The sequence below is a fragment of the Pseudomonas lalucatii genome (genome assembly GCF_018398425.1).
In the GTDB taxonomy this organism is placed as follows: domain Bacteria; phylum Pseudomonadota; class Gammaproteobacteria; order Pseudomonadales; family Pseudomonadaceae; genus Aquipseudomonas; species Aquipseudomonas lalucatii.
This window is the reverse complement of sequence record NZ_JADPMV010000002.1, coordinates 1,168,924-1,276,337: the sequence shown is the minus strand read 5'-3', so window position 1 is coordinate 1,276,337 and position 107,414 is coordinate 1,168,924. Positions and strand designations below refer to the sequence as shown.

Annotated in this window: 109 protein-coding genes and 1 pseudogene (1 of these 110 running past the window's edge); 54 read left to right on the top strand and 56 right to left on the bottom strand. The window is 70.0% G+C overall.

The annotated features are described in order from the left end of the window. Positions 1 to 12: 12 nt before the first annotated feature. On the bottom strand, positions 13 to 852 hold the full coding sequence (locus I0D00_RS19415; protein WP_213641445.1) for a M90 family metallopeptidase: 840 nt from the start codon (positions 850 to 852) through the stop codon (positions 13 to 15). Between the two features lie 123 nt (positions 853 to 975). On the opposite strand from I0D00_RS19415, the pseudogene I0D00_RS19410 reads away from it, so the two are divergent. Continuing rightward, positions 976 to 2,572 (top strand): annotated as a pseudogene (locus I0D00_RS19410) (protein kinase family protein). Positions 2,573 to 2,605: 33 nt separating this feature from the next. Here I0D00_RS19410 and I0D00_RS19405 read toward each other — a convergent pair. Continuing rightward, positions 2,606 to 3,061: a GNAT family N-acetyltransferase gene (locus tag I0D00_RS19405; RefSeq protein WP_213641444.1), complete on the bottom strand. Its 456-nt coding sequence runs from the start codon at positions 3,059 to 3,061 to the stop codon at positions 2,606 to 2,608. Between the two features lie 291 nt (positions 3,062 to 3,352). Here I0D00_RS19405 and mpl point away from each other — a divergent pair, with 291 nt between their 5' ends. Genes mpl through I0D00_RS19390 form a run of 3 tightly spaced genes read left to right on the top strand, consistent with a single transcriptional unit; the run spans position 3,353 to position 5,677 of the window. Beyond that, positions 3,353 to 4,705 carry a UDP-N-acetylmuramate:L-alanyl-gamma-D-glutamyl-meso-diaminopimelate ligase gene (gene mpl / locus I0D00_RS19400; RefSeq protein WP_213641443.1) on the top strand — a complete coding sequence of 451 codons (1,353 nt, stop codon included), beginning with the start codon at positions 3,353 to 3,355 and terminating at the stop codon, positions 4,703 to 4,705. 2 nt (positions 4,706 to 4,707) lie between these two features. Next, a complete protein-coding gene (gene ubiX, locus I0D00_RS19395) occupies positions 4,708 to 5,340 on the top strand; it encodes a flavin prenyltransferase UbiX (protein ID WP_213641442.1) in 633 nt (210 codons plus the stop codon). Positions 5,341 to 5,398: 58 nt separating this feature from the next. Further along, on the top strand, positions 5,399 to 5,677 hold the full coding sequence (locus tag I0D00_RS19390) for a YceK/YidQ family lipoprotein (protein ID WP_338050458.1): 279 nt from the start codon (positions 5,399 to 5,401) through the stop codon (positions 5,675 to 5,677). A gap of 11 nt (positions 5,678 to 5,688) precedes the next feature. Here the strand turns inward: I0D00_RS19390 and I0D00_RS19385 are convergent, their stop codons facing one another. From I0D00_RS19385 to I0D00_RS19360, 6 genes are all read right to left on the bottom strand, one after another. Then, entirely contained in the window at positions 5,689 to 6,060 is a 372-nt protein-coding gene (locus I0D00_RS19385; RefSeq protein ID WP_213641440.1) for a thiol-disulfide oxidoreductase DCC family protein, read from the bottom strand. A 226-nt stretch (positions 6,061 to 6,286) separates the two neighbouring features. After that, positions 6,287 to 6,898 carry a class I SAM-dependent methyltransferase gene (locus I0D00_RS19380; protein WP_213641439.1) on the bottom strand — a complete coding sequence of 204 codons (612 nt, stop codon included), beginning with the start codon at positions 6,896 to 6,898 and terminating at the stop codon, positions 6,287 to 6,289. Between the two features lie 11 nt (positions 6,899 to 6,909). Further along, positions 6,910 to 7,269 (bottom strand): DUF5629 family protein, encoded by a 360-nt coding sequence (locus I0D00_RS19375; protein WP_215730979.1) that lies wholly within the window; start codon positions 7,267 to 7,269, stop codon positions 6,910 to 6,912. 32 nt (positions 7,270 to 7,301) lie between these two features. After that, entirely contained in the window at positions 7,302 to 7,943 is a 642-nt protein-coding gene (locus I0D00_RS19370; protein WP_213641438.1) for an oxidoreductase, read from the bottom strand. A 32-nt stretch (positions 7,944 to 7,975) separates the two neighbouring features. Beyond that, a complete protein-coding gene (locus tag I0D00_RS19365) occupies positions 7,976 to 9,703 on the bottom strand; it encodes a C13 family peptidase (protein ID WP_213641437.1) in 1,728 nt (575 codons plus the stop codon). A gap of 126 nt (positions 9,704 to 9,829) precedes the next feature. Next, positions 9,830 to 10,285: a MaoC family dehydratase gene (locus I0D00_RS19360; protein WP_213641436.1), complete on the bottom strand. Its 456-nt coding sequence runs from the start codon at positions 10,283 to 10,285 to the stop codon at positions 9,830 to 9,832. 241 nt (positions 10,286 to 10,526) lie between these two features. Between I0D00_RS19360 and I0D00_RS19355 the strand changes: the two genes are divergently transcribed. Genes I0D00_RS19355 through I0D00_RS19345 form a run of 3 tightly spaced genes read left to right on the top strand, consistent with a single transcriptional unit; the run spans position 10,527 to position 12,203 of the window. Continuing rightward, the gene (locus I0D00_RS19355) at positions 10,527 to 10,889 is read left to right on the top strand and encodes a CidA/LrgA family protein (RefSeq protein WP_213641435.1); all 363 of its coding nucleotides are present in this window, start codon (positions 10,527 to 10,529) and stop codon (positions 10,887 to 10,889) included. Between the two features lie 2 nt (positions 10,890 to 10,891). Continuing rightward, positions 10,892 to 11,602 carry an LrgB family protein gene (locus I0D00_RS19350; protein ID WP_213641838.1) on the top strand — a complete coding sequence of 237 codons (711 nt, stop codon included), beginning with the start codon at positions 10,892 to 10,894 and terminating at the stop codon, positions 11,600 to 11,602. A 10-nt stretch (positions 11,603 to 11,612) separates the two neighbouring features. Continuing rightward, positions 11,613 to 12,203: an LON peptidase substrate-binding domain-containing protein gene (locus tag I0D00_RS19345; RefSeq protein WP_213641434.1), complete on the top strand. Its 591-nt coding sequence runs from the start codon at positions 11,613 to 11,615 to the stop codon at positions 12,201 to 12,203. Positions 12,204 to 12,212: 9 nt separating this feature from the next. Here I0D00_RS19345 and I0D00_RS19340 read toward each other — a convergent pair whose 3' ends face one another. From I0D00_RS19340 to I0D00_RS19330, 3 genes are all read right to left on the bottom strand, one after another. Beyond that, positions 12,213 to 13,529: a bifunctional DedA family/phosphatase PAP2 family protein gene (locus tag I0D00_RS19340; RefSeq protein WP_213641433.1), complete on the bottom strand. Its 1,317-nt coding sequence runs from the start codon at positions 13,527 to 13,529 to the stop codon at positions 12,213 to 12,215. Next, positions 13,526 to 14,242, bottom strand: a complete 717-nt coding sequence (locus I0D00_RS19335) for a DNA-3-methyladenine glycosylase (protein WP_213641432.1) — start codon at positions 14,240 to 14,242, stop codon at positions 13,526 to 13,528. Before I0D00_RS19335 ends, I0D00_RS19340 begins: the two co-directional genes overlap by 4 nt. Before the next feature lie 101 nt (positions 14,243 to 14,343). After that, positions 14,344 to 14,616, bottom strand: a complete 273-nt coding sequence (locus I0D00_RS19330; protein ID WP_213641431.1) for a hypothetical protein — start codon at positions 14,614 to 14,616, stop codon at positions 14,344 to 14,346. Positions 14,617 to 14,858: 242 nt separating this feature from the next. Between I0D00_RS19330 and I0D00_RS19325 the strand changes: the two genes are divergently transcribed. The 11 genes from I0D00_RS19325 (at position 14,859) to lipB (ending at position 24,966) form a co-directional block, all read left to right on the top strand. Beyond that, positions 14,859 to 16,127 (top strand): glutamate-5-semialdehyde dehydrogenase, encoded by a 1,269-nt coding sequence (locus tag I0D00_RS19325; protein WP_213641430.1) that lies wholly within the window; start codon positions 14,859 to 14,861, stop codon positions 16,125 to 16,127. Beyond that, positions 16,120 to 16,764 (top strand): nicotinate-nucleotide adenylyltransferase, encoded by a 645-nt coding sequence (gene nadD / locus I0D00_RS19320; RefSeq protein ID WP_213641429.1) that lies wholly within the window; start codon positions 16,120 to 16,122, stop codon positions 16,762 to 16,764. The genes I0D00_RS19325 and nadD overlap by 8 nt, the downstream gene beginning before the upstream one ends. Before the next feature lie 37 nt (positions 16,765 to 16,801). Next, on the top strand, positions 16,802 to 17,161 hold the full coding sequence (rsfS, locus tag I0D00_RS19315; RefSeq protein ID WP_213641837.1) for a ribosome silencing factor: 360 nt from the start codon (positions 16,802 to 16,804) through the stop codon (positions 17,159 to 17,161). Between the two features lie 12 nt (positions 17,162 to 17,173). Further along, a complete protein-coding gene (rlmH, locus tag I0D00_RS19310) occupies positions 17,174 to 17,641 on the top strand; it encodes a 23S rRNA (pseudouridine(1915)-N(3))-methyltransferase RlmH (RefSeq protein WP_213641428.1) in 468 nt (155 codons plus the stop codon). A gap of 13 nt (positions 17,642 to 17,654) precedes the next feature. After that, entirely contained in the window at positions 17,655 to 19,544 is a 1,890-nt protein-coding gene (mrdA, locus tag I0D00_RS19305) for a penicillin-binding protein 2 (RefSeq protein ID WP_213641427.1), read from the top strand. Positions 19,545 to 19,582: 38 nt separating this feature from the next. Then, positions 19,583 to 20,686, top strand: coding sequence for a rod shape-determining protein RodA (gene rodA, locus I0D00_RS19300; RefSeq protein WP_213641836.1), 1,104 nt, complete (start codon positions 19,583 to 19,585; stop codon positions 20,684 to 20,686). A gap of 17 nt (positions 20,687 to 20,703) precedes the next feature. Continuing rightward, positions 20,704 to 21,714, top strand: a complete 1,011-nt coding sequence (gene mltB / locus I0D00_RS19295) for a lytic murein transglycosylase B (protein ID WP_213641426.1) — start codon at positions 20,704 to 20,706, stop codon at positions 21,712 to 21,714. Next, positions 21,714 to 22,718: a septal ring lytic transglycosylase RlpA family protein gene (locus tag I0D00_RS19290; protein ID WP_213641425.1), complete on the top strand. Its 1,005-nt coding sequence runs from the start codon at positions 21,714 to 21,716 to the stop codon at positions 22,716 to 22,718. Before mltB ends, I0D00_RS19290 begins: the two co-directional genes overlap by 1 nt. 118 nt (positions 22,719 to 22,836) lie before the next feature. Continuing rightward, complete coding sequence (locus tag I0D00_RS19285) at positions 22,837 to 23,997, top strand: D-alanyl-D-alanine carboxypeptidase family protein (RefSeq protein WP_213641424.1); 1,161 nt, start codon at positions 22,837 to 22,839, stop codon at positions 23,995 to 23,997. A 67-nt stretch (positions 23,998 to 24,064) separates the two neighbouring features. Next, complete coding sequence (locus I0D00_RS19280) at positions 24,065 to 24,343, top strand: DUF493 domain-containing protein (protein WP_213641423.1); 279 nt, start codon at positions 24,065 to 24,067, stop codon at positions 24,341 to 24,343. Continuing rightward, positions 24,343 to 24,966: a lipoyl(octanoyl) transferase LipB gene (lipB, locus tag I0D00_RS19275; protein ID WP_213641422.1), complete on the top strand. Its 624-nt coding sequence runs from the start codon at positions 24,343 to 24,345 to the stop codon at positions 24,964 to 24,966. Before I0D00_RS19280 ends, lipB begins: the two co-directional genes overlap by 1 nt. Before the next feature lie 85 nt (positions 24,967 to 25,051). On the opposite strand, the gene lipA is transcribed toward lipB, so the two are convergent. The 6 genes from lipA to leuS all read right to left on the bottom strand — a co-directional run bounded on the left by lipA (position 25,052) and on the right by leuS (position 32,174). Beyond that, the gene (gene lipA, locus I0D00_RS19270) at positions 25,052 to 26,104 is read right to left on the bottom strand and encodes a lipoyl synthase (protein ID WP_213641421.1); all 1,053 of its coding nucleotides are present in this window, start codon (positions 26,102 to 26,104) and stop codon (positions 25,052 to 25,054) included. A 129-nt stretch (positions 26,105 to 26,233) separates the two neighbouring features. Then, positions 26,234 to 27,514: a lytic murein transglycosylase gene (locus I0D00_RS19265; protein WP_213641420.1), complete on the bottom strand. Its 1,281-nt coding sequence runs from the start codon at positions 27,512 to 27,514 to the stop codon at positions 26,234 to 26,236. Between the two features lie 72 nt (positions 27,515 to 27,586). Next, a complete protein-coding gene (arfA, locus tag I0D00_RS19260; RefSeq protein ID WP_213641419.1) occupies positions 27,587 to 27,745 on the bottom strand; it encodes an alternative ribosome rescue factor ArfA in 159 nt (52 codons plus the stop codon). 66 nt (positions 27,746 to 27,811) lie between these two features. Further along, positions 27,812 to 28,858 carry a DNA polymerase III subunit delta gene (gene holA / locus I0D00_RS19255; RefSeq protein WP_213641418.1) on the bottom strand — a complete coding sequence of 349 codons (1,047 nt, stop codon included), beginning with the start codon at positions 28,856 to 28,858 and terminating at the stop codon, positions 27,812 to 27,814. Between the two features lie 43 nt (positions 28,859 to 28,901). Beyond that, on the bottom strand, positions 28,902 to 29,510 hold the full coding sequence (locus tag I0D00_RS19250; RefSeq protein ID WP_213641417.1) for an LPS-assembly lipoprotein LptE: 609 nt from the start codon (positions 29,508 to 29,510) through the stop codon (positions 28,902 to 28,904). Between the two features lie 57 nt (positions 29,511 to 29,567). Beyond that, entirely contained in the window at positions 29,568 to 32,174 is a 2,607-nt protein-coding gene (leuS, locus tag I0D00_RS19245; RefSeq protein ID WP_213641416.1) for a leucine--tRNA ligase, read from the bottom strand. Between the two features lie 200 nt (positions 32,175 to 32,374). On the opposite strand from leuS, the gene I0D00_RS19240 reads away from it, so the two are divergent. Together I0D00_RS19240 and I0D00_RS19235 are read left to right on the top strand one after the other, a co-directional pair. Continuing rightward, a complete protein-coding gene (locus I0D00_RS19240) occupies positions 32,375 to 32,821 on the top strand; it encodes a hypothetical protein (protein ID WP_213641415.1) in 447 nt (148 codons plus the stop codon). A gap of 95 nt (positions 32,822 to 32,916) precedes the next feature. Continuing rightward, complete coding sequence (locus I0D00_RS19235; protein WP_213641414.1) at positions 32,917 to 33,693, top strand: YdcF family protein; 777 nt, start codon at positions 32,917 to 32,919, stop codon at positions 33,691 to 33,693. Between the two features lie 4 nt (positions 33,694 to 33,697). Here the strand turns inward: I0D00_RS19235 and lnt are convergent, their stop codons facing one another. The 5 genes from lnt to miaB form a co-directional block, all read right to left on the bottom strand. After that, entirely contained in the window at positions 33,698 to 35,218 is a 1,521-nt protein-coding gene (gene lnt, locus I0D00_RS19230) for an apolipoprotein N-acyltransferase (protein WP_213641413.1), read from the bottom strand. 129 nt (positions 35,219 to 35,347) lie between these two features. Further along, the gene (locus tag I0D00_RS19225; protein WP_213641412.1) at positions 35,348 to 36,187 is read right to left on the bottom strand and encodes an HlyC/CorC family transporter; all 840 of its coding nucleotides are present in this window, start codon (positions 36,185 to 36,187) and stop codon (positions 35,348 to 35,350) included. 34 nt (positions 36,188 to 36,221) lie between these two features. After that, a complete protein-coding gene (gene ybeY / locus I0D00_RS19220; protein ID WP_213641411.1) occupies positions 36,222 to 36,680 on the bottom strand; it encodes an rRNA maturation RNase YbeY in 459 nt (152 codons plus the stop codon). After that, complete coding sequence (locus I0D00_RS19215; protein WP_213641410.1) at positions 36,673 to 37,671, bottom strand: PhoH family protein; 999 nt, start codon at positions 37,669 to 37,671, stop codon at positions 36,673 to 36,675. The genes ybeY and I0D00_RS19215 overlap by 8 nt, the downstream gene beginning before the upstream one ends. Before the next feature lie 132 nt (positions 37,672 to 37,803). Next, entirely contained in the window at positions 37,804 to 39,147 is a 1,344-nt protein-coding gene (miaB, locus tag I0D00_RS19210) for a tRNA (N6-isopentenyl adenosine(37)-C2)-methylthiotransferase MiaB (protein ID WP_213641409.1), read from the bottom strand. Between the two features lie 129 nt (positions 39,148 to 39,276). Between miaB and I0D00_RS19205 the strand changes: the two genes are divergently transcribed. Next, positions 39,277 to 39,600: a DUF1820 family protein gene (locus I0D00_RS19205; protein ID WP_213641408.1), complete on the top strand. Its 324-nt coding sequence runs from the start codon at positions 39,277 to 39,279 to the stop codon at positions 39,598 to 39,600. Between the two features lie 72 nt (positions 39,601 to 39,672). On the opposite strand, the gene I0D00_RS19200 is transcribed toward I0D00_RS19205, so the two are convergent. The 5 genes from I0D00_RS19200 to I0D00_RS19180 all read right to left on the bottom strand — a co-directional run bounded on the left by I0D00_RS19200 (position 39,673) and on the right by I0D00_RS19180 (position 43,741). Continuing rightward, on the bottom strand, positions 39,673 to 40,221 hold the full coding sequence (locus I0D00_RS19200; RefSeq protein ID WP_213641407.1) for a tetratricopeptide repeat protein: 549 nt from the start codon (positions 40,219 to 40,221) through the stop codon (positions 39,673 to 39,675). Between the two features lie 92 nt (positions 40,222 to 40,313). Further along, positions 40,314 to 40,961, bottom strand: a complete 648-nt coding sequence (locus I0D00_RS19195; protein ID WP_213641406.1) for a DUF6962 family protein — start codon at positions 40,959 to 40,961, stop codon at positions 40,314 to 40,316. Further along, complete coding sequence (gene hemL, locus I0D00_RS19190) at positions 40,961 to 42,250, bottom strand: glutamate-1-semialdehyde 2,1-aminomutase (RefSeq protein ID WP_213641405.1); 1,290 nt, start codon at positions 42,248 to 42,250, stop codon at positions 40,961 to 40,963. Before hemL ends, I0D00_RS19195 begins: the two co-directional genes overlap by 1 nt. Before the next feature lie 50 nt (positions 42,251 to 42,300). Beyond that, positions 42,301 to 42,933: a thiamine phosphate synthase gene (gene thiE / locus I0D00_RS19185; protein ID WP_213641404.1), complete on the bottom strand. Its 633-nt coding sequence runs from the start codon at positions 42,931 to 42,933 to the stop codon at positions 42,301 to 42,303. Between the two features lie 13 nt (positions 42,934 to 42,946). After that, on the bottom strand, positions 42,947 to 43,741 hold the full coding sequence (locus I0D00_RS19180) for a bifunctional hydroxymethylpyrimidine kinase/phosphomethylpyrimidine kinase (protein WP_213641403.1): 795 nt from the start codon (positions 43,739 to 43,741) through the stop codon (positions 42,947 to 42,949). A 202-nt stretch (positions 43,742 to 43,943) separates the two neighbouring features. Between I0D00_RS19180 and I0D00_RS19175 the strand changes: the two genes are divergently transcribed. The 5 genes from I0D00_RS19175 to amn all read left to right on the top strand — a co-directional run bounded on the left by I0D00_RS19175 (position 43,944) and on the right by amn (position 50,684). Beyond that, on the top strand, positions 43,944 to 46,352 hold the full coding sequence (locus I0D00_RS19175) for a hybrid sensor histidine kinase/response regulator (protein ID WP_213641402.1): 2,409 nt from the start codon (positions 43,944 to 43,946) through the stop codon (positions 46,350 to 46,352). A gap of 90 nt (positions 46,353 to 46,442) precedes the next feature. Further along, positions 46,443 to 47,084 (top strand): TetR/AcrR family transcriptional regulator, encoded by a 642-nt coding sequence (locus I0D00_RS19170; RefSeq protein WP_213641401.1) that lies wholly within the window; start codon positions 46,443 to 46,445, stop codon positions 47,082 to 47,084. Beyond that, positions 47,081 to 48,730: an acyl-CoA dehydrogenase family protein gene (locus I0D00_RS19165; RefSeq protein ID WP_213641400.1), complete on the top strand. Its 1,650-nt coding sequence runs from the start codon at positions 47,081 to 47,083 to the stop codon at positions 48,728 to 48,730. Before I0D00_RS19170 ends, I0D00_RS19165 begins: the two co-directional genes overlap by 4 nt. A 79-nt stretch (positions 48,731 to 48,809) precedes the next feature. After that, on the top strand, positions 48,810 to 49,139 hold the full coding sequence (locus I0D00_RS19160; RefSeq protein WP_213641399.1) for a DUF3703 domain-containing protein: 330 nt from the start codon (positions 48,810 to 48,812) through the stop codon (positions 49,137 to 49,139). Between the two features lie 72 nt (positions 49,140 to 49,211). After that, positions 49,212 to 50,684 (top strand): AMP nucleosidase, encoded by a 1,473-nt coding sequence (gene amn, locus I0D00_RS19155; RefSeq protein WP_213641398.1) that lies wholly within the window; start codon positions 49,212 to 49,214, stop codon positions 50,682 to 50,684. A 68-nt stretch (positions 50,685 to 50,752) separates the two neighbouring features. On the opposite strand, the gene ahr is transcribed toward amn, so the two are convergent. Continuing rightward, a complete protein-coding gene (ahr, locus tag I0D00_RS19150) occupies positions 50,753 to 51,787 on the bottom strand; it encodes an NADPH-dependent aldehyde reductase Ahr (RefSeq protein WP_213641397.1) in 1,035 nt (344 codons plus the stop codon). Positions 51,788 to 51,992: 205 nt separating this feature from the next. Here ahr and I0D00_RS19145 point away from each other — a divergent pair, with 205 nt between their 5' ends. After that, a complete protein-coding gene (locus I0D00_RS19145) occupies positions 51,993 to 52,559 on the top strand; it encodes a pseudouridine synthase (protein WP_213641835.1) in 567 nt (188 codons plus the stop codon). Between the two features lie 40 nt (positions 52,560 to 52,599). On the opposite strand, the gene I0D00_RS19140 is transcribed toward I0D00_RS19145, so the two are convergent. The 4 genes from I0D00_RS19140 to I0D00_RS19125 form a co-directional block, all read right to left on the bottom strand. Continuing rightward, complete coding sequence (locus tag I0D00_RS19140) at positions 52,600 to 52,818, bottom strand: DUF2788 domain-containing protein (protein WP_213641396.1); 219 nt, start codon at positions 52,816 to 52,818, stop codon at positions 52,600 to 52,602. A 92-nt stretch (positions 52,819 to 52,910) separates the two neighbouring features. Continuing rightward, positions 52,911 to 53,390, bottom strand: a complete 480-nt coding sequence (locus I0D00_RS19135) for an Lrp/AsnC family transcriptional regulator (protein WP_213641395.1) — start codon at positions 53,388 to 53,390, stop codon at positions 52,911 to 52,913. Positions 53,391 to 53,732: 342 nt separating this feature from the next. Next, positions 53,733 to 54,587, bottom strand: a complete 855-nt coding sequence (locus tag I0D00_RS19130) for a cation diffusion facilitator family transporter (protein WP_420850836.1) — start codon at positions 54,585 to 54,587, stop codon at positions 53,733 to 53,735. Positions 54,588 to 54,641: 54 nt separating this feature from the next. After that, on the bottom strand, positions 54,642 to 55,058 hold the full coding sequence (locus I0D00_RS19125; RefSeq protein ID WP_213641394.1) for a polyribonucleotide nucleotidyltransferase: 417 nt from the start codon (positions 55,056 to 55,058) through the stop codon (positions 54,642 to 54,644). 139 nt (positions 55,059 to 55,197) lie between these two features. On the opposite strand from I0D00_RS19125, the gene hrpB reads away from it, so the two are divergent. After that, on the top strand, positions 55,198 to 57,729 hold the full coding sequence (gene hrpB / locus I0D00_RS19120) for an ATP-dependent helicase HrpB (protein ID WP_213641393.1): 2,532 nt from the start codon (positions 55,198 to 55,200) through the stop codon (positions 57,727 to 57,729). Positions 57,730 to 57,764: 35 nt separating this feature from the next. On the opposite strand, the gene I0D00_RS19115 is transcribed toward hrpB, so the two are convergent. After that, entirely contained in the window at positions 57,765 to 58,679 is a 915-nt protein-coding gene (locus I0D00_RS19115) for an endonuclease/exonuclease/phosphatase family protein (protein WP_246533311.1), read from the bottom strand. Between the two features lie 99 nt (positions 58,680 to 58,778). Between I0D00_RS19115 and I0D00_RS19110 the strand changes: the two genes are divergently transcribed. Then, positions 58,779 to 59,018, top strand: a complete 240-nt coding sequence (locus I0D00_RS19110; protein WP_213641392.1) for a CDGSH iron-sulfur domain-containing protein — start codon at positions 58,779 to 58,781, stop codon at positions 59,016 to 59,018. Positions 59,019 to 59,063: 45 nt separating this feature from the next. Next, the gene (locus I0D00_RS19105) at positions 59,064 to 59,906 is read left to right on the top strand and encodes an SDR family oxidoreductase (RefSeq protein ID WP_213641391.1); all 843 of its coding nucleotides are present in this window, start codon (positions 59,064 to 59,066) and stop codon (positions 59,904 to 59,906) included. 14 nt (positions 59,907 to 59,920) lie between these two features. Here I0D00_RS19105 and I0D00_RS19100 read toward each other — a convergent pair whose 3' ends face one another. From I0D00_RS19100 to I0D00_RS19090, 3 genes are all read right to left on the bottom strand, one after another. Then, positions 59,921 to 60,373: a VOC family protein gene (locus tag I0D00_RS19100; RefSeq protein WP_213641390.1), complete on the bottom strand. Its 453-nt coding sequence runs from the start codon at positions 60,371 to 60,373 to the stop codon at positions 59,921 to 59,923. Between the two features lie 44 nt (positions 60,374 to 60,417). Beyond that, positions 60,418 to 61,080, bottom strand: coding sequence for a hypothetical protein (locus I0D00_RS19095; protein WP_213641389.1), 663 nt, complete (start codon positions 61,078 to 61,080; stop codon positions 60,418 to 60,420). Between the two features lie 98 nt (positions 61,081 to 61,178). Beyond that, complete coding sequence (locus I0D00_RS19090; RefSeq protein ID WP_213641388.1) at positions 61,179 to 61,742, bottom strand: cysteine hydrolase family protein; 564 nt, start codon at positions 61,740 to 61,742, stop codon at positions 61,179 to 61,181. A gap of 90 nt (positions 61,743 to 61,832) precedes the next feature. On the opposite strand from I0D00_RS19090, the gene I0D00_RS19085 reads away from it, so the two are divergent. The 3 genes from I0D00_RS19085 to I0D00_RS19075 all read left to right on the top strand — a co-directional run bounded on the left by I0D00_RS19085 (position 61,833) and on the right by I0D00_RS19075 (position 64,340). Further along, positions 61,833 to 62,309, top strand: coding sequence for a LabA-like NYN domain-containing protein (locus I0D00_RS19085; protein WP_213641387.1), 477 nt, complete (start codon positions 61,833 to 61,835; stop codon positions 62,307 to 62,309). A gap of 2 nt (positions 62,310 to 62,311) precedes the next feature. After that, the gene (locus I0D00_RS19080) at positions 62,312 to 62,923 is read left to right on the top strand and encodes a 3'-5' exonuclease (protein ID WP_213641386.1); all 612 of its coding nucleotides are present in this window, start codon (positions 62,312 to 62,314) and stop codon (positions 62,921 to 62,923) included. A gap of 70 nt (positions 62,924 to 62,993) precedes the next feature. Then, complete coding sequence (locus I0D00_RS19075; RefSeq protein WP_213641385.1) at positions 62,994 to 64,340, top strand: RNA helicase RhlE1; 1,347 nt, start codon at positions 62,994 to 62,996, stop codon at positions 64,338 to 64,340. A 51-nt stretch (positions 64,341 to 64,391) separates the two neighbouring features. Here I0D00_RS19075 and I0D00_RS19070 read toward each other — a convergent pair whose 3' ends face one another. From I0D00_RS19070 to I0D00_RS19055, 4 genes are all read right to left on the bottom strand, one after another. After that, positions 64,392 to 65,630 (bottom strand): TIGR03862 family flavoprotein, encoded by a 1,239-nt coding sequence (locus I0D00_RS19070; RefSeq protein WP_213641384.1) that lies wholly within the window; start codon positions 65,628 to 65,630, stop codon positions 64,392 to 64,394. An 89-nt stretch (positions 65,631 to 65,719) separates the two neighbouring features. Beyond that, the gene (locus I0D00_RS19065) at positions 65,720 to 66,379 is read right to left on the bottom strand and encodes a TIGR04211 family SH3 domain-containing protein (RefSeq protein WP_213641383.1); all 660 of its coding nucleotides are present in this window, start codon (positions 66,377 to 66,379) and stop codon (positions 65,720 to 65,722) included. 242 nt (positions 66,380 to 66,621) lie between these two features. Further along, on the bottom strand, positions 66,622 to 68,559 hold the full coding sequence (locus I0D00_RS19060) for a DNA topoisomerase III (RefSeq protein ID WP_213641382.1): 1,938 nt from the start codon (positions 68,557 to 68,559) through the stop codon (positions 66,622 to 66,624). 100 nt (positions 68,560 to 68,659) lie between these two features. Continuing rightward, a complete protein-coding gene (locus tag I0D00_RS19055) occupies positions 68,660 to 69,580 on the bottom strand; it encodes a histone deacetylase family protein (RefSeq protein WP_213641381.1) in 921 nt (306 codons plus the stop codon). Between the two features lie 68 nt (positions 69,581 to 69,648). Here I0D00_RS19055 and I0D00_RS19050 point away from each other — a divergent pair, with 68 nt between their 5' ends. From I0D00_RS19050 to I0D00_RS19035, 4 genes are read left to right on the top strand one after another with little or no spacing between them, the layout of a single operon-like run. After that, entirely contained in the window at positions 69,649 to 70,212 is a 564-nt protein-coding gene (locus tag I0D00_RS19050) for a GNAT family N-acetyltransferase (RefSeq protein ID WP_213641380.1), read from the top strand. Further along, entirely contained in the window at positions 70,209 to 71,810 is a 1,602-nt protein-coding gene (locus I0D00_RS19045; RefSeq protein WP_215730975.1) for a nitroreductase family protein, read from the top strand. Before I0D00_RS19050 ends, I0D00_RS19045 begins: the two co-directional genes overlap by 4 nt. Positions 71,811 to 71,831: 21 nt before the next feature. Next, the gene (gene tesB, locus I0D00_RS19040) at positions 71,832 to 72,701 is read left to right on the top strand and encodes an acyl-CoA thioesterase II (protein ID WP_213641379.1); all 870 of its coding nucleotides are present in this window, start codon (positions 71,832 to 71,834) and stop codon (positions 72,699 to 72,701) included. Next, positions 72,698 to 73,285: an HAD family hydrolase gene (locus I0D00_RS19035; RefSeq protein ID WP_338050446.1), complete on the top strand. Its 588-nt coding sequence runs from the start codon at positions 72,698 to 72,700 to the stop codon at positions 73,283 to 73,285. The genes tesB and I0D00_RS19035 overlap by 4 nt, the downstream gene beginning before the upstream one ends. Positions 73,286 to 73,356: 71 nt before the next feature. On the opposite strand, the gene cueR is transcribed toward I0D00_RS19035, so the two are convergent. The 3 genes from cueR to I0D00_RS19020 all read right to left on the bottom strand — a co-directional run bounded on the left by cueR (position 73,357) and on the right by I0D00_RS19020 (position 76,591). Next, the gene (gene cueR / locus I0D00_RS19030; RefSeq protein WP_213641378.1) at positions 73,357 to 73,758 is read right to left on the bottom strand and encodes a Cu(I)-responsive transcriptional regulator; all 402 of its coding nucleotides are present in this window, start codon (positions 73,756 to 73,758) and stop codon (positions 73,357 to 73,359) included. Then, positions 73,755 to 76,151, bottom strand: coding sequence for a heavy metal translocating P-type ATPase (locus I0D00_RS19025; RefSeq protein WP_213641377.1), 2,397 nt, complete (start codon positions 76,149 to 76,151; stop codon positions 73,755 to 73,757). The genes cueR and I0D00_RS19025 overlap by 4 nt, the downstream gene beginning before the upstream one ends. Positions 76,152 to 76,222: 71 nt before the next feature. Next, the gene (locus I0D00_RS19020) at positions 76,223 to 76,591 is read right to left on the bottom strand and encodes a hypothetical protein (protein ID WP_213641376.1); all 369 of its coding nucleotides are present in this window, start codon (positions 76,589 to 76,591) and stop codon (positions 76,223 to 76,225) included. 155 nt (positions 76,592 to 76,746) lie between these two features. Here I0D00_RS19020 and I0D00_RS19015 point away from each other — a divergent pair, with 155 nt between their 5' ends. Next, a complete protein-coding gene (locus tag I0D00_RS19015) occupies positions 76,747 to 76,944 on the top strand; it encodes a heavy-metal-associated domain-containing protein (protein ID WP_213641375.1) in 198 nt (65 codons plus the stop codon). 21 nt (positions 76,945 to 76,965) lie between these two features. Here the strand turns inward: I0D00_RS19015 and I0D00_RS19010 are convergent, their stop codons facing one another. Then, positions 76,966 to 77,589 carry a TetR family transcriptional regulator gene (locus I0D00_RS19010; RefSeq protein WP_213641374.1) on the bottom strand — a complete coding sequence of 208 codons (624 nt, stop codon included), beginning with the start codon at positions 77,587 to 77,589 and terminating at the stop codon, positions 76,966 to 76,968. 147 nt (positions 77,590 to 77,736) lie between these two features. On the opposite strand from I0D00_RS19010, the gene I0D00_RS19005 reads away from it, so the two are divergent. The 3 genes from I0D00_RS19005 to I0D00_RS18995 all read left to right on the top strand — a co-directional run bounded on the left by I0D00_RS19005 (position 77,737) and on the right by I0D00_RS18995 (position 83,344). Next, entirely contained in the window at positions 77,737 to 78,894 is a 1,158-nt protein-coding gene (locus I0D00_RS19005) for an efflux RND transporter periplasmic adaptor subunit (RefSeq protein WP_213641373.1), read from the top strand. Next, complete coding sequence (locus tag I0D00_RS19000) at positions 78,891 to 82,022, top strand: efflux RND transporter permease subunit (RefSeq protein ID WP_338050443.1); 3,132 nt, start codon at positions 78,891 to 78,893, stop codon at positions 82,020 to 82,022. The genes I0D00_RS19005 and I0D00_RS19000 overlap by 4 nt, the downstream gene beginning before the upstream one ends. Before the next feature lie 119 nt (positions 82,023 to 82,141). Beyond that, positions 82,142 to 83,344, top strand: coding sequence for a Bcr/CflA family multidrug efflux MFS transporter (locus I0D00_RS18995; protein ID WP_213641372.1), 1,203 nt, complete (start codon positions 82,142 to 82,144; stop codon positions 83,342 to 83,344). On the opposite strand, the gene I0D00_RS18990 is transcribed toward I0D00_RS18995, so the two are convergent. The 5 genes from I0D00_RS18990 to I0D00_RS18970 form a co-directional block, all read right to left on the bottom strand. Next, a complete protein-coding gene (locus I0D00_RS18990; protein ID WP_213641371.1) occupies positions 83,341 to 83,520 on the bottom strand; it encodes a hypothetical protein in 180 nt (59 codons plus the stop codon). The genes I0D00_RS18995 and I0D00_RS18990 overlap by 4 nt on opposite strands. A gap of 66 nt (positions 83,521 to 83,586) precedes the next feature. Continuing rightward, positions 83,587 to 85,455 (bottom strand): PAS domain S-box protein, encoded by a 1,869-nt coding sequence (locus I0D00_RS18985; RefSeq protein WP_213641370.1) that lies wholly within the window; start codon positions 85,453 to 85,455, stop codon positions 83,587 to 83,589. Between the two features lie 160 nt (positions 85,456 to 85,615). After that, positions 85,616 to 85,885, bottom strand: a complete 270-nt coding sequence (locus tag I0D00_RS18980; protein ID WP_213641369.1) for a DUF2790 domain-containing protein — start codon at positions 85,883 to 85,885, stop codon at positions 85,616 to 85,618. A gap of 114 nt (positions 85,886 to 85,999) precedes the next feature. Then, entirely contained in the window at positions 86,000 to 87,016 is a 1,017-nt protein-coding gene (locus I0D00_RS18975; RefSeq protein WP_213641368.1) for a zinc-binding alcohol dehydrogenase family protein, read from the bottom strand. Positions 87,017 to 87,025: 9 nt separating this feature from the next. Then, complete coding sequence (locus tag I0D00_RS18970; RefSeq protein ID WP_213641367.1) at positions 87,026 to 87,319, bottom strand: putative quinol monooxygenase; 294 nt, start codon at positions 87,317 to 87,319, stop codon at positions 87,026 to 87,028. A gap of 103 nt (positions 87,320 to 87,422) precedes the next feature. On the opposite strand from I0D00_RS18970, the gene I0D00_RS18965 reads away from it, so the two are divergent. The 4 genes from I0D00_RS18965 (at position 87,423) to I0D00_RS18950 (ending at position 91,634) form a co-directional block, all read left to right on the top strand. Then, the gene (locus tag I0D00_RS18965) at positions 87,423 to 88,340 is read left to right on the top strand and encodes a LysR family transcriptional regulator (protein WP_213641366.1); all 918 of its coding nucleotides are present in this window, start codon (positions 87,423 to 87,425) and stop codon (positions 88,338 to 88,340) included. A 73-nt stretch (positions 88,341 to 88,413) separates the two neighbouring features. After that, on the top strand, positions 88,414 to 88,800 hold the full coding sequence (locus tag I0D00_RS18960; RefSeq protein WP_213641365.1) for a DUF2946 domain-containing protein: 387 nt from the start codon (positions 88,414 to 88,416) through the stop codon (positions 88,798 to 88,800). 137 nt (positions 88,801 to 88,937) lie between these two features. Next, on the top strand, positions 88,938 to 90,977 hold the full coding sequence (locus I0D00_RS18955; RefSeq protein ID WP_213641364.1) for a TonB-dependent receptor family protein: 2,040 nt from the start codon (positions 88,938 to 88,940) through the stop codon (positions 90,975 to 90,977). A gap of 171 nt (positions 90,978 to 91,148) precedes the next feature. After that, positions 91,149 to 91,634, top strand: coding sequence for a copper chaperone PCu(A)C (locus I0D00_RS18950; protein WP_213641363.1), 486 nt, complete (start codon positions 91,149 to 91,151; stop codon positions 91,632 to 91,634). Between the two features lie 48 nt (positions 91,635 to 91,682). Here the strand turns inward: I0D00_RS18950 and I0D00_RS18945 are convergent, their stop codons facing one another. From I0D00_RS18945 to I0D00_RS18915, 7 genes are all read right to left on the bottom strand, one after another. Further along, the gene (locus I0D00_RS18945; RefSeq protein WP_213641362.1) at positions 91,683 to 92,630 is read right to left on the bottom strand and encodes an adenosine deaminase; all 948 of its coding nucleotides are present in this window, start codon (positions 92,628 to 92,630) and stop codon (positions 91,683 to 91,685) included. A gap of 174 nt (positions 92,631 to 92,804) precedes the next feature. Next, complete coding sequence (locus I0D00_RS18940; RefSeq protein ID WP_213641361.1) at positions 92,805 to 94,160, bottom strand: 8-oxoguanine deaminase; 1,356 nt, start codon at positions 94,158 to 94,160, stop codon at positions 92,805 to 92,807. 135 nt (positions 94,161 to 94,295) lie between these two features. Next, positions 94,296 to 94,880 carry an IMPACT family protein gene (locus I0D00_RS18935; RefSeq protein ID WP_213641360.1) on the bottom strand — a complete coding sequence of 195 codons (585 nt, stop codon included), beginning with the start codon at positions 94,878 to 94,880 and terminating at the stop codon, positions 94,296 to 94,298. After that, positions 94,880 to 95,548, bottom strand: coding sequence for a TetR/AcrR family transcriptional regulator (locus I0D00_RS18930; protein WP_213641359.1), 669 nt, complete (start codon positions 95,546 to 95,548; stop codon positions 94,880 to 94,882). Before I0D00_RS18930 ends, I0D00_RS18935 begins: the two co-directional genes overlap by 1 nt. A 113-nt stretch (positions 95,549 to 95,661) precedes the next feature. Next, a complete protein-coding gene (locus I0D00_RS18925; RefSeq protein WP_213641358.1) occupies positions 95,662 to 96,960 on the bottom strand; it encodes an NTP/NDP exchange transporter in 1,299 nt (432 codons plus the stop codon). Between the two features lie 15 nt (positions 96,961 to 96,975). After that, positions 96,976 to 97,896, bottom strand: a complete 921-nt coding sequence (locus I0D00_RS18920; protein WP_213641357.1) for an aldo/keto reductase — start codon at positions 97,894 to 97,896, stop codon at positions 96,976 to 96,978. A 108-nt stretch (positions 97,897 to 98,004) separates the two neighbouring features. Then, entirely contained in the window at positions 98,005 to 98,439 is a 435-nt protein-coding gene (locus I0D00_RS18915; protein ID WP_213641356.1) for a DUF411 domain-containing protein, read from the bottom strand. 133 nt (positions 98,440 to 98,572) lie between these two features. On the opposite strand from I0D00_RS18915, the gene I0D00_RS18910 reads away from it, so the two are divergent. From I0D00_RS18910 to I0D00_RS18870, 9 genes are all read left to right on the top strand, one after another. Continuing rightward, positions 98,573 to 98,959 (top strand): DUF4345 family protein, encoded by a 387-nt coding sequence (locus I0D00_RS18910; RefSeq protein WP_213641355.1) that lies wholly within the window; start codon positions 98,573 to 98,575, stop codon positions 98,957 to 98,959. A 240-nt stretch (positions 98,960 to 99,199) separates the two neighbouring features. Continuing rightward, entirely contained in the window at positions 99,200 to 99,583 is a 384-nt protein-coding gene (locus tag I0D00_RS18905) for a hypothetical protein (RefSeq protein WP_213641354.1), read from the top strand. Between the two features lie 100 nt (positions 99,584 to 99,683). After that, positions 99,684 to 100,439, top strand: coding sequence for a CpaB family protein (locus I0D00_RS18900; RefSeq protein WP_213641353.1), 756 nt, complete (start codon positions 99,684 to 99,686; stop codon positions 100,437 to 100,439). Positions 100,440 to 101,010: 571 nt separating this feature from the next. After that, positions 101,011 to 101,697, top strand: coding sequence for an OmpA family protein (locus tag I0D00_RS18895; protein ID WP_213641352.1), 687 nt, complete (start codon positions 101,011 to 101,013; stop codon positions 101,695 to 101,697). Next, complete coding sequence (locus I0D00_RS18890; protein WP_213641351.1) at positions 101,694 to 103,664, top strand: pilus assembly protein N-terminal domain-containing protein; 1,971 nt, start codon at positions 101,694 to 101,696, stop codon at positions 103,662 to 103,664. The genes I0D00_RS18895 and I0D00_RS18890 overlap by 4 nt, the downstream gene beginning before the upstream one ends. A gap of 1 nt (position 103,665) precedes the next feature. Beyond that, entirely contained in the window at positions 103,666 to 104,403 is a 738-nt protein-coding gene (locus I0D00_RS18885) for a tetratricopeptide repeat protein (protein ID WP_213641350.1), read from the top strand. A 3-nt stretch (positions 104,404 to 104,406) separates the two neighbouring features. Beyond that, complete coding sequence (locus I0D00_RS18880) at positions 104,407 to 105,750, top strand: TadA family conjugal transfer-associated ATPase (protein WP_213641349.1); 1,344 nt, start codon at positions 104,407 to 104,409, stop codon at positions 105,748 to 105,750. Then, complete coding sequence (locus I0D00_RS18875) at positions 105,743 to 106,621, top strand: type II secretion system F family protein (protein ID WP_213641348.1); 879 nt, start codon at positions 105,743 to 105,745, stop codon at positions 106,619 to 106,621. The genes I0D00_RS18880 and I0D00_RS18875 overlap by 8 nt, the downstream gene beginning before the upstream one ends. Next, a protein-coding gene (locus I0D00_RS18870) for a type II secretion system F family protein (protein WP_213641347.1) crosses the window boundary here: on the top strand, positions 106,618 to 107,414 show its 5' portion. Its footprint extends 46 nt past the window's final position; 797 of the gene's 843 nt are visible here — the first part of the coding sequence; its start codon is at positions 106,618 to 106,620; the stop codon falls past the right edge of the window. The genes I0D00_RS18875 and I0D00_RS18870 overlap by 4 nt, the downstream gene beginning before the upstream one ends.

Here is a 107,414-nt window from a genome sequence, read left to right as displayed (position 1 = left end):
ACGCCGAGATGCCTAGCCATTGGTCGCGGTCGGCGTCTCCTTGGTGTGGCTACGGTAGTCCGGGTGAGTGCCTTGCAGGCGCTGCAGACGTGCCAGCGGGTCCTGGCGGTAGAAGCGCGCGAGCTGCTCGTAGACGGCGGGGAAGGCCTCGTGGAGCAGGTCCGGGGCGCTGAAGAAGTATTCGCTGGCCACCGCGAAGAACTCCGCCGGGTCTTCGGCGGCATAGGGGTCGATGGCGGTCTCGGCCTGGGGATCGGCATCCAGCTGGGCGTTGAGGCGGTCGTAGGCGTCCTGCATGGCGCCGGCCCAGTCGCTCACGCGCATGTCGGCGTGCAGCGGCGGCAGGCCGTTGGCGTCGCCGCCGAGCATGTCCAGCTTGTGCACCAGCTCGTGAATCACCAGGTTGTAGGCGTCCCAGCCGCCGCTGCCTTGCACCCCCGGCCAGGCGAGGATCACCGGGCCCTGCTGCCAGGCCTCGCCGCTGTGCTCGGCGTCCCACTCGTGGACCACGCCGCTGGCGTCGCGGTGGCGCTGGGGGCTGACGAAGTCGTCCGGATAGAGCACCACCTCGTGGAAGCCGCGGTACCAGTCCAGTTCCTCCAGATGCAGCAGCGGCAGCGCGGCCTGGGCCGCCAGGCTCAGGCGGTCCAGGGTATCCAGTTCGACGCCGGGCAGGGCGGTCAGGCGCTTGTCATGCAGGAACAGCACGGCGCGTTCGCCCAGGCGCTGGAGTTCGGCCGCGCTCAGGCCGTCGAGGATCGGCAGGCGCCGCTGCACCTCGGTCCAGATGGCGGGCTCGAGGGGATGGCGGGCGAGGATGCGCCGGCGGCGCCAGGCGCGGTAGGACCACATGGAGTACGGCTCGCAATGGCGGATGGCCCACCTTAAGCGGCCGCCGGGCGGGCGGCAAGTCGGGCCGGATCGGCACAAAGGCTGCAGCGCACTGGCAGGTGCTGAGTGCGAGGAGGGCCAACGATGTCGATCGAACGACTGGAGCATCCGGCCGTGAGCTTGGTGCATGGCCACGGCATCGACCTGCCGAGCCAGGCGGCGCGGGCGCGGGCGGTGTGGCTGGGCGGGCGCCAGGGGCGTGCGCCGGTCCTGCTGGTGGCCCTGCTCTGGGCCCGCCAGTGCCCCGATGTGGTGCGGACTCTGGAGCATTACCTGGACGCGTTGTTCGCCGACTACCGCTGCACGCCGCAGGGCTGGAGCGAGGCGCAGGCGGCGCGGCAGGTGCTGGCGGCGCTCAATCGGCAGCTGTTCCGTCAGCAGCGCAGCGGGCAACGCATCCCGCAGCTGGATGCCGGGCTGTTGCTGCTGCACGGTGGCGAGGCGCAATGGCTCCAGGCCGGCGCCATCGGCCTGCTGCGCTATCAGGACGGCGCCTTGCACAGTCTGGCGGGGCGCGAGGGGATGCAGCTCGGCCTGCAGGCCGAGCCGGCGCTGCTGCAGCAGCGCCTGCAGTTGGGAGTGGGGCAGGCCCTGTTGCTGGCGCCGCAGCCGCTGCTCGGGGTGGCCGACTGGCAGGGCTTTCGCGACGGTTGCGCGAGCCTGGCCGAAGCGCACCTGGCGGACCTGCTGCTGCCCTGGCTGCAGGCCCCCGGTGCGGCGGTGCTGGTGCGCCCCGGTGAGTCCCCCGGCCCGGCGCAGGTGGCGCCGCGGGAACGCTGGCCGGCGGTCGCCGCGGCCCCGGGCATGCAACTCGATGGCTGGACCCTGCTGGGCGAGTGTTCGTTCGGCCCGCCGGGACGGACGTTTCACGGCCGCGAGGAGGGCGGTCGCGAGGCGCTGATCTGGTTCGCCGAGCAGGCTGCCGACGAGGTCTTCTGGCAGCGCGAGTGGGCGCTGCGGCGCAGCCCGGTGGCCAGTCTGCCGCTGGTGTTGTCGCCGCACCGGCCGCGCCGGCATGCCTTCCTGCTGTTCGAGCCGCCGGCACCCGGCATGCGCAGCCTGGACGCCTGGCGGACGACCCGGGCGCCGCTGGATGGCCCGGCCCTGCTGGCCCTGCTCGACCAGGCGATCGCCGCGGTGCGCGGCCTGCAGCGCCGCGGCATGCAGGGGCTGTGGCTGGATCCGCGGTGCATCCTGGTCGGCGACAGCGGCCGCCTGTTGCTGCTGCCCGAGCATGCCGCGGTGCTGCCGGGCGTGCCGCGTCAGCGGCTGCCGCCGGGTGCCGTGCCGCTGGCGCCGGAGGTCCGCGGCGCGCGGGCGGTGGACGGCCGCGCCGACCAGTTCGCCCTGGCGGCGCTGGTCTACTGGCTGTTGGCGGGGCAGTGGCCGGAGGTCGCCGGGCCGGACGGCGGCAAGGCCAGCCGCTATGTGCCGCTGGCCCGCTTCACCCCCTGGCCTGCCGGCAGGCTGGGACGGGGTCCTGGCGCGGGCCCTGGCGCCGCAGCCGGAGGCGCGCTTCGAGGCGCTCTCGGAGTTCCGTCAGGCCCTGCAGCAGCCCCTGCGGCACCCGCCGCTGCCGGCCCGTCGCGGTCTGCGCGGGCAGCGCTGGCGTCTGGCGTTGCTGTGCGCCCTGCTGCTGCAACTGGGCCTGGGCCTCTGGTTCAGCCTGCTCGGCGACTAGGCCGACGCGACCGCGGGCCGCCCGTAGTCGGGCTCAGTCGCCGTTGACCGGCAGCACGTAGTTCTTGAACTGGCTGTCTTCGCGAAAGCCGATGGATTCGTAGAGCGCCTGTGCCACGGCATTGTCGCTGCTGGTGGATACGCGCATGCGCACCGCGTTGGTGTCCCTGGCCATCTTCTTGGCGGTCTGCAGCAGGCGGTCGGCGACCAGTTGGCGACGGGCGTCTTCGGCGACATAGATGTCGTTGAGAATCCACACGCGCTTGAGCGACAGCGAGGAGTAGCTGGGGTAGAGCTGGCAGAAACCGAGCAGGCGGTCGTCATCGTCGGCCAGGGCCAGGTAGATCACCGACTCCTTGCGGCGCAGGCGGGTCTCCAGGAACTTGCGCGAGGACTCCGGGAACGGCAGTTCGCCATAGAACTCGCGATACTTGACGAACAGCGGGGTCAGCAGGTCCAGGTGCTCCAGGGTGGCAGGGACTATGCGCATGGTGAGCCTCGACTTCGGGGGAATGGGCGACGGCGGCAGCGCGGCTGCAAGTGCCGATGGACGTGGCGATGCTGCCTAAGGCGTTTTGAAAGCGCAATCCAAGCAAGCGTTTGATTTATGCGCTGAACGCGCGGCCATAAGCGTCGGTAGCGGCCGGCCGATCTGCGCAACCTTTCGCGAGCGGCGGCGGTCTCATCCGCGCGGCTCAGGCGCGGGCCGTGCGCCGGGCCGCTGTGCTAACCTGCGGCGAGTTTCTACCGGGCTCGATCGGGTCCGTTTCAGGGGTTATCCATGCATATCCATATTCTCGGCATCTGCGGCACCTTCATGGGCTCGCTGGCCGTGCTGGCCAAGGAGCTGGGCCACCGGGTCACCGGCTCCGATGCCAATGTCTATCCACCCATGAGTACCCAGCTCGAGGCCCAGGGCATCGAGCTGACCCAGGGCTACGACCCGGCGCAACTCGAGCCGGCGCCGGACCTGGTGGTGATCGGCAACGCCCTGTCGCGGGGCAACCCGGCGGTCGAATATGTGCTGAACCAGGGTCTGCCCTACGTCAGCGGCCCGCAGTGGCTGGCCGACCACGTGCTGCAGGGGCGCTGGGTCTTGGCGGTGGCCGGCACCCACGGCAAGACCAGCAGCTCGAGCATGCTCGCCTGGGTGCTGGAGCACGCCGGCATGAGCCCGGGCTTTTTGATCGGCGGGGTGCCGCAGAACTTCGGCGTGTCCGCGCGCCTGGGCGGCACGCCGTTCTTCGTGGTCGAGGCCGACGAGTACGACAGCGCCTTCTTCGACAAGCGCAGCAAGTTCGTCCACTACCGCCCGCGCACCGCCATCCTGAACAACCTGGAGTTCGACCACGCGGACATCTTCCCGGACCTGGCGGCCATCGAGCGGCAATTCCACCACCTGGTGCGAACCATCCCGGGCGACGGGCTGATCATCCACCCGCGCGGCGAAACCGCGCTCGCCCGGGTCATCGACATGGGCTGCTGGACGAAGGTCGAGACCACCGGCCCGGGCGGCCAGTGGCAGGCGCGCCTGCTCAGCGCCGATGCCTCGCGCTTCGAGGTGCTGTTCGCGGGCCAGCCGGTCGGCACGGTCGACTGGCCGCTGACCGGCCGGCACAACGTCGCCAACGCCCTCGCGGTGCTCGCCGCGGCCCGTCATGTCGGCGTGGTGCCGGAGCTGGGCTGTGCGGCGCTGTGCCAGTTCATCAATGCCAAGCGGCGCATGGAGAAGGTCGCCGAGGTCCGCGGCGTGACGATCTACGACGACTTCGCCCATCACCCGACGGCCATCGCCACCACCCTCGACGGCCTGCGCCAGCGCATCGGCGCCGCCCGCCTGATCGCCATCGTCGAGCCGCGCTCCAACTCGATGAAGCTCGGCGCGCACCGCGACGGCTTGCCGGCTTCGGTGGCGCAGGCCGACTCGGTGTACTGGTACGCGCCGCCCAACCTGGGCTGGGACCTGGCGGCGAGCGTGGCCCCGAGCACGGTGCCGACCCGGGTCTGCGACTCGCTGGAGGCGATCATCGAAGGGGTCAAGGCCGAGGCCGCACCCGGCACCCAGGTGGTGATCATGAGCAACGGCGGCTTCGGCGGCCTGCACGGCAAGCTGGCGGCAGCCCTGGAGGAGTGAAGGTGTCCGGACCCGAACGCATCACCCTGGCCATGACCGGCGCCTCCGGCGCCCAGTACGGCCTGCGCCTGCTCGACTGCCTGGTGCAGGAGGAACGCGAGGTGCATTTCCTGATCTCCAAGGCCGCCCAGCTGGTCATGGCCACCGAGACCGACGTCAGCCTGCCGGGCAAGCCCCAGGCCATGCAGGCCTTCCTCAGCGAATACACCGGCGCCGCCCCCGGGCAGATCCGCGTCTACGGCAAGGAGGACTGGATGGCCCCGGTGGCCTCCGGCTCCGGCGCGCCGACCGCCATGGTGGTGGTGCCCTGTTCCACCGGCACCCTGTCGGCCATCGCCACGGGGGCCTGCAACAACCTGATCGAGCGCGCCGCCGACGTGGCACTCAAGGAGCGCCGCCAGCTGATCCTGGTGCCGCGCGAGACCCCGCTGTCGAGCATCCATCTGGAGAACATGCTCAAGCTGTCCAACCTGGGCGTGACCATACTGCCGGCGGCGCCGGGCTTCTACCACCAGCCGCAGACCCTCGACGACCTGATCGACTTCGTCGTCGCACGCATCCTCAACTGCCTGGACATCCCCCAGGACATGCTGCCGCGCTGGGGTGAGCACCACCAGGTCAGCGGCGATGACTGAACCGCGGCGGCCGGCAGGCGGCCGAGGGGGCTCGCCCGGGGCTAACCCATCCTGCCGGGTGGTGGGGCTGGTCCTCCTCGCCTTGCTGGGCAGCGGCTGCGCCAGCGTGCGCACCCTGGATGCGGCCAAGCCCGGCGCGCCGGTGATCTATGCCGGTACCCGCCTGGACTGGTACGCGCTCAATGGCGGCTGTTGCCCGCTTGAGCGCTTCGGCGCCGAGGCGCCGCGCCACGCCGCCCTCGACCTGCCGGCCAGCGCCCTGCTGGACACCCTGTTGCTGCCCTTCGCCCTGGCCGTGGAGCTGGGGGTGGGGCTGGGCGTCAGCGGCGGCTACTGAGCGTCCGTCGCCTACCAGTGTTTCAGCCAGCGGTTCCAGCGATACAGGGCGCGGGCGAACAGGTTGTAGCCCCAGCGTGCCAGCAGGTGCAGGCCGGGCAGGCGCAGCAGGCGGGCCAGCCAGCGCTGGCCGCGGGTGCGCTGGAACAGCGCGGCGAAGGCGTCGACGCCCACCGCCAGGCGCCCGGATTCGTCCTTGAGGTAGAGACGCTCGCGCACCTGTTCCAGCTCGCTGCCCAGCTCCGCGACCGCTTCGGGGTGCTGGTGCACGTCGATCCACTCCACCGGGCAGCTGGCGTCCGCCCGCATGCGCCGGCGCTGGCCCTCGATACCGGCTTTGCACACCGGGCAGGCGCTGTTGTAGAAGACCTTGAGCTTGCTCATGGCTTCGCCCCCTGAGTCGAGGCCGCTCGTTCGGCCAGGTCGCCGGCGACCGTCCCGAGCATGCGGGCTTGGGCCGCTGCGGCGGGGTGGGTGTGGAATGCGCTGATGCCGCTTCTGGACGCGCGCTTGGCGCGGACGGATTCGCGGTTCATGCTGGCTGTCTCTGCGCAGGCCAGTCCATCGTCGACCCGCCGGCTGGCACGGTCAAGCGGCGCGGACCGGATGCCTAGTCGGCCCAGCCGGAGTAGACGTAGGTCATAGGTCTGGGGCCCTTCAGGTAGCGGGCCTCCAGGGTGCCGAGGCGAAAGCCGCCGGCGGCGATCAGCGCCGGGATGTCGCGGTCCAGGTGGCAGCCGCCGGCCAGGGGCTTCCAGCAGGGTGTCAGCCGCCGTTGCCAGCGTGCTACGGCGGCATCCGGCGCCAGGCCGTGCTCGCAGAACAGCAGGCGGCCGCCGGGCTTCAGCACCCGGCGCATCTCCCGCAGCGCCGCCAGCGCATCGGGGATGGTGCACAGGGTGAAGGTGCAGACGATGTCGTCGAAGCTGGCCTCGGCGGCCTGGATCTGCCCCAGTTCCAGGGCGATCATCTCGACCGGGATGGCGATCCGTGCGACGCGCGCGCGGGCCAGTTGCTGCATGGCGGCGCTGGGATCGACGCCGACGATGACGCTGACCCGGGCGGTATCGTAGAGCGCCAGGTTGAGGCCGCTGCCGATGCCGATCTCCAGCACCCGTCCGCGGGCCTGGGGGACGATCTGCGCGCGGACCCGCATCACCTCGCCCAGGCCGCAGGCCAGGTCGATCAGCCGTGGCAGTAGATAGCGCTCATACAGCTGCATGGCGGTGCGGCTCAGGCGTCGTCACCGCTCGGCGCGTCGTCGTCATCCTGCGCATTGTCGGCGCTGATTGCCGCGAAGCACTTGATCAGGTGGCGTTGCTCGCCCTCGCTCAGGCGCCAGCAGTCGCCCTCGGGGTCGAAACGCGCGGCGAGCACCGCCGCCAGGGAAAACTGCCAGTGGCGGCGGGTGCTGCCGTCGAGGCCGTCGGCCTTGAGCAGGGGCTTCTGCTGGCTGTCGGCGTCGGCTGAGCCGGCGCTGACCTGGGCCAGCAGTTCGTTGTCCAGGCTGAACTGCCAGGCATACAGGCCGTCGATCTCGAGCATGTCGGCGGCCTGCAGGGCATCGATCAGGCTGTTGTGGGGGATACTCATGGCGGGACTCGTCTTCAGCTCGGGGGAGGGGATCAGCGGCCGAGGCGGCGCAGGCGGTCGGATTCGATGACGCGCACGCCGCGATCCTCCTCCAGGGCCAGGCGCCAGAGGGCGCGGGCCAGGACGGTGGCCTCGATGCCGCCGTACTTGCCCGGCAGCCAGCGCAGCAGCGGCGCGGCCAGGCGCTCGCCGAGGCGGAAGTCGCGGCGCGGACCGAGCAGCAGGGACGGCCGCACCAGGGTCAGTTGCGGCCAGTCCTGGGCCTGCAGGGCCTCTTCCATTTCACCCTTGATGCGGTTGTAGAACACCGCGGACCGGGCGTTGGCCCCCAGGGCGCTGACCACCAGCAGGTGGCGCGCGCCGAGTTCGCGGGCGCGCCGGGCGAAGGCCAGCACCAGGTCGAGGTCGATGGCGCGAAAGGCCTCCTGGGAGCCGGCTTGCTTGATGGTGCTGCCCAGGCAGCAGAAGGCGGTGTCGATCGGCCCGCTCAGTTGCGGCAGCAGCTCGAGCAGTTCGCCGACCGGGTTTTCCAAGTGCGGGTGTTCGGCCAGCGGTCTGCGGCTCGGCGCCAGCACGCGCTCGACCGTGGGTTCGCTGAGCAGGCGGTCCAGCAGGTGCTCGCCGGTCAATCCGCTGGCGCCGGCGAGAAGGATGCGCTGGGGCGTCAAATACATAGATGTCGAATCTCCGCAGGTTAATGCTCAGCTTAGTGGTTGCTGGTCGATTTGTCGGTGGGGGCGGCGCTCAGGGCCTGCTCGTCCTGCTGCCGGCGCCACTCGCGCCAGTGCGCGAGGACGGCCTCGGGTGCCCAGATCTGCGGTTCGGACGGCTCGAAGCCGTCGGCCGCCTCGCGCTCGGCGACGTGTGCCTTGGCCAGCTCGAAGGCGCGCTGCAGGTCATAGGTCTGCTGCAGGGCCTCGGCGAACAGCGCCCGGCCGAAGTAGGTGAAGTCGTTCTCCTCCGAGCAGCCGAAGGACACCCGGTCGGCGCGGGCGGCGGCCATCACCAGGGTCTTGTCGTCCTGCAGCCTGGGGATGAAACCGCCGGCATAGCAGGCGGAGATCACCAGCACCTTGTGCCGCTCGCGCAGCGGCCGCAGCAGGGCGGCCAGCTCGTCGGCGGGCAGGTCGGCCAGCTGCAGCCGCGGCTGGTCGAGGTTCAGCTCGTGCTGGGGCGAGCCGTGGCTGGTCAGGTAGATGAAGACGATGTCTTCCGCTCCGCTGCGCTCGGCCAGGGCCTGCACCGCGCGGCGCAGGCTCTCGCGGGTGGCCAGCGGGCGGTCGGCCAGGTGGTCGCGGTGATTGGCCAGGGTCAGGCTGCCGCGGGCGGCGAAGCGTTCGCCGAGCAGGCGGGCGACGTAGTCGGCCTCGCGCAGGAACACGCTCTGCTTGCCGTCGCCGGCCAGGGTCAGGGCGTAGAGCTCGATTCGTGGCGTCGAGGCGGGCAGCGCGGCGATGGCCTCGGCGAGCAGGCGGCCCTGCTCCAGCAGGCCGAGTTCCAGCGGGTCGGGCAACGGCTGGCCCTGCGCGTCGCGCACCCGCCGGCCGCGCAGCCAGGTGCCGGCCTGGGCACTGCCATCGGCACCGGTCAGGGTGCCGTCGCCGGTATATTCGCCAAGGGCGAACTGGCCCTCGTAGACGCTGCCGTCCGCCCGGCGCAGGCGGCCCTGGCCGTGGTAGCTCCAGTTGCGGAACTGGCCGCGGTAGTGCTCGCCGTCGCTGCCCTGGAAGCGGCCGTCGCCGGTCAGCGCGCCCTCGACGAAGCGTCCGCTCCAGACGTCGCCGGCGGCGCCCTGGTAGCGGCCCTCGCCGTGGAACTGGCCGGCGCGGAACCCGCCGCTGTAGCGGTCGCCGTCGGCGCCCTGGAAGCTGCCCTGGCCCTGCAGCTGGCCGCGGACGAATTCGCCGCTGTAGCTGTTGCCGTAGGCGTCGCGGCGCACCCCCTGGCCGTGGGGCTGTCCCCGGCGGAACTGGCCCTGGTGGCTGCTGCCGTCGGCCCATTCGAGGTGGCCCTCGCCGTCGAACTGACCGCGCTTGAACTCGCCGCGATAGACCTGGCCGGCCAGCTCGAGGGTGCCTTCGCCGGCGAAGCGGCCCTCGCTGAAGCCGCCCTGGTAGCGGCTGCCGTCGGCCTGACGCAGCGTGCCCTGGCCATGGAAGGCGCCGAAGCGGAAGTCGCCCTGGTAGTGCTCGCCCTGGGCGCCGTGCCATTCACCGGCGCCGTGCTGCTGGCCGTCCCGGAAGTGGCCGACGAAGCGGCTGCCGTTGCGGTAGTCGAGGCGCCCGGGGCCCTGCAGCAGGCCGTCGACCACCGCGCCCCGGTAGCGGCCGCCGTCGGGCAGTATGGCGTCCGGCGGCAGCAGGGGCTGCGCATCGCCGCAGGCGGCGAGCAGCAGGGCGAGGCTGAGAGGGGCCAGGTCGGCGAGGCGGCGCATCACGAGCATCCAGTTCTAAGCGTTGCCGGCAGTATGCCGCAAAGTACGGGGCGCGCGGTGCTGTGGTGCACAGCTGGGCGCCAAGGCGGGGCGTTCGAACCCCGGCCCGGACGCCCCGCGCAGGGCTCAGACGAAGCAGAGGGTCAGCGGTTCGGCGATATAGGCCGGCTTGTCCTGGCCCTCGATCTCCAGCACGGCGCGGGCCTTGAGCAGCCACTGGCCGGGGTTCTTCTCGTGGGCCTCGACCAGGGTCACCGCCAGGCGCACCCGGGCGCCGACCTTGACCGGCTGGATGAAGCGCACGCTGTCGAGGCCGTAGTTGACGGCCATCTTCAGCCCCTCGGGCATGATCATCAGGCCTTCCATCAGCTTGGGGATCAGCGACAGGGAGAGGAAACCGTGGGCGATGGTGCCGCCGAAGGGGGTCAGCTTGGCCTTCTCCGGGTCGACGTGGATGAACTGGTGATCGCCGGTGCACTCGGCGAACTGATTGATGCGCTGCTGGTCGATGGTCAACCAGTCTGAGCGGCCGAGTTCCTTGCCGACATGGTCTTTGAGTTGTGCGACGGGTACTGACGACATACTTCCTCCTTGATGGGACAGGCGCGTTGTTCTGGCGAATCGAAACGCGCGTACCAAGATCATCACGGCGCGGGTGCCGGGTCAAGCCTGCCGCTCGGCTGAATGGCGGGGTATAGCCGAGGGCGTGTCGTCCCTATAATGGCAGCGGTTCGTCGTGGCGCCGATGGCGCCCGGCCTTGTGTTTTGCCCTCGCGGCAGCACCGCTGCGGTGTCTGTCGCGTCCCGGTTCGGAGATGCCCCCATGCTGTTACGCGGTCTGTCCTGGCTGGTGCTGTGCCAGCTGCTCGGCACCGCCCTGAACGTCCTGCTGGTGCCGATACTGCCGGGGCCGATCATCGGCATGTTGCTGTTGTTCGGTTTCCTGCTGCTGCGCGGCGAGGTCGGCGAACCGGTGCGGCTGGCCGCCGGTAGCCTGCTCAAGTACCTGCCGTTGCTGCTGGTGCCGCCGGCCGTGGGGGTGATGGCCTATGCCGAGGCGATAGTCGCCGACTTCTGGGCGGTGGTCGGCGCCCTGGCGTTGTCCGTGGTGCTGTCGGTGGTGTTCGCCGGCTGGCTGATGCAGAGGCTGATCGAGCGCCAGCAGCGCCGCCGGGAGGAGGCATGACCCTGGACTGGTACGGTGCCTGGCAGGCGGTGACCCATCACCCGTTGTTCGGTGCCGGGGTGACCCTGGGGGCCTATCAAGTGGCCATGGCGGCCTACGAAAGGAGCCGCTGGATTGTCCTGCAGCCGGTGCTGGTGTCGATGCTGCTGGTCATCGGCGTGCTCCTGCTGTGCGGCCTGAGCTTCGCCGAGTACCGGCTCAGCGCCGAGGCCGTGAGCCTGTTTCTCGGCCCGGCCACCGTGGCCCTGGCGGTGCCGCTGTATCTCAACCTGCGGCGTATCCGCCAGCTGTTCTGGCCGACCGTGCTGACCCTGCTGGTCGCCGGCGTGCTGGCGACGCTGCTCGGGGTCGCCCTGGCCTGGTTGTTCGGCGCCGAGCGGATCATCCTGATGAGTATCGCGCCGAAGTCGGTGACCTCGCCGATCGCCATGCTGGTGGCCGACCAGATCGGCGGCATCGCCGCCCTGGCGGCGGTGTTCGTGATGATCACCGGGGTGCTGGGGGCCATTCTCGGCCCCACGCTGTTGCGCCTGAGCGGCGTGCGCCATCCCGCCGCGCAGGGCATGGCCCTGGGCATGACCGCCCATGCCGTGGGCACGGCGCAGGCGATGCAGGCGAGCGAGGAGAGCGGTGCCTTCGCGGCCCTGGCCATGAGCCTGATGGGCATGCTGACGGCGGTATTGTTACCCTTGGTGCTTGTGGCGCTGGCCTGAGGAGAGCCCGATGACGCTACCCCTGTTCCCGTTGAATACCGTGTTGTTCCCCGGTTGTCTGCTCGACCTGCAGATCTTCGAGGCGCGCTATCTGGACATGATCAGCCGCTGCATGAAGCGCGGCGAAGGCTTCGGCGTGGTCTGCATCGTCGAGGGCGAGGAGGTCGGCACGGCCGCCAGCCAGTTCGCCGCGATCGGCTGCGAGGCGCTGATCCGCGATTTCCAGCAGCGCCCCAATGGCCTGCTGGGCATCCGGGTGGAAGGCGGTCGGCGCTTTCGGGTGCAGCGCGCCCAGGTGCTGCCGGACCAGCTGACCCTGGCCGAGGTCGAGTGGCTGGATGACGACCCGCAGCGGCCCTTGCTCGCCGAGCATGCCGATCTGGCGGCGCTGCTCAGTGCCCTGGCCGAGCATCCGCTGGTCGAGGGGCTGGGCATGGGTGGCGCGGTCGGCGATCAGGCTGCCCTGGCCAACCAGCTGGCCTACCTGCTGCCGCTGGACGCCGAGCAGAAGCTGCAGCTGCTCGCCCTCGACGAGCCCCTGGCCCGTCTGCAGTTGCTACAGACGGCGCTGGCCAAGCTGCAGGGCGAGCTGGGCGCCTGAGCGCTGGGTTCAGTAGCGGTACAGCAGCAGGCCCTCCGACAGCTGCCAGGTGGCGACGCTGCCGAGCAGCGCCAGGCAGCCGGGCAGCACCAGCCACCAGACCTTCGCCGGCAGCGCCGCCAAGGGCGTGCGCCATTCCGTCAGGCCCAGGGCCAGGCCGCAGATGCCGGCGGCCAGCAGGGCGCCGGCGATGATGTCGCTCGGCCAATGCACGCCCAGGTAGACCCGCGACAAGGCGATCGCCACCGCCGGCAGGCTGGCCAGCAGCAGCCAGGCCAGGCGCAGGCGCGGCGGCTGGCCGCGGCCGGCGAGAATGCCGAGCAGCAGGAAGAAGGCGAAGGCCGCCGAGCTGTGGCCGCTGGGAAAGCTGAAACTGCTCAGGGGCTCCAGCAGCACCTCGGGGCGTTGGCGGGCGAACAGCTGCTTGAGTGCGGCATTGGCCAGCGCCGTGGCGAGCAGGGCGGCGCCGGCGAGCAGGGCCGGGCGCCATTGCCGGGCCAGCAGCAGCAGCAGGCAGAGCAGCAGGGCGGCGGCCAGTTGGGTGGCAAAATCGCCGAGGCGGGTGACCAGCACCATCGGCTCGTCGAGGCTGGCGCTGCGCTGCTCCTGCAGCAGGGCCAGCAGGCCCTGGTCGAGCTGGCTCAGGTGCGGCCAGCCGAGCACCAGGCCGAGCAGCAGCGCCAGGCTCAGGCCGGCGGCCAGCAGGCTGCTGCGGCGGTAACCCTGCAGGCTGCAGTGGGCGCTGAGCACCAGCAGCAGCCCCAGCCCGCCGGCGAGTAGCAGGGCCTGGGGCCAGAAGCCCGGCGGCAGCGGCAGGCGCAGCGCGGCGCCGGTGGCCCAGCCCGGCAGCAGGTAGGCCACCGCCCAGCCGGCCGCCGCGACCAGGCTCACCGGGATAAAGCGGCCCAGGGGCATGTTCACCATGCCGGCGATCATCGGCAGCATCGGCCGCAGCGGGCCGATGAAGCGGCCGACCAGCAGGCTGGCGACGCCGTAGCGCTGGAAGTAGCCTTCCGCCCCGGCCAGCCACTGCGGGTGCTGGCGCAGTCCCGGCAGACGGCGGATGTCCTGGTGGAAGTAGCGCCCCGTGGCATAGGACAGGGCGTCGCCGAGCAGTCCGCCGCAATAGGCCAGGGCCAGGGTCTGCCACAGGCCCAGGGCGCCGTTGCCGGCCAGCACGGCGACGGCGAACAGCAGCACGGTGCCCGGCACTATGATCCCGGCGATCGCCAGGCACTCGAGGCAGGCGATCAGGAACAGCGCCAGGGCCAGCCACTGCGGGTTGGCCGCGAGCCAGGCGGTCAGGCTGTCGAGCCAGGGACTCATGTCGGCTCCCGGCTGCCATGGAGCAGGGCATAGTCGCGGCCTTCGACCTGGCCGCGGCGCAGCGGGTTGCGGGTGCAGAAGCGGGCGAAGGCGGCGTCGACGAAACGGTAGGGCAGGTGTTCGTCGCGGCCGGCGGGAATGCCCAGGCGGGTGGTCTGGATGATCCGCCCGGGGCGCTCGCCGACGTCCTCGACGAACAGGCGCAGCGGGTCGAAGCGCTGCGCATCCCAGTCCGTCACCTTCAGCCCCAGCGCCCGGCACAGCAGGGTCTGGCCGGCGCACAGGCGTTCGGCCGGGCGAGGCCGGCCCTGGGCGTCCGGGTTGTTGGCCTGCATCCGCGCCAGGCTGGCGGCGGCCGAATGGCGGTCCAGCCAGGGCCGGGCGGACTTGATCAGCACGGCGTTGCCCGGCCCCTGGGCGCTGAAATTCAGCGAATCGCCGCCGCGTGCGTAGTACATATAGATGTGCCCGCCGTCGGCGAACAGCGCGCGGCGCTTGTGAGTGTAGCCGAGCGAGGCGTGGCTGCCCTTCTCCGCGCAGTAGTAGGCCTCGGTCTCGATGATCTGCGCGCTCAGCCAGAGTGCGCCGACGCGGTGGCGGATCACCTTGCCGAGCAGCTCGCGGGCCAGGGTCTGCGCATCGCGGTCGAAGAAGGCGTCGCCCAGGGGGCGGGCGTCGGGCCAGGGCAGGTCGGGGAGGCAGTGGTCGGGCATGGCGTATCGGCAGGTCGACGGGAAACGAATGCCCGACATGATAATGACTAAGGCCGCCGCGTGGCATGGCGAATGCGCGGCCGCGGGCGGTTGCGCGCGACTCAGGTCACGGCGCGCAACTGCACCTCTTCGACCGAGTCGGCGCGCTCGAGCAAGGGCTCGCCGGTCAGTTCGCTGATCAGCCTGAGGTGCTGGTCCAGCCCCCGGCTCACCGACTCCATCCGGGCGATCATCCGCGAGCCGGCGCCGCGTACGCCGGGGTCGTTGCTGCGCAGCAGGTCGAACGACAGCGAGGTCATCGCCGCGGTCATGTGGGTGAGGCTGCGCGAAGTGAGGGTGAGGAGCTCGATGAGCTGCTGTTCCTTGCGGGTCATGTCGGTCTTCCTTGGCCGGTATGCAGACGGGAGTGCTGCTGCGCGAGGCGGGTGCAGGCACGTGGCGAGATGCTATCACGGCTGCGCCGGTGCGTCGCCAGTGCCTGCGCCTGGGGGCGCCGCGCTGGCCCCATGAGGGGCGGTGAGGGGCGCTCCGTCCGCCATCTGCCCGGCGCCGCTGTGCGCGGGCCCGCGGCGCCGCTATAATCAGCCGCTTTCCCTACTGCCAGGCTCCCGAGATCATGACAGAGTCCGTGCTCGACTATATGACCCGTCTGGGCCGCGCGGCCCGCGAAGCCTCGCGGGTAGTCGCCCGTGCCAGCACCGCACAGAAGAACCGCGCCCTGCTGGCGGCCGCCGAGGCGCTGGACGGCGCCCGCGGCGAACTGGCCGCGGCCAACGAAAAGGACCTCGCCGCCGGCCGCGCCAATGGCCTGGATGCGGCGCTGCTCGATCGCCTGGCGCTGACCCCGGCGCGTATCGACGGCATGATTGAGGGCCTGCGGCAGATCGCCGGCCTGGCCGACCCGGTCGGCGCGATCCGCGACATGAGCTACCGTCCGTCCGGTATCCAGGTCGGCAAGATGCGCGTGCCCCTGGGGGTGATCGGCATCATCTACGAGTCGCGGCCCAATGTGACCATCGACGCCGCCAGCCTGTGCCTGAAGTCCGGCAACGCCACCATCCTGCGCGGCGGCTCCGAGGCCATCCACTCCAACCGCGCCATCGCCACCTGTATCCAGCGCGGCCTGGCCGCCGCCGAGCTGCCGGCCGCCGCCGTGCAGGTGGTGGAGACCACCGACCGCGCCGCGGTCGGTGCGCTGATCAGCATGCCGGAGTTCGTTGACGTGATAGTGCCGCGCGGCGGCAAGGGCCTGATCGAGCGCGTCAGCCGCGATGCCAAGGTGCCGGTGATCAAGCACCTGGACGGCATCTGCCATGTCTATGTCGATGCCCAGGCCGACCTGGCCAAGGCGCAGCAGATTGCCTTCAACGCCAAGACCTACCGCTACGGCATCTGCGGCGCCATGGAGACCCTGCTGGTGGATCAGGCGGTGGCGGCGGACTTCCTGCCCGGCATGGCGCAAATGTTCGCCGACAAGGGCGTCGAGTTGCGCGGCTGCGAACGCACCCGCGGGCTGATCGAGGCCAAGGCGGCGAGCGAGGAAGACTGGGGCACCGAGTACCTGGCGGCGATCCTGGCGATCCGCGTGGTCGACGGCCTGGATGCGGCCATCGAGCACATCAACCGCTATGGCTCGCACCACACCGACAGCATCGTCACCGAGCACCAGGGCCACGCCCGGCGCTTCCTCGCCGAGGTCGACTCCAGCTCGGTGATGCTCAACACGCCGACCTGCTTCGCCGACGGCTTCGAGTACGGCCTGGGGGCGGAGATCGGCATCTCCACCGACAAGCTGCACGCCCGCGGTCCGGTCGGTCTGGAAGGCCTGACCTGCGAGAAGTATGTGGTGATCGGAGACGGTCAACTGCGCGGGCAGAATGCCTAAACGCATCGGCATCTTCGGCGGCACCTTCGACCCGGTGCATATCGGCCATCTGCGCAGTGCCCTGGAAGTGGCGCAGTTCATGGCCCTCGACGAGTTGCGCCTGGTGCCCAGCGCGCGGCCGCCGCATCGCGATGCGCCGCAGGTGACGGCCGAGGACCGCCTGGCCATGGTGCGGCTGGCGGTGGCGGAGCTGGCGCCGCTGTGCGTCGACGATCGCGAGCTCAGGCGCGACAAGCCGTCCTACAGCATCGACACCCTGGAGTCGTTGCGTGCCGAGCTGGCGGTGGACGACCAGCTGTTCCTGCTGCTGGGCTGGGACGCCTTCTGCGGCCTGCCGAGCTGGCACCGCTGGACGGAGCTGCTGGAGCACTGCCATATCCTGGTGCTGCAGCGGCCGGACGCCGACAGCGAGCCGCCGGAGGCGCTGCGCAACCTGATGGCGGCACGCAGCCGCAACGACCCCCTGGCCCTGGACGGGCCGGGCGGACAGATTTCCTTTATCTGGCAGACCCCCCTGGCGGTGTCGGCCACGCAGATCCGCGGCCTGCTGGCCAGCGGCCAGTCGGTGCGCTACCTGGTGCCCGACGCGGTACTGACTTATATCCACGCGCACGGGCTGTACCGTGCGGCGAACTGAACACGAGGCAGATGAGTTACCTATGAGCACCCAAGCAATGCGCAGCGAAGAGCTGGTCAAACTGGCGATCGCCGCCCTGGAAGACATCAAGGCGCAGGACATCACCACCATCGATGTGCGCGACAAGACCAGCATCACCGATTACATGGTGATCGCCAGCGGTACCTCCAGCCGCCACGTCAAGTCGCTGGTCGACAACGTCCTGGAGAAGGTCAAGGAGCAGGGCGTGCGCCCGCTCGGCAGCGAAGGCCTGGACAGCGGCGAGTGGGCCCTGCTCGACCTGGGCGACATCGTCGTCCACGTGATGCTGCCGACCGCCCGCCAGTTCTACGACCTCGAGCGCCTGTGGCAGGGCGCCGAGCAGAGCCGCGCGCAGCACGGCACGGACCACGAATAGGGGCCGCCCAGGGTGCGCATCAAGTTGATCGCCGTCGGCTCGCGCATGCCGCGCTGGGTCGAGGACGGCTGGCAGGAATACGCCAAGCGCATGCCTGCCGAGCTGGCCCTGGAGCTGGTGGAGATTCCCCTGACCACCCGCGGCAAGAATGCCGACGTGGCGCGGATGATCCGCCAGGAGGGCGAGGCCATGCTGGCCAAGGTGCAGCCCGGGGAACGCATCGTCACCCTGGAAGTCGAAGGACGGCCGTGGAGCACCGAGCAGCTGGCCGTCGAGCTGGACAAGTGGCGCCTGGACGCGCGCACCGTCAACCTCATGGTCGGCGGCCCGGAAGGCCTGGCGCCCGAGGTGCAGGCGCGCAGCGAGCAGCGCTGGTCGCTGTCGCCGCTGACCCTGCCGCATCCGCTGGTGCGCATCCTCATCGGCGAGCAGATCTACCGTGCCTGGACCGTGCTGTCCGGCCACCCCTACCACAAGTAACCAGCAGTCGCCGATGCCGCAGCCGATCCGCCTCAAGGACCACGAAAAAGACGCGCGCCTGATCCGTGCGCGGGCGCTGGTCGGCGCCCTGGTGGTGCTGCTGCTCACCGCGGTGCTGGTCGCCCGCCTGTATTACCTGCAGGTGGTGCAGTACGAGTACCACTCGACCCTGTCGGAAAACAACCGGGTGCACGTGCAACCCATCCCGCCCAACCGCGGGCTGATCTTCGACCGCAACGGGGTGATCATCGCCGACAACCGGCCGAGCTTCAGCCTGACCCTGACCCGCGAGCGCGCCGGCGACTGGGAGCGGGTGCTGGATGTGATCGTCGAGGTGCTGGAGCTGGATCAGGACGAGCGGGCGCTGTTCGAGAAGCGCGTGCGCCAGGGGCGGCGGCCGTTCGAGCCGGTGCCGGTGCTGTTCGAGCTGTCCGAGGAGCAGATCGCCCGCATCGCCATCAACCAGTTCCGCCTGCCCGGGGTCGAGGTGGTCGCCCGCCTGGTGCGCCACTACCCGCTGGGCGAGCACTTCGCCCATTCGGTCGGCTATGTCGGGCGGATCAACGAGAAGGAACTCAAGGAGCTCGACCCGGTGGCGTACAGCGGCACCCACCATATCGGCAAGACCGGCATCGAGCGCTTCTACGAGGAGCAGCTGCACGGCGAGGTCGGCTACGAGGAGGTCGAGACCAATGCCCGCGGCCGCGTGCTGCGGGTGCTCAAGCGCACCGACCCGTTGCCCGGCAAGGACATCGTGCTGACCCTCGACGCGCGCCTGCAGCAGGCCGCCGAGGAGGCCCTGGGCGGCCGCCGCGGCGCCATAGTGGCGATCCAGCCAGCCACCGGCGAGGTCCTGGCCATGGTCAGCCAGCCCAGCTTCGACCCCAATCCCTTCGTCACCGGCATCGGCTTCAAGGCCTATGCCGACCTGCGCGATTCCATCGACCGGCCGCTGTACAACCGGGTGTTGCGCGGCCTCTACCCGCCGGGCTCGACCATCAAGCCGATGATGGCGGTGGCCGGTCTCGACGCCGGTGTGGTGACGCCCACGTCGCGGGTATTCGATCCGGGCTTCTACCAGTTGCCCGGGCATAGCCACAAATACCGCAACTGGAACCGCAGCGGCGATGGCTGGGTGAGCATGGAGCTGGCCATCGCCCGCTCCAACGACACCTATTTCTACGACCTGGCGCACAAGATGGGCATCGATCGCATGCACGACTACATGACCCGCTTCGGCCTGGGCCAGCGCGTGGCGCTGGACATGTTCGAGGAGACCGCCGGGCTGATGCCCTCGCGGGACTGGAAGCGCGCGCGCTACCGCCAGCCCTGGTACCCGGGCGAGACCCTGATCCTCGGCATCGGCCAGGGCTACATGCAGACCACGCCGCTGCAGCTGGCCCAGGCCGTGACCCTGATGGCCAACCGCGGCAAGTGGATTCGTCCGCACCTGGCCAAGAGCATCGAGGGGCGTCGGCCGGTCGACGACGAGCCGGTGCCGGACATCGTGCTGCGCGACTCCAAGGCCTGGGACCACGCCAACTTCGGCATGGAACAGGTGATGCACGGCCCGCGCGGCACCGCCAAGAAGGTCGGCGACAGCGCGGCCTACCGCATCGCCGGCAAGAGCGGCACGGCCCAGGTGGTGGCGATCAAGCAGGGTGAGAAGTACGACCGCAACAAGGTGCAGGAGCGCCACCGCGACCACGCCCTGTTCGTCGCCTTCGCCCCGGTGCAGAACCCGCAGATCGCCGTGGCGGTGATGGTGGAGAACGGCGAGTCCGGCTCCGGGGTCGCGGCGCCCGTGGTCAAGCAGGTGATGGATGCCTGGCTGCTCGACGACAACGGCCAGCTCAAGGCCGAGTATGCGCCGCCGCTCGGCGCGCAGGTGGGCGCGCGATGAACAGCAGCTTCGACCGCACCCTGTCCAGCGAGGACGTGCTGCGCCGCCGGGCCAGCCTGCTGCAGCGCCTGCACATCGACGGCATCCTGCTGCTGCTGTTGCTGACCCTGGCGGCCGGCAGCCTGTTCATTCTCTACTCGGCCAGCGGCAAGAACCTCGACCTGCTGACCAAGCAGGCCACCTCCTTCGGCATCGGCCTGGTCGGCATGTTCGTCATCGCCCAGTTCGAGCCGCGCTTCATGGCGCGCTGGGTGCCGCTGGCCTATGTCGGCGGGGTCGGCCTGCTGGTGGCGGTGGATGTCATGGGCCACAACGCCATGGGCGCGACGCGCTGGATCAACATCCCCGGGGTGATCCGCTTCCAGCCCTCGGAATTCATGAAGATCATCATGCCGGCGACCATCGCCTGGTACCTGTCCACCCGCAGCCTGCCGCCGAGTCTCAAGCACATCGCCATCAGCCTGGCGCTGATCGGCGTGCCCTTCGTGCTGATCCTGCTGCAGCCGGACCTGGGCACCTCGCTGCTGGTGATCGCCTCGGGCGCCTTCGTGCTGTTCATGGCCGGCCTGCAGTGGCGCTGGATCATCGGCGCGGCGGCGGCAGTGGTGCCGATCGCCGTGGGCATGTGGTTCTTCGTGTTGCGCGAGTACCAGAAGCAGCGGGTGCTGACCTTCCTCAACCCGGAGAGCGATCCGCTGGGCAGCGGCTGGAACATCATCCAGTCGAAGGCGGCCATCGGCTCGGGCGGGGTGCTGGGCAAGGGCTGGCTGCTCGGCACCCAGTCGCACCTGGACTTTTTGCCGGAAAGCCATACGGACTTTATCATTGCCGTGCTCGCCGAGGAGTTCGGCCTGGTCGGGGTCTGCCTGCTGTTGCTGCTCTATGTGCTGTTGATCGCCCGCGGCCTGGTGATTACCGTGCAAGCGCAGACGCTGTTCGGTAAGCTCCTCGCCGGGGCCTTGACCATGACCTTCTTCGTCTACGTATTCGTCAATATCGGCATGGTCAGCGGCCTGCTGCCGGTGGTGGGGGTGCCGCTGCCGTTCATCAGCTACGGCGGCACCTCGCTGATCACGCTGCTATCGGGATTTGGGATTTTGATGTCGATCCACACCCACCGTAAGTGGATCGCTCAGGTTTGATTGGGGGCAGTATTTCAATGCACAAATTGCGCGGCTGGGCTGCACGGCAGGCCCCCTGGCTAGGATTGGCCGGGGTTTTCGCACTCGCTCAGCCGGCGCTCGCCGGCGCCTACGCGGACTCGCCGCAGGTGGCCGAGTTCGTCGCCGAGATGACCCGCGACTATGGCTTCGCCGGCGAACAGCTGCACCAGCTGTTCGCCCAGGTCGAGCGCAAGCAGGCGATCATCGACGCCATCTCGCGGCCGGCGGAGAAGGTCAAGCCCTGGAGCGCCTACCGGCCGATCTTCATCACCGAGGCCCGCATCGCCCGCGGCGTGGCGTTCTGGAAGCAGCACCAGGCGACCCTGGCGCGCGCCGAGCAGGAATACGGCGTGCCGGCCCAGGTGATAGTCGCGATCATCGGCGTGGAGACCTTCTACGGCGGCAACACCGGCGGCTACCGGGTGGCCGATGCGCTGTCGACCCTGGCCTTCGACTACCCGCCGCGGGCGCCTTTCTTCCGCAAGGAGCTGCGCGAGTTCCTCATGCTGGCGCGCGAGGAGCAGATCGACCCGCTCGCCGTCACCGGCTCCTACGCCGGCGCCATGGGCCTGCCGCAGTTCATGCCGAGCAGCTTCCGCGCCTACGCGGTGGACTTCGACGGCGACGGCAAGGTCAATATCTGGAGCAACCCGGTGGACGCCATCGGCAGCGTCGCCAGCTATTTCAAGCGCCACGGCTGGCAGCCCGGCGAGCCGGTGGCCAGTCCCGCCCGGGTCGAGGGCGAGCAGGCCGAGCAGGGCCTCAGCCCGGGGCTCGATCCGGTGCATAACGTCGGCGAGCTGCGCGCGCTCGGCTGGTCCGGCGCCGATGGCCTGAGCGACGATCTGGCGGTCACCGCCTTCCGCCTGGACGGCGCCGAAGGCCCCGAGTACTGGCTGGGCCTGCCGAACTTCTTCGTCATCACCCGCTACAACCGCAGCGTCATGTACGCCATGGCGGTGAACCAGCTGGCCGAACTGCTGGTCGATGCGCGAGGGGCGCAGTGATGCCGGTGCTGCCATTGCGGATGGCCGTCTGCGGCGCCCTGGCGCTGCTGCTGGCGAGCTGCTCGAGCACCCGCGCGCCGCAGCCGGTGGCGCCGGTGAAGGCCGGCGGGGCGATTTCCGGCCCCGGCGACTACAGCCGCCCGCACAAGGACGGCGCGCCCTGGTGGGACGTCGACGTCTCGCGCATCCAGGACGCCGTGCCTATGCCCCACTACGGCCCGGTCAAGGCCAGCCCCTACACGGTGTTCGGCAAGCAGTACTACCCGATCAGCGACGCCCGCCGCTACCAGGCGGTCGGCACGGCCTCCTGGTATGGCACCAAGTTCCACGGCCAGGCCACCGCCAACGGCGAGGCCTACGACCTGTACGGCATGACCGCCGCGCACAAGACCCTGCCGCTGCCCAGCTACGTGCGCGTCACCAACCTGGACAACCAGCGCAGCGTGATCCTGCGGGTCAACGACCGCGGCCCCTTCTATTCCGACCGCATCATCGACCTGTCCTTCGCCGCGGCGAAGAAGCTCGGCTATGCCGAGAGCGGCACCGCGCGGGTCAAGGTCGAGGGCATCGATCCCCACGAGTGGTGGGCCCGGCAGGGCCGGCCGGTGCCGCTGGTGCTCGCCGCGCCGCAGCAGGCGGCCAAGGTGCAGACGGTCGCCCAGCCCGTGGCGCAACCGCTCGAGCAGTATTCGCCGCCGCCGCAGCAGCACGCCGCCGCCGTGCTGCCGGTGCAGATCGACGCAAAAAAAAACGCTTCAGTCGCAGCCTCTGGCCTGTATCTCCAGGTCGCAGCCTTCGCCAATCCGGACGCTGCGGAGCTGCTCAAGGCCAAGCTGAGCGATACCGTGGCTGCCCCGGTGTTCATCAGCTCGGTGGTGCACAACCAGCAGATCTTGCACCGCGTGCGCCTGGGGCCGATCGCCAGCCGGGGCGAGGCTGAACAACTGCAGGACAGCGTGCGCCTGGCCAATCTCGGCCAGCCGCGGCTGGTCAAGGCGGATTGATGCGGCACTAATCGGCCGAGTACCTGACTAAGCACTGAGCCGCCGCCGGCATGCCGCTGGCGGCGTCGACAATCGGCCCTCGCGGGCCTGTTCCACCCCTAGCCACCTCGAGAGACGGATGAATACCACCAGCTTTGCCCAACGCGTTTTCTTGTCACTCCTGCTGCTCACCGCGCCGGCCGCCTGGGCCAGCCAGATGGTGATTCCGGCGCCGCCGCAGCTGGCGGCCAAGTCCTATGTGCTGATGGATGCCGCCAGCGGCAACGTGCTGATCGAGCAGAATGCCGACGAGCGCCTGCCGCCGGCCAGCCTGACCAAGCTGATGACCGCCTACCTGGCGACCCTGGACATCAATCGCGGCCAGATCAAGGGCAGCGACCTGGTGCGCATCAGCGAGAAGGCCTGGCGCATGGGCGGCTCGAAGATGTTCATCGAGGTCGGCAACGAGGTCGCGGTCGACGACCTGTTGCGCGGCATCATCATCCAGTCCGGCAACGACGCCAGCGTGGCCATCGCCGAGCACATCGCCGGCAGCGAAGAGGCCTTCGCCGACATGATGAACGCCACCGCCGAGCGTCTGGGCATGGACAACAGCCAGTTCCGCAACGCCACCGGCTGGCCGGACCCTGAGCACTATTCCTCGGCCAAGGACATGGCCAGGCTGGCCCGGGCGATCATCTACGAGGACCCCCAGCACTACGCGCTCTACGCGCAGAAGGAGTTCCTCTGGAACGGCATCAAGCAGCCCAACCGCAACCTGCTGCTGTGGCGCGACAAGACCGTCGACGGCCTGAAGACCGGCCACACCGAGGAGGCCGGCTACTGCCTGGTGTCGTCCGCGGTGCGTGACGGCATGCGCCTGATCTCGGTGGTGTTCGGCACCAGCAGCGAGCAGGCCCGCGCCGCCGAGACGCAGAAGCTGCTGACCTATGGCTTCCGCTTCTTCGAGACCCGCACCTTCTACCAGAAGGGCGCCGAACTGGCCCAGGCCCAGGTGTGGAAGGGTACCGCTCGTCAGCTCAAGGCCGGTCTGGCGAACGACCTGACCCTGACCCTGCCCAAGGGCCAGCTGGACAAGCTGCAGGCCGGCATGACCCTCGACCCGCAGCTGATCGCGCCGATCCAGCAGGGCCAGGTGATCGGCAAGGTCGAGGTCAAGCTGGGCGAGGAGGTGGTGCACAGCGCCGACCTGGTGGCCCTGGAGTCCGTCGAGGAGGGTGGCCTGTTCCGGCGTCTGTGGGATAGCATTCGTCTGTTCTTCTACGGACTGTTCAACTGATTTCAGCCAAGGACGCCCCGGTACCCGGGGCGTCCTGCTTTGGACGGGCCACAAGCCCGCTGATCCTATGACCGATACCGACGTACAAGCCCCGAAAATCGAGTTCCCCTGCGAGCGCTATCCGATCAAGGTGATCGGCGAGGCCGGCGAGGGTTTCGCCGACCTGGTGGTGGAAGTGGTGCAGCGCCACGCCCCCGACCTCGATGCGAGCACCATGGTGCTGCGCGACAGCCGCAACGGCCGCTTTCTCTCCGTGCAGCTGCTGATCACCGCCACCAGCGTCGACCAGTTGCAGGCCATCCATGTCGACCTGCGCGCCACCGGCCGCGTGCACATGGTGCTCTAGTGCCCGAACTCGTCGTGCGCCATCTCGGTGTGGTGGACTACCTGCCGACCCTGGAAGCGATGCGCCGGCTGACGGCCGAGCGCGACGAGCACACGCCCGACGAAATCTGGCTGCTGCAGCATCCCCGGGTGTTCACCCAGGGCCAGGCCGGCAAGCCCGAGCACCTGCTGGCGCCCGGCGACATTCCGGTGATCCAGGTGGAGCGCGGCGGCCAGGTCACCTACCACGGCCCGGGCCAACTGGTGGCCTATCTGTTGCTGGATCTGCGCCGCCTGAGCCTGGGGGTGCGCGAGCTGGTGACGGCGATGGAGCAGAGCCTGGTGGATGTGCTGGCCGGCTACGGCATAGAGGCCGCCGCCAAGGCCGATGCCCCCGGCGTCTACGTCGACGGCGCGAAGATCGCCTCGTTGGGGCTGCGAGTCAGCCGCGGCTGCTCGTTCCACGGCCTGGCGCTGAACGTGGATATGGACATGGCGCCCTTCTGGCGAATCAACCCCTGCGGCTATGCGGGGCTGAAGATGGTGCAGCTGAGGGATCTGCTCGACGCGCCGCCCGCGTTCGACGAGGTGACGCAGCGCCTCGAGACGGCGTTGCGCCGGCGCCTGGGTTACGCCTCGGTCTAGGACGCGCGGGCAGGATGGCGTTGCCGTCACCCTAGGTGGCCCGCGCGGCGGATGAACACCGCGCCATCGGCCCTGGGTGACGAGCCTAGTTCAGGTTGAGCGCCGGAATGAGGCTCGAGTCGGTTTCCTGGCCCGGTACCGGCACCGGTGCGGCCAGACCCAGGTTGTTCTTCTCGAATACCTTGTCGGCCCGGTAGCTGGAGCGTACCAGCGGACCGGCGGCCACTTCCATGAAGCCCTTTTCCAGGCCGATCTCGCGGAACCGGTTGAATTCTTCCGGGCTGACCCAGCGCTTGACCGGCAGGTGATTGCGGGTGGGCTGCAGGTACTGGCCGAGGGTGAGGATGTCCACGCCGATGGCGCGCAGGTCGTCCATGGTCGCGAGGACCTCCTCGTCGGTTTCCCCCAGGCCCAGCATCAGGCTGGTCTTGGTCAGCACGTCCGGGCGGTGGCGCTTGGCATGCGCCAGCACCTGCAGGGTCTTCTCGTAGCCGGCACGCGGGTCGCGCACCACATGGGTCAGGCGCTTGACCGTTTCGACGTTCTGCGCGAACACCTCGAGGCCGGAGTCCACCACCCGCTCGATGGACGGCAGGTCGCCGTCGAAGTCGGGGGTCAGGGCTTCCACCACCACCTGCGGCGTATTCTCCTTGATGGCCCGCACGCAGGCGGCGTAGTGAGCGGCGCCGCCATCGTCCAGGTCGTCGCGATCCACCGAGGTCAGCACGATATAGCGCAGCGCCATCAGCTCGACCGACTTGGCGGTGTTCTGCGGTTCTTCCAGGTCCAGCCAGCCATTCGGGTTGCCGGTATCCACCGCGCAGAAGCGGCAGGCGCGGGTGCACACCGAGCCCATCAGCATGATGGTGGCGGTGCCGTTGGACCAGCACTCGCCCATGTTCGGGCAGTGGGACTCCTGGCAGACGGTGCTCAGGCGGTGCTCGCCGACATTGCGCTTGACCGCTTCGAAGCGGCTGCCGCCAGGCGCCTTGACCCGCAGCCACTTGGGCTTGGGCTCGAATACCTGGGGTTCGGCCGAGGCGCGGCGCTTCTGGCCATCCTTGATCGCGGTGATGCCCTGGACGGTGCGGAATTTGTCGCCGCTGGCAACGGGTTTTGGCGAGGACGTGTCTGACATCGGGAATCTGGACTCCGGTAGAGGCTCCATTGGCGAGAGGCTTGTGGCCGCCGCGCAGTCTATCACAGAAGGTGTTTTGCCAAGCCGGCGGCCGCCGGCCGGCCGAGCCGGGCGCGGCCTCGGGCCGCGTCAGCGCTTGCGCAGCTGCTGCAGCAGTTCGTAGCTGGGGTAGCCGTCGGCCGGCTGGCCCTGGCGCTGCTGGAAGGCGCGCACGGCCTTGCGCGTGTTGGCGCCGATGATGCCGTCGGCCGGGCCCGGCTCGAAGCCGTTCTGCGCCAGCAGCGCCTGCAGTTCGACGCGCTCGCTGCGCCCCAGCTGGCGGTCGCTGCGAGGCCAGGGAGCCTGCACGCCCGGACGGCCGTCGAGGGCGTCCGAGAGCAGGCCGATGGCCAGGGCATAGGCGGTGGAGTTGTTGTACTTGAGGATGCTGCGGAAGTTGTTGAGCAACAGGAACGCGGGGCCCCGGTGCCCGGCCGGCAGGAACAGGCTGGCCATGTTGTCGTCCCGGGCGTCTATCGGGTTGACCGGCTCGATACCGAGGGCGCGCCATTGCGCCAGGCTGTGGCGCACCTCGGGGTCGGCCAGGGCGTAGTCGAAAGACCGCGGCAGGCTCACCTCGAAGCCCCAGGGCTGGCCGTTGTCCCAGCCCGAGTTGTGCAGGTAGTTGGCGGCGGAGGCCAGGGCGTCGGGCGTCGACTGCCACAGGTCGCGGCGGCCGTCGCCATCGAAGTCCACCGCGTACTGGTTGAAGGTGGTGGGCATGAACTGGGTCTGCCCCATGGCTCCGGCCCAGGAGCCGATCAGCTTCTGTGTCGTGCTGTCGCCGTTCTGCAGGATCTGCAGCGCTGCCAGCAGTTGGCTGCGCCAGAACACCTGGCGACGCCCTTCGAAAGCCAGCGTCGCCAGCGAGCGGATCACATTGTTGTTGCCGATATTGCTGCCGAAGTTGCTTTCCATGCCCCAGATGGCGATCAGCACCTCATGGTCGACCGCGTAGGCGCTGCGAATGGCCTTGAGAGTGGGGCGGTGCTGGGCCTTGAGCAGGCGCCCCTGGGCCACGCGGGGGGTGGAGACGGCGCCGTCGATATAGTCCCAGATCGGCCGGCTGAATTCGGGCTGGCTGCTGTCGGCGGCGATGACCTTGGGGTCGAGGGTGACCCCGGCGAAGGCCCGGTCGAACAGCTCGGCATCGATGCCGGCGGCGATGGCGTCGCTGCGCAGCAGGCTGCGCCACTCGTCGAAGCTCAGCAGCGGGGTGGCGACTGTCACCGTCGGGCTGATGCTGGAGGTGACTGCCACTGCCGGGGACGTCACCAGGGGTTGCGCGGGGGCTTCGGCGCAGGCGGTCAGCAGCAGGAGCAGGCAGGCCGTGGCGGTATGAGTCAGGCCACGAAGGAGCAGGTAGGGCATGGTGGTCTCGGGGCGTTTTGCAGGCCGTTACCTTAGCATGAATGGGGCGCTATGCGGGCTGTGGCGGGGCTTTCAGGCGGCCGCAGGCGACGAAGCCGCCCTGGCTGTCTGGGAGGCTTCGCGGCGGTAGCTGCCTTTGCCCTTGCGCGGTTTTTCCTGGCGACAGCGAAACAGCTGCAGGACGATCAGCGATCTGGCCCGGTTCGGGCCGTGGGGCTGGTGCTTGCTCATGGATTGCCCTCGTGCAGCGCCCGCCCGGTTGCGGGCCGGGCGATGATGGCGCCAGGGGCGTTCGGCTCAGCGGCCCGGGTCGGCGGCGAGGCCCAGGCGCTGGCCGCAGAGGGCGAGGGTCAGCAGGCTCAGGCCGTTCCAGGGATCGCCTGCGGCCTGGCCCTTGATCTGCGCATCGATGCGCTGTGCGTCCTGCAGCAGCTGGCCCCAGCGTGCGGCCGAGTGGCGCTGCAGGGCCTTGCCGACCAGTGGGCGGCGCTTGTCCCAGACCGGCGGACGGGCCGCGCTGAAGGCCTTGTCCAGGGGCATGCCCTGGGCGTACTGCTGGGCGATGGTGGCGAGCAGGCGCAGTTCGCGGGCCAGGGCCCAGAGGATCACCGGCGGTTCGACACCTTCGCCGCGCAGCCCCTCGAGCATGCGCAGGGCGTGGGCCGCCTCGCCGTTGAGGGCGGCGTCGATCAGGCCGAACACGTCGTAGCGGGCGCTGTCGGCCACGGCGGCGAGCACGGTGTCGGCGTCGACCTGGCCGCCCGCGGCGAGCAGCTTGAGCTTCTCGATTTCCTGGGCGGCGGCCAGCAGGTTGCCCTCCACCCGCGCGGCGATCATCTCGACCGCCTCCTGGCTGGCACTGAGGCCGGCCTGGGCCAGGCGCTGGCGAATCCACTGCGGCAGCTGCGCGGCATCGACCGGCCAGATCTGCAGGAACTGGGTCTGGGGGCCGTCGATCAGCGCCTTGGCCCACTTGGTTTTCTGCGTGCTGCCGTCGAGTTTCGGCAGGCTGATCAGCAGCAGGGTGTCTTCGGCCGGGCGGGCCAGGTATTCGAGCAGGGCGGCCGCGCCCTTGTCGCCGGGCTTGCCGTTGGGGATGCGCAGCTCCAGCAGGCGTTTCTCGGCGAACAGCGACAGGCTGGCCCCGGCCTGCAGCAGCTGGCCCCAGTCGAAGTTGTTCTCGGCGTTGAACACCTGGCGCTCGCCGAAACCTTGCTGGCGGGTCGCGGCGCGGATGGCGTCGCAGGCCTCCTGGCAGAGCAGGGCTTCATCGCCACTGACCACGTAGACCGGGGCCAGGTTGCCCTGGAGGTGCTTGCTGAGCTGTGCGGGGTTGAGCTTCATCGGCAGGGGCGGGCAGGGCCAGGGACTGGCCCCGCCGGGCACATCAGGGGTAGGACGGCAGCGATACGGGGGACTGCTGCGGCTGGGCGGCCTGGCGCTGGCGCGCGGCCTCCAGCGCCTCGGCTTCGGCCTTGGCCTTGGCTTCGGCGGTCTGCTGCAGCTGGTCGAGCTGGGCCGGGCTGATCTGCTGCAGGCGCTGCACCAGTTGCTGTATCAGGTCGCGGCGCATCTCGTCGCGCAGCTGGCCGGCTTCCTGGGACGAGCCGATCAGGTTGTTGCCGTCCTGCACGTAGAAGCTCTGCACCTCCAGGCGGTTGCTCAGCAGCAGCAGGTTGCGCGCGCCGCGGATCTCGTAGTCGAGGGCGGTGGTCAGCTCGTACTCGGAGGTGCGTGCGGCGCTGGTGTAGCTGGCGGCGCGCTGGCTCTCGCGTTCGTCGCTCAGCACCAGCTTATAGGGCGCGCCGGGGTAGACCCGCACCGCGTTGCTCTCGAGGACCTGGCGCAGCTGCTTGAGGGTATCGCCGTAGGCGTTGCGCGCGCTGACGTCGAGCTGCTTGAGGGCGAACTGCACGTCGCCGGTGCCGCGCAGCTGGAAGCCGCAGGCGCCGAGCAGCAGGGCCAGACCTATTACCAACAGATTCCGTTTCATCATCTTCTATCCCCTTGTCGAGCATGCCGGCGCGCCGCGTGGCGGGCGCGCCGAGCCTTATCAGTTGGCGACTATGTTGACCAGCTTGCCGGGCACCACGATGACCTTGCGAATGCTCAGGCCCTCGGTGAAGCGCAGCACGTTCTCGTTGTGCCGGGCCGCCGCCTCGATCTCCTCGCGGCTGGCGCTGGCCGGCACCTCGATCTGGCCGCGCAGCTTGCCGTTGACCTGGACCACCAGGGTCAGGCTGTCCTGCACCAGGGCCGACTCGTCCAGCTTGGGCCAGTGGGCGTCGATGACCGCCTCGGCATGGCCGAGGCGCTGCCACAGTTCATGGCTGATGTGCGGGGTGATCGGCGCCAGCAGCAGGGCCACGGTCTCCAGGCCTTCCTGGAGCAGGGCGCGATCCCCGGCACTGGCCTGGGGCGCCTTCTCCAGCACGTTCATCAGGGTCATCACCTGGGCGATGGCGGTGTTGAACTTGTGGTGCTGGCCGATATCGACGCTGGCCTGCTTGATGGCCAGGTGGATGGCGCGGCGGATTTCCTTCTGCCCCTCGCTCAGGGCGTTCTGCTCCGCGGCTGCCGGCAGGCCCTGGGCGACGTGGGCCTGGGCCAGGCGCCAGACGCGGCGCAGGAAGCGGCTGGCACCCTCGACGCCGGAGTCGGACCACTCCAGGCTCATGTCCGGCGGCGAGGCGAACATCATGAACAGGCGGCAGGTGTCGGCGCCGTAGGCATCGATCATGGCCTGGGGGTCGACGCCGTTGTTCTTCGACTTGGACATCTTCTCGGTGCCGCCGATCTCCACCGGCAGGCCGTCGCCGGCCAGCTTGGCGGCGATGACCTTGCCCTTGGCGTCGCGCTCGACTATCACGTCGGCCGGGTTGAACCAGTCCTTGCCGCCGTTCTCGGCGACGCGGTAGTAGGTGTCGGCCACCACCATGCCCTGGGTCAGCAGGTTCTTGAACGGCTCGTTGGAGCTCAGCAGGCCTTCGTCGCGCATCAGCTTGTGGAAGAAGCGCGCGTACAGCAGGTGCAGGATGGCGTGCTCGATGCCGCCGATGTACTGGTCCACCGGCAGCCAGTGGTTGGCCGCGGCCGGGTCGACCATGCCGCCGCTGTACTGCGGCGAGGCGTAGCGGGCGAAGTACCAGGAGCTTTCCACGAAGGTGTCCATGGTGTCGGTTTCGCGCTTGGCCGGCGCACCGCACTTCGGGCAGCTGCACTGGTAGAACTCGGGCATCCTGGCCAGCGGGCTGCCGGCGCCGTCCGGCACCACGTCCTCGGGCAGCACCACCGGCAGCTGGTCTTCCGGCACCGGCACGTCGCCACAGCTGTCGCAGTGGATGATCGGGATCGGACAGCCCCAGTAGCGCTGGCGGCTGATGCCCCAGTCGCGCAGGCGGAACTGGGTGCGCGCCTGGCCGAGGGATTTCTTCAGCAGGGCCACCTCGATGGCGTCGAAGGCACCCTCGAAGTCCAGGCCGTCGAACTCGCCGGAGTTGATCAGCTGGCCGTGCTCGGCGTAGGCGTCCTGCCAGGGCGCCGGGGTCTGGTCGCCGGCGCTGGTGCGGATCACCGGCTGCACCGGCAGCTGGTACTTGTGGGCGAACTCGAAGTCGCGCTCGTCGTGGGCCGGCACGGCCATGACCGCGCCGTCGCCGTAGTGGATCAGCACGTAGTTGGCGACCCACACCGGCAGCTTCTCGCCGGTCAGCGGGTGGAGGACGAACAGCCCGGTGGGCAGGCCCTTCTTCTCCTGGGTGGCGATGTCCGCCTCGGCCACGCCGCCGCGCTTGCATTCCTCGATGAAGGCCTGCAGTTCGGCATTGTCCTTGGCCGCCAGGCTGGCCAGGTGATGCTCGGCGGCCACCGCCACGTAGGTGGCGCCCAGCAGGGTGTCGGGGCGGGTGGTGAAGACCTTCAGCGCGCCGCTCTCGCCGATGCTGTCGACGTCGAAGGGGAAGCTGACCTCCATGCCGCGGGACTTGCCGATCCAGTTGCGCTGCATGGTCTTGACCTGCTCCGGCCAGCCATCCAGTTCGTCCAGACTGCTCAAGAGTTCATCCGCGTAGGCGGTGATCTTGAAGTAGTACATGGGGATCTCGCGCTTCTCGATCGGCGCGCCGCTGCGCCAGCCGCGGCCGTCGATGACCTGCTCGTTGGCCAGCACGGTCTGGTCCACCGGGTCCCAGTTGACGGTGCCGTTCTTGCGGTAGATCACGCCCTTCTCGAACAGGCGGGTGAACAGCCACTGCTCCCAGCGGTAGTAGTCCGGCTTGCAGGTGGTGACTTCGCGGGACCAGTCGATGGCCAGGCCCAGGCTTTTCAGCTGGGTCTTCATGTAGTCGATGTTCTCGTAGGTCCACTTGGCCGGCGCGACCTTGTTCTTCATCGCGGCGTTTTCCGCCGGCATGCCGAAGGCATCCCAGCCCATCGGCTGCAGCACGTTCTTGCCCTGCATGCGCTGGTAGCGGGCGATCACGTCACCGATGGTGTAGTTGCGCACGTGCCCCATGTGCAGCTTGCCGCTGGGGTAGGGGAACATCGACAGGCAGTAGAAGGTGTCCTTGCCCGGTTGTTCACTCACTACAAAGGATTTCTGCGCGTCCCAGTGGGACTGCGCGGCGGCTTCGATTTCGCGTGGCTGATACTGTTCGTGCATGGCTACTGGCGCTGGGGAATGGGGCTTGCGGGAAACGCCGTAGCATACATGACCCCCCTCGACTGAGGGAAACCCTGATTGCGCGGGCGACCCGCCGCCGGCCCGCGGGGCCGCCGTTGGTCGCCGGGCCCCGCCGGATAGGGGGCGGCCGCTAAGCTTGCTATAGGGGCTGTTCGATCAAGCCTGCGCGAGGTGAGTGGATGGGCGAGTTGCGACGAGCGGATGCCCGCGGCGGTTTGTACGAGCGGCTGCTGCAACGCCTCGCCCTGGCGCTGGATGAGGCGGACAGCCTGGAGCGGGTGGCGGCCGAGCCTCAGGGCGAACTGGAGTTGCGCGGCCTGACCGCCGCCGAGCTGGAGCTGATTCGCGCCTATCTGGACCATGACCTGAACTGGCTGCGCGGCTGGCATGCGGCCGCCGAGGAGCTGGCGCAGATCGAGCAGTTGCCGGTGCGCGCGGCCAAGTCCGGGCGGGCTCTGGAGAAGGCGGTGAGCGAGGCCCTGGATACGGTCAAGGGGCCGTCCAAGAAATCCGTGCAGCTGTGCTGCGCCCTCTGTGGCGTGGTCGTCGACTGGCAGCCCGGGCGTGGGGTGGCGGCCTGCGCGGCCTGCGGCTCGCAGCTGTTTCGCTCGCGCGACAGCCGTTGAACGGCGCTTTTCCGGCATCGCCCGGGGGCAACCCTGGGGCCGCTCCCGTTCGGGCCGGGGCCTGATAGGCTGGGAACCTCTCTGGAGGGCGCCCGATGCCGCTTCGCTACATCCTCAAACAACTGTTCCTGCCCCCCGGCGCCTTGCTGCTCCTGTTGCTGGCCGCGTGGTGGCTGCGCAGGCGCTGGCCGCGGGTCGCCGCCGGCTGTTTCCTGCTCGGCTGTGGCGGGCTCTGGCTGATGAGTCTGCCGGTCACCGTGGAGTGGTCGGCGCGCCTGCTGGAGCGTGAGGCGCCGCTGCTGGAGGGGCAGTGGCCGGCGCTGGCGCAGCGGGCCGAGGCCATCGTGGTGCTCGGCGGCGGCCGCGAGCGTGACGATCCGGCCTGGGGCGGCGATCAGCCCAGCGCCATGGCCCTGGAGCGGCTGCGCTACGCGGCCCGCCTGGCCAAGGCCTCGGGCTTGCCGCTGCTGACCAGTGGCGGCCTGCACTACGGTCAGCCACCCAGTGAGGCGGCCCTGGGGGCCGAGGTGCTGGCGCGCGATCACGGCGTGGCGGTGCGCTGGCAGGAGGGGGCGAGCCGGACCACCTGGGAGAACGCCACCCGCAGCGCCGAGCTGCTGGGCCGGGCGGGGGTCACCCGGGTGGTGCTGGTGACCCAGGCCTGGCACATGCCGCGGGCGCGCTGGTGTTTCGAGCGCCAGGGCCTGGAGGTGGTCGCGGCGCCGCTGGGCTTTCTCGGCGTGGCCAATGGGCGCCCGGGCGGCGGCTGGCTGCCTGAGGCCAGGGCGGTGTGGCAGAGCAGCCTGCTGCTCAACGAGGCGCTCGGCCTGCTCGCCTACCCGCTGTTCTATGGCCGGGCCGCAGGCGAGTGACGCCCTAGACCGTGCGGGCCATGCGGCTGGCCAGCAGGGCCCAGGCCAGCAGCAGGGCGCAGAGGATCGCCAGGGGCCAGGCGCGCCACTGCAGGTAGGGGGTCAGCCGCTGCATCGGCTGCACCTCGCCGTAGAGCACCCCGCGTTCGAACTGCGGCAGCTGCGCGTCGATCCGGCCGAACGGATCGATCAGCGCCGTCATGCCGTTGTTGGTCGCGCGGATCATCCAGCGGCCCGCCTCGAGGGCGCGCATCTGCGCCATCTGCAGGTGCTGCAGGGGGCCGATCGAGGTGCCGAACCAGGCGTCGTTGCTCACGGTCAGCAGCAGCTCGCTCTGGGCGGCCAGGCCGGCGGCGAACTCCGGGTAGACCACCTCGTAGCAGATGTAGGGGGCGATCTTCAGGCCCTTGGCCTGCAGCAGCGGCTGGTCGGCGGCGCCGCGGGCGAAGTCCGACATGGGCAGGTCGAAGAAGGCGATCAGGCCGCGCAGCAGCTCCTGCAGCGGCACGTACTCGCCGAAGGGCACCAGTTTCTGCTTCAGGTAGTCGCCGCTGCCTTCGCCGACCACGCTGAGGGCGTTGTAGTAGCGCGGTTCGCCGCGCTCGTTGGGCTGGCGGATCGGCACGCCGGTGATCAGCGCGGCGCCGCGCTCGCGGGCGAAGCGGTCCATCATCGCCAGGTAGCCGCTCGCCTGCTCCTTGAGCACCGGCACCGCGGTCTCCGGCCAGACGATCAGCTCGGCCGGCTCGGCGGCGAAGCTCAGGTCGCGGTACAGCGCCAGCTGGGCGTTGAGCTGGGCCGGGTCCCACTTGAGGTTCTGCGGCACATTGCCCTGCATGGCGGCGACCCGCAGCGGTGCGCCGCTGGCGGTGGTCCAGGGGTGGCCCTTGAGCGCCAGACCGGCGATCCAGGGGGTAGCCAGCAGCACCAGGCCGGCGGCGAGGAAGGCCTTGCGCTGGCGCAGCCGGGGCAGGTTGACCAGCAGGGCGGCGCAGAGCGCCAGGGCGAAGGAGATCAGCCAGACGCCGCCCAGCGGCGCGAGCCCGGCCAGCGGGCCGTCGAGCTGGCTGTAGCCGGCATAGAGCCAGGGGAAGCCGGTGAGGAACCAGCCGCGAAAGGCTTCCTGGGCCAGCCACAGGGCGGCGAAGGCCAGGGCGTCGGCCAGCGGCGCCTCGACCCGGCGCAGCCAGCGCGCCCACAGCCAGGCGGCCAGGGCGAAGAACAGGCCGAGACCGGCGACGAAGCCCAGGGTCAGCACGGCCGCCAGGGCCGGCGAGGCGGCGCCGTAGTCGTGGATGCTGACGTACACCCAGCTGGTGCCGGCGGCGAACAGGCCGAAGCCGTAGCACCAGCCGCGCCCGGCCGCCGGGCGCGGCTCGAGCTCGCGCAGGCCGAGGTAGAGCAGGGCGATGGACAGCAGCGCCAGCGGCCACAGGTCGAACGGGGCCAGCGCCAGGGGGGTGATGGCGCCGGCCGCCAGGGCGATCAGGTTGCCCGGCCAGCCGGGGCGAGTTATCCAGTGCATCGCGTGCAGATCCTTGGATTGGGGAGGGGCAAGGGTAGAGGGGAACGCGGGAGGGGGAAGCGGGTGGGGCGCTCAGGCCGCGCCGGCCGGAGCCTGCGCTGTGGCTCCGGCGGGCGGCCTGTGCGGGGTTCAGCGCAGCAGCGGGGTCAGGCGCAGCAGGTGGATGCGCCGGCTGTCGGCGTTGAGCACGCGGAAGCGGTACTCGCCGATCTCGGTCACCTCGTTGCGCTTGGGCAGGTGGCCGAAGGCGCTCATCACCAGGCCGCCGACCGTGTCGAACTCGTCGTCGGAGAACTGGGTGTCGAAGGCCTCGTTGAAGCTGTCGATGGGCGTCAGCGCCTTGACCAGGAAATCGCCGGACGGCAGCGGCTTGACGTAGCTGTCCTCTTCCACGTCGTGCTCGTCCTCGATGTCGCCGACGATCTGCTCGAGCACGTCCTCGATGGTCACCAGGCCGGCCACGCCGCCGTACTCGTCGATCACCACGGCCATGTGGTTGTGGTTGGCGCGGAACTCGCGCAGCAGCACGTTGAGGCGCTTGGACTCGGGGACGAAGGTCGCCGGGCGCAGCAGGTCCTTGATGTTGAAGCTCGCCTGCTCGTCCTGCAGCAGCAGCGGCAGCAGGTCCTTGGCCAGGAGGATGCCGATCACGTCGTCGAGGCTCTCGCCGATCACCGGGTAGCGCGAGTGGGCGGCCTCGATGATCGAGGGCAGGAACTCCCTGGGCGTCTGGCTGGCCTTGATGCTGATCATCTGCGAGCGCGGCACCATGATGTCGCGCACCTGCAGGTCGGCGACCTGGATGGCGCCCTCGACGATGGCCAGGGCCTCGCTGTCGAGCAGTTTGTTCTCATGCGCCTCGCGCAGCACTTCCAGCAGTTCCTGCCGGTTCTTCGGCTCTGGAGCAAAAGCCTGGGTCAGCTTGTTCAGCCAGGACTTCTGCTCGTTGCTCGATCGATCTTCGCTCATTGGGGGGGTACTCGGAATCCTTGCTCGTGGGCAATCAGTCGTCGCCGGCGTAGGGGTCGGGGTGCCCCAGCTCGGCGAGCAGTGTACGTTCCAGGGTTTCCATTTCTTCGGCTTCGGCGTCCTCGATGTGGTCGTAGCCGAGCAGGTGCAGGCAGCCGTGAATCACCAGGTGGGCCCAGTGGGCCTCCTGGGTCTTGCCCTGTTCGGCCGCCTCGCGCGCGACCACCGGCGCGCAGATCACCAGGTCGCCGAGCAGGGGGATATCGAGGAGTTCGTCGGGCACGTCGGCGGGGAAGGACAGCACGTTGGTGGCGTAGTCCTTGTGCCGGTAGCTGTGGTTCAGCGCGCGGCCCTCGGCCTCATCCACCAGGCGGATGGTCAGCTCGGAGTCGGCCGTGCGCTGGCGCAGCGCCACCTCGCACCAGGCGCGAAACTGCGTTTCGCCGGGCAGCTCGGCCGCCTGGCTGGCGATCTGCAGGTCCAGTTCAAGCATCGCTGCCGTCCTGGTCGTCGAGCTTGCCGTGCATGCGGTTGTCATGCCGTTCGTAGGCCTCGACGATGCGCTGCACCAGGGGGTGGCGGACCACGTCCTTGGGTTTGAAGTGGGTGAAGCTGATGCCCGGCACCTCGTGCAGCACGTCGATCACGTGGGTCAGGCCGGAGCGGGTGCCGCGCGGCAGGTCGACCTGGGTGATGTCGCCGGTGATCACCGCGGTGGAGCCGAAACCGATGCGGGTGAGGAACATCTTCATCTGTTCCATCGTGGTGTTCTGGCTCTCGTCGAGGATGATGAAGCTGTTGTTCAGGGTGCGCCCGCGCATGTAGGCCAGCGGGGCGATCTCGATCACCTGGCGCTCGATCAGCTTGGCCACCTGTTCGAAGCCGAGCATCTCGTACAGCGCGTCGTACAGCGGGCGCAGGTAGGGGTCGATCTTCTGCGCCAGGTCGCCGGGGAGGAAGCCGAGCTTCTCGCCGGCCTCCACCGCCGGGCGCACCAGCAGGATGCGCCGCACCTGCTCGCGTTCCAGGGCGTCCACCGCGCAGGCCACGGCCAGGTAGGTCTTGCCGGTGCCGGCCGGGCCTATGCCGAAGTTGATGTCGTTGTCGAGGATCGCCTTGACGTAGCGCTGCTGGTTGGCCCCGCGCGGACGGATGCTGCCCTTGCGCGTGCGCAGGGTGACGCCGACCTCGGCTTTGTCGGCCACCGATTCCATGGCCGACTCCTGCAGGAACAGGTGGACCAGGTCGGGCGACAGCTCGGTGCCCTTGGTTTCGCGGTACAGGCGCTGCAGCAGCTGCTCGGCGGCGGCGGTCTGCTCGGGCGGGCCGAGCAGTTCGAACTGGTTGCCGCGGTTGCGGATCTCGATCGCCAGGCGCTGTTCGATCAGGCGCAGGTGTTCGTCGAATTGTCCGCAGAGGTTGGCGAAACGGCGGGCCTCGAAGGGTTCGAGGGTGAAGCGAAGGGGGTCTATGGGTGTGTTCAAGGTCGTAGATGGCCGCCAGTCGGCAGGGGTTATGAGGCGAAGAATAGCGCTAGCCGGCGCAGGGGGAAAGCGCGCTCGACTGCGACCTTGGCCGCAGCCGGGGTGAGCAGCGCTTCGCCCCGGCGCGCCCGGTCAGTGTGCGGCCTGCTGGGCCAGCAGGCTGCCGCGCAGCGAGTGGGGCAGGGCGTCGTCGATGTGCACCTCGACGAACTGGCCGATCAGCCGTGGATTGTCGCAGCGGAAGTTGACGATGCGGTTGTTCTCGGTGCGGCCCTGGAGCATGCCCGGGTCCTTCTTCGAGTAGTCGCTGACCAGGATGCGCTGGACGCTGCCGACCATCCGTCGGCTGTTCTCGAAGCCCTGCTGGTTGATGCGGTTCTGCAGGATCTGCAGGCGCTGCTTCTTCAGCTCGTCCGGGGTGTCGTCGAGCAGGTCCGCCGCCGGGGTGCCCGGGCGGGCGCTGTAGACGAAGGAGTAGGAGAAGTCGAAACCGACCTCCTCGACCAGTTTCATGGTCTGCTCGAAGTCCTTCTCGGTCTCGCCGGGGAAGCCGATGATGAAGTCCGAGCTGATCAGGATGTCCGGCACCGCGGCCTTCAGCTTGCGGATGCGCGACTTGTATTCCAGGGCGGTGTGGTTGCGCTTCATCGCCGCGAGGATACGGTCGGAGCCCGACTGCACCGGCAGGTGCAGGTATTTCACCAGCTCGGGAATCTGCGCGTGGGCCTCGATCAGGGCGTCGGAGAACTCCAGCGGGTGGCTGGTGGTGTAGCGGATGCGGTCGATGCCGTCGATGGCGGCCACGGCGTAGAGCAGCTCGGCGAAGTCGGCGATCTGCCCGCCCGGGGTCTCGCCGCGGTAGCCGTTGACGTTCTGTCCCAGCAGGGTCACCTCGCGCACGCCGTTCTCGGCCAGGTGGACGATCTCGGCCAGCACGTCGGCCAGCGGCCGGCTGACCTCCTCGCCGCGGGTATAGGGCACCACGCAGAAGGTGCAGTACTTGCTGCAGCCCTCCATCACCGAGACGAAGGCGCTGGGGCCGTCGACCCGTGGCTCGGGCAGGCGGTCGAACTTCTCGATCTCGGGGAAGGAGATGTCCACCTGGGGCTTCTTGGTGCTGCGCGCGGCGTCGATCATTTCCGGCAGCCGGTGCAGGGTCTGCGGGCCGAACACCACGTCGACGTAGGGCGCGCGGTCGCGGATCGCCGCGCCCTCCTGGCTGGCCACGCAGCCGCCGACGCCGATCACCAGCTCCGGGTTGGCCTGCTTCAGTTCGCGCCAGCGGCCGAGCTGGGAGAACACCTTGTCCTGGGCCTTCTCGCGGATCGAACAGGTGTTGAGCAGGATGACGTCGGCGTCTTCCGCGCGCTCGGTGACTTCCAGGGCTTGATGTTCGCCCAGCAGGTCGACCATGCGCGAGCTGTCGTACTCGTTCATCTGGCAACCGTGGGTTTCGATGTAAAGCTTCTTGGTCATGCGGGCTCAACGGGCTGTTCGAAGGACCGCGCATTATAGTGCCCGGGCGCCCGGCTTCCTAGCATTGCCTGCCCGGTGGCTGTGCTATGATCTGCGCCCCCATTTTTCCTTCAGTCCGAACTGCCAGCCATGAGCAAGCGCGAGCCTATCTACAAGATCATTTTCCTCAACCAGGGCCAGGTCTACGAGATGTACGCCAAGCAGATCTTCCAGAGCGATCTGTGGGGCTTTCTCGAGGTGGAAGAGTTCGTCTTCGGCGAGCGTACCCAGGTGGTGGTCGACCCCAGCGAGGAAAAGCTCAAGGCCCAGTTCGACGGCGTGGTGCGCAGCTTCGTGCCGATGCACGCGATCATCCGCATCGACGAGGTGGAGCGCCTGGGCACGCCGAAGATCAGCGAGGCCAAGGGCGGCGGCAACATCATGCCCTTCCCCATGCCGATGCCGGACAAGTAAGCGCTTCGCTTGGCCGGTGGCCGTGGCTGCCGCCTCGCACAACCATCGCGCTGCAGCCTGGCTTTCCGCGTCCTACGGCAGCGGGGCGAAGGGCGAGGGGCCGTCGGCGGTCTGCAATTCCAGCAGGTAGTTGCGGAAGATCTGCCCGAGCACCTGGGTGGCGATCTCCAGTTCTTCCCGCGGCATCTGTTCCGACACCCGGTCGGCACTGTCCATGGCTTCGTCCGAGCCGTTCACCGCCGCCATCTTCAGCACTATGTAGGCCTGCACGTTGTTCGCCGGCACCCCTTCGCCGCGGAAGAACATCATGCCCAGGCGATACTGCGCCTCGGCGTGGCCCTGCAGCGAGGCCTGCTCGAACCAGTTGAGCGCCTGCGCCAGGTCGCGCGGCGTGCGTTGGCCGTCGTAATAGAACTCGCCCAGCTCGTACTCCGCCTGGGCGTCGCCGCCCTGTGCCGCCTGCTGGCAGGCCGCCAGGGCCTCGGTCAGCTCGGTGGGGGCGGCGTTCAGCGAGCAGCTGCCGGTCGCGGGGATCAGCAGCGAGTTACCGCCGGCGTGGGCGAACAGCGGCAAAAGAAGCAACAGGCAGCCCAGGGACAGGGTGCGGCCGGTGCGGTTCATGGAAATCCGTTTACCTCAGGGTGCGGGGCGGGCCAGGAGCCCGGCCGACGAAACGCGTCGGCCGTCACATTATGAAATAAGCCATGGCGATCTTACAAAGTCTTTACCGGCTTTTCTGGGCGTTCGCCGCTGCCGGGCAGGGCCAGGAGCAGCCAGGCCGCCAGGCCGTAGGCCGGCACCAGCAGCAGGTGGAGCTGTCCGGCCGGGTCCAGCGGGCCGAGCGCGGCTGTGCCGCCACCGGCCAGGCCGGCCAGCAGGAACAGGCCGCTCGCGCCGAGTGCGGCCAGCGGCGGCCCGCGCCGCGGCCATTGCATGGCGCCGGCGTAGAGAATCAGCAGCAGGGTCGTCAGGCTGAGCAATAGACGATAGTCGTCGAGCAGGTTCATCTGCCGGAACAGCTCGAAGAAGGCGCACAGGCCCAGCAGCACGCGGCCCCAGTTGGGGCGGCTCCAGACCCAGCCGCGGCCCAGGGCCAGGGCCGCGGCGCCGAGCAGTGGCAGGGCGAGGAAGCTGCTGGCCTGGCTCAGCCACAGGTGGGCGCTCTGCCAGTCGGGGCCGAGGCCGTGGCGCAGCGCCCCGGTGGCCGCCGCCGCGGCCGGCAGGGCAAAGCCCAGCAGGGCGCAGAACAGGGCCGGCTGATCGCCCTCGCCGTAGCGCTTGCGGGCCCGGCCGAGGGTGGCGGCGCAGGCCAGGCAGGCCAGCGACAGCAGGGCGCTGGAGAACACCGCACTTGTCGGCATCAGGCGTGCTTCAACTGTCCGAAGGCATGCTCGGCGGCATCCAGGGTGAGCTTCAGCTCGGCGTCGCCATGGGCGATGGAGGTGAAGCCGGCCTCGAAGGCGCTTGGGGCCAGATAGACGCCACCCTCCAGCATCAGGTGGAAGAAGCGCTTGAAGCGCTGCGCGTCGCTGGCCATCACGTCATCGAAGGTGACGATGGCCGCGCTTTCGCTGAAGTACAGGCCGAACATGCCGCCGGCCTGGGTGGTGACGAAGGGAATGCCGGCGGCGTCGGCGCGCTCCTGCAGGCCCTGCAGCATGCGGCGGGTGTAGTCGCTCAGTTCGGCGTGGAAACCGGGGCGGCCGATCAGCTTCAGGGTGGTCAGGCCGGCGGCCATGGCCAGCGGGTTGCCGGACAGGGTGCCGGCCTGGTAGACCGGACCGAGCGGGGCGATGCATTCCATGATGGCGCGCTTGCCGCCAAAGCAGCCGACCGGCATGCCGCCGCCGATGATCTTGCCGAAGGTGCTCAGGTCCGGGGTCACGCCGTAGTGGGCCTGGGCGCCGCCGAGAGCGACGCGGAAGCCGGTCATCACCTCATCGAAGATCAGCACCACGCCATGCTTGTCGCACTGCTCGCGCAGGCCCTCGAGGAAGCCCGGTGCCGGCGGTACGCAGTTCATGTTGCCGGCCACCGGTTCGACGATGATGCACGCCACCTCCTGGCCGACCTCGGCGAGCATCCGCTCGACCGCCGGCAGGTCGTTGAACGGCAGGGTCAGGGTGTGCTTGGCGAAGGCCGCCGGCACCCCGGCGGAACTCGGCACGCCCTGGGTCAGGGCGCCGGAGCCGGCCTTGACCAGCAGGCTGTCGGAGTGACCGTGGTAGCAGCCCTCGAACTTGATGATGCTGTCGCGGCCGGTGAAGCCGCGCGCCAGGCGGATGGCGCTCATGGTCGCCTCGGTGCCGGAGCTGACCATGCGCACCATCTCCATGGACGGCACCAGGCTGCACACCAGATCGGCCATCTCGGTCTCCATGGCGGTCGGTGCGCCGTAGGAGAGGCCGTGCTGCAGCTGCTGGCGCACCGCCTCGAGTACCTCGGGGTGGCTGTGGCCGAGGATCATCGGCCCCCAGGAACCGACGTAGTCGACGTAGCGCTTGTCGTCCTCGTCGGTGACGTAGGCGCCCTCGGCGTGCTTGAAGAACAGCGGGGTGCCGCCGACGCTCTTGAAGGCGCGCACCGGCGAGTTGACCCCGCCGGGGATGTGCTTCTGGGCGTTGGCGAACAGGGATTCGGAACGGGACATGCGGACCTCTCGGGATTCGTGGCGGGCGAGCCGGCTCGCCCGGGAAACAGTCAGTGGGGCGCGAACAGCGCGGCGAAGGCGCGGGCGCGGCGCTCGACCTCGGCGGCCGAGTCGGCGGCGAACAGCGCGTGGACCACCGCCACCATGTCCGCACCGCGGGTGATCAGCTGGGGCGCGTTGTCCAGGGTCACGCCGCCGATGGCGACCAGCGGCAGCTGCAGGTGGCTCTTGGCCTGGTCCAGCAGCTCCAGTGCCGCGGTCGGCGCGCCGGGCTTGGTGTGGGACTCGAAGAAGCGGCCGAAGGCGACGTAGCTGGCGCCTTCCTTGGCCGCCTGCAGGGCCAGGCCGAGGCGGGCGTGGCAGGTGCCGCCGATGATCGCCTGGCCGCCGAGCAGGGCGCGGGCCGCCGCCAGGGAGCCGTCGCCCTGGCCGAGGTGTACGCCGACGCCCAGGCGCGCGGCCAGCTCGGCGTCGTCGTTGATGATCAGCGTCGCGCCGTAGCGCTCGCACAGCTCGCGCAGGGCCTCGGCCTCGCGCTGGTGAAGGGCGTCGTCGCTCGACTTGTCGCGATACTGCAGCAGGCGGGCGCCGCCGTTCAGGGCGGCCTCGGCATAGGGCAGCAGCCTGCCGCCGGCCAGCAGCTGGCTGTCGGTGATGGCATAGAGGCCGCGTAGCGGGGTCATGGCAGGTTCTCCTTCAGCTGGCGTCCAGCGGCAGGCGCCGGGGGATGTACTGGCCGTGGCCGGGTCGTTCGGCATCGCGCAGGGTGCGCCAGGTGTAGTCCAGGGCCGAGCGCACGGCGCTGACCAACTCTTCGCCCTGGGCCAGGCGACCGGCCAGGGCGCTGGCCAGGGTGCAGCCGGAGCCGTGGTAGCTGCCGGGCAGGCGCTGGCAGGTGAAGTCGTGGCGGCTGCCGTCGCGGCTGTACAGGCGATTGTGCACCTGATGTTCGGCGCCGTGGCCGCCGGTGATCAGCAGGTGGCGGATGTACGGCAGCAGCTTCTCGGCGCACTGATCGGCGCTGCCGTCGGGCAGCTCGGCGAGGATGCGTGCTTCCGGCAGGTTGGGCGTGGCGATGGTCGATACCGCGAACAGGCGCTCGCGCATGGCGTAGCCGACCTCGTCCTTGCCCAGGGCGCCGCCGCCGCCGGCGCGCAGCACGGGGTCGCAGACCAGCGGTACATCGGGCAGCTGCCGGCGCAACTGGACGACGGTGTCGACCATCTCCAGCGAGCCGAGCATGCCCAGCTTGATCGCGGCCACCGGCAGGTCGGCGAGCACCGCGCGGGCCTGGGCCAGCACCCAGTCGCGCTCGAGCACGCGGAAGTCGCTCACATCGACGGTGTCCTGCACGGTCAGCGCGGTCACGGTCGGGGCGGCGTGGCAGCCCTGCGCCAGCAGGGCTTCGATGTCGGCCTGCAGGCCGGCACCGCCGCTGGGGTCATGGCCGGACAGGCAGAGTACTACGGGGCGGGAGGCAGGTGTTTTCATGGTGCGCGAGCTTAGCATTATTCGTCCCGTTTGGGCCGCGGCAGGGCGCCGCAAGCGAGCGCCCGGGTTCGCCGCAGGGCGGCTCGGCGCGGCGCGGCTGTGCTAAAGTGAGCGGCATACGAATGACCGGGCCACGCGAGGCGCTGCTCCAGCGGGAGATGGGGCTCTCCGGTGTTATCCAACATTGCCTCTGCGGGGCCTCATGCGCTACATCTTCACCCTTCTGCTCGCCCTGTGGCCGGTTCTCGCCGGTGCGCTGGCCTTCGACGAGCACACCCGGGCGCTGCCGCTCGGCCAGGCGCTGCAGGTGTTCGAGGACGTGCGCGGCGACGCGACCATCGACGAGGTCAGCTCGCCGGCACTGCAGGCCAGTTTCCGCCGCCACGACAAGGCCGTGCTGAACGCCGGTTACTCGCGCTCGGTGTTCTGGCTGCGCCTGGATCTGGAGTACCGCCCGCAGCAGAGCAGCGGCCCGCAGCCCTGGTTGCTGGAGCTGGCCTACCCGCCGCTGGATCACCTGGAGCTGTACCTGGACGACGGTCGGGGCCGCTATCGCCTGGCCCAGCGCACCGGCGATGCGCTGCCGTTCAGCAGTCGGCAGATCAAGCAGAACAACTACCTGTTCGAACTCAAGCTGTCGCCGGACCAGCCGCGGCGCCTCTACCTGCGCCTGCAGAGCCAGGGGTCGATCCAGGCGCCGCTGACCCTCTGGGCGCCGACCGCCTACATGGAAGAACAGCCGGGGCGCATCTATGTGCTCGGCATCATCTACGGCGTGCTGCTGGTGATGCTGGTCTACAACCTGTTCATCTACCTCAGCGTGCGCGACACCAGCTACCTCTACTACATCCTCTATATCGCCTCGTTCGGCCTCTACCAGGTCTCGGTGAACGGCGCCGGCATCGAGTACTTCTGGCCCGACAGCCCGTGGTGGGCGAATGCCGCGACCCCCTTCCTGATCGGTGCGGCGGCGCTGTTCGGCTGCCAGTTCGCCCGCAGCTTCCTGCATACCGGCGAACACAGCCCCTGGGTCGACCGCAGCCTGCTGCTGATGATGGCGGCCGGGGGCGTGGTGATAGTCCTGGCGCTGACCGCCAGCTATGCCCTGGCCCTGCGCCTGGCCATCTACCTGGCGCTGGCGTTCACCGTGCTGGTCTTCGCCGCCGGGTTCATCGCCTGGCTGCGCGGCCTGCGCGTGGCGCGCTATTTCATCATCGCCTGGACGGCCTTCCTGGCCGGCGGGGTGATCAATACCCTGATGGTGCTCGGCTACCTGCCCAACGTGTTCCTGACCATGTACGCCAGCCAGATCGGCTCGGCGCTGGAGGTCGGCCTGCTGTCCCTGGCCCTGGCCGACCGCATCAACGCGATGAAGGAGGAGCGCGCGCGCATCCTCCAGGAAAGCGGGCGCAATCTGGAGGCGCTCAACCAGGAGCTGGCCAACAGCAACCGCCTCAAGGACGAGTTCCTCGCCACCGTCACCCACGAGCTGCGTACCCCGATGAACGGGGTGATCGGTTCCCTGGAACTGATGCAGACGCTGAAGATGGATGTCGAACTGGCCCAGTACCAGAAGACCGCGGCCGGCTCGGCGCGCGACATGATGCGCATGGTCAACGACATCCTCGCCCTGACCGAACTGCAGGCCGGCAAGCTCTACCCGCGCTGCGAGCCGTTCAGCCTGCGCGGGCTGTTCGACGGGCTGCTGGCGCAGTTCGCGCCGCGCGCAGAGGACAAGGGTCTGCGCTTCGTCCTCGAGCTGGACGAGAGCCTGCCGGACACCCTGGAGGGGGATGCCGGCAAGCTGGGGCAGAGCCTCGGTTACCTGCTGGACAATGCCATCAAGTTCACCGCCCAGGGCCAGGTCACCTTGCGCGTCGCGCGCGCCGAGGCCCGGGGCGAGGGGCTGCCGCTGAGTATCGAGGTCTGCGATACCGGGGTGGGCTTCGCGGCGCAGCAGGATGCGGCGCTGTACCAGCAGTTCCGCCAGGTGGACGGCTCCATGACCCGCGCCCATGGCGGCCTCGGCATCGGCCTGGCGATCAGCCGGCAGCTGGTCGAACTGCTCGGCGGCAGCCTGCAGCATGAATCGCAGCCGGGCCAGGGCAGTCGCTTCCGGCTCGACCTGCGCCTGGGCCTGCCGGCGCAGAGCGCGGCGCGGCCCGCTCCGCTGCGGCGGGCCAACCCCCAGACCGTGCGTCGTCCCGAGCAGTGCACCGTGCTGGTGGTCGAGGACAATGCGATCAACCAGCTGGTGACCCGCGGCATGCTGCTCAAGCTCGGCTACCAGGTGCGCACCGCCGACAACGGTGCCGAGGCCCTCGAACTGCTGCGCCGCGAGGCGGTGGATGCGGTCCTGCTGGACTGCCAGATGCCGGTGATGGACGGTTTCGCCACCTGCCGGGCGCTGCGCACCTTCCCCGGCTGTGCCGAGCTGCCGGTGCTGGCGATCACCGCCCACAGCCACAGCGGCGACCGCGAACGCTGCCTGGCGGCCGGCATGAACGACTACCTGGCCAAGCCGGTGAAGTTCGAGGCGCTGCGCGTGCTGCTGCACGAGTGGGTGCTGAGCCGCGCCGCGGAAAGCGCCCGCGTGTCCCGCTCGACCTGACGGTTTTGCCGGCCGTTCTGCCGTAAATCCCGCTTTTTCCCCGGGCTGAATCCTGATTCACTGAGCTGAAAGTGAATCAGGATTCAGGCCATGTCCCAGCCCCCTGTCGTACTGCGCCCCGAGCGCGACCAGGCCTTGCGCCAGCGCATTCTCGCCTGCGCCCTGGCCCGTGTCGGTGCCGGCGGTTTCGCCGCGCTGACCATGCAGGCCCTGGCCGAGGACGTCGGCATCGCCACCGGCAGCCTGTACCGGCACTTCCGCGGCAAGGGCGAGCTGGCCGTCGAGGTGTTCGCCAGCGCCAGCCAGCGGGAAGTGGCGGCCCTGGCCGAGGTCTTCGGCGCAACCGGCAGCCCGAGCGTGCGGCTGGCCGCCGGCCTGCGGCAGTTCGCCGCCCGGGCCTGGGGCAGCCGGCGCCTGGCCTTCGCCCTGATCGCCGAGCCGGTCGACCCGCAGGTCGACGAGCAGCGCCTGCTCTACCGCGAGGCCTATGCCGAGCTGTTCGTCGAGCTGCTGGAGGAGGGCGTCGCCGCGGGCGAGTTCCGTGTCGCGCATACCGGCCTGGCCGCGGCCTGCCTGGTTGGCGCCATCGCCGAAGCGCTGGTCGGCCCGCTGTCGCCCCCCGCCCGCGCGGCCCGCGAGGCCGGGCGTCTCACCCAGGGCCTGGACGAGGTCAGCCAGGACCTGATCACCTTCTGCCTGCGCGCCGTCGGCGCCGAGGAGCCCCAGTCATGACAGCCCGCCCGCTCGGCGAAACCCACGAGGTATTCAACCAGGTGCCGCCACTGGACGGCGCCAACCTCTACCGCCTCGACCTGCCGCTGCAGGAGTGGACGCGTCGCTACCAGGGCGACTGGGCCGAGGCGCGGATCGACGCCTACGGCGCCCTGGCCGGCGGCGAGCTGATGGCCGCCGGCTTCCTCGCCAACGAGAACAAGCCGGTGTTCAAGAGCCATGACCGCTACGGCCACCGCATCGACCTGGTGGAGTTCCACCCGGCCTATCACCAGCTGATGAGCGCGGCGATCGAGCACGGCATTCCCTCCCTGCCCTGGACCGACCCCGGGCCCGGCGCCCAGGTGGCGCGGGCGGCCATGAGCTACCTGCACAGCCAGGCCGAGGCCGGCAGCGGCTGCCCGCTGACCATGACCTTCGCCAGCGTACCGGCGCTCAGGCTGCAGCCGGACCTGGCGGAACAGTGGCTGCCGAAGATCCTCTCCCGCCAGTACGACCCGCGCAACCTGCCGCTCGCGCAGAAGCGCGGGGCCACCATCGGCATGGCCATGACCGAGAAGCAGGGCGGCACCGACGTGCGCGCCAACACCACCCGCGCCTATCCGGTCGGTGCCGGCGGCCCGGGCCAGGCCTACGAGCTGGTCGGGCACAAGTGGTTCTGTTCGGCGCCTATGTGCGATGCCTTCCTCACCCTGGCCTACAGCGACCAGGGCCTGAGCTGCTTCCTGCTGCCGCGCCACCGCCCGGACGGCACGCGCAACCAGTTCTACATCCAGCGCCTGAAGAACAAGCTGGGCAACTGGTCGAACGCCTCCAGCGAGGTGGAGTACCGCGGCGCCCTGGCCTGGATGGTGGGGGAGGAGGGCCGCGGCGTGCCGAGCATCATCGAGATGGTGGCGCTGACCCGTTTCGACTGCATGGTCGGCTCCAGCGCGCTGATGCGCCAGGCCCTGACCCAGGCCGCGCACCACTGCGCCCATCGCCAGGTCGGCGGGCGGGTGCTGGCCGAGCAGCCGCTGATGCAGAACGTGCTGGCCGACCTGGCCCTGGAGAGCGAGGCGGCCCTGGCTCTGACGCTGCGCATGGGCCGGGCCCTGGACCATCCGGGGGACGAGCAGGAGGCCAAGTTCGCCCGCCTGGTCACCGCGGTGGGCAAGTACTGGATCTGCAAGCGGGCGCCGGCGATGATCAACGAGGCCGCCGAGTGCATGGGCGGCGCCGGCTACGTCGAGGACAGCATCCTCCCAAGGCTGTACCGCGAGGCGCCGGTCAACTCGACTTGGGAGGGCTCGGGCAACGTGCAGTGCCTGGACGTGCTGCGCGCCCTGGCCAAGGAGCCCGGGGTGCTCGATGCGCTGTTCACCGAACTGGGCGACGGTCATGGCGATGCCCGGCTCAAGGCGCAGATCCGGCGCCTGCAGGCGGACTTCGCCGACAAGGCGGATATCCAGTACCGCGCCCGCCAGCTCACCGAGGGCGTGGCCCTGGCGCTGCAGGCCAAGCTGCTGCTGGAGGCCGGCAACGCGGCGGTGTCCGATGCCTTCATCGCCAGCCGCCTGGGCGCCGACGGGCGGGTCTACGGCACCCTGCCGCGCGGCCTGGACGTCCAGGCGCTGCTGGCGCGCAGCGCGCCGCACCTGGCCTGAGGTCGTCGGGCGCGCCGCTTGACCCCGGGGCCGCCCCGGGGTTGCAGACTGATGGCCCATCCATCCCGGAGATCGTGCCATGACCCGTCAGCAAGCCTTCCTCGCCGAGTACCGCCTGGCCCGCCGGCAGCGCGCGGCCGGTGACGTGCGCGGCGAGCTGCAGCACCTGGAACGCGCCCATATCCTCGGCCAGCCGCGTTTTCTCGATCACCTGCGCAGCCACCTGTGGCTGCTGGCCTGGGCCTGGCGCCAGCGCGACTGGGCCGAGTGCGCCGCGCAGCTGCTGCGCCTGCCCGGCAGCCTGGGCTCGCTGCTCGGCCTCTATCCGCTGGGCAACCCCGGCACCCGCCGCGTCGGGGCCCTGACCCCGCAGCCGCTGCCGGAGGACCTCGCCCGCCTGCTGCGCTGAGCACGCCACGCTATGCCAAGGGGCGCCGATGCGGGCAAGATAAGGGCCTGAGTTCAGCCAGGAAGCGCAACCGTGAACAGCAGTTCCGAAGACTTCGTCGTCGCCCAGAATGCAGAGGAGGCGGTGGACCGCCTGGCCGCCCTGCACGAGCACGCCACCGGCGCCCTGAGCCGGGCGCTCAAGGGCTATCTCAAGGCGCGGGTCAAGCCCGATGCCGAGCAGCATCGCCAGTTCCGCTATCCGCAGCTGCGCCTGACCTACCAGGGCCAGGGCGAGGTCCCCGCTAGCGTACGCGCCTTTGCCAAGGTCCAGGTGCCCGGCACCTACAGCGTCACCGTGACCCAGCCGGCGGCCTTCCGCAAATACCTGCTGGAGCAGCTGCGCCCGCTGATGCAGGACTTCACCGTGCGGGTGGAGGTGGGCACCAGCCAGCAGAACATTCCCTACCCCTATGTGGTCGAGCAGGGCGATGAGCTGGCCGGCTCAGGGGTCACCGCCGCCGAGCTGGCACGGGTGTTCCCCAGCACCGACCTGTCGGCCGCCACCGACGGCACCGCCGACGGCCTGTACGACTGGGAGAACACCGACCCGCTGCCGCTGGCGCTGTTCGACGCGGCGCGGGTGGACTTCTCCCTGCGCCGCCTGGTGCATTACACCGGCAGCGACTGGCGCCATGTGCAGCCGTGGATCCTGCTGACCAACTACCACCGCTACGTCGACCAGTTCATCCGTCACGGCCTGGACGTGCTGGTGGGCGAGTCGCGCTTCGTGCGCATGGTGCTGCCGGGCAACGTGGTGATCGAGCGCGGCATGGCCGAGGGCGAGATGCAGGCGATCATCGAGACCGTGGTCTGGCACCGCTACCAGATGCCGGCCTACCACCTGCAGGCCGCCGACGGCGACGGCATCACCCTGGTCAACATCGGCGTCGGCCCGTCCAACGCCAAGAACATCACCGACCACCTGGCGGTGCTGCGCCCGCACTGCTGGCTGATGATCGGCCACTGCGGCGGCCTGCGCCAATCGCAGACCATCGGCGACTACGTGCTGGCCCACGCCTACATGCGCCGCGACGGCATTCTCGACCGGGTGCTGCCGCCGAACATTCCGCTGCCGGCCCTGGCCGAGGTGCAGCAGGCGCTGCAGGAAGCGGCCCGGCAGGTCACCGGCGAGCAGGGCGACGAGCTGAAGAAACGCCTGCGCACCGGTACCGTGCTGACCTACGACGACCGCAACTGGGAGCTGCGCTGGGCCCAGGAGCGGCCGCTGATCAACCTGTCCCGCGCCGTGGCGGTGGACATGGAGAGCGGCACCATCGCCGCCCAGGGCTATCGCCTGCGGGTGCCCTACGGCACCCTGCTGTGCGTCTCGGACAAGCCGCTGCACAGCGAGATCAAGCTGCCCGGCGCGGCCGGAGCCTTCTACGAGCGGGCGGTGACCCAGCACCTGCATATCGGCATCGCCGCCCTCGACCTGCTGCGCAGCCAGCTCAATTCGCTGCACTCGCGCAAGCTGCGCAGCTTCGACGAGCCGCCGTTCCGCTAGCGTCCGCGACGGCATGGCCCAAAAAAGCCCGAGGTTCGCACCTCGGGCTTTTGCGTTGCCGGCGCGACCTACTGGCTGGCGTCCAGCACCACCCGGTAGCGCGCCTTGCCGGCGCGCAGGTGGTCGATGGCGTCGTTGACCTTGCTCATGGGGAAGTGCTCGACCTGCGGCAGTATCTGGTGGCGGGCGCAGAACTCCAGCATCTTCGCCATGTTGCCCGGCGAGCCCACCGGCGAGCCGGACAGGCTCTTCTGTTGCGGGATCAGGTTGAACACGTGCACCGGGATGGCGCTGGGCGCTATGCCGACGAAGTGCAGGCGGCCCTTGCCGCGCAGGGTGCCGATCAGGGCCGGCCAGTCGAGGTCGGCGCTGGCGGTGATCAGCAGGAAGTCCAGGCTGCCGGCGATGGCCGCCAGTGCCGCGCTGTCGGTGGAGGCCACCACCTTGTGCGCGCCCAGGCGCAGGGCTTCCTCCTGCTTGCTCAGCGAGGAGGTGAAGGCGGTGACCTCGCAGCCCCAGGCGTTGAGAAAGCCCAGGGCCAGGTGGCCGAGGCCGCCGATGCCGACCACGCCGACCCGGTCGGTGGGTTTGACGCCGAACTCCAGCAGCGGGCTGAACACCGTGGAGCCGGCGCAGAACAGCGGGCCCACCAGGCTCGGCTCGAGGCCGTCCGGCAGCGGTACGGCCCAGGCCCAGTGGCTGCGCAGACGGTCGGCGAAGCCGCCGTTGCTGCCGATGATGGTCGGCTTCACCGTGCCGCACAGCTGGTGCGCGCCCTCGATGCAGGAGCTGCAATGCATGCAGCTGCCCTTGTACCAGCCGATGCCCACGCGCTGGCCGAGCTTCAGGCCGCGGGCCTGCTCGCCGAGGCGCACGATGGTGCCGACCACCTCGTGGCCGGGGATGAAGGGGTAGCGGCTCATCCCCCACTCGTTGTCGATCATCGACTGGTCGGAGTGGCAGATGCCGCAGTATTCGACGGCCACTTCCACCTCTTCGGCGCCCAGTGGGCCGGGATCGTAGCTGTGCTGTTGCAGGGCGGCGCCGGGGGCGGTGGCGGCCCAGCCGGTGAAACGCTCGAGTACGGATGCGGAGTGGCTCATGGGAGGTGGCCTCGCTGGGGAAATGGACAACCCCTGCAGTCTAGCGGTCCGGCCAGGCCGCGGCGGCTCGATCAGTGCGGCTGATGATGGCTCCAGGCTCTCGGTTACACTGCGCCTCCCGCTCACTGCCGCTGGAAGCGCCATGCCTCGCCCGCCCCGTTCCGCCGCACCTCGCCGTCCGTCCGCCCAGCCTGCCCCGCGCCGGGTGGCCAAGGCGCCGCCGGGCGAGCCGCGGCTGATCCTGCTGAACAAGCCGTTCGACGTGCTGACCCAGTTCCAGGACGACCAGGGCCGCGCCACCCTCAAGGACTTCGTCGCGGTGCCCGGCGTCTATCCGGCCGGGCGCCTGGACCGCGACAGCGAAGGCCTGCTGCTGCTGACCAACGACGGCCGGCTGCAGGCGCGCATCGCCGATCCCAGGCACAAGCTGGCCAAGACCTACTGGGTGCAGGTGGAGGGCGAACCGACAGAGGCGCAGTTGCAGCAGTTGCGCGATGGCGTGCAGCTCAACGACGGCCCGACCCTGCCGGCCGAGGCGCGCTTGCTGGACGAGCCGCAGCTGTGGCCGCGCACCCCGCCGGTGCGTTTTCGCAAGAGCGTGCCCACCGCCTGGCTGGAGCTGGTGATCCGCGAGGGGCGCAACCGCCAGGTGCGGCGCATGACCGCGGCGGTGGGCCTGCCGACCCTGCGCCTGGTGCGGGTGCGCATCGGCCCCTGGGCGCTGGAGGACCTGCAGCCCGGTCAGTGGCGCGAGGTGCCGGCGCAGCTATAGGCGTGGCTCGGCTCGTGCGGCCGCCGCGGTGCGAGCGCCGTCAGCCCTGGATGCCGCGCGTGACTTCGATGACGTAGGTGATGAGCGGCTTGGCCAGGAAGGCGAACAGGCACAGGCCCAGGCCGAGGAACAGGATGGCGGTGCCCAGGCGGCCCGCTTTGGATTTCTTCGCCAGGTCCCAGATGATGAAGAACATGAACAGCATGAGCCCGCCCACCAGTACGTACATCATCAGGGCTTCGAACTGTTCGGTTTCCATGGGCGCCTCGCGGATAGGGCTGGGGTTGCGACGGGCGGCGATTATACCCGCCCCGGCCAGGTCCGCAGCAGGCGCCGGTCGGGCTGCGGCGATCAGCCGCGCAGGTGCTGCAGCGGCAGCTGGGTGCTGGAGAGGATCTGCTGCAGGACGAAGCTGGAGCGCACGCTGGACACCCCGTCGATGCGGGTCAGGGTGCCGAGGAGGAATTTCTGGTAGTGGTCCATGTCCGGCACCACCACCTTGAGCTGGTAGTCGGCATCCATCCCGGTGACCAGGCAGCACTCCAGCACCTCCGGGCACTGGCGGATCGACTCCTGGAAATGCTCGAAGCGTTCCGGGGTGTGCTTGTCCATGCCGATCAGCACATAGGCGGTGAGGGTCAGGCCGAGCCGCTTGCGGTCGAGCAGGGCCACCTGGCCCTGGATATAGCCGTCGTCCTGCAGCTGCTTGACCCGCCGCGAGCAGGGCGAGGGCGACAGGCCGATGCGCTCGGCCAGGTCCTGGTTGGACAGGGTGGCGTCGCGCTGCAGTTCGGCGAGGATGTTCAGGTCGTAGCGGTCGAGTCTGTTCATGTGTCGCGAGTTTTCTCTATGGATTGCGGTAAATAATGCATGCGCAGTTAAAAATTGCGCAAGCTATGTGTATGTGAGCAATATTGGCAATCCGCTGCCGCTGCCGTTGCCTTAATCTTTACCTCAGTTTCACGGCCCGGACGACACGTCCACCCGGCGCGCCCAATCAGGTGCGCCGGCGCCGCCGGCCCTACCGGGCCGTTCCGGCAACCGGGTCCGCACTGCCCAACCAGGCGGGCGACGAAAGCGACGACAGCATCGTCAGCACAGGACACCATTGCAGAGGGGAGGCCGCCAGGCCTCCCCTTTTTCTTGCCTGGTGCAGAAGCGCGGGCGGGGCGCTCAGCGTTCGACCACCTCGGACGGGTCGGCATGCACCAGCACCTCGGCGCGGGGGAACTCGCGGCGGATGGCCGCCTCCACCCGCACGCACAGGGCGTGGGCCTGGGACAGGCTGATCTCGCCGGGCAGCTCCAGGTGCAGCTGGACGAACCAGTGGGTGCCGGAGATGCGGGTGCGCAGGTCGTGGGCGCCGAGCACCCCGGGCACGCCGCAGGCCAGGGCGTGCATCTGCTCGCTGATCTCCGGCGACAGCTCCTGGTCCATCAGCACCGCCACCGCCTCGCGGACGATGCTGATGGCGCTCCACAGGATGTAGCAGGCGATGCCGATGGCGAACAGCGCATCCACCTCCGGCCAGCCGAGGCTGGCCAGGACCAGGGCCAGCAGGATGCTGCCGTTGAGCAGCAGGTCGGAGCGGTAGTGCAGGGAGTCGGCGTGGATCGCGGTGGAGCCGGTCTGGCGCACCACATGACGCTGGAACAGCAGCAGGGCGAAGGTCAGCGCCAGCGACAGCAGCATCACCGCGATGCCCAGGGCCTCGGCCGTCAGCGGTCGTGGCTCGAGCAGGCGCTCGACCCCCTGTACCGCCACCAGTACCGAACTGGCGGCGATGAACAGCGCCTGGCCGAGCCCGGCCAGGGCCTCGGCCTTGCCGTGGCCGTAACGGTGATCCTCGTCCGCCGGGCGCAGGGCGTAATGCACGGCCAGCAGGTTGAGCAGCGAGGCGGCGCCGTCGAGCAGCGAGTCGGTGAGGCCGGCGAGCAGGCTGACCGAGCCGCTCAGCCACCAGGCGATGGCCTTGGCCAGGGCCAGGGTGAGGGCCGTGGCCAGCGCCGCGGCGGTGGCCAGGCGCATCAGCCGGGCGTGATGCGGCGTCAGCTTCACGATGCCTCCGCCGGGCCGGGCATCTTAGACCGCCGGTACCAGGCCGTAGCTGGCCAGTTGCTCGACACTGCCGCTGTGACGGATCAGCCGTGGGTCGTCCAGCGGCAGGCTGTGGCCGGTGTGCTGCTCGATCAGCGCCTTGAGCCTGGCGTTGTCGATGCGGCCCTCGGCGTCCAGCGCCTGCTTGAGGGTCTCGGGGGCCATGGAGTACTGGCCGTTCGGCAGGTAGATGGCGCCGGTGGCGAAGTCGATGCCGAAGGCGATCAGCCCGGGAATGACGTAGAACAGGATGCCGATGGCGTCCAGCGCCACCACCACCGGGTCGACCCGGCCCTCGATCTGGCCGCGTCGGTCGGGGAAGAACAGGGTGCCGCAGGCGCTCAGCTGGGTGAACAGGGTGACGGCGAGAACACCGCCGACAATGCGGGTGTGCAGGGGCATCGAACATCTCCTTATGAGGGTGGCGCAACTATAGCAAGGCGGCTGTGGCAATACCGCTGCGGCAGCTGCCGGCGGGGGTTGGACCGTGGGGCCGGGGTGCGGTTCGCCGTTATAATCGCCGCCCCGAACTGGAGTGCCCATGACTGCCCTGCCCATCGACGCCCTGCTGGACGATCTGCGCCAGGCCCTCGCCGGCCGCCACGAGGCGGTGCTGGAGGCGCCGCCCGGTGCCGGCAAGACCACCCGCGTGCCCCTGGCCCTGCTCGATGAGCCCTGGCTCGCCGGCCAGCGCATCCTCATGCTCGAGCCGCGCCGCCTGGCGGCCCGGGCCGCCGCCGAGCGCCTGGCCAGCGAGTTGGGCGAGCGGGTCGGCGAGACCGTCGGCTACCGCATCCGCCTGGACAGCAAGGTCGGCCCGAAGACGCGCATCGAGGTGGTCACCGAGGGCATCCTCACCCGCCGCCTGCAGGACGACCCGGCCCTGGAGGGCGTCGGCCTGGTGATTTTCGACGAGTTCCACGAGCGCAGCCTCGACGCCGACCTGGCCCTGGCCCTGTGCCTCAACGGCCGCACCATGCTGCGTGACGCCGACAGCGGCGAGCCGGCGCTGAAGCTGCTGCTGATGTCGGCGACCCTGGAGGGCGAACGCCTGGCGGCGCTGCTGGGCGAGGCGCCGGTGCTGCGCAGCGAGGGGCGCATGTTTCCGGTGGACATTCGCTGGGGCGCCCCCTGGCAGGCCGGCGAGTGGCCCGAGCCGCGGGTGGTGCAGACGGTGCTGCAGGCGCTCGCCGACGAGCCCGGCAGCCTGCTGGTGTTCCTCCCAGGGCAGGCGGAGATCCGCCGCGTCCACCAACAGCTGGCCGAGGCCCTGGCGGGGCGCGACGACATCCGTCTGTGCCCGCTGCACGGCGAGCTGGAGCTGGGCGCGCAGCGCGCGGCCATCGAGCCGGCCCCGGCCGGTACGCGCAAGGTGGTGCTGGCGACCAATATCGCCGAGACCAGCCTGACCATCGACGGCGTGCGGGTGGTGGTGGACGCCGGCCTGGCGCGGGTGCCGCGCTTCGACCCGGGCAGCGGCATGACCCGCCTGGACACCCAGCGCATCTCCCGCGCCAGCGCCACCCAGCGCGCCGGCCGCGCCGGGCGCCTGCAGCCGGGCGTGTGCTACCGCCTGTGGTCCGAGGCCCAGCACGAGCAGCTGGCGAGTTATTCGGCGGCGGAAATCCTCCAGGCCGACCTGGCCGGCCTGGCCCTGCAACTGGCCCGCTGGGGTGTCGCGCCGGACGAACTGGCCTGGCTCGATAGGCCGCCGGCGGCGGCCTACGCCCAGGCCCGGGATCTGCTGGCACGCCTTGGCGCCCTGGACGAGCGCGGCGCCCTGACCGCCCACGGCCAGGCCATGGCCGAGCTGCCGAGCCATCCGCGCCTCGCCCACCTGCTGCTGCGCGGCCAGGCCCTGGGCCTGGGTTCGTTGGCCTGCGATGTCGCCGCCCTGCTGGGCGAGCGGGACATCCTGCGCGGCGCCGGCGCCGACCTGCACGGCCGCCTGGCCCTGCTCAGTGGCGAGCACAAGGCCGCGCGCGGTGCGCAAGGCGGGGTGCAGCGCGTGCGGCAGCTGGCGCGGCAGTTCCGCAATTATCTGCGTGGCCAGCCGAGCGAAGCGGTGGCCGACCCGGAGCACCCGCGCTGGCTCGGCGCCCTGCTGGCCTTCGCCTATCCCGACCGTGTCGCCCGCCAGCGCCGCGACGGCGGTGGCGAGTACCGCCTGGCCAACGGCCGCGCCGCGCAGTTCGCCGAGCCGGATGCACTGATGAAGCATGAGTGGCTGGTGCTGGCCGACCTCGGCAGCCGCCAGGGCCAGCGCGAGGAGCGTATCTACCTGGCGACCGACCTGGACCCGGCGCTGTTCGCAAGCGTCCTGGCCGAGCAGGTCAGTGAGCTTGAGCTGCTCGACTGGGACGAGCGCGAGGGCGTGCTGCGCGCCGAGCGCCAGCGTCGGGTCGGCGAACTGGTGCTCGAGCGCGAGCCCCTGAGCGAGCTGGACGAGGCCCAGCGCAGCCGCGCCCTGCTCGGCCTGGTGCGGCGCAAGGGCCTGGAGTTGCTGCCCTGGACCGCGGAGCTGCGCCAGTGGCAGGCGCGGGTGCGGCTGCTACGCGACCTCGACCTGGCCGAGCGGGGCCACAGCGACTGGCCGGACCTGTCCGACGCGGCGCTGCTGGCCAGCCTGGAGGACTGGCTGCTGCCCTACCTGGGCAGGGTCAGCCGCCTCAGTCACTTCGCCAGCCTGGACCTGTCCGGCCTGCTGCGCAACCTGCTGCCCTGGCCGCTGCCGCAACGGCTCGACGAGCTGGCCCCGCGTGCCCTGCAGGTGCCGTCCGGCTCGCGCATCAACATCGACTACGGCGAGCATCCCCCGGTACTGGCGGTGCGCCTGCAGGAGCTGTTCGGCCTGGCCGAGACGCCGCGCCTGGCCGGCGGCCGGCAGCCGGTCAAGCTGCACCTGCTGTCGCCGGCGCGCCGGCCGGTGCAGGTGACCCAGGACCTGGCCAGCTTCTGGGCCAGCACCTATGCCGAGGTGAAGAAGGACCTCAAGGGCCGCTACCCCAAGCACTACTGGCCGGACGATCCGCTGGTGGCCGAGCCCACGGCGCGGGCCAAGCCGCGCAAGTAGGCCACCGTGGCCCTTCTGGCGGGCCGCTCCGGCGCCTAGTCGAGGGCCGGCAGCAGCAGGCGCACGAGCCGCGGGCGGTGCGCCTGCGCCGGGCTCATCTGGGTGTCCAGGGGGGTGAGGTGCGGGCTGTGCAGCAGAAAGCCGAGGCCGCCAGCGGCCGACTCGGGACGGGCAATCATCGGGTAACGCGCGGCGAGCCGGTTCAGTTCGCGGCCGGCGGCCGCATCCCGGCGCCGCGCCTGGGCGGGCGGGCGGCGGTCGAGGTCGCCGCCGAGCAGCCAGGGCGCACCGGCGGCCTGCAGCGGCTCGAGCAGGCCCAGGGTCGCATCGAGCTGGCGACGCAGGGTATCGTCCCCCGGGACGGCGGCATCCAGCTGGCTGTTGATGGCCGCCAGCCGGCCACCGCCGCGCAGGGGCAGCTGGCTGACCAGCAGCGCGGGCTGCGGGGCGAACGGCTGCAGCAACGGATTGCCCGGCCGGCGCGGCAGCTGTACGCGCTCGGCCGAGGCGATGCGGTAGCGGCTGAGGGTCGCCAGCTTCAGGGCGACGCCGGCGAGACTCGCCGGCTGCAGTTGCACGGCGGTCTTCCAGACGAAGGCCTGGCTGGCGCAGGGGTAGAGCGCGCCGAGGCGCTCGCGCAGCAAGGCCAGCCGCTCCTGCTGGGCGCCGGCGCCGTCCTGCAGGGCCTGCAGCAGGACGATGTCGGCCTGTTCGTCGCGCAGCACGCGCACCATCTCGTCCTGGCTCGGGGGGCGTTCGGCGTCGAGGTTCCAGGTCAGTACCGTCAAGGCCTGGCCCGGCTGCAGCAGCGCTGCTCCGGCCTCGCAGTCGAACGTGGCCGGTGCGCGCTCGGCCGGGCGCCAGGCCAGGCCGTAGAGCAGGACGAGCAACAGGGCGAGGGTGGCTGCCAGGCCGAGCAGGGCGAGGCGCAGGGGGCGTGGCAGGGTCATGGGCAGGCGTGGCCGCGGGGCCTTGAACTATGCTGGAGGAACGCGAGCATACCGGAGTTGGGCGGCGCCGTGCGGCCGGGCCCCCACGAGGAAGCAGGCATGAGCGAAGCACTGATAGCCCAACGCGGCCCCTATGCGGTCGAGGTGACGGCGGGCAAGGACTATTTCTGGTGCCGCTGCGGGCGCAGCGCGAGCCAGCCGTTCTGCGACGGCAGCCACAAGGGCACCGGCCTGACCCCGCTGAAGTACCGCGCCGTGACCAGCGAGACCCTGTATTTCTGCGGCTGCAAGCGCACCGCCACGCCGCCCTGTTGCGATGGCAGCCATAAGCGGTTGTAGTGGGCGCCAGGAGTCAGCCGAACAAGCAAAGCCGGGGGGCAGGGTATGTACCGCAAGGTGTTCGCCAACAAGGTATTCGATCGCAAGGTGGTGCTGATCACCGGCGGCTGCGCCGGCATCGGTCGCGCCCTGGCCGTGCGCCTGGCCCAGGCCGGGGCCAGGCTGGTGATTCTCGACCTGCAGCAGGACGCGCTGGACAGCCTGGTGCAGCACCTGGACGACCATCACAACGCCGAGGCCCTGGGCCTGCGCTGCGACGTCGCCGACGCCGAGGCGGTGCAGCGCGCCGTGGCCCTGGCCATCGAGCGTTTCGGCGGCATCGACGTGCTGATCAACAACGCCGGCATCACCCACCGCAGCAGCTTCGCCGAGACCGACCTCGAGGTGTTCCAGCGGGTCATGGCGGTCAACTATTTCGGCGCCCTGCACTGCACCCGGGCGGCCTTGCCCAGCCTGCTGGCCCGCGGTGGCCAGGTCATAGTGCTCAGCTCCCTGTCGGGCTTCGCCCCACTGCTCTACCGCAGCGCCTACAACGCCAGCAAGCACGCCCTGCACGGCCTGTTCGAGACCCTGCGCTACGAGCTCAAGGGTTCGGGGGTGAACGTGATGCTGGTGTGTCCCGGCTTCACCGCCACCGACCTGCGCAAGAACGCCCTGGTCGGCGACGGCTCGGTGGCGTCGCAGCCGCCCCTGGCGATGGGCAAGGTGGCCTCGCCCCAGGACGTCGCCGAAGCCATCTACCTGGGGGCGCTCAAGCGCAAGCGCCTGCTGATCCTGTCGAATGTCGGCTGGCGCGCACGGCTGCTCGCGCGGTTCTTCCCGCGCCTGTTCGAGCGGGTGCTGCTGCCGCGCCTGTCGGGGCTCAAGCCCCAGGGCTCGGGGCGCTAACGGCGGGCGAGCGCCTAGGCGGGCGCGCCGTCCAGGGTCTCGGCCGGCTCGCTGTACAGCTCGTATTCCTGCGCCGTGTCCCAGAAGGTGGCCTCGATCTTGTGGCCATCGAGGTCGCGCACGAAGCAGCCGTAGTAGGGCGCCCCGTACTCGGCGCGGGGGCCGGGGGCGCCCTCGTCGCGGCCACCGGCCGCCAGTGCGGCGCGATGGAAGGCGTCCACTGCGGCCTTGTCGGGGGCGAAGAAACCGACGTGGGTGCCGTTGCCGATGCTGGCCGGCTGGCCGTCGATGGGCGTCTGCAGCCAGAACTCCGGATAGTCGCGGCCATAGGCCACGGCGCCGGGATGGGCGAGGATACGGCGGCAGCCGAGGGTCGTCAGCACCTGGTCGTAGAAGGCCAGGGCCTCCTCGAAGCGGTTGCTGCCGAGGGATACGTGGGACAGGATGCTGGGGTTGGCGTCGGCCATGGCGGCTCCTCCTTGCAGTTCAGCCCCTACAGCCTAGTCGGCTTTCACTCTTCGGCGGGCAGCGTCTCGCGCAACATGAACAGGCGAAACAGCGCCACCGTGGCGAACAGCTGCAGGAAGCCGTTGAGGCTGTACAGCAGCAGGCCGAACAACGGCTCGGCCGCCGCCGCGCCGGCCGGCTGCAGCAGCCAGTCGAGCAGCCACAGCGGCACCATCACCCCCAGTACGCAGAGCAGGATCGGCCAGAAGTAGCCGCTGGTCTGCTCGAAGCTCTCGTGCAGCGCACGCAGCGGGGTGAAGCCGCGCAGCACCAGGAGGAACTCGGCGAAGGCCAGCTTGATCATGATCCACAGCCCCGGGAGGATGAACAGCGAGGCGCCGAGCATGATCGCCAGCGCGCTCAGGCCCGCCAGCAGGGCGAAGCGCGGCCACAGGCCCAGGCCGGCGGCCAGCAGGTCGCGCAGGCGTGGCGTCTGGCCCTGGCTGCGGGCGTCGAGGAAGAGGATCAGCGCGGCGGTGTACAGCGGGTAGAACAGCAGGCCGACCAGCAGGCGGTAGGGCAGCGCCGCGTCGAGTCCGACCCGGGCGCTCACCTGTTGCTGGACCAGGGCCTCGAGCACCACCAGCGGCAGGCACAGGCGGGCGATGGTCGGCAGGTTGTGACTGAAGAAGAACCAGGCGTCGCGCAGGACGAGCAGGGGATTCATGGTGGTCGGGGTCCTGTGGGGCAGGGCGCCACTCTAGCCGATCGCGGCGGGCGCTCCAAATGGCGCCCGGGCCGCAGAGGCCGCGCAGGGGCATGGGGCTAATCCAGCAGCGCTGTGCTCGCCACTACCTCGGCGTACTCGGCCTGCAGGTTGGCCATGGCCATGTCGTGCACCTCCTCGGCGCTGCGCGGACGACCGCCATAGTCGAGCTTGGCGAAGGTATAGCAGGCGTCCGCCACCACTCGGGTGATAAAGCCCAGGTTGCTGGCGCTGCGCGCTGTGGCCTCCACCGAGTTCTCGCTGGCCACGCCGACGATGACCAGCTGGCCGATGCCGCGCACATGCAGCCAGCGCTCCAGGCCGCTGTGGGTGAAGGCATCGGTGACGTTCTTCTCGAACACCGCTTCGTCGGGACGTGGCGCCAGCTCCGGCTGGAACAGGGCGCCGGCTTGACCCGGGGCGAACACCGAGTCCGGGGCCCGCGAGACATGGCGGATATGCACCCGCGGCCAGTTGCGGGCGCGCCAGTGGGCCAGCAGTGCGGCGATGCGCGTCTCGGCCTGGGGATTGTTGCGCGGCCGGTCCAGGTCGCGGATGCCTTGCTGCATATCGATGATCAGCAGGGCCGAGGGAGGCGGGACGCGGCTGTTTTGCTGAGGCATTTCGACTGTCCTTGGTCGCAGGCTGGCATACTGGCGCCCGACTCTAACCCCTGCGCCTGCCCTTCGTCAGCCGCCAGCCGAGGACCCCGGGTGAAGAAAATCGCCGTATTCGCCGACGTGCAGAACCTCTACTACACCGTGCGCCAGGCCTATGGCTGCCACTTCGACTATGCCGCGCTGTGGGCCGACATCGGCGCTCAGGGGCAGATCGTCGAGGCCTACGCCTATGCCATCGACCGCGGCGACCCCAAGCAGCAGCAGTTCCAGCAGATCCTGCGCAATCTCGGCTTCACCGTGAAGCTCAAGCCCTATATCCAGCGCAGCGACGGCTCGGCCAAGGGCGACTGGGACGTCGGCATCTGCATCGACGTGCTCGATGCCGTAAGCCGGGTCGACGAGGTGGTGCTGGCCTCCGGCGACGGCGACTTCGACCTGCTGCTGGACAAGGTGCGCAGCCAGGGCGTCGAGGCGGTGGCCTATGGTGTGCCGGGGCTGACCGCGCAATCGCTGGTGCGCGCCGCCAGCCGCTACGTGCCGATCGAAGGCGCACTGCTGCTGAGGAACTGACCATGCCCGCCGAACGCATCGCCGTACTCGACTTCGAGACCACCGGCCTGACCCCGGCCCAGGGCGCCCGCGCCACCGAGATCGGCGTGGTGCTGGTCGAGGGCGGGCGCGTCGTCGACCGTTACCAGAGCCTGATGAACGCTGGCGTGCGGGTGCCGGCCTTTATCGAGCAGCTCACCGGCATCAGCAACGCCATGCTGCGCGACGCGCCGCCGACGGCCCGGGTGATGGCCGAAGTGGCGGATTTCGTCGGCGATGCGCCGCTGCTGGCGCACAACGCGGCCTTCGACCAGAAATTCTGGGATGCCGAGCTGGGCCTGATCGGCCGTCGCCGCGTGCAGCCGTTCGCCTGTTCGCTGCTGCTGGCGCGGCGCCTGCTGCCCCAGGCGCCCAGCCACAAGCTCGGCGTGCTCAATCGCTGGGCGCGGCTGCCGGACACCGGCCAGGCCCACCGCGCCCTGGCCGACGCCGAGATGGCGGCCAACCTGCTGGGCTTCATGGCCGCGCTGTTGCGCGAGCGCCACGGCATCGCCGAGGTCAGCCATGGCCTGCTGTGCAGCCTGCAGAAGGTGCCGGCGGCGAAGATCCCCCAGGCCCTGGCACGACTGAATTAGCGGCGCGCCGGCGCCGGGCTGTTAAACTGCGCGCCTTTGCATTCGCGCGCTGACGCCCGGTTGAATCACCATGACTTTCGCCTCCCTCGGCTTGATCGAGCCGCTGCTGCGCAGCCTCGCCGGCCTCGACTACCAGACCCCGTCCCCCGTCCAGACCCAGGCCATCCCGCCGATCCTCAAGGGCCGCGACCTGATGGCCGCGGCGCAGACCGGCACCGGCAAGACCGCCGGCTTCGCCCTGCCGCTGCTGCAGAGGCTGATGATGGAGGGACCGGTGGTGACCGCCAACTCGGTGCGCGTCCTGGTGCTGGTGCCGACCCGCGAGCTGGCCGAGCAGGTGCAGCAGAGCTTTCAGGCCTACGGCCAGCACCTGCCGCTGCGCAGCTACGCGGTGTACGGCGGGGTCAGCATCAATCCGCAGATGATGAAGCTGCGCAAGGGTCTGGACGTGCTGGTGGCCACCCCCGGGCGGCTGCTCGACCTGTACCGGCAGAACGCGGTGAAGTTCAACCAGCTGCAGACTCTGGTGCTGGATGAGGCCGACCGCATGCTCGACCTGGGCTTCGCCCGTGAGCTGGACGAGCTGTTCTGCGCCCTGCCGAAAAAGCGCCAGACCCTGCTGTTCTCCGCGACCTTCTCCGAGGCGATCCGCGCCATGGCCAAGGAGCTGCTGCGCGATCCGCTGTCCATCGAGGTCAGCCCGCGCAACGCCGCGGCCAAGTCGGTCAAGCAGTGGCTGATCCCGGTGGACAAGAAGCGCAAGGCCGAGCTGTTCCTGCACCTGTATCAGGAAAAGCGCTGGAGCCAGGTGCTGGTCTTCGCCAAGACCCGCAAGGGCGTCGACGAGCTGGAGGCGCAGCTGCAGCAGGCCGGCATCGACGCCGAGGCGATCCACGGTGACAAGCCGCAGCCGACCCGCCTGCGCGCCCTGCAGCGCTTCAAACAGGGCGAGGTGCGGGTGCTGGTGGCCACCGACGTGGCGGCCCGCGGCCTGGACATCGACGACCTGCCCCTGGTGGTCAACTTCGACCTGCCGATCGTCGCCGAGGACTACGTGCACCGCATCGGCCGCACCGGCCGCGCCGGCGCCACCGGCCAGGCGGTCTCCCTGGTGTGCGCCGACGAGGTGGAACAGCTGGCGGCCATCGAGACCCTGATCAACCAGGTGATCCAGCGCGTCGACGAGCCGGACTTCATCCCCGACCACAGGGTGCCCGTCACCCAGGCCGGCGGCCTGGTGCTGAAGAAACCGAAGAAGCCCAAGCAGAAACTCATACCCGGCGCGGGCAAAGCCGTCGGCAAGGGCAAGGTGCACCTCGGCAACTGGTTCGAGGAGGACGACACGCCCAAGGCCAAGGCGGTGCGCAAGGTGCCGAGCTTCGGCGGCAAGCCGGCCAAGGGCGGCCGCAAGCCGTAGGGTGCGCCGTGCGCACCGGGTATCTGTGGTTAGTGGTGCGCGCGGCGCACCCTAGCGGTTGTGCAGCCAGTCGAGCATGCCCAGCCCGGCGGCCCGGCCGCTGGCGAAGCAGGCGGTGAGCAGGTAGCCGCCGGTCGGCGCCTCCCAGTCGAGCATCTCGCCGGCGCAGAACAGCCCCGGCATCGCCTCGAGCATCAAACCCTTGTCCAACGCCTCGAAGGGCACGCCGCCGGCGCTGCTGATCGCCTCGTCCAGCGGCCGTGGCCGCACCAGGGGCAGCGGCAGGGCCTTGAGCGCGGCGGCCAGGCGCGCCGGCTCGGTGAAGCAGTCTTGCGCCGCCAGCTCGCGCAGCAGGGCGGCCTTGACCCCATCGATGCCGACCTGGCGATGCAGGTGCTTGGCCATGGAGTGGGCGCCGCGCGGCTTGCTCAGCGCCGCCTGCACCTTGGCCAGCGGGCTCTGCGGCAGCAGGTCGAGTGTCACGGTGGCGCGGCCCTGCTGGTTGATCCGCTGGCGAATGGCGGCCGACAGGGCGTAGACCAGGCTGCCTTCCACCCCGGTTTCGGTGAGCACGAACTCGCCCAGGCGCGGCGGTTCGTCGCCCAGGCGCAGGCTGACGCTCTTCAGCGGCGCGCCGGCGAACTTCTCCCGCAGCAGCTGACTCCAGCCCGTTACCTCGAAGCCGCAATTGCTCGGCTGCAGCGGCGCGGTCTTGATGCCGCGGGCCTGCAGCAGGGGCACCCAGGCGCCATCGGAGCCCAGTCGCGCCCAGCTGCCGCCGCCCAGGGCCAGCAGGGTGGCGTCCGCCCGCAGGTTGATCTCGCCGGCGGGCGTGGCCAGGCGCAGGTCGCCGTCCGCCGCCCAGCCCAGCCAGCGATGGCGGGTGTGGAGCTGCACACCCAGCTCCCGCAGGCGCTTGAGCCAGGCGCGCAGCAGCGGTGCGGCCTTCATGTCGGTGGGAAACACCCGGCCCGAGGTGCCGACGAAGGTGTCGATGCCCAGGCCGTGAATCCAGGCGCACAGGGCCTCGGCGTCGAAGTCTGCGAGCAGTCGGCTGATCTCGCTCTGGCGCTGGCCGTAGCGGCCGAGGAACGCACTCTTGGCTTCCGAGTGGGTGATATTCATGCCGCCGACCCCGGCCAGCAGGAACTTGCGCCCCACCGACGGCATGGCGTCATACAGGTCGACCCGAATGCCGGCCAGGGCCAGGACCTCGGCGGCCATCAGGCCGGCGGGGCCGCCGCCGATGATGGCGGCGCGGGGGACAGGGTGAGGGGCCGAGTCGGTCATGGACGGGTCGCTGGCGGGTGGAAAGGGCGCATTCTACCCCAGCCCGCCGCCGGAGCCCTCGGCCTGCACCTATCCGGTCGGCGCCAGCCTCAGAACCACTGGTCGTTGCGTTTGCGCCGGCGGGTCATCGACGGCAGGATCAGCCCGAGCAGCAGGCCGGCGCCGGCGATGCCGCCGCCGTAGACCAGGTAGCGCATCAGCAGGCGGCTGTTCTCATCGCCGAGGCGGGCCTGGGTGCTGCGCAGTTCCGACTGGGTCGCGCTCAGCTCGGCGGTCAGGGCCTGGCGGGTGGTCTGCAGTTCGTCGATCAGCGCCTTGCGCGAGTCCAGGGTCTCCTGCATGCCCTGGACCCGGGTCTGCCAGCTGTCGTCGATGCCCTTGAGCTGGGCGCCGAGCTCGGCCACCTGCTGCTCCAGCTGGGGCAGGCGCTCGGCTTGGCCCGGCATCTCCTGCAGGTCGCGGCTGGGAATCCACACGCTGTCGCCGGACTCGCTGCGCACCTTGCTGTAGTCGCCCTGGGTGGCGAGCAGCTCGACCTTCTGCCCGGACTTGAGGGTGCCGACGATGCGGTAGCCGTCGGTCGGGCCGCTGCGCACATAGGTCTGCAGGCTGTCGCTGACCCAACGCTCGTTGCCGGCGGCCTGGGCCAGGCCGCTGGCCAGCAGGCCGAGCAGGGCGCCGGCCAAGGCGCGGCGCAGGCGCCAGGAAAGGCCGGAGCCCTGGAGGTAAAGGTGATGAGCTGGGGGCATGGCGATCTTCACATGAATTAGGGGTAAAGGCTCCGCTGACCGGGCCGGTGAATGCAGGAGCCGCAGCCCCGCGCGTGGTGCCAGCCGAGCCGGCGGGCGTGCCCGCAAGGTTCGGGCGAGAGGCGGGGAACGGGTTCCGAACCCGCCGCGTCATCCCTGAGGCCTCCCGCAGACAGACAGCGCAGGCCGGCCTGGGTTCACTCCGGTTGGCGGGACGCGCGGCCAGTCGGCACGGACCGCGCTCAGCTCGGCGCCGGGGTCTTGCGCGGGCGCCTGGCCGTCGCCTTGGCCTTGCCCGGCCGGCGTTTCTTCTTCCAGGGCGCCGCGCCCTGTGCTGCCGCCGGGCCGCTGATGCTCAGGCGCAGGCCGGCGCAGCGCTGTACCTGCTTGCTCATCCAGGCCGACTGCTTGGCGACGAATTCCTCCAGGCTCATCTCGCCGCTCTGCACCATGTCCAGGGCCTGCTCCCAGATGGCCGTGGTGCCGGGATCGGCGATGGCGCGGGGCACCGCGTCGATCAGGCTGAAGGCGGCCGGTGTGGCGGCCAGGGCCTTGCCCTGCTTGCGCAGGTAGCCGCGCTCGAGCAGGCCCTGGATGATCCCGGCGCGGGTCGCCTCGGTGCCGATGCCGGTGGTGTCCTTGAGCTTCTGCTTGAGGCGCGGGTCGTCCACCAGCTTGGCGACGTGCTTCATCGCCTTGATCAGGTCGCCCTCGGTGAAGGGCTTGGGCGGCTGGGTCTGCTGGTCCTTCAGCTGCACCTCGGCGACGGCGCAGGCCTGGCCCTCGCGCAGCGGCGGCAGGGCCTGCGCGCCGGCCGCCTCGTCGCCCTTGGCCGCCGCCAGCGCCTGGGGCAGGGCGCGCTTCCAGCCGGGCTCGACGATCTGCTTGCCCACCGCGCGCAGGGCCTGGCCGGCGCAGTCGAAGTCGGCCTGGGTGCGGTCGTATTCGTGGTTGGGCAGAAACTGCGCCAGGTAGCGGGCGCGGATCAGTTGGTAGACCGCGCGCGGCTTGCCGCTCAGGCGCGCCGAGGCGAGCGCCGCGGCGGTGGGGATGATGCCGTGGTGGGCGCCGACCCTGGCGTCGTTCCAGGCCCGCGAGCGACGCTGCGCATCGACGTGTGCCATCAGCTTTCCCAGGGCCGGGTCGGCGCGGCCCAGGGCCGCGAGGATCGCCGGCGCCTCGCCGTGCTGGCTCAGCGGCAGGTAGCCGCAGTCGCTGCGCGGGTAGGTGATGAGCTTGTGGGTTTCGTAGAGCGCCTGGGCGATGTCCAGGGTCTCCTGGGCGCCCAGGCCGAGCCGCTTGGAGCAGACCTCCTGCAGGGTGCCCAGGTCGAACGGCAGCGGCGCCACCTCGCGCAGGCGCTCGGTGCGCAGGCGCACCAGGCGGGCGCTGGCGGCGGCCGTCATGGCGCCCGCCGCCTCCCGGGCCAAGGCCGGGTTCAGGCAGCGGCCCTGCTCGTCGCAGGCGTCCGGGTTGGCGCGCCACTGGGCGGCGAAGACGATGCCGTCGCTGGCAAGCTGCACCTCGATGGCCCAGTAGGGCACCGGCACGAAGGCGGCGATGCTGCGGTCGCGGTCCACCACCAGGCGCAGGGTCGGCGTCTGCACCCGGCCCACCGGCAGCACGCCCTGGTAGCCGGACTGGCGACCGAGCAGGGTGAACAGCCGGCTCATGTTCATGCCGATCAGCCAGTCGGCGCGCGAGCGGCCGAGCGCCGCGTGGTACAGGCTGAAGGTCTCGGCCCCCGGCTTGAGCGCCGCCAGGGCCTTGCGAATAGAGGCCTCGTCCAGCGCCGACAGCCACAGGCGCTGGATGGGGCCGCGGTAGCGGCAGTGCTCCACCAGCTCGCGGGCGATCATCTCGCCCTCGCGGTCGGCATCGGTGGCGATCACCAGCTCCCTGGCCTCGCCGAGCAGGCGCTTGACCGCCTTGAACTGGCCGGCGGTCTTGCTCTTGACCAGCATCTTCCACTGCTGCGGGACTATGGGCAGGTCGGCGAGGTCCCAGCGCTTGTAGCGGGCGTCATAGGCGTCCGGCGGCGCGGTTTCCAGCAGGTGGCCGATGCACCAGGTCACGGTGACGTTGCTGCCCAGCCAGCAGCCGTCGCCGCGCCGGCTGGCGCCGAGCACCTGGGCGATGTCCTTGGCCTGGGAGGGTTTTTCGCAGAGGTAGAGACGCATGGCGGCTGGCATCGATGATCGCGATGGTACCAAGCATGGGCAGGAAAGGCCGTTCGGGCAACTTTTATCTGTATGAATGTACAGTTATCGGATTTTCCGCTCAGCCCAGGCCGTGCTCGGCCCAGACCCTCGCCGCGCTGTGGTGGAGGATGCCGTGGCGCCGGGCCAGGGCTGCGCGGTCCTGGTCGTAGCCGCCGCCGATCACCCCCATCACCGGGATGTCGCGGCCGAGGCAGTGGTGGAGCACGGCCTCGTCGCGGGCCGTCAGGCCCTGGTCGGTCAGTTGCAGGTAGCCCAGGGCGTCGTCCCGGTGCACGTCGACGCCGGCGTCGTACAGCACGATGTCCGGTTGATAGAGCGGCAGCAGGTAGTTCAGCGTGTCGTCCACCACCCTGAGGTAGGCGGCGTCGCCCATGCCCCGGAGCAGGGGGATGTCCCAGTCGCTGTCGGCCTTGCGCGCGGGGAAGTTCTGCTGGCAGTGCAGCGACACGGTGACCGCCTCGGGGCAGTCGGCCAGCAGGCGCGCGGTGCCGTCGCCCTGGTGCACGTCGCAGTCGAAGATCAGCACGCGCTGGGCCTTGCCGGCGGCCAGCAGGTAGCGGGCGATCACCGCCAGGTCGTTGAAGATGCAGAAGCCGGCCGGAAAGTCGTAGTGGGCGTGGTGGGTGCCGCCGGCCAGGTGGCAGGCCAGGCCGTGCCGGAGCGCCAGCTCGGCGGTCAGCAGCGAGCCGCCCACCGCACGCACGGTGCGCCGGGCCAGGGCCTCGCTCCAGGGCAGGCCGAGGCGGCGCTGGTCCTCGCGCGGCAGCTCGCCGCTCATATAGCGCGCGATATAGGCCGGGCAGTGGGCCAGGGCCAGGACCTCGGCAGGGCATAGCTCGGGGCGCAGCAGCTCGGCATCGGCGACCAGGGCGCTGTCCACCAGGTGGTCGCGCAGCAGGCGGAACTTCTCCATGGGGAAGCGGTGCCCGGCCGGGAAGGGCGGGCTGTAGTCGTCGTGGTAGACCAGCGGCAGGCGCATACAATAGGGCTCTTTATGTAGCGTCCGAGTATGGCGGCGCTGCGCCTGGCGACTCAAGTGGAGGGCCGATGCCTGCCCCAATCGAACTGCATACTTCGCGCCTGCTACTGCGCCCCTGGCGCGTCGAGGACCGTGGGGCCTTCGCCGCGCTGAACGGCGACCCCGAAGTGATGCGGCATTTTCCCGCCTGCCTCGGCCGCGAGGAAAGCGACCGCCTGGCCGAGCGCATCGAGGCGGACTTCGCCGAGCGCGGCTATGGCCTGTGGGCGCTGCAGCGCCGGGACAGCGGCGCCTTCATCGGCTTCACCGGCTTGCGCCCGGTGACCTTCGCCGCGCCGTTCTGCCCGGCGGTGGAGATCGCCTGGCGCCTGGCCCGAGCCCACTGGCGCCAGGGGCTGGCCAGCGAGGCGGCGCGAGCGGCCCTGGCCTGCGGCTTCGCGCGGTTGGGCCTGGAGCAGATCGTCAGCTTCACCGCGCTGGACAATCTGCCGTCGCAGCGGGTGATGCAAGCCATCGGCCTGCGCCACGATGGGGCCGGCGACTTCGACCACCCGGCATTGCCGGCGGGGCATAGGCTGCGTCGCCATGTGCTCTATCGCCTGCGCCGCTGCGACTGGGAGGCCGACCGATGAACGAGATCGAGCAGGTGCGCGCCTACCACCAGCTGAGCAAGCACCAGCCGCAGCGCTTCGCCCCCGGCCCGGGCCAGCTGGACTGGGCGACCCAGCCGGCGCCGTTTCGCCGCTACGCCGGTGCCCGGCTGATCGAGTTGTACCAGCGCCCGCTGGAGGAGTCACCTGGCTACGACGCGGTGTTTGCCGCGCCCCTGGGCATGCCGGCGCCGCTGAACCTGGCCAGCGTCTCCCAGCTGCTGTACGACAGCCTGGCGCTGTCGGCCTGGAAGGAGGCCGGCGGCAGCCGCTGGTCGCTGCGGGTCAATCCCTCGTCCGGCAACCTGCACCCGACCGAGGCCTACCTGCTGCTGCCGCCCGGCAGCCTGGAGACGGGGGCGCTGCTGGCCCACTATGCGCCGGATGCCCACGGCCTGGAGGTGCGCGCCGAACTGCCGGCGCCATTGGCCGCGCAGCTGGCCCAGGCGCTGCCGCCCGGCGGCCTGCTGCTCGGCCTGGCCAGCATCCCCTGGCGCGAGGCCTGGAAGTACGGCGAGCGGGCCTACCGCTACTGCCAGCACGACCTCGGCCACGCCCTGACCGCCGTCGCCATCGCCGCCAGCGTGCTGGGCTGGCAGGTGCGCCTGCTGCGCGGGGTGGCCGAGGCGCGTCTGGACGCCATCCTGGGGCTGGATCGCGACGCTTTCCACGAGGCCGAGCACGGCGACTGCCTGCTGTGGGTCGGCCCGCCCCAGGACGCCGAGTTCGCCTTGCCCACGCCGTTGCTGCGGGCCCTGGCGTCCCTCGAGTTGAGCGGCGCGCCCAATCGCCTGTCGCGCCACTATCGCCAGTGGCCGGAACTGAGCCGCGTCCACGCCCTGTGCCGCGCCCCGGCCCTGACCGCGGTGAGCTGGCGCACGGAGCCGGGCCGTGAGCTGGCGGACAACCCCGGCCTGCCGCTGCGGCCGATCCTGCATCGGCGGCGCAGCGCCCAGGCCATGGACGGCAAGAGCGGCATCCAGGCCGAGCTGCTGCTGGCCTGGCTGCGTCGCCTGCTGCCGGAGCACTCGCCGGTGCCCCTGGCCGTCACCGGCGAGCCGGCGGCGGTCGACCTGCTGCTGTTCGTCCACCGGGTGCAGGGGCTGATGCCCGGCCTGTACTGGCTGGCGCGGGGCGATGGCCTGGCGCAGCCGGGGCTGCGCGAGGACTTCCTCTGGCAGCGCGTCGATGCCGAACTGCCGCTGTACCGCCTGCTCGAGGGCGACGCCCGCGGCCTGGCCGGCTTCCTCTCCTGCGGCCAGGACATCGCCAGCGACGGCTGCGTCGCGGTGGCCATGCTGGCGCGCCTCGACCAGGCCCTGTCGGCGGGCCCCTGGCGCTATCCGCGGCTGTACTGGGAGTGCGGGCAGATCGGCCAGCTGCTGTACCTGGAGGCCGAGGCGGCGGGGCTGTCGGCCACCGGCATCGGCTGCTATTTCGACGAGGCGGTGCACGAGTTGCTCGGACTTGCCGACAGCCGCTGGCAAAGCCTTTACCATTTCACCCTTGGCCGGGCCCTGTGGGACGAACGCTTGTCCACCCTGCCGGCCTACCCCGAATCACGATTGCCGCCGCAGTAGCGCGGCCCGAGGAGACGCAGCATGAGTCAGGTATTGGACGAATTGGTCGCCCTGTTGAGCCTGGAAGCCATCGAGGAAAACCTGTTCCGCGGGGTCAGCCAGGACCTGGGCTTCCGCCAGCTGTTCGGCGGCCAGGTGCTCGGTCAGTGCGTGTCGGCGGCCAGCCAGACGGTCGAGGACGATCGCCACGTGCACTCGCTGCACGGCTATTTCCTGCGTCCGGGCGACGCCAGCCTGCCGGTGGTCTACCAGGTCGACCGGGTGCGTGACGGCGGCAGCTTCAGCACCCGACGGGTGATGGCGATCCAGAAGGGCAAGCCGATCTTCAGCTGCAGTGCTTCATTCCAGTACGACGAGGAAGGCTTCAACCACCAGAACCTGATGCCCGATGTGCCGGGCCCGGAAGGCCTGCAGTCGGAGACCGAGCTGGCCAGCCTGGTAGCGGACACGCTGCCCGAGCGCATCCGCGAGCGGGTGGTGGGTGCCAAGCCGATCGAGATCCGTCCGGTCACCGTCGCCAACCCCTTCGCCCCCGAGCGCAGTGAGCCGGCCAAGCACGTGTGGTTCCGCGCTGCCGGCGAGCTGCCGGACGACCCCCAGCTGCACAAGTACCTGCTGGCCTACGCCAGCGACTTCAACCTGCTGACCACCTCGATGCTGCCCCACGGGGTGTCGGTGTGGCAGAAGTTCATGCAGGTCGCCAGCCTCGACCATTCGCTCTGGTTCCACAGCAACCTGCGAATGGATGACTGGTTGCTCTACTCGATGGACAGCCCCTGGGCCGGCAACGCACGCGGCTTCTCCCGCGGCAGCATCTTCAACCGCCAGGGCCAGCTGGTCGCCTCGGTGGCCCAGGAAGGCCTGATTCGCCTGCGCGAGGACTGGAAGTGAAACTGGCCGCGGCGCGCCACTGGGTGTTCGACATGGACGGCACCCTGACCCTGGCGGTGCATGACTTCGCGGCGATCCGCCGGGCCCTTGGTATCCCCGCCGAGGCGGACATCCTCCAGCACCTGGCGGCGCTGCCCGAGGACGAGGCGGCGGCCAAGCATGCCTGGCTGCTGGAGCACGAGCGCGAGCTGGCGCTGGCTGCGCAACCGGCGCCCGGGGCGGTGGAACTGGTGCGTACGCTGCGAGACCGCGACTGCCGGCTCGGCATCCTCACCCGCAACGCCCACGAGCTGGCCCTGCTGACCCTGCAGGCCATCGGCCTGGGCGACTGCTTCGACACCCGCGATGTGCTCGGCCGCGGCGAGGCGCCGCCCAAGCCCCACCCCGGCGGCCTGCTGCAACTGGCGGAGCGTTGGCAGGTGGCGCCGAGCGAGCTGGTGATGGTCGGCGATTTCCGCTTCGACCTGGAGTGCGCCCGCGTCGCCGGGGCCTGCAGCGTGCTGGTCAACCTGGCGGAGAACCCCTGGCCCGAGCTGGTCGACCATTTCGCCGAGGATTGCCGCGCACTGCTGCGGGCGCTGTAGGGTGCGCCCCGCGCACCTTGGGACCGATTGGTGATGGCGCGCATGGCGCACCCTACGGAAAATTGGTTCGACTAGTGGTGGCAGCCGCCGGACTCCAGGTCCCTGAGGATCGGGCAGTCCGGGCGGTCGTCGCCGTGGCAGTGCTCCATCAGCTCCTGCAGGGTGTCGCGCAGGCCGGTCAGTTCGGCGATCTTGTGGTTGAGCTCGGCGATATGCCCGGCGGCCAGGGCCTTGACGTCGGCGCTGGCGCGCCCGCGGTCCTGCCACAGGGCCAGCAGCCGGGCCACCTCGGCGAGGGAGAAACCCAGGTCGCGGGCACGCTTGATGAAGGCCAGCCGGTGCAGGTCCTGGGCGCCGTACTGGCGATAGCCGCTGTCGCTGCGGCCGGCGGCCGGCAGCAGGTCGATGGACTCGTAGTAGCGGATCATCTTGGCGCTGAGCCCGGTCTTGCGCGCGGCCTGGCCGATATTCATGGGCGTTGCTCCTCTTGCCGGGGCTTCCAGGTCTTGAGCAGCAGGGCATTGCTCACCACGCTGACGCTGGAGGCGGCCATGGCGGCGCCGGCGATCATCGGGTTGAGCAGGCCGGCGGCGGCCAGGGGGATGCCCACCAGGTTGTAGATGAAGGCCCAGAACAGGTTCTGGCGGATCTTGTTGTAGGTGCGCCGGCTGATGTCCAGGGCGGCCGGCACCAGGCGCGGGTCGCCGCGCATCAGGGTGATGCCGGCGGCGTGCATGGCCACGTCGGTGCCGCTGCCCATGGCGATGCCGACATCCGCGGCGGCCAGGGCCGGTGCGTCGTTGATGCCGTCGCCGACCATCGCCGTCACGCCGCCGCGCTTCAGCTCGCCGACCAGGCTGGCCTTGTCCGCCGGCAGCACCTCGGCATGCACCGCGTCGATACCCAGGACCTGGGCCACGGCCTGGCAGCTGCCGCGGTTGTCGCCGCTGATCAGGTGGCTGTCGATGCCCTGATCCTTGAGCCGGGCGACCGCCTCGGCCGCGCCGTCCTTGAGGGTGTCGCCGAAGGCGAACAGGCCCAGTATGCGCTGCTCGGGGGCCTGCTCCAGCAGCCAGGACAGGGTGCGGCCCTCGGCCTCCCACTGCTGCGCCTGTTCGGCCAGCTCGCCCGGCTGCAGCCCGTTGTCCTCGAGCAGGCGGCGGTTGCCCAGGGCCAGGCGCCGCTGGCCGATCTGCCCGGCGATGCCGCGGCCGGCCAGGGCCCGGCTGTCGGCCACCTCGGGCAACTCCAGCCCGCGTTCGTCGCAGGCGTCCAGCACCGCCTTGGCCAGGGAGTGCTCGCTGCCGCGCTGCAGGCCGCCGGCCAGTTGCAGCAGCTGCTCTTCGTCACCATCGAGGGCCTGCAGGTGGGCGATCTTCGGCGTGCCTGAGGTCAGGGTGCCGGTCTTGTCGAAGGCCACGGCGGTGACGCCGTGGGCCACCTCCAGGGCCTCGGCGTCCTTGATCAGGATGCCGTGGCGGGCGGCCACGCCGGTGCCGGCCATGATCGCGGTCGGGGTGGCCAGGCCCAGGGCGCAGGGGCAGGCGATCACCAGCACCGCCACGGCGTTGAGCAGGGCCGTGGCCAGGGAGGCGCCGAGCAGCAGCCAGACCAGCACGGTGGCCAGGGCGATCAGCAACACCGCCGGGACGAATACCTGGCTGACCCGGTCCACCAGCTTCTGGATCGGCGCCTTGGCCGCCTGGGCGTCCTCCACCAGGCGAATGATCTTGGCCAGCACGGTTTCCGCGCCCAGGGCCGTGGTCTCGACCAGCAGGCGGCCTTCGCCGTTGATCGCCCCGGCCGTGACCCTATCGCCCGGCTGCTTGGCCTGGGGCAGGCTCTCGCCGCTGATCAGCGCCTCGTCGGCGTGGCTCTGGCCCTCGAGCACCTGGCCGTCCACCGGAAAGCGCTCACCGGGCTTGACCAGCACCCGGTCGCCCAGGGCCAGCTCGCTCAGCGCCACCCGTTCCTCGCGGCCGTCCTTGACGCGCAGCGCCTGGTCCGGACGCAGCGCCTGCAGGGCGCGGATGGCGCTGCTGGTCTGGCGCTTGGCGCGGCTCTCCAGGTACTTGCCGAGCAGGATCAGGGCGATGATCACCGCTGCGGCCTCGAAATACAGCGCCGGCATCTGTCCGGCCGGGGTCACCGCCCACTGGTACAGGCTCAGGCCGTAGGCGGCGCTGGTGCCGATGGCCACCAGCTGGTCCATGTTGCCGGCGCCGGCCCGCAGGGCCTGCCAGGCGGCGCGGTAGAAGCGCGCGCCGAGGATGAACTGCACCGGCGTGGCCAGGGCGAACTGGACCCAGGCCGGCAGCATCCAGTGCAGGCCGAAGGGCTCGGCCAGCATGGGCACGACCAGGGGCGTGGCCAGCAGCAGCGCCAGCGCCAGGTGCCAGCGCTCGCGCTGCAGGCGCTGGTCGGCGGCGACGGGCTCGGGCCGGGTGATATCCAGGCGGCGAGCGCTATAGCCGGCGGCCTCGACCGCCCGCAGCAGCGCCTGCGGGTCGCTGTCCGGAACCACGCGCAGTTGGGCCTGCTCGGTGGCCAGGTTGACGCTGACCGCCAGCACCCCCGGCTGCCGGGCCAGGGCGCGCTCGACCCGGCCGACACAGCTGGCGCAGGTCATGCCGTCGATGGCCAGCTCCAGGGGCGCGTTCGGCACCTGGTAGCCGGCGCCCTCGACCGCGGCGATCAGCTGCGCCAGGCTGTCCTCGGGGGCCTCGATGCGCGCCTGCTCGCTGGCCAGGTTGACGTTGGCATTGGCGACCTGCGGCAGCTTGCGCAGGGCTCTTTCGACCCGGCCAGCACAGCTGGCGCAGGTCATGCCGGTAATCGGCAGGTCGAAGGTGGTCAGGCTGGACATGGGGTTCTCCCTGAAGTTCGGCCCTAGGATCAACCTTGACCTATGGGTAAGGTCAAGCCCCGTGCGAGGCCTCAGGGGGCCGGCAGCAGGTAGAGCCCGGAATCGCCCTGGGCGATGCGGTAGCGGCGCACCTGTCCGGCCTGCAGGCTGAGGCGCTGGCGAAGGGGTGTGAGTATGCCCGGCTGGCAGTCCGCGCCGCCGAGGGTGGCCAGGCGCAGCGACACCTCGCCGGGGGGCAGGTTGAAGGCCGCCGACTGGCCCTGGTGCAGGCGGGCGGCCAGGCGCTCGTGCAGATACAGGCCGATTTCGCAGGGCGTGGCCAGCTGCAGGCGTTCGCGCGCGACGATCAGCAGCGCGTAGTCCGGGGGCTGTGCCAGCCCGAGGGGCGTGGCGGCCGCGCCTAGCAGGCCGGCGAGTAGGGCGAGGAACCGGTGCGGCATGCTGCGCCTCCATAGCTCTAGGGGCATGCATTGAGCTTGGTCGAGACCTACGGCCTGGACAAGCCGTGGGCTTGACCTTGTCCTTGGGGTAAGCCGGACACTCGGCCGGTCCGAGCCATCCCGGCCGGACCCTTAAGCGGAAGAGGAGAGGAACTATGCAGGTATTCAAGGTACAGGGCATGACCTGCGGCCACTGCGTGCGGGCGATCACCCAGGCCGTGCAGGCGCGCGACCCGGCGGCCGAGGTGCAGGTCGATCTGGAAGCCGCCGAGGTGCGGGTGAGCAGCCGCCTGCCAAGCGAGGAGCTGCTCGAGGCGATCTTCGACGAGGGTTATGCCGTCAGCCTGGCCTGAGCGGCGGCGCGGCTAGCGGGCTCAGGCCTGCCAGTCGCGCAGCAGGCCGCGCAGCACCGCATCGATCAGCCCGGCGCTGTCCTGCAGCGGGTCGAACAGCAGCGGGTCGCGGGTCCAGTCGGTGAACAGGCCGACGATCTGGGCGTGCAGGGCGCGGGCGGCCAGGCGTGGGGAAACCCCCGCCTGCAGCCGGGCCCGGCAGGCGGGGCGGGAGAACAGGGCCTCGAGCAGGCCGATGAACGCATCGATGAAGCGGTGGTGCTGCAGCTCGGCGTCGCGCAACTCGTCGGTGAACTCGCAGCGGTGCAGGAGGATGGTGAAGATGCGTCGCTTCTGCGCATCGCGGGCCAGGTTCTCGATCGCCTCGATGATCAGGTTGCGCAGCGACAGCAGGGCGTCGCCGCCGTCACAGTCGGCCAGCCGCTCGGCCAGTTGCTCCGGCGGCAGGCGCACCTGGTTGAGCAAGGCGTTGAACAAATCGGCCTTATTGGCGAAATGCCAGTACACCGCGCCGCGGGTCACCCCGGCCTGGCGGGCGATCTGTTCCAGGCTGGTGTGGGCCACGCCCTGTTGCAGAAACAGCGTCTCGGCCGCCGCGAGGATGGCGCAGCGGGTCTGCTCGGCTTGCTCTTTGGTTCGGCGCATGGCGGTCGGGGGCTTTGTGGCTAGGCTTAGGTTTTACGCAACAGCGTGTAGTGATTTTATACACAATGGGCTGTTTACAGACAGGTGTGTATGTAACTAGCATCCCCGCCCCCGTGCCTTACCTCTCGCGCTGTCCCGGAGACGCCCATGTCCTTTGTTCGCCACGTCCAACTCGTCCTCGGCGTTCTCGCCTGCGGCTACCTGCTGCCGGTTGCCCAGGCGGCCGAGGTGCCGCCGCCCGAGGTGCTGGTGGAGACAGTCGAGGCCGCCGAGTTGCCCCTGGTGTTCGAGTACCCGGCACGCACGGCGGGCTTTCGCGAAGTGCAGGTGCGCGCCCAGGTCAGCGGCATCCTGCAGGAGCGCACCTACCTGGAGGGCAGCCAGGTCAAGCAGGGCCAGGTGATGTTCCGCATCGACCCGCGTACCTACCAGGCCGCCCTGGCCCGGGCCAAGGGCGCGCTGGCCCAGGAGCAGGCGCGCTACCGCCAGGCCGAGCGTGATCTCAAGCGCATCCGCGAGCTGCAGAAGAAGGGCTTCGCCAGCGAGAGCGAGCTGGACAATGCCATCTCCAATTTCGAGCAGAGCAAGGCCAATATCCAGGCCGCCGAGGCCGAGGTGCAGGCCAAGCAGATCGACCTCGACTACTGCACGGTGAAGGCGCCGATCTCCGGCATCACCAGCAAGGAAACCGTGTCCGAGGGCAGCCTGATGGTCGCCGGCGACCCCAATGCCAGCCTGCTGACCCGCATCACCCAGCTCGATCCGATCTACGTCAACTTCGCCGCCCCCGACCGCGACGTGGAGAATGTGCGTGGCGGTCTGCAGAGCGGCGCCCTGGCCCTGGACGGCGAGCAGATGCGCGTGCAGATCCAGTTCGGCGACGGCTCCGTCTACCCGCTGGAGGGCAAGGTGGACTTCACCGACAGCCTGGTCGACCGCGGCACCGGCACCGTCAGCGCCCGCGCCGTGGTGCCCAACCCCGATCAGGCGCTGCTCCCCGGCCAGTTCGTGCGGGTGCTGGTCAAGGGCATCAGCCTGCCCAGCGCCGTCACCGTGCCGGAGCGCGCCATCGCCCAGGGGCCGCGCGGCACCTTCGTCTACGTGGTGGACGAGCAGGGCATCGCGCGCACCCGCCAGGTCAGCACCGGGCGCACCGCGGCCGGCCGCTGGGTGGTGGAGAGCGGCATCCACGAGGGCGACCGGGTGATCACCGAGGGACTGCCAAAGGTGCGCCCGGACATGCCGGTGAAGGTCGCGGATGCCGCCGCCAACCCGGCAAACGGTCCTAAGGAGCGCGCACGGTGATCTCACGCTTCTTTATCGATCGGCCGATCTTCGCCACGGTCATCTCCGTCGTCATCATGCTGGCCGGCCTGCTGGCCATGCGCGCCTTGCCCATTTCCCAATACCCGCAGATCCTGCCGCCGCAGGTGTCGGTCAGCGCCAGCTATGCCGGCGCCAGCGCCCAGGTGATCGCCGAAACCGTGGCGGCGCCGCTGGAGCAGTCGATCAACGGCGTCGAGGGGATGATCTACCAGCAGTCCAACTCCGGCGGCAACGTCATGAGCCTGTCGGTGTACTTCCAGGTCGGTACCGATCCCGACCAGGCCACCATCGACGTCAACAACCGGGTGCAGTCGGCCCTGGCCAAGCTGCCGGAAGAGGTGCGCCGGCAGGGGGTCAAGGTGGAGAAGAAGTCTTCCGACATCCTCCAGGTGGTCACCCTGTTCTCCCCGGACGGCTCGCGCGACCCGGTGTACATCAGCAACTACGCGCTGATCAACGTGATCGACGAGCTCAAGCGCCTGCCCGGGGTCGGCGACGCCCGCCAGTTCGGTTCGAAAGACTATTCGATGCGTATCTGGCTGCGCCCGGACAAGCTGGCCCAGTTCAACCTGACCCCAAGCGACGTGGTCGCGGCCATTCGCGAGCAGAACTCGCAGTTCGCCGCCGGCAGCTTCGGCCAGCAGCCGCTGCAGCAGGAGCAGGACTTCACCTATACGGTGACCACCCAGGGCCGTTTCACCGACCCTGCGGAGTTCGAGGGCGTGATCCTGCGTTCGGACCCGACCGGCGCCAGCCTGCTGCTCAAGGATGTGGCGCGGATCGAACTGGGCGCCCAGGACTACTCGCTGATGACCTCGCTCAATGGCCAGCAGAACGCCGCCTTCGGCATCTACCTGCAGCCGGGGGCCAATGCCCTGGACACCGCCGAGGCGGTGCGCAACACCCTCGAGCGGTTGGCGCAGGTTTTCCCCGAGGGCATCACCTACAAGATCCCCTACGACACCACCAAGTTCGTCAAGGTGTCCATCGACGAGGTGATCAAGACCTTCTTCGAGGCCCTGGTGCTGGTGGTGCTGGTGGTCTTCCTGTTCCTGCAGAACTGGCGCGCCACGCTGATCCCGTTGTTGGCCATCCCGGTGTCGCTGGTCGGCACCTTCGCCGGCATGTACCTGCTGGGCTTCTCGATCAACCTGCTGACCCTGTTCGGCATGGTGCTGGCGATCGGCATTGTGGTGGACGACGCCATCGTGGTGATCGAGAACGTCGAGCGCTCGATGAGTGCCGACAAGCTCGGCCCGCGCGAGGCGACCATCAAGGCCATGACGGAGGTGACCGGGCCGATCATCGCCACCAGCCTGGTGCTGATCGCGGTGTTCGTGCCGGTGGGCTTTCTCGGCGGCCTGGCCGGGGAGATGTACAAGCAGTTCGCCATTACCATCGCCGTGTCGGTGGCGATCTCCAGCATCGTCGCCCTGACCCTGAGCCCGGCCCTCTGCGCCCTGCTGCTCAAGCCCGGGCAGCACGAGCCGGCGGCGCCGTTCCGCGCCTTCAACCGGGTCTTCGACCGGCTCACCGAGGGCTACGCCGGCGGTGTGCGCTTCTTCCTCAAGCGTTCGCTGGTGGGCCTGACGCTGTTCGGCGTGATGATCGCGCTGATGCTGGCGCTGTTCGCCCGGGTGCCCAGCTCGCTGGTGCCGGACGAGGACCAGGGCTATGTGCTCAATGCCTACTTCCTGCCGCCGGCGGCCTCGCTGACCCGCACCGAGGCGCTGACCAGCGCGGTGACCGAGCAGCTGATGGCGCACCCGGCGGTGGAGGACGTGGTCACCTTCGCCGGCTTCGACATCCTCACCTTCGGCACCCGCAGCAATGCCGGGGTGTCCTTCGTGCCGCTCAAGGACTGGAGCGAACGCACCACGCCGGAGCTGGATGCGCGCAACCTGACCCGCGAGTTCATGGGCATCGGCGCAGCGCAGAAGGATGGCGTGGTGATGAGCTTCAACCCGCCGCCGATCACCGGCATGAGCACCACCGGCGGTTTCGAGGGCTATATCCAGGACCGCAGCGGCGGCACGACCGAGCAGCTGGCAGGCAAGGTCGCGGCCTTTCTCGAGGCGGCACGCCAGCGCCCGGAACTGGCCGGGGTGCAGAGCACCTTCAGCGCCAACGTGCCGCAGTACTACATCGACCTGGACCGCACCAAGGCCCGTGCCCTGGGCGTGTCGATCAACGATGTGTTCACCGCCATGCAGGCGACCTTCGGCAGTTACTACGTCAACGACTTCAGCCTGTTCGGCCGCACCTGGCAGGTCAGCCTGCAGTCCGAGTCGGAGTTCCGGCGCAAGCCGGAGGACCTGGGCCAGGTCTATGTCCGCTCCGCCGGCGGCGAGCTGGTGCCGCTGTCGAGCCTGGTCAAGGTGCGGCGCATCCTCGGCCCGGACAGCTACGCGCGGTTCAACGTCTATCCCGCGGCGAAGATCCTCGGTGGGCCGGCGCCGGGCTACAGCTCCGGCCAGGCCCTGGCGGCCGTGCAGGCGGTGGCCGACGAGGTGCTCGGCAGCGACTTCAGCATCGGCTGGACCGGCTCGGCCTACCAGGAGCTGGCGACCCAGGGTTCCGGTAGCACCGCCTTCGTCTTCGGCCTGATCATGGTGTTCCTGATCCTCGCGGCGCAGTACGAGCGCTGGACCCTGCCGCTGGCGGTGGTCACCGCGGTGCCCTTCGCGGTGTTCGGCGCGATCCTCGCGGTGTGGCTGCGCGGCATCGACAACGACGTGTACTTCCAGGTCGGCCTGGTCACCCTGATCGGCCTGTCGACCAAGAACGCCATCCTCATCGTCGAGTTCGCCGTGCTCTGCCGGCAGCAGGGCATGGGCATCCTGGAGGCCGCCCTGGAGGCCGCGCGCCTGCGCTTTCGGCCGATCATCATGACCTCGCTGGCCTTCGTCCTCGGCGTCATGCCGCTGGTGGTGAGCAGCGGCGCCGGCTCGGCCAGTCGCCACTCGATCGGTACCGGGGTGCTCGGCGGCATGCTGGCGGCCACCGTGCTGGCGGTGTTTCTGATCCCGATGTTCTACCTGCTGGTGGAGTCCCTGGCGCAGAAGCTGAGCAGAGGACGCAAAGCCGCGGAGGCGGCAGAGTCCTAGGTCGGGTTGGCGGCCTGCCGCCAACCCCAATTCCACGCAGTCAGTAGGGCGGGTGCGGCGTAACCCACCCGCGCTGCCGGCCCCGGCGCCGACCTCCGCCATTACCTATCCGGACCCCCATGCCATTACGTCTGCTGTTGATCCTCGGCGCCTTGAGCGCCTTCGGCCCTCTGGCCATCGACTTCTATCTGCCGGCCTTCCCGGCCATGGCGCGGGCCTTCGCCAGCGATGTCGAGCAGGTGCAGCTGTCCTTGGCCGTCTATTTCGTCGGCCTGGCCATCGGCCAACTGATCTACGGTCCCCTGGCCGATCGCTTCGGCCGGCGTGCGCCGCTGCTGGCCGGCGTTTTGCTGTTTGCCCTGGCGTCGCTGGCCTGTGCGCTGGCGACCAGCCTGGAGGGGTTGATCGTCGCGCGTTTCGTCCAGGCCCTCGGCGGCTGCGCCGGGATGGTGGTGACCCGCGCGGTGGTGCGCGACCTGTGCGACCCCATCGCCTCGGCCCGGGTGTTCTCCCAGCTGGTGCTGGTGATGGGCGTCGCGCCGATCCTCGCTCCGCTGGCCGGCGGCCTGCTGCTCGCCAGCCTGGGCTGGCAGTCGATCTTCGTCTGCCTGGCGCTATTCGCCGCGCTGTGCTGGTTGGCGGTGGCCTGGGGGCTGCCGGAGACCCTGGCCGCGGACGCGCCCGTCGCGCCCCTGCGCGGCGCCCTGGGCGAGTACCGTCGGCTGCTGGGCGACCGGCCCTTTGTCGGCCACGCCCTGACCGGCGGCCTGTCGATCGCCGGGATGTTCGCCTATATCGCCGGCTCGCCCTTCGTCTTCATCGAGCTGTATGGCATCGCGCCCGAGCACTACGGCTGGCTGTTCGGCAGCAACGCGGCGGGCTTCATCCTCGCGGCGCAGCTGAATGCCTGGCTGGTGGCGCGGCACGGGCCGGGCCACTGGCTGCGCCGGCTGGTGTGGTGCTACCTGGGCTGTGGCCTGGCGCTGCTGGTCATTGCCGTCGCCCGCCCGCAGGTGCTCTGGCCGCTGCTGCTGCCCCTGTTCGGCTGCATCGCCAGCCTCGGCGTGCTGCTGCCCAACGCCACGGCCTGCGCCATGGCCGGCCAGGGGCGGCATGCCGGCAGCGCCTCGGCGCTGCTCGGCAGCCTGCAGTTCGCCATTGCCGCCGGGGCGGCGGCGCTGGTCGGCATCCTGCACGATGGCAGCGCCTGGCCGATGGCCGCGGTGATCTGCGCCTGCGGCGTGCTGGCCACCCTGGCGTCGCGCCTCACCCTCCGGGCCGAGCGGCGCGCCGCACGGCCCCTGGTCGAGGACCTGGGCTAACCGGCGGCGCGGGCTGCAGCTGCGGGGAGGGGGTGGGGGGCGCGCAAGCGCGCCTCCAGGGTGGCGACGAACTGGCGGGCCTCGGCCTCACTACGAAAGCTCACCCTGTTGTTGCCGAAGCTGACTTGCCAGCAGGGGCCTTGGGGGTTGTTCAGGGGCTGGATGCGGACATTCACGGCGGGCACCTCCTCGCATGGGAAATGCCAGTGTAGTGGGCATGGCCGAAACTTCACTGATCCCGGTCAGCTGGGCGACCGATGGCCCCCGTTCGGCGACGCAGGCTGCCCGGCGCCGTGCTGGACCGCCAGCCCGGCCAGTTGGGCGAAGCCGCCGGCCAGGGTGATGTCCAGGGCGCTGGGGCGCCTGGGCCGGTCGTAGTAGATGCCCAGGGTGCCGATCGCCCGGCCCTGCTCATCCTTGAACGGCAACGACCAGCAGGCGTGCAGTCCGGCGCCCACGGCCGCGGCGCGGAAGTCGCGCCAGTAGGGGTGATTGGCGAGGTCCTCGGCGATTACCAGTTCGCCGCTGTAGGCGGCGTGGCCGCAGGAGCCGACCTCGGGACCGGCCTCGATGCCATCGATGGCGGCGCAATAGGCCGCGGGCAGGTCGGGGGCTGCGGCCACATGCAGGCGCTGCTGGCGGTCCTGCAGCATCACCGAGACGCGCATCGGCGGGTTCAGCGCCTGCAGGTGGCGGCAGATGCCCTCGAGTATCTGCTGCAGCGGCTGCTGCATGAACAGTGCTTCGAGCAGGGTGCTGCGGGCCTGCTGCAGCTGCAGCTTGAGATAGTGCTCGTGGTTGTCGCGCAGGCTGCCGCCGAGGCTGTGGTCCGCCCGCCGGCTGAGCTGCAGCTCGACCCAGCGCAGCTGGCCGTGGCGGGTCAGCAGGCGGAAGTCGCCCCGCAGCCCGATCTGCTCGCCCCGGGCGATGGCGCCGATCTGCTCGCGTAGACGGGCGCCGTCCGCCCCCTCGAGGAAGCGCGCCAGGGGGCGCCCGAGGCTCTCGTAGCCGATATAGCCGCTGAGGCGCTCCCAGGCCGGGTTGAGGAAGCTCAGATGGCCGTCGGCGTCGGTGGTGACGATCGCCTCGGCCAGTTGCTCGACCAGCTCGCGGTAGCTGGCCTCGCTGGCGCGCAGCCGCTCGTCGAGGCGCTTGTGCTCGCTGATGTCGATGTCGATGCAGTACAGCTCCGGCTGGTCGCGGCTGTCCAGGCGCAGCGAGCGGCTGGAGTAGACCCACACCGGATTGCCGTCCTTGCGTTGCAACTGCATCTCCGCGGGCGGGGTCGGCGGGCCGCCCAGCAGCCAGTGGTTGAGCGCGCTGGCCACCTGGTTGCGCGCCGGCAGCGGCACGATCAGGTCCTCCAGGCGTTTGCCCATGGCCTCCTGCAGGCTGTAGCCATACAGCTGGGTGCTGGCGGCATTCCAGTAGACCACCCGGCGCTCGCGGTCGTAGCCCTGCACGGCGAGGCGCGGGGTCTGCTCGAACAGCTGGCGGAAGCGCTGCTCGCTCTCGCGCAGTGCGGCTTCGTCGCGTTTCTGGCCACTGATGTCCTGCAGGGTACCGAGGATCCGGCCGTCGGCGTCGACCTCGCCGCGCAGCATCAGCCAGGTGGCCTGGTGCCGGTGTGGCTGGTGCAGGCGTGCGCAGATCGCCAGGGCCTTGTGCTGGGCGAGCAGGGCCTCGCAGGCACGCTGTACCGCCTGGCGCTCCGCGGGGTGGAGCCAGCTCAGCAGCTGCTCGAGGGTGCTGGAGGCGTTGCCGGCGTCGCGTCCCAGCAGGTGCAGGGCCTCGGGACTCCAGTGGAAGCCTTCGCGGTATTCCCAGCTGCCCAGCGCGGCATTGCGCTGCGCCTGCTGCCACAGGCGGGCGTTGTGCGTCAGGGCGCCGAGCAGCTGCTGCTGGGCCTGACGGCTGCGGCGGCTGACATGGAAGATCAGCAGGCCGCCGAGCAGGACGAAGGCCAGGCCCTTGAGGGTCTGCAGCCGCGCGCTCAGCGCCGGGTCGGACACCGTGGCGGCCAACAGGTAGTCGCTGGACAGCGTCCAGACGATGCCGAACAGGCCGTAGAGGCCGGCCAGGCGCAGCGGGGTGAGTCGTTCGGGTCGCATCCTTACCACCGATGAATCGGATGTTCGCGAGCGCAGGCTGGGCGTGCCACAGGGGTGCGCGGAACCGATAGGAGTCTAGTTGCTGGGTGAGCGGCCGGCATGCCGAACGGCAAAGGCGCCTGGTCGATGCGGCCAGGCGCCAAGATAACAGGACTGCGAACTAATTGCCGTCGTTAGCGCGTCCCAGTTCGAGATAGTTGACCTTGTGCAGCCGGCCCTGGCTGTCGAGGTAGGTGATGGTCGCCGGCACCACGCCGGTCTTGTCCGAGTTGTCGGTGATGTCGATGACCTTGTGCACGTCCAGGGTCAGGCCGTAGTGGTAGTCGACCGCCTGGACCTGGCTGGCGTCGGGGACCTGGGCGGGTTGCGCGAGCGCTGCGCCGGCGAAGCCGACGGCGGCGCCGAGAACGAGGGGAATAAGGCGTTTCATCGTGGTGACCTCCTAAGCGTTGTCCCAGCTATCTATCGACCGGGGAGGCGGGGCGCCGTTACGCGCCGGGGAGGCCGTTGGTCGGACTGGCCCCTGGCGGGGCCAGGCCTGGGCTCAGAAGTCCTCGAGGACGATCTTGCCCTTGGCCTTGCCGCTCTCCAGCAGGGCATGGGCGCGGCGCAGGTTGGCCGCGTCGATGCGGCCGAAGTGCTCGCCGAGGGTGGTGCGCAGCACGCCGCCGTCGATCAGGCCGGCGACCCGCTCGAGCAGGCGGTGCTGCTCGATCATGTCGGCGGTCTGGAACAGCGAGCGGGTGAACATCAGCTCCCAGTGCAGCGACAGGCTCTTGGCCTTGAGCTTCATGAGGTCCAGCGCTTGCACCGGGTCGTCGATCAGCGCCAGGCGACCCTGCGGTGCCAGCGCCTCGACCAGCTGGTCGAAGTGCTGGTCGGTCTGGGTCAGGCTGGCGACGTGGCTGACCGGCGGCAGGCCGCTGCGGGCCAGCTCCTCGCTCAGCGGCTTGCTGTGGTCGAGCACATGGTGGGCGCCGAGCTCGCGCACCCAGGCCTGGGTCTCGGGGCGCGAGGCGGTGCCGATCACCGTCAGCCCGGTGAGCTGGCGCGCCAGCTGCACCAGCATCGAGCCGACGCCGCCGGCGGCGCCGACGATCAGCAGGCTCTGGCCCTGGTCGGCCTTGCCTTCGGCGACCTGCAGGCGTTCGAACAGCAGTTCCCAGGCGGTGATCGCGGTCAGCGGCAGGGCCGCGGCCTCGGCGAAGCCCAGGGTCTTGGGCATGTGGCCGACGATGCGCTCATCGACCACGTGCAGTTCGCTGTTGGCCCCGGCGCGGTCGATGGCCCCGGCGTAGTACACCCGGTCACCCGGCTGGAACAGCCTGACCTCGCTGCCCACCGCCTGGACGATGCCGCTGGCGTCCCAGCCGAGCACCTTGGCCGCGCCGTTCTCCGGCGCGACCCTGTTGCGGATCTTGGTGTCCACCGGGTTGACCGAGATGGCCTTGACCGCCACCAGCAGGTCGCGGGGACCGGGGGCAGGGGCGGGGAGCTGAACGTCCTGCAGGGCCTGGGCATCTTCGGCGGGCAGGGACTGGAAATAGGCGATGGCTTTCATGCTGGTTCCTCAGAGAATGCGCTGCATCTGGTGGTGTTCGACCCGTTCCAGCAGGCCGCCGCAGGTGCGGCCGAAGGTCAGGAAGTGTGCGGTCTGTTGATGGGCGGCGTGGACTGCGGCGTCTTGCCATTGTTCGATCATGCAGAACACCCGGGGATCGTCGTGACGACGGTGCAGGTCGTACTGCAGGCAGCCGGCTTCGGCCTGGCTGGCCGGCACCAGCAGGCTCAGGCCCGCCTCCAGGGCGGCGGCCTGGCCGGGGTGTGCGGTGAGGGTGACGACCAGGGTGAGGGGCGTTGACATGACGTGGCTCCGGCTCGAGAGACGCCCATGGTCGGTTATTTGTTTGCCAGTAAAAACAGCCTGATACTAGAGTCTCTTTCAATAGTTTTTTGAAGATGACGCCGTGATACGTGTCGATGACCTGCAGCTGTTCGTGCGCACCGCCCAGAGCGGCAGCCTGTCCGCCGCCGCCCGTCTGCTGGATGTCTCCCCGGCGGTGGCCAGCGCCGCGCTCAAGCGCCTGGAGCAGCAGCTGGACGTGCGCCTGTTCGCCCGCTCCACCCGCAGCCTGCGCCTGACCGCCGAGGGCGAGCTGTACCTCGGTCATGCCCGGCAGGCCCTGCAGAGCCTGGAGGATGGCCGCCTCCAGCTGGCCGGCAGCAAGGCCGAGATCAGCGGCCCGCTGCAACTCGCGGCGCCCTCGGATTTCGGCCGCAACACCCTGCTGCCCTGGCTCGACGAGTTCCAGCAGGCCCATCCGCGCCTGCAGTTGCGCCTGCTGCTCGGCGACCGGCTCAGCGACCTGTTCCGCGAGCCGGTGGACATCGCCCTGCGCTACGGCGCGCCGGAGGACTCCAGCCTGGTGGCCCTGCCGGTGGCCCCGGAGAATCGCCGGGTGCTGTGCGCCGCGCCGGCCTACCTGGCGCGCCACGGCGAGCCGCAGACGCTGGAGGCCCTGGCCGAGCACAACTGCCTGCTGTACATGCTCGGCGGCCGGCTGCACGAGCACTGGCGCTTCCAGGATGGCCGCCGCGAGCAGGGCCTGACGGTGACCGGCGACCGCAGCAGCGACGATGCCGATGTGGTGCGGCGCTGGGCGGTGGCCGGCCGCGGCCTGGTGTACAAGTCCTGGCTGGACGTGGCCGGCGACGTCCAGGCCGGGCGGCTCAAGGTGCTGTTGCCGCACTGGCGGGGCGAGGCCACGCCGCTCAATCTGATCTGCGCCCACCGCGCGCAGTTGAGCAGGCCGCTGCACCTGCTGCGCGCGTTCGTCCAGGTGCGCTGCGCCGAGTTGCTGGCGCGGGCGCCCTGGCCGGCCTAGGCTTGCCGCTGCCCGTGCTGCGGCATTCGACCACGCTTTGTCGCGCTGCCGCCAACTGCTAGAGTCGCGCCCCATGGAACTGGCCCGTACCGACCGCTCGCTGATCGCCTGGATACTCTATTTCGGAGTTCTGTTCGGCGCGTTCGCCTGCAGCATCGGCCACGGTCAGATGGCCGGCCTGCAGCTCAGCGGCCTGGATGGCCAGTACTGCGCCTTCGCAGGCAATTTCGGCGCCGGGGCGGATCTCACCGGCTCCGGCATCGCCCCGGTCAACCCGGCCACGGGCTCGGCTTGCTCCCTCTGCTCCACCTTCGGCGCCCTGATCCTGGCGGCCTTCTTCGGCCTGCTCGGGTTGCTCGGCGCCGCCGGCCAGCGCTTCGCGCCGTCCTCTTGCGCGCCGCGTCCGCTGCGCTACCTCTGGCCCTCGGCCAACCCCCGCGCCTCCCCCCGGCTCGCCTGAGCCCGCTCTGAACCGTCGCGCCCAGGCGCCGCGGTCGACCCATAGCCACATCGAGCGACTCATTGCCGAACGCGTCTGCCGTGGCCCTGTGCATGGCCGGGCGGCTGGCGGCATTCGAGCAACCAGGGGAGACAAACATGCGTCATCTATCCACCTTCAGCCTGCTGGCGCTGGGCATCGGCCTGGCCAGTACGGCCCTGGCCGAGCCGGCGCAGTTGCAGGACAGCACCGTCGTCGGCCAGCTGCAGCCCGACCCCACCGCACCCACTATCGCCGAGAAACGTGCCGAGTTCGCCCATATCCCCGGCGGCGCGGCCATAGTCGACGCCGAGACCTACAAGTCGGGGCGCAGCAGCACCCTGCAGGATGCCCTCGGTCTGGCCACCGGGGTGTTCATCCAGCCGCGCTTCGGCGCCGAGGAGGCGCGCCTGTCGATCCGCGGCTCGGGCCTGCAGCGTACCTTCCACGGTCGCGGCCTGTTGCTGCTGCAGGACGGTGCGCCGGTCAACCTGGCCGACGGCAGCTTCGATTTCCAGACCATAGAGCCGCTGGCCGCCGAGCACATCGAGGTGCTGCGCGGCGCCAACGCCTGGCGCTATGGCGCAGCCAACCTCGGCGGGGCGCTCAATTTCGTCAGCCCCACCGGCAAGACGGCGGCGCCGGTCGACCTGCGCTATGAGGCTGGCAGTTTCGGCTACCGGCGCCTGTACGGCGCCTTCGCCGAGGACTTCGGCGCCTGGGACGGCTTCCTCAGCCTCGCCGACTACGCCCAGGACGGCTTTCGCGAGCACGCCCGGCAGGACAACCGGCGTCTCTTCGCCAACCTCGGCGGGCGCCTGAACGAGCGTCTGTCGACCCGCCTCTACCTGACCCACGTCGAGAGCGACTCCGAGCTGCCGGGCAGCCTGACCAAGGCGCAGCTGCGCCGCGATCCGCAGCAGGCCTCGGCCAGCAGCCTGCGTGGCGACCAGAAGCGCGATTTCGGCCTCGATCGCCTGGGCAACATCACCCACCTGCAGCTGGACGACGGCCACAGCCTGACGCTGTCCAGCTTCTACAGCGAGAAGTCGTTGTTCCACCCGATCTTCCAGGTGCTGGATATCGACAGCGAAGACTACGGCCTGCGCCTGGCGCACCAGTGGCAGAACGCCGGCGGCTGGCGCTGGACCGGCGGCGTCGAGGCCAGCCAGGGGCGCAACTGGGACTCGCGCTACCAGAATGTCGGTGGGCACAAGGGGCGCAAGGTCAACGAGCTGCAGCAGAGCGCGCGCAACCTCAACGCCTTCGCCGAGCTGGAGGTACCCCTGGCCGAGCGCTGGGCGCTGATCGGCGGCCTGGCCTGGCTGCACCAGCAGCGCGACGTCGACGACCGCTTGCGCTGCAATGCCTTCGTCCCGGGCCCCTGCCTGGCCCAGGACGAGTCGTTCCACAAGACCTATATCGGTCGCATCGGCCGCATCGGTCTGCGCCATGAGCTGGCCGAGGGCGTGCAACTGTTCGCCAACCTCAGCCAGGGCTTCGAACCGCCGACCTTCAGCGAGCTGGCCGGCGGCCAGGTGGTGAGGCCGAACGAGGCGCAGAAGGCCGACACCCTGGAGGCCGGCCTGCGCTGGTCGCGCGCCGCCTTCGATCTGGACCTGGCGCTGTATCGCAGCGAGATCCGCGACGAGCTGCTGTCGCTCAACGATGCCGCCGGCAACCCCCAGGGCACGGTCAATGCCGAGCGCACCCGGCACCAGGGCATCGAGCTGGGCGGCGCCCTGCGCCTCGGTCGGGTCGTGCTGCGCGGCCAGTACCTGCTCAACGACTTCCGCTGCGACGACGACCCGGCCTACGGCGACAACCGCCTGGCCGGCATCCCGCGCCAGTTCCTCAAGGGCGAGGCGCTGTGGCAGCAGGGCGGCTGGTACGCCGGGCCGTCCTTCGAGTGGGTGCCGACGCACTACAACCTCGACCAGGCCGAGAGCCTGTATGCCGAGGGCTATGCCATCTGGGGGCTGAAGGGCGGCTACCGGCCCGCAGACGGCCTGGGCTTCTTCGTCGAGGGGCGCAACCTCGCGGACAAGACCTATGCCGCCACCACCGGGGTGATCGCCGATGCCCGCGGCCAGGACAGCGCCCAGTTCCTCCCCGGCGACGGCCGCGCCCTGTATGCCGGCCTGGAGTGGCGGCTATGAGCGCCCTGCTTGCCCGTAGCCGGCGGGCCCTCGGAGACCGCGAACCATGGCGCCGCCGCTCCGCGTCTCGCTCCACCCCAGGCCCGCCTGCGGAAGGGCGGGACCATGACTAGCCTGTCGTCCAGGCGTTGCCGGCGCAATACTCCCCTTACCCTACCCAGGAGCATCACCATGTCATTGAAGAAAACCCTGTTGTCGGCCTGCCTGCTCGGTACCAGCCTGCTGGCCGGCGCCCACGAGTACGGCCGCGGCGAGCTGCACATCGAGCACCCCTGGTCGCGGGCGATGCCGCCGGTGGCGCCGACCGCCGCGGCCTATTTCGTGGTGCATAACAAGGGCGCGCAGGCCGACCGCCTGCTCGGCGTCGAGACGCCGGTGGCCGGCAAGGCGGAGATGCACGAGCACGTGCATGCCGACGGGGTGATGAAGATGCAGCGGGTGCAGAGCGTCGAGGTCGCGGCCGGCGGCGAGGTCAGGTTCGAGCCCATGGGCTATCACGTGATGCTGTTCAACCTGAAGCAGCAGGCCAAGGACGGCGAGCGCTTCCCGCTGACCCTGACCTTCGAGAAGGCCGGCGCGGTCGAGGTGGAGGTGGCGGTGCACAAGGATGCCCCGGCACCCGCACCGGTCACCGAGCCGGCCGCGCACCAGCACTGAGGCACGGCTGCCGCCCGGCGACGACAGCGCCGAGCGGCGCCCGAAGGGCTAGGCCAGGCGCGCGTCCAGGCTGTTCTGCGCCAGGCGCCGGGCCTGCTCTTCGCTCATGCCCAGGTGCTCGTGCAGGGCGGCGAAGTTCTCCCCGACGTAGCCGCCGAAGTAGGCCGGATCGTCGGAGTTGACCGTGACCTTCACGCCGCGCTCGAGCATCTCGAGGATGTTGTGCTGGCCCATGTGCTGGAACACCCGCAGCTTGACGTTGGACAGCGGGCAGACGGTCAGCGGGATCTGCTCGTCGATGAGTCGCTGCATCAGCCGCTCGTCCTCGATGGCCCGCACTCCGTGGTCGATGCGCTGCACCTTGAGCAGGTCCAGGGCCTGCCAGATGTACTCGGGCGGGCCTTCCTCGCCGGCGTGGGCGACGCACAGGTAGCCCTCGCTGCGCGCCTGGTCGAACACCCGCTGGAACTTGCTCGGCGGATGGCCCATTTCCGAGCTGTCCAGGCCCACGGCGATGAAGGCGTCGCGAAACGGCCGGGCCTGCTCCAGGGTCTTGAACGCCTCCTCCTCGGAGAGGTGGCGCAGGAAGCTGAGGATCAGCCCGTGGCTGATGCCCAGCCGCTTCTCGCCGTCGCGCAGCGCCTGGGTGATACCGCCGAGTACCACCTCGAAGGGGATGCCGCGGTCGGTGTGGGTCTGCGGGTCGAAGAACGGTTCGGTGTGGATCACGCCCTGGGCCCGGCATTTCTGCAGGTAGGCCCAGGTCAGGTCGTAGAAGTCCTGCTCGCTGCGCAGCACGTCGGCGCCCCGGTAGTAGAGGTCGAGGAACTCCTGCAGGTTGTTGAAGGCGTAGGCGCCGCGCAGGGCCTCGACGTCGTGCCAGGGCAGGGCGATCTTGTTGCGCTCGGCCAGGGCGAACAGCAGCTCGGGCTCCAGCGAGCCTTCCAGGTGCAGGTGCAGTTCGGCCTTGGGCAGGGCGTTGAGCCAGTCGTGCATGGGGTGAGCCTCGTGTCGGGTGGGCCGGGATTGGCCGCAGTTTAACCTGACCTATGGGGCAGAATCTCCCGGCGATCGTTGCGCAGGATGGGTCGAGCGAAGCGATACCCCTAACGCCTGCACCATCTGCGAGGCGGGCGCCGGCTCAACCCATCCTGCGGCTACGGTTCGGCTTCAGCCGGCGATCAGCGCCCTGGCCGCCTGGCGGTGATCGGCGATCAGCTGCTCCAGGTCCAGGCCCTCGATCTGGCCGTCGATGACCCGCCAGGTGCCGCCGATCATCATCCGGTCGGCGCGGTCGGCGCCGCACAGCAGCAGGGCCGACAGCGGGTCGTGGCTGCCGGAGAAGCGCAGCTCGTCGAGCTTGAACAGCCCCAGGTCGGCCTGCTTGCCCACCGCCAGCTCGCCGATGTCCGAGCGCCCGAGCAGTTGCGCGGAGCCCTGGCTGGCCCAGCCCAGGGCCAGTGCCGGGGTGATTTGCTCGGCGCCGTAGCGCAGGCGCTGCAGGTACAGGGCCTGGCGCGCCTCGAGGATCAGGTTGGAGGCATCGTTGGAGGCCGAGCCGTCGACGCCCAGGCCGATCGGCGCGCCCGCCGCCTGCAGCTCGACCGTCGGGCAGATGCCCGAGGCCAGGCGCATGTTCGAGCTGGGGCAGTGGCAGATGCCGGTGCCGGCGGCGCCGAGGCGGGCGATCTCCTCGGGGTTGAAGTGGATGCCGTGGGCCAGCCAGGTGCGCGGGCCGAGCCAGCCGACGCTGTCCAGGTAGTCCACGGTGCGCAGGCCGAAGCGCTGCAGGCAGAAGTCTTCCTCGTCGAGGGTCTCGGCCAGGTGGGTGTGCAGGCGCACGTCCAGTTTCTCGGCCAGTTCGGCACTGGCGCGCATGATCTGCGGGGTCACCGAGAAGGGCGAGCAGGGCGCCAGGGCGATCTGCACCTGGGCGCCGGCACCTCGCTCGTGGTACTGCTGGATCAGGCGCTGGCTGTCGGCCAGGATCACCTCGCCCTGCTGCACCGTCTGCTGCGGCGGCAGGCCGCCGTCGGCCTGGCCCAGGCTCATGGAGCCGCGGGTGAGCATAGCGCGCATGCCCAGCTCGCGGACCACTTCGACCTGCACGTCGATGGCGTTCTCCAGGCCGCCGGGGAACAGGTAGTGGTGGTCGGCGGCGGTGCTGCAGCCCGACAGCAGCAGTTCGGCCAGGGCCACCTTGGTCGCCAGGGCGAGCTTCTCCGGGGTCAGGCGCGCCCAGACCGGATACAGGGTCTTGAGCCAGGGGAACAGCGGCTGGTTGACCACCGGCGCCCAGGCGCGGGTGAGGGTCTGGTAGAAGTGGTGGTGGCTGTTGATCAGGCCCGGCAGCAGCACGTGCTCGCGGGCGTCGAAGCTCTGCTGGCAGGGCCGGGCGGGCCGTTGGCCGGCGCCGAGCAGCTCGACTATGGTGCCGTTCTCGACCACCAGGCCGCCGGCGGCGGACTGGTCGTTGGCGGTGAAGACGGCCAGGGGATTCTTGATCCAGATGCGGGTGGCTGCCATGAGCAGGCTCCTCTGAGGTTGAGTTCAGGTTAGCCAGCTCAGTGTTGACCCTGTCTGCTGATCCAGGTGCGTCGAATGACGTCGAGCGAAGATACCTGTCCGCTGGGTCAGGATCAACCCCGGGCCATAGCCGCGCTACAGGCGCCGCAGCTCGATGCGTCCGCGGCTGAGGCCGGCCAGCCACTGCTGCAGCTCGGCGAAGCGCGCCGCGGGCAGGGCCAGTTGCAACTCGGCGCCGCTGGCGTCGAAGCGTTCTTCCTCCACCTGTGCCTGCAGGTCGCCCAGGCGCGCCTTGAGCCGCGGCAGTTCGGCGAAGGCGCAGTGGAAGCGACAGCGACTGAGCGCCACCAGCTCGACCCGATCGCCGCCCTGCAGGCACTTGCTGGCGCTGCCGCCGTAGGCCCGGGCCAGGCCGCCGGTGCCGAGCTGGATGCCGCCGTACCAGCGGATCACCAGCACCGCCACCTGGTCGCAGTCCTGTCCCTCGATGGCGGCGAGGATCGGCCGGCCGGCGGTGCCGCCCGGCTCGCCGTCGTCGCTGAAGCGGTATTGCTGGCCGACCTTCCAGGCCCAGCAGTTGTGCGTGGCGCCCGGGTCGCTGGCGCCGGCGATGAAGGCCTGGGCCTCGGCCGCGCTGGCGACCGGGGCGGCCAGGGCGATAAAGCGGCTCTTGCGGATGTCCTCGCGGTACTCGCAGGGGCCGAGCAGGGTGAAGGCCATCAGTCTGCCGCGGGCGGGGTGAGGCCGCAGCCCTTGAGGATGATGCGCACCAGGTTGTCGCCGGCCTCGGCGAAGTCCTGCTTGGTCAGGCGCGAGCGGCCGGTGACGCGGCAGATCTGCGAAGCGAAGTCGGCGTAGTGCTGGGTGCTGCCCCACAGCAGGAAGATCAGGTGCACCGGATCGACCGGGTCCATCTTGCCGGCGGCGATCCAGGCCTCGAACACCGCGGCGCGGCCGCGAAACCAGGTGCGGTAGTCCTGGTCGAAGTAGGCCGACAGGCACTCGCCGCCGCTGATCACCTCCATGGCGAAGATCCGCGAGGCCTTGGGGTAGCGCCGGGAGAAGTCCAGCTTGGCGCGGATATAGCGGTCCAGGGCCTCGGCCGGGTCGTCCTCGACGGTCAGGGTGTTGAAGGTGCTGTCCCACAGCTCGAGGATGTTGCTCAGCACCGCCAGGTACAGGCCCAGCTTGTTGCTGAAGTAGTAGTGCAGGTTGGCCTTGGGCAGGCCGACGGTCTGGGCGATGGTGTTCATGCTGGTGCCCTTGAAACCGTGGCGGGCGAACTCCTCCTCGGCGGCGGCCAGGATCGCTTCTTCGTTCTTCTGGCGGATGCGCCCGGCGGGCTTGTCGGCGGAAGGGGCGCTGTGCGCGGGTACTGCAAGGGTCATAGGCGATACCGGAGTGTTCGGGAAGCGGAGCCTGTGCACAGATAACCCAGAGTCGCCGGGGTGACAAGCGTGGGGCGGCAGAAAAAGCCGCGGCCGCCGGGGCAATGTCGCGATCAGTTTCGCCGCCGGTCGCGCCGCGGGGCACCGGCCGGCGGCCGCTCCCCGCCCAGGTACCAGCCCAGCGTGGCCCAGGCGGCTGCCAGGGCGGCGCCGACCAGGGCCGCCAGCAGCACGCCCTGGGCCAGGCTGTCGAGCAGGGCCTTGAACCAGGCGCTGAGGGCGTCGCCGCCGCGATAGACCAGGGTGTCGATGACGTTCTTGGCCTTGTACTTGCTGTGCGCATCCAGCGGGGCGAAGAGCATCTCCCGGCCCGGGCGGACGAAGGCGTACTCGCCGACCCGGCGCACGACCATAAGCGCCGCCAGCATGGCGAAGGTCGGCGCCAGGGCCAGGCCGAGGAAGCCCAGGCACACCAGCAGCGGCACCCCGGCCAGCAGCGCGCGCAGGCCGAGCTTCTGCGCGACCCGCCCGGTGACGAACAGCTGGGCCAGCAACGACAGCGCCTGCACGGCGAAGTCGAGCAGGCCGAACACGCGCACCTGTTGGATCGGGTCGGGGAAGGTCTGCTGCACCAGGCGCGCCTGCTCGAAGTAGAGGAAGGTGCTGGCGCTGGCCAGCAGGACGACGAAGGCGGCGATGCCCAGCAGGTAGGGCGAGGCCAGCACCCGGCCGATGCCGCTGAAGGGGTTGCCCGGCACCGGCTCGTGCGGGTGCTCGCTGGGCGGCGCGCCGGGGCGGCCGGCGCCGCCGACCGCGCGCCAGGCCATCAGCTGGCGCTTGCCTGCCAGCGCGCCGCCCAGCAGCCCGGCGGCGCAGAGCAGCAGGCCGCTATGGCCGATGGCGCCTATCAGCAGGGTGCCCAGTGCCGGGCCCGCCAGGCCGCCGCTGCTGGCGCCGGCGGCGATGAAGGCGAACAGCCGGCGCGCCTGGGCGGCATCGAACACGTCGGCCATCAGGCTCCAGGCCACCGACACCACGAACAGGTTGTAGACCGACAGCCATACGTAGAACAGCCGCGCCAGCCACACCGCATCGCCCCGGGCGAAGGCCGCGGCGAAGGCCAGCAGGTTGAGGACGAACAGGCTGTACACCCAGTCGACGTAGCGCGAGCGCGGCACCCGCGAGTTGAGCCAGGCGAACAGCGGGACGGCGCAGAGCATCAGCACGAAGGTGGCGCTGAACAACCACTGCAGGTTCTCCACGCCGCCGCGAATGCCCATGGCCTCGCGGATCGGCCTGAGCATGAAGTAGCCGGCGAACAGGCAGAACAGCAGGGCGAAGCCGCTCAGGGCCGCGCGCAACTCGGCCGGTTCGGCATTGATGCTGCCGGCCAGGCGCTGGGCGAGCGTCATGGCGCCTCCGCGGGGTCAGGCGAAGGCCCGGGCGATCCGCTCGCGCAGCGCCGCATCCGGCAGGCGGCCGAGCCCGGCCCGGAGGTTGTCGGCCATGTAGTGGGCCTTGGAAGTGGCGGGGATGGCCACGGTCACCGCCGGGTGGGCGAGGATGAACTTGAGCAGCAGTTGGGCCCAGGAGTCGGCGTCGATCTCCTTCGCCCAGTCCGGCAGCGGCCGGCCGCGCACCCGCTGGAACAGCTGGCCGCGCTGGAACGGGCGGTTGATCAGGGTGGCGATGCCGTGGTCGGCGCAGTGGGGCAGCAGGCGCTGCTCGGCGTTGCGCTCGGCCACCGAGTAGTTGAGCTGGACGAAGTCCACCGGCTCCTTGGCCAGCACCGCCAGCAGGTCGTCGTGGGCCGCCTCGCGGTAGTGGGTGATGCCGATGTAGCGCACCTTGCCCTGGGCTTTGAGCTCGCGCAACAGGGCCAGCTGGGTGCGGGTGTCCTGCAGGTTGTGCACCTGCATCAGGTCGATCCGCTCGCTCTGCAGCGCCCGCAGGCTGGCCTCGAACTGCGCCAGGCCGCGTTCGCGGCCATGGGTCGAGACCTTGCTGGCGAGAAAGGCCCGGCCCTGGTAGCCGCTGCGTCGCAGCAGCTCGCCGGTGACGGCCTCGGCGTTGCCGTAGCTCGGCGCGGTGTCGATCAGGCGGCCGCCGGCCCCGATAAAGGTGCCCATCACCTGCTCCAGCGGCGCGAGGCTGGCGTCGTCGAGGCGCACGTGGAAGGTGCGCGAGGTGCCCAGGCCGATCGCCGGCAGCAGCTCGCCGCTGGCGGGTATCGGCCGCTGCAGCAGGCCGCCGGGGGCCAGGGCGAAGGCGCGTGGCAGCAAGGGCAGGGCGGCGGCGAGACCGAGCAGGCTGGCGCCGCGCTGAATGACCTGACGGCGGCTGGGCATGCTGTCCTCCAGGGGTGCGGCCTCAGCGACTGGAAACTCGAGCGCGGCGTGCCGCGGAGCGCGCGCTTCACCGTTCGAGCATAGCCGTCGGGGCCGGCCCGCGCCGGCTCAGTTGCCCGGGTGCTCGCTCAGCACCTGCTCGGCGCCCTGGCGGTCCAGGCCTATCACCTGGTAGGCGTCGCGGATGTCGCCGCGTTCCATGCCGGGCGAGCCGGTGGGCATGCCCGGCACGGCCGCGCCGAGCAGGTCGGGGCGCTGGCGCAGCTTGAGGATGTCGGCCGCCGGTACATGGCCCTCGACGAACTGGCCGTCGATCACCGCGGTGTGGCAGGCCGCCAGGCGCGGCGGCACGCCCAGGCGCTGCTTGACCGCGGCCATGTCCGTCTCGACATGGTCGACGACAGTGAAACCGTTGTCCTGCAGGTGGCCGATCCAGGCCTTGCAGCAGCCGCAGTTGGGGTCGCGGTGCACATCGATGGTCAGGGGCTCGGCGGCCTGGACCCAGGCGCTGAACAGGGTGGCGAGGAGGAGGGCGAGGCGCATCGGGGCAGACTCCCTAGAGGTTCGGCGTGACAGGATAATGCCTGCGCCGGGTCCGCCACAGTCGCCGGCTGTTTCCGGATATGCCGGGCAGGGCCTATGCTGCTCGCTTCCGGACACGAGAAGGAGGCTGTCGATGCTGCTGGCGCGGGTGGTGCTGATCCTGCAGGTACTGGCCCTGGGCGGCCTGGGCCTGGCCTATTTCATCCGGCCCCACGAAATGGCCAACCTCAGCGGCATGCTGTTGCTGGCGCCCGCCGCGGCCACCGATGTGCGCGCCTACTATGGCGGCCTGCAGCTCGGCCTGGCGGCCTTCCTGCTGCTGGCCCTGGCGCGCCTGGAACTGCTGCGCGGCGCTCTGACCCTGCTGGTGCTGCTGTACAGCGCCCTGGCCCTGGCGCGCATCGGCGGCCTGTGGCTGGACGGCGGCGCCCAGCAGACCTTCAACCTGGCCGCCCTGCTGCTGGAGCTGGTCTCCGCCGGGCTGGCGTTCTGGGCGCTGCGCACCCTGGTGAGACTCTGAACCGGCCACTACCGGCATCCTCGGGGCGCTCGTCGGAGAGGCTTCATCCTGCATTGCAATTTGCATCGCAGAACACGAGCAATGGCCGGCTGGGCCCGCCCAGGGTAGTAGCGATTAATCCTATCTGATTGATATCTATGGATAGTTTAAAGTTGGCACGGCCCTTGATGGTGCAAGGTCAAGTGAGAACGGGTTCTCGCTTATTTGGACCGAAAATTACCGACCTTTGAGGTGTGCACCATGAAAACAATCAACAAGACGCTCGCTAGCAAGAAGCAAGGTGGTTTCGTGATGACCAGCGAACTGGTGCTGATCACCACGACCATGGTCATCGGCCTGATGGCCGGCATGGTCACCATGCGCGATGCGATCACCGCCGAGATGGAGGATGTCGCCGAGGCGATCGGCCAGCTCGACCAGTCCTACGAGTTCAACGGCATCACCAACTTCGAGGAGACCGCGGCGGTATCGGGCTCGGTGTTCGGCGACAACGTCGATACCGCGGCCGGCGACGGCGATGTCTTCACCTTCGTGGCGGCGGCGCCGATCGAGGGCGGTGGGGTGATCGTCAACTCCAATGGCGGCCAGTCGGCGCAAGCGGTCGGTACCGTATCCGCGCCCTGATCCCTGGCCTGTGACGTCCGCGTAGGCCCGGCTGCAGTGCCGGGCTCGCGGCAGCGTCCGCGTTCAGCGAGTTCGGACCTCGATAACCAGGGAGCACAGCATGAAGCGCAAGTATTCCGGCAGTACCACGGCGGCCATGGCCACGTTCCTGGTCTCGGGAGTATTGGTCAGCGTGCTCGGCGTTCGGCAGGTCGAGCGGCACAACACCCAGGAAGTCTGGGGCATCAACGGCAACTGGCCGGTCGGCACCCTGCTGCGTCCCGAGTTGCTGCGCAAGGTGCGCGTCGACAAGGACCGGCCGGGGGTCGAGGACCCCCGCCTGCTGATCGGCAAGCGCCTGACCTCCGACAAGCAGGATGGCGAGGCCATCTGGCCCGCCGAGCTGGTCAAGCCGGCGCGGTCCTGGCTGGCCCAGCAGATACCCGAGAGCAAGGTGCTCTACACCTTTACCCCGCGCAAGGGCTCGATACCCCATAGCCAGTTGCGCAATGGCGATCGTTTCGATGTGCTGGTCAGCGGCCGCAAGGGGGTCAGGACGGTGGCGCGCGATGCCCGGCTGATCGGTGCCCTGGCGCAGAGAACGCCGAGCGCCGACGCCCCCACGGGCCTGGGCAGCCTGGCCTTGCCGCCGCAGGCGCGGGACAAACCGGTCGCAGGCACGCCGCTGGTGATCGCCATCGCCCCCGAGGAGGTCTACCCGCTGGCCAGCATCGGCCCTCGCGAGAAGGTCACCATCGTCCTGCACGGTGCCGGGGAGGCCGACCCCGATCGTCAACGCATCGAGCCACAGCCGACCCATCGTCAGGTCGAGCTGCTGTCGGGCCTCAAGCGCCGCAGCGTGACGGTGGAGATGTAACCGCAGCGGCTGCGGCCCGTGCCCAGGGCCCGTCCGCTTCAGCCGCATTACGCCCTGGCCCCGCTCCTGGCTGGCCGACCTGAGACTCTTACCCCGCGACCCGCCGCCCGCGCAGGTCATGGACATCGGGTGCGCCACGCGCCTTATTTCGCGGTCGACGTCCCGTCCGGCCGCCGCCCCCTCAACCGCCGCCTCGCCTGTGTCACCGGGCAGGGGCATCCGCGTCCGCCTTCCTTCCCCCATCCCACCGATCCTGCCCCGGCCGAGTCGCCGGCACCCGCGCCATGGCGCGCAACGCCTGGCGGCGTTTTGCCAAAGCATTCCTGTATTGCGTTGCATTTTGCGAATACCGGGAAGCCATTTGCTTGGGGTTTTGCGCGAGACTCTGCGAGATATGCGTAAGTCTTTGTAATTAAACATAAAAAATAATTACAAAGGACTTGGTACGGGCTGTGCACTACCTCCTCTAAGACCGTCGCTCATGCTCCAGTTCAGGTACTCCAGGGGCGCTGACGGCCAGGGCTGGCGAGCGCTACATCGTCCAGCCGCCACCAGACAGAGAGGTCCCGCAATGAGAACCGCCAGTCTATTTCTCGGCGTCTTGCTCGCCGGATGCGCCGGGCAGGAGATGGCGCCGCCGATGCCCGAGCCGAGCCATGAGCCGGCGCGCCGCAGCCATGCCCTGGCCACCCTGGGCGCCTATGCCCACGACCGCGACCCGCAGGAGCCGGGCCCGGCGTATCACTGGCCGTACAACCGGCCGCTGGACCGAGCCGCCCTGGCGCTGCGCAGCTGTGCGGGAGAGGCCAGCCACTACCGGCTGGTCGCCCGCCTCAGCCCCTTCGAGCACGCCGGCCAGACGCTGCCCGCCGCGGTGCAGGGCGAGCTGGCGGCGCTCGCCCGGGCGCTGCTGAGCCAAGCCAGGGCGTCCAACGTGCTGATCGCCGGGCACACCGACGCGGCCGGTAGCGCGCACTACAACCAGCGCCTGTCCGAGCGGCGCGCCCGCGCCGTGTCCCGCGAGCTGATACGCCAAGGCCTGCCTGCCAGGCAGCTGCAGGTCGTCGGCTACGGCGAACATGCGCCCCTGCACCCGCTGCTGCGCAGCGAGGTCGCGCCATTGAACCGGCGGGTGGAGATCTTCACCTACCTGCCGCTGGCGGCTGGCGCCCAGGCTGCCACGCCTTGCCTGCCGGCCGTGCAGCCCCTCGCGGCGCAGCCCGCGGCCGCGCCCCTGACCGCCGAGGTGACGAAATGAAAAGTACTCGAAGCTGTTTGTTGCTGGCCTGCGCCGCGGCGCTGATCGGGCTGCTGCTGCCGACGCCGCTGCAGGCCGGCCTGACCTTCGTCGAGGATGCCAGCGGACGCCGCTCCGCCGGGTTCCGCGACCTGATCCAGTGGACCCATTCGCGGCTGCTGTTCGACAAGGAACTCAAGCGCGTGGCCATCGGCCAGGAGAAGACCCTGGAGGTGGAGATCCTCGGCGGTCGCGAACTGCTGGTGCTGGCCAAGAACGTCGGGCGTACCACGCTGATCGTCTGGTACGCCGATGGCAGCAGCGAAACCTACCTGTTCAGCGTCAGCGAAGACCTGTCGGTGCTGCGCAGCGCGCTGCACGACATTCATTCCGGCATCCGCCTGGAACCGGCGCCGGATCGTCCGGCCCTGGTGCTGCGCGGCAAGGTGCCCACGGTCAAGTACAAGGTCGCCGCCGAAGCGGCCGCCCGCCACTACCTGGGGGTGCGCCAGCAGGGCGGGGCCGGCGTGCCGGCGCAGGACCCGGGGCAGAACCTGTCCTCCGCCCTGCAGATGGTGGTGGCGGCCCAGGACGGCAACCGCGCGGGAGGCAACGCTTTGCGCCTCGACGCGCAGAGCCTGGGCGGCGACAGCCGGGTGGCGGTGATCAACCTGATCCAGGTCGAGACCCTGCCCAAGAGCATGGAGCTGAAGATCCGCGACGCCATCGCCCCCCTCGGCGGCGGCGACGTGCGCATCCGCCGGGTGATGCGTGGCGATATCGCCGATGATTACGTCGACACCCTGATCCTCGAGGGCGAGGTGCGCGACCAGGTGACCCTGACCCGGGTGCTCAACGTGGCCTCGAGCCTGTTCCTCGGCGACCAGGCGCTCGCCGATGTGGCGGTGATCGCCGACGAGTCCGGCGGTCTGCTCGACCAGCGCGGTTCGACCAAGGCGGCCGCCTCGCTGATCAGCGGCCTGGACGGCGGCGCGGGCATCCACGACAACGACCTGCGGGCCAATGTCGGCCGCGCCAAGCTGCTGTCGTTGGCCAACGGCCGCCTGCTGTCGATGATCGAGGTGCGTGACCTGCCGCAGGTGCGGGTGGCGGTGCAGATCCACGAGGTCAACCGCAATCGCCTGTACAGCTGGCGCCCGGACCTGAGCCTGGTCACCCAGGGCTACAACACCGAGGGCCTGTTCGGCCTGGGGGGGCTGGGGCAGATCCAGCCGGACAGCTCCACGGTGGAGAATGCCCTGCAGATCATCGGCGGCTCGCTGACCAACAACCTGCAGATCGGCAGCAGCCGCCTGGCCTTCGACCTGCTGTTCTCGCTGATGGAGCAGGAGGGCATCTCCCGCACCCTGTCGCGGCCGACCCTCATGGTGCTGGCCGGCGAGTCCGCGGTGTTCAGCGTCGGCGGCGAGGTGCCGGTGCCCACCGCGTTCGCCCCCACCGGACTGAAGAGCGGCGACGAGGTGGGCAACAACACCCCGGGGGTGTTCAGCGGCACCAGCTTCAAGTCCTTCGGCGTGCAGCTGAAGGTGCGCGCCATGGTCGACGAGAACGACCGCATCACCCTGGACGTCAACCCGACCGTGTCGGCCCCGGACACCCTGCTGACCCGGCAGATTTCCGGCAGTACCGGCAGCAACCTCAACAGCACGGCCTTCAATACCCGCAGCATCAGCACCACCACCCGCCTGCAGGACGGCCAGCCGCTGATCCTCGGTGGCCTGGTCTCCAGCGAGCAGTCGACCCAGGAGGACTTCACCCCCGGGGTCAACCAGATCCCGCTGCTCGGGCGCCTGGCCGAAGCCTCCAGCGACAGCGGCCAGGACCGCGAGCTGATCATAGTGGTGACGCCCACCCTGGTCCGCGAGACCCAGGGCGACGTGCACCTGTGGGCCTTCCCGTCCCCCCTCGACCTGGCGCAGCGGGCCTTGCAGCCCGGCCTGGCGCTGACCCGCCAAGAGGAGCACTGAGATGAACGCGAAACTCCTGCTACCACTCGTCCTGGCGGCGACTGCCCTCGGCGGCTGCGGCTCCCTGGGCCAGCAGCGCACCCAGGCCACCGAGGACCCCAACGTCCAGGTCGACCGGGTGCTGAGCCACTACCGCGCCACCCTGGCCAGCGGTGCGGCCTGCCACACCGCCACCCAGGGCTGGAGCGAACCGGTCGACTGCGAGGGCCTGCTGCGCGAAACCATGCAGCTGTACGCGGCCTTCCCGCACAACGAGCGGGTGATCATGCTGGCGGCGGTGCTGGCCCACCAGTCCGGGCGCGCGGCCCAGGCCGGCTACCTGCTCGACCAGCTGCTGCAGGGGCGCAAGCCGCGCCCCGAGGCCGCGGTGCTGCGCAGCCGGATCGCCCTGGAGGAGGGCAACCTGAGCCTGGCGCGGACCCTGCTCAAGCAGCAGCTGCGCCTCAACCCGCGGCACCCGCAGCTGTACGAGACCCTGGCGGCGGTGCAGTACCTGGACCGCCAGTACGCCGGCGCCTTGCACAGCCTGACGCTGGCCGAGCGGGTCGGTGCCCCCGGCTGGCGCGCGGCCTACCATCGCGGCCTGGTCTACGAAGAGCAAAACCGCCGCGCCGCGGCCTGTCAGCAGTATCGCCTGGCGACCGCCGGCAACCCGCAATTCCTGGCGCCGGAGAGCCGCTTGGTCAGTTTGTCTGGCGGCGGCTCCTGCGCGCCGACTGCCACCACCCTGGGGGGCTAGCTCATGTCTATCAGCGGTCTTGATGCGCCCGAAGTGGACCTGCGGCGCTTGCGGCAACTGCTCCATCAGCGCCTGATCGACTCGCTCGAGATGGGCGAAAGCGAGGCCCTGGCCGATAGCGCGGCGCTGCGCGAGCGCATCGATGGGCTGATCGAGCGGCTCGAGGACGACCTGGGCAAGCCGCTGGAGGCGACCCGGCGCCTGACCCTGGGTGAGGAAGTGCTGCAGGAGGTGCAGGGGCTGGGGCCGCTGGCGCCGCTGATGATCGATCCCGGCGTCTCGGACATCCTCATCAACGGCCCCCACGAGGTCTGGGTCGATCGTCGTGGCCAGCTCAGCAGGACCGCGCTGGAGTTCGACAACGAGGCGCACCTGCGGCGTTTTCTCGATCGCCTGGTGGCCGCCCAGGGCAAGCACCTGGACAGCAACTGCCCGGCCGTGGACGCCCGCCTGCCCGACGGCAGCCGTCTGCATGCGATGATTCCGCCGCTCTGCGCCAAGGGCCCGGTGGTGTCGATCCGCCGCTTCATCGAGGCCCAGGACAGCGCCGAGGCCCTGGTCGACAGCGCCATGCTCAGCCCGGCCATGCTCGATCTGTTGGGGCTGGCGGTCAGCGCGGGGCTGAACATCCTGATCGCCGGCGGCGCGGCGGCGGGCAAGACCACATTGCTCAACGGCATCTCCCAGTTCATCCCGGCGGGGGAGCGCGTGGTGACCATCGAGGAGTCGGCGGAACTGCAGCTGCGCCACCCGCACGTGGTGACCCTGGAGGCGCGCCAGGGCAATAGCGAGGGCCGCGGCCAGGTGGACCTGCGCATGCTGCTGCGCAACGCCCTGCGCATGCGCGCCGATCGCATAATAGTCGGCGAGGTGCGTGGCCACGAAGTGTTCGAGATGCTTCAGGCGATGACCGTGGGCCACGACGGCAGTCTCTCCACCGTGCACGCCAACAGCCCCGGCGATGCCCTCAAGCGCCTGGAGTCGCTGGCGCTGCTGGCCGACGTCGGCCTGCCGCGCGAGGCGATCCGCGAGATCATCGGCTCGGCCATCCAGTTGGTCGTCCAGGTGGCGCGTTTCCGCGACGGCAGCCGCTGCGTCACCAGCATCGGCGAGGTGGTCAGCGACCAGGGCCGCCTGGGGATTCGCGAGATCTTCCGCTTCCAGGCCGAGCCACTGGACGCCATGGACAACGCCGAGTCCGGCCCGGCGCTGAATCGCCGTGGCCGTCACCTGCCCGGCGCGCAGCGGCCGAGCTTCCTGGCGACCCTGGAGCAGCGCGGCTATGCCGTGCCGGCCAGCCTCGCCGCGCGGGCCGAACGCAGCGCCACGGAGGCCGGACATGGCTGAACTCTTTCTCTGGCTGCTGGCCGCCACGGCCCTGATCGCCTCGGGCATCCTGCTGCTGCGTCGCCTGGCTAGCCCCCCGGTGGCGCCGGGGCAGGAGCTGGCACTGCCGACGCCGCCGGGAGACGGCTTCGCCAGCCTGCGGGTGAAGCTGCGCATCCTCGATATCCAGCTGCGCCCGCTGCTGTTCGTCGCCGGCCTGCTGCTCAGCAGCCTGGCGGTGTGGGTGATCTTCCTCAGCCTGTTTCCCGCACAGTTGGGCCTGTCCGTGGTGGCCGGCCTGGCCTTCGTGCCGGTCAGCCTGCTGCTGCTGAACGATCTGGTGGCCTGGCGCTCGCGGCTGTTCGAGACGGTCCTGGTCGATGTGGTGGACCTGATGCAGGCCGCCGCGGCCGGCGGCACGCCGCCCCTGCTGGCCCTGCAGGTGGCCGCCGAGGCCTCCCAGGGCACCGTGCGCCAGGCCCTGGAGGACATAGTGCGGCGGATCAGGCTCGGCGCCTCGGTCGATGCTGCCTGCCAGCCGCTGCTCGGTCTGTATGCGAGCGAAGGGGTCAGGCTGTTCGCCAACACCCTGTCGTCGCGCTGGCATGCCGGCGGCGACTTCGCCGGGCTGCTGCAGGCCCTGGGCGGCATCCTGCGCGAGCGCAGCTTCTATCGTCAGCGCCTCCGGGGGCAGCTCTCCGGCGCCCGCTATGCGCTGCTGTTCGCCGCCTTCTTCCCCTACATCCTGATTCCCTTCTTCCTGTGGAAGGAGCCCGGCTGGCTGCTGCCGCTCAGCGAGCATCCCCAGGGGCCGGCCCTGGTGCTGGGCGCCTTGCTCTGCCAGATCCTCGGTTTCCTGTGGATGCGGCGAATCCTGCGGAGTGACGAATGATGAATGGCCTGTGGTTCGACCTGGCACTGTTGCTCGCGCTGCTGCTCTGCCTCGGGTTGGTCTTCGTCCTGCAGCGCCATGAGCTGAGCCTGAACGAGGAGGCCCTGCTGCTGGAGTCCGAGCGGCGGCCGGGATTACTGAGCCGCTGGCTGTTCCCGGCGCGGCTGATGCGCCAGGCCGGGATCATGCCCGAGCAACTGCGCCTGCTGTACTGGCCCTGCAAGCTGGCCCTGGCGGCGCTGCTGCCCCTGGCGCTGCTGGAGTGGCGGGGCCCCTGGAGCCAGTGGCCGGTGCTGTTCGGCACCGCGCTGTTCGGCTGCTTCGCCTTCGACCTGTGGCTGCTTCGCCGCCGCCAGCGCCGCCGGGCCCGCATCCAGAGGACCCTGAGCTTCTTCGTCGACCTGCTGCGCGCCTACCTGTCGTCCGGCTCGGCCCTGGCCCAGGCCTTCGAGCAGGCCGCGCGTTTCGGTTTCAAGGCCGACCACCCCCTGGCCCGCGAGGCCCTGCTGGTGTGCGCCGAGCTGAACGCCGGACAGTCGCTGCGCAAGGCTCTGCAGGGCATGGGTCAGCGTAGCGGGGTGCAGGAGCTGCGGCGCCTGGCTGCGGTGTTCGAGGTGGGCGCCCAGGTCGGCGCGCCGATCCTGCAGACCCTGGAAAAGCAATCGCAGATCCTGCTGGAGAAGCAACGGGCGCAGGCGGCCCAGGTGCTCAACCGCAAGAGCATGGAGATGCTCTTTCCGCTGGGCCTGGTGTGCCTGCCGATGTTCCTGCTGCTGGTGATCTTTCCCGCGGC

Excerpts from the sequence above, each read along its gene's own strand:
- I0D00_RS19415 (WP_213641445.1), bottom strand. The coding sequence starts at position 852 with ATGTGGTCCTACCGCGCCTGGCGCCGCCGGCGCATCCTCGCCCGCCAT.
- I0D00_RS19405 (WP_213641444.1), bottom strand. The coding sequence starts at position 3,061 with ATGCGCATAGTCCCTGCCACCCTGGAGCACCTGGACCTGCTGACCCCG.
- mpl (WP_213641443.1), top strand. The coding sequence starts at position 3,353 with ATGCATATCCATATTCTCGGCATCTGCGGCACCTTCATGGGCTCGCTG.
- I0D00_RS19385 (WP_213641440.1), bottom strand. The coding sequence starts at position 6,060 with ATGAGCAAGCTCAAGGTCTTCTACAACAGCGCCTGCCCGGTGTGCAAA.
- I0D00_RS19380 (WP_213641439.1), bottom strand. The coding sequence starts at position 6,898 with ATGCAGCTGTATGAGCGCTATCTACTGCCACGGCTGATCGACCTGGCC.
- I0D00_RS19375 (WP_215730979.1), bottom strand. The coding sequence starts at position 7,269 with ATGAGTATCCCCCACAACAGCCTGATCGATGCCCTGCAGGCCGCCGAC.
- I0D00_RS19370 (WP_213641438.1), bottom strand. The coding sequence starts at position 7,943 with ATGTATTTGACGCCCCAGCGCATCCTTCTCGCCGGCGCCAGCGGATTG.
- I0D00_RS19365 (WP_213641437.1), bottom strand. The coding sequence starts at position 9,703 with ATGCGCCGCCTCGCCGACCTGGCCCCTCTCAGCCTCGCCCTGCTGCTC.
- I0D00_RS19360 (WP_213641436.1), bottom strand. The coding sequence starts at position 10,285 with ATGTCGTCAGTACCCGTCGCACAACTCAAAGACCATGTCGGCAAGGAA.
- I0D00_RS19355 (WP_213641435.1), top strand. The coding sequence starts at position 10,527 with ATGCTGTTACGCGGTCTGTCCTGGCTGGTGCTGTGCCAGCTGCTCGGC.
- I0D00_RS19345 (WP_213641434.1), top strand. The coding sequence starts at position 11,613 with ATGACGCTACCCCTGTTCCCGTTGAATACCGTGTTGTTCCCCGGTTGT.
- I0D00_RS19340 (WP_213641433.1), bottom strand. The coding sequence starts at position 13,529 with ATGAGTCCCTGGCTCGACAGCCTGACCGCCTGGCTCGCGGCCAACCCG.
- I0D00_RS19335 (WP_213641432.1), bottom strand. The coding sequence starts at position 14,242 with ATGCCCGACCACTGCCTCCCCGACCTGCCCTGGCCCGACGCCCGCCCC.
- I0D00_RS19330 (WP_213641431.1), bottom strand. The coding sequence starts at position 14,616 with ATGACCCGCAAGGAACAGCAGCTCATCGAGCTCCTCACCCTCACTTCG.
- I0D00_RS19325 (WP_213641430.1), top strand. The coding sequence starts at position 14,859 with ATGACAGAGTCCGTGCTCGACTATATGACCCGTCTGGGCCGCGCGGCC.
- nadD (WP_213641429.1), top strand. The coding sequence starts at position 16,120 with ATGCCTAAACGCATCGGCATCTTCGGCGGCACCTTCGACCCGGTGCAT.
- rsfS (WP_213641837.1), top strand. The coding sequence starts at position 16,802 with ATGCGCAGCGAAGAGCTGGTCAAACTGGCGATCGCCGCCCTGGAAGAC.
- mrdA (WP_213641427.1), top strand. The coding sequence starts at position 17,655 with ATGCCGCAGCCGATCCGCCTCAAGGACCACGAAAAAGACGCGCGCCTG.
- mltB (WP_213641426.1), top strand. The coding sequence starts at position 20,704 with ATGCACAAATTGCGCGGCTGGGCTGCACGGCAGGCCCCCTGGCTAGGA.
- I0D00_RS19290 (WP_213641425.1), top strand. The coding sequence starts at position 21,714 with ATGCCGGTGCTGCCATTGCGGATGGCCGTCTGCGGCGCCCTGGCGCTG.
- I0D00_RS19285 (WP_213641424.1), top strand. The coding sequence starts at position 22,837 with ATGAATACCACCAGCTTTGCCCAACGCGTTTTCTTGTCACTCCTGCTG.
- I0D00_RS19280 (WP_213641423.1), top strand. The coding sequence starts at position 24,065 with ATGACCGATACCGACGTACAAGCCCCGAAAATCGAGTTCCCCTGCGAG.
- lipA (WP_213641421.1), bottom strand. The coding sequence starts at position 26,104 with ATGTCAGACACGTCCTCGCCAAAACCCGTTGCCAGCGGCGACAAATTC.
- I0D00_RS19265 (WP_213641420.1), bottom strand. The coding sequence starts at position 27,514 with ATGCCCTACCTGCTCCTTCGTGGCCTGACTCATACCGCCACGGCCTGC.
- arfA (WP_213641419.1), bottom strand. The coding sequence starts at position 27,745 with ATGAGCAAGCACCAGCCCCACGGCCCGAACCGGGCCAGATCGCTGATC.
- holA (WP_213641418.1), bottom strand. The coding sequence starts at position 28,858 with ATGAAGCTCAACCCCGCACAGCTCAGCAAGCACCTCCAGGGCAACCTG.
- I0D00_RS19250 (WP_213641417.1), bottom strand. The coding sequence starts at position 29,510 with ATGATGAAACGGAATCTGTTGGTAATAGGTCTGGCCCTGCTGCTCGGC.
- leuS (WP_213641416.1), bottom strand. The coding sequence starts at position 32,174 with ATGCACGAACAGTATCAGCCACGCGAAATCGAAGCCGCCGCGCAGTCC.
- I0D00_RS19240 (WP_213641415.1), top strand. The coding sequence starts at position 32,375 with ATGGGCGAGTTGCGACGAGCGGATGCCCGCGGCGGTTTGTACGAGCGG.
- I0D00_RS19235 (WP_213641414.1), top strand. The coding sequence starts at position 32,917 with ATGCCGCTTCGCTACATCCTCAAACAACTGTTCCTGCCCCCCGGCGCC.
- lnt (WP_213641413.1), bottom strand. The coding sequence starts at position 35,218 with ATGCACTGGATAACTCGCCCCGGCTGGCCGGGCAACCTGATCGCCCTG.
- I0D00_RS19225 (WP_213641412.1), bottom strand. The coding sequence starts at position 36,187 with ATGAGCGAAGATCGATCGAGCAACGAGCAGAAGTCCTGGCTGAACAAG.
- ybeY (WP_213641411.1), bottom strand. The coding sequence starts at position 36,680 with ATGCTTGAACTGGACCTGCAGATCGCCAGCCAGGCGGCCGAGCTGCCC.
- miaB (WP_213641409.1), bottom strand. The coding sequence starts at position 39,147 with ATGACCAAGAAGCTTTACATCGAAACCCACGGTTGCCAGATGAACGAG.
- I0D00_RS19205 (WP_213641408.1), top strand. The coding sequence starts at position 39,277 with ATGAGCAAGCGCGAGCCTATCTACAAGATCATTTTCCTCAACCAGGGC.
- I0D00_RS19200 (WP_213641407.1), bottom strand. The coding sequence starts at position 40,221 with ATGAACCGCACCGGCCGCACCCTGTCCCTGGGCTGCCTGTTGCTTCTT.
- I0D00_RS19195 (WP_213641406.1), bottom strand. The coding sequence starts at position 40,961 with ATGCCGACAAGTGCGGTGTTCTCCAGCGCCCTGCTGTCGCTGGCCTGC.
- hemL (WP_213641405.1), bottom strand. The coding sequence starts at position 42,250 with ATGTCCCGTTCCGAATCCCTGTTCGCCAACGCCCAGAAGCACATCCCC.
- thiE (WP_213641404.1), bottom strand. The coding sequence starts at position 42,933 with ATGACCCCGCTACGCGGCCTCTATGCCATCACCGACAGCCAGCTGCTG.
- I0D00_RS19180 (WP_213641403.1), bottom strand. The coding sequence starts at position 43,741 with ATGAAAACACCTGCCTCCCGCCCCGTAGTACTCTGCCTGTCCGGCCAT.
- I0D00_RS19175 (WP_213641402.1), top strand. The coding sequence starts at position 43,944 with ATGCGCTACATCTTCACCCTTCTGCTCGCCCTGTGGCCGGTTCTCGCC.
- I0D00_RS19170 (WP_213641401.1), top strand. The coding sequence starts at position 46,443 with ATGTCCCAGCCCCCTGTCGTACTGCGCCCCGAGCGCGACCAGGCCTTG.
- I0D00_RS19165 (WP_213641400.1), top strand. The coding sequence starts at position 47,081 with ATGACAGCCCGCCCGCTCGGCGAAACCCACGAGGTATTCAACCAGGTG.
- I0D00_RS19160 (WP_213641399.1), top strand. The coding sequence starts at position 48,810 with ATGACCCGTCAGCAAGCCTTCCTCGCCGAGTACCGCCTGGCCCGCCGG.
- ahr (WP_213641397.1), bottom strand. The coding sequence starts at position 51,787 with ATGAGCCACTCCGCATCCGTACTCGAGCGTTTCACCGGCTGGGCCGCC.
- I0D00_RS19140 (WP_213641396.1), bottom strand. The coding sequence starts at position 52,818 with ATGGAAACCGAACAGTTCGAAGCCCTGATGATGTACGTACTGGTGGGC.
- I0D00_RS19135 (WP_213641395.1), bottom strand. The coding sequence starts at position 53,390 with ATGAACAGACTCGACCGCTACGACCTGAACATCCTCGCCGAACTGCAG.
- I0D00_RS19130 (WP_420850836.1), bottom strand. The coding sequence starts at position 54,587 with ATGCGCCTGGCCACCGCCGCGGCGCTGGCCACGGCCCTCACCCTGGCC.
- I0D00_RS19125 (WP_213641394.1), bottom strand. The coding sequence starts at position 55,058 with ATGCCCCTGCACACCCGCATTGTCGGCGGTGTTCTCGCCGTCACCCTG.
- hrpB (WP_213641393.1), top strand. The coding sequence starts at position 55,198 with ATGACTGCCCTGCCCATCGACGCCCTGCTGGACGATCTGCGCCAGGCC.
- I0D00_RS19115 (WP_246533311.1), bottom strand. The coding sequence starts at position 58,679 with ATGACCCTGCCACGCCCCCTGCGCCTCGCCCTGCTCGGCCTGGCAGCC.
- I0D00_RS19110 (WP_213641392.1), top strand. The coding sequence starts at position 58,779 with ATGAGCGAAGCACTGATAGCCCAACGCGGCCCCTATGCGGTCGAGGTG.
- I0D00_RS19105 (WP_213641391.1), top strand. The coding sequence starts at position 59,064 with ATGTACCGCAAGGTGTTCGCCAACAAGGTATTCGATCGCAAGGTGGTG.
- I0D00_RS19100 (WP_213641390.1), bottom strand. The coding sequence starts at position 60,373 with ATGGCCGACGCCAACCCCAGCATCCTGTCCCACGTATCCCTCGGCAGC.
- I0D00_RS19095 (WP_213641389.1), bottom strand. The coding sequence starts at position 61,080 with ATGAATCCCCTGCTCGTCCTGCGCGACGCCTGGTTCTTCTTCAGTCAC.
- I0D00_RS19090 (WP_213641388.1), bottom strand. The coding sequence starts at position 61,742 with ATGCCTCAGCAAAACAGCCGCGTCCCGCCTCCCTCGGCCCTGCTGATC.
- I0D00_RS19080 (WP_213641386.1), top strand. The coding sequence starts at position 62,312 with ATGCCCGCCGAACGCATCGCCGTACTCGACTTCGAGACCACCGGCCTG.
- I0D00_RS19075 (WP_213641385.1), top strand. The coding sequence starts at position 62,994 with ATGACTTTCGCCTCCCTCGGCTTGATCGAGCCGCTGCTGCGCAGCCTC.
- I0D00_RS19070 (WP_213641384.1), bottom strand. The coding sequence starts at position 65,630 with ATGACCGACTCGGCCCCTCACCCTGTCCCCCGCGCCGCCATCATCGGC.
- I0D00_RS19065 (WP_213641383.1), bottom strand. The coding sequence starts at position 66,379 with ATGCCCCCAGCTCATCACCTTTACCTCCAGGGCTCCGGCCTTTCCTGG.
- I0D00_RS19060 (WP_213641382.1), bottom strand. The coding sequence starts at position 68,559 with ATGCGTCTCTACCTCTGCGAAAAACCCTCCCAGGCCAAGGACATCGCC.
- I0D00_RS19055 (WP_213641381.1), bottom strand. The coding sequence starts at position 69,580 with ATGCGCCTGCCGCTGGTCTACCACGACGACTACAGCCCGCCCTTCCCG.
- I0D00_RS19050 (WP_213641380.1), top strand. The coding sequence starts at position 69,649 with ATGCCTGCCCCAATCGAACTGCATACTTCGCGCCTGCTACTGCGCCCC.
- I0D00_RS19045 (WP_215730975.1), top strand. The coding sequence starts at position 70,209 with ATGAACGAGATCGAGCAGGTGCGCGCCTACCACCAGCTGAGCAAGCAC.
- tesB (WP_213641379.1), top strand. The coding sequence starts at position 71,832 with ATGAGTCAGGTATTGGACGAATTGGTCGCCCTGTTGAGCCTGGAAGCC.
- cueR (WP_213641378.1), bottom strand. The coding sequence starts at position 73,758 with ATGAATATCGGCCAGGCCGCGCGCAAGACCGGGCTCAGCGCCAAGATG.
- I0D00_RS19025 (WP_213641377.1), bottom strand. The coding sequence starts at position 76,151 with ATGTCCAGCCTGACCACCTTCGACCTGCCGATTACCGGCATGACCTGC.
- I0D00_RS19020 (WP_213641376.1), bottom strand. The coding sequence starts at position 76,591 with ATGCCGCACCGGTTCCTCGCCCTACTCGCCGGCCTGCTAGGCGCGGCC.
- I0D00_RS19015 (WP_213641375.1), top strand. The coding sequence starts at position 76,747 with ATGCAGGTATTCAAGGTACAGGGCATGACCTGCGGCCACTGCGTGCGG.
- I0D00_RS19010 (WP_213641374.1), bottom strand. The coding sequence starts at position 77,589 with ATGCGCCGAACCAAAGAGCAAGCCGAGCAGACCCGCTGCGCCATCCTC.
- I0D00_RS19005 (WP_213641373.1), top strand. The coding sequence starts at position 77,737 with ATGTCCTTTGTTCGCCACGTCCAACTCGTCCTCGGCGTTCTCGCCTGC.
- I0D00_RS18995 (WP_213641372.1), top strand. The coding sequence starts at position 82,142 with ATGCCATTACGTCTGCTGTTGATCCTCGGCGCCTTGAGCGCCTTCGGC.
- I0D00_RS18985 (WP_213641370.1), bottom strand. The coding sequence starts at position 85,455 with ATGCGACCCGAACGACTCACCCCGCTGCGCCTGGCCGGCCTCTACGGC.
- I0D00_RS18980 (WP_213641369.1), bottom strand. The coding sequence starts at position 85,885 with ATGAAACGCCTTATTCCCCTCGTTCTCGGCGCCGCCGTCGGCTTCGCC.
- I0D00_RS18975 (WP_213641368.1), bottom strand. The coding sequence starts at position 87,016 with ATGAAAGCCATCGCCTATTTCCAGTCCCTGCCCGCCGAAGATGCCCAG.
- I0D00_RS18970 (WP_213641367.1), bottom strand. The coding sequence starts at position 87,319 with ATGTCAACGCCCCTCACCCTGGTCGTCACCCTCACCGCACACCCCGGC.
- I0D00_RS18960 (WP_213641365.1), top strand. The coding sequence starts at position 88,414 with ATGGAACTGGCCCGTACCGACCGCTCGCTGATCGCCTGGATACTCTAT.
- I0D00_RS18955 (WP_213641364.1), top strand. The coding sequence starts at position 88,938 with ATGCGTCATCTATCCACCTTCAGCCTGCTGGCGCTGGGCATCGGCCTG.
- I0D00_RS18950 (WP_213641363.1), top strand. The coding sequence starts at position 91,149 with ATGTCATTGAAGAAAACCCTGTTGTCGGCCTGCCTGCTCGGTACCAGC.
- I0D00_RS18945 (WP_213641362.1), bottom strand. The coding sequence starts at position 92,630 with ATGCACGACTGGCTCAACGCCCTGCCCAAGGCCGAACTGCACCTGCAC.
- I0D00_RS18940 (WP_213641361.1), bottom strand. The coding sequence starts at position 94,160 with ATGGCAGCCACCCGCATCTGGATCAAGAATCCCCTGGCCGTCTTCACC.
- I0D00_RS18935 (WP_213641360.1), bottom strand. The coding sequence starts at position 94,880 with ATGGCCTTCACCCTGCTCGGCCCCTGCGAGTACCGCGAGGACATCCGC.
- I0D00_RS18930 (WP_213641359.1), bottom strand. The coding sequence starts at position 95,548 with ATGACCCTTGCAGTACCCGCGCACAGCGCCCCTTCCGCCGACAAGCCC.
- I0D00_RS18925 (WP_213641358.1), bottom strand. The coding sequence starts at position 96,960 with ATGACGCTCGCCCAGCGCCTGGCCGGCAGCATCAATGCCGAACCGGCC.
- I0D00_RS18920 (WP_213641357.1), bottom strand. The coding sequence starts at position 97,896 with ATGCCCAGCCGCCGTCAGGTCATTCAGCGCGGCGCCAGCCTGCTCGGT.
- I0D00_RS18915 (WP_213641356.1), bottom strand. The coding sequence starts at position 98,439 with ATGCGCCTCGCCCTCCTCCTCGCCACCCTGTTCAGCGCCTGGGTCCAG.
- I0D00_RS18910 (WP_213641355.1), top strand. The coding sequence starts at position 98,573 with ATGCTGCTGGCGCGGGTGGTGCTGATCCTGCAGGTACTGGCCCTGGGC.
- I0D00_RS18905 (WP_213641354.1), top strand. The coding sequence starts at position 99,200 with ATGAAAACAATCAACAAGACGCTCGCTAGCAAGAAGCAAGGTGGTTTC.
- I0D00_RS18900 (WP_213641353.1), top strand. The coding sequence starts at position 99,684 with ATGAAGCGCAAGTATTCCGGCAGTACCACGGCGGCCATGGCCACGTTC.
- I0D00_RS18895 (WP_213641352.1), top strand. The coding sequence starts at position 101,011 with ATGAGAACCGCCAGTCTATTTCTCGGCGTCTTGCTCGCCGGATGCGCC.
- I0D00_RS18890 (WP_213641351.1), top strand. The coding sequence starts at position 101,694 with ATGAAAAGTACTCGAAGCTGTTTGTTGCTGGCCTGCGCCGCGGCGCTG.
- I0D00_RS18885 (WP_213641350.1), top strand. The coding sequence starts at position 103,666 with ATGAACGCGAAACTCCTGCTACCACTCGTCCTGGCGGCGACTGCCCTC.
- I0D00_RS18880 (WP_213641349.1), top strand. The coding sequence starts at position 104,407 with ATGTCTATCAGCGGTCTTGATGCGCCCGAAGTGGACCTGCGGCGCTTG.
- I0D00_RS18875 (WP_213641348.1), top strand. The coding sequence starts at position 105,743 with ATGGCTGAACTCTTTCTCTGGCTGCTGGCCGCCACGGCCCTGATCGCC.